The sequence below is a fragment of the Maribacter huludaoensis genome, from assembly GCF_029350945.1.
GTDB lineage: Bacteria > Bacteroidota > Bacteroidia > Flavobacteriales > Flavobacteriaceae > Maribacter > Maribacter huludaoensis.
Genome location: NZ_JARKMS010000001.1, coordinates 635,327 through 750,669, shown reverse-complemented (window position 1 = coordinate 750,669; position 115,343 = coordinate 635,327). Strand labels below are relative to the sequence as shown.

116 protein-coding genes (2 of these 116 running past the window's edge) are annotated in these 115,343 nt (G+C 36.0%); 50 read left to right on the top strand and 66 right to left on the bottom strand.

The window, feature by feature from the left end; all coding sequences use genetic code 11:
• Together PXC01_RS03335 and PXC01_RS03330 are read right to left on the bottom strand one after the other, a co-directional pair.
• A protein-coding gene (locus PXC01_RS03335; RefSeq protein ID WP_058105135.1) for an efflux RND transporter periplasmic adaptor subunit crosses the window boundary here: on the bottom strand, window positions 1-845 show its 5' portion. The gene continues 406 nt to the left of window position 1, outside the view; the window shows 845 of its 1,251 coding nt (coding positions 1-845); the start codon lies at window positions 843-845; its stop codon lies off the left edge, out of view.
• A 58-nt stretch (window positions 846-903) separates the two neighbouring features.
• Window positions 904-2,256 (bottom strand): TolC family protein, encoded by a 1,353-nt coding sequence (locus tag PXC01_RS03330; RefSeq protein WP_276470958.1) that lies wholly within the window; start codon window positions 2,254-2,256, stop codon window positions 904-906.
• Between the two features lie 202 nt (window positions 2,257-2,458).
• Between PXC01_RS03330 and PXC01_RS03325 the strand changes: the two genes are divergently transcribed.
• Both PXC01_RS03325 and PXC01_RS03320 read left to right on the top strand, forming a co-directional pair.
• Window positions 2,459-3,823, top strand: a complete 1,365-nt coding sequence (locus PXC01_RS03325; RefSeq protein WP_276470957.1) for a sigma-54-dependent transcriptional regulator — start codon at window positions 2,459-2,461, stop codon at window positions 3,821-3,823.
• Entirely contained in the window at window positions 3,823-5,169 is a 1,347-nt protein-coding gene (locus tag PXC01_RS03320; protein ID WP_276470956.1) for a sensor histidine kinase, read from the top strand. Before PXC01_RS03325 ends, PXC01_RS03320 begins: the two co-directional genes overlap by 1 nt.
• Before the next feature lie 2 nt (window positions 5,170-5,171).
• On the opposite strand, the gene PXC01_RS03315 is transcribed toward PXC01_RS03320, so the two are convergent.
• From PXC01_RS03315 to PXC01_RS03295, 5 genes are read right to left on the bottom strand one after another with little or no spacing between them, the layout of a single operon-like run.
• A complete protein-coding gene (locus tag PXC01_RS03315) occupies window positions 5,172-5,516 on the bottom strand; it encodes an MGMT family protein (protein WP_276470955.1) in 345 nt (114 codons plus the stop codon).
• Window positions 5,517-5,529: 13 nt separating this feature from the next.
• On the bottom strand, window positions 5,530-6,156 hold the full coding sequence (locus PXC01_RS03310; RefSeq protein WP_099190987.1) for a LysE family transporter: 627 nt from the start codon (window positions 6,154-6,156) through the stop codon (window positions 5,530-5,532).
• A 4-nt stretch (window positions 6,157-6,160) separates the two neighbouring features.
• Window positions 6,161-6,829, bottom strand: coding sequence for a tRNA (guanosine(46)-N7)-methyltransferase TrmB (gene trmB / locus PXC01_RS03305; RefSeq protein ID WP_071340489.1), 669 nt, complete (start codon window positions 6,827-6,829; stop codon window positions 6,161-6,163).
• A 52-nt stretch (window positions 6,830-6,881) separates the two neighbouring features.
• Complete coding sequence (locus PXC01_RS03300; RefSeq protein ID WP_276470954.1) at window positions 6,882-7,952, bottom strand: sensor histidine kinase; 1,071 nt, start codon at window positions 7,950-7,952, stop codon at window positions 6,882-6,884.
• On the bottom strand, window positions 7,953-8,639 hold the full coding sequence (locus tag PXC01_RS03295) for a response regulator transcription factor (RefSeq protein ID WP_276470953.1): 687 nt from the start codon (window positions 8,637-8,639) through the stop codon (window positions 7,953-7,955).
• Between the two features lie 184 nt (window positions 8,640-8,823).
• On the opposite strand from PXC01_RS03295, the gene PXC01_RS03290 reads away from it, so the two are divergent.
• The 5 genes from PXC01_RS03290 (at window position 8,824) to PXC01_RS03270 (ending at window position 15,957) form a co-directional block, all read left to right on the top strand.
• Window positions 8,824-11,652, top strand: a complete 2,829-nt coding sequence (locus PXC01_RS03290; RefSeq protein WP_276470952.1) for a TonB-dependent receptor — start codon at window positions 8,824-8,826, stop codon at window positions 11,650-11,652.
• A gap of 54 nt (window positions 11,653-11,706) precedes the next feature.
• Entirely contained in the window at window positions 11,707-13,761 is a 2,055-nt protein-coding gene (locus PXC01_RS03285) for a hypothetical protein (protein ID WP_276470951.1), read from the top strand.
• Between the two features lie 244 nt (window positions 13,762-14,005).
• Window positions 14,006-14,314, top strand: coding sequence for a T9SS type A sorting domain-containing protein (locus tag PXC01_RS03280; RefSeq protein WP_276470950.1), 309 nt, complete (start codon window positions 14,006-14,008; stop codon window positions 14,312-14,314).
• Window positions 14,315-14,581: 267 nt separating this feature from the next.
• Complete coding sequence (locus PXC01_RS03275; protein WP_276470949.1) at window positions 14,582-14,905, top strand: T9SS type A sorting domain-containing protein; 324 nt, start codon at window positions 14,582-14,584, stop codon at window positions 14,903-14,905.
• Window positions 14,906-14,979: 74 nt separating this feature from the next.
• Window positions 14,980-15,957 carry a LuxE/PaaK family acyltransferase gene (locus PXC01_RS03270; protein ID WP_276470948.1) on the top strand — a complete coding sequence of 326 codons (978 nt, stop codon included), beginning with the start codon at window positions 14,980-14,982 and terminating at the stop codon, window positions 15,955-15,957.
• On the opposite strand, the gene PXC01_RS03265 is transcribed toward PXC01_RS03270, so the two are convergent.
• The 4 genes from PXC01_RS03265 to tyrS form a co-directional block, all read right to left on the bottom strand.
• Window positions 15,954-16,403 (bottom strand): hypothetical protein, encoded by a 450-nt coding sequence (locus PXC01_RS03265; protein ID WP_276470947.1) that lies wholly within the window; start codon window positions 16,401-16,403, stop codon window positions 15,954-15,956. The two genes, PXC01_RS03270 and PXC01_RS03265, sit on opposite strands and share 4 nt — an antisense overlap.
• A 69-nt stretch (window positions 16,404-16,472) precedes the next feature.
• Window positions 16,473-17,006 (bottom strand): hypothetical protein, encoded by a 534-nt coding sequence (locus tag PXC01_RS03260; RefSeq protein ID WP_276470946.1) that lies wholly within the window; start codon window positions 17,004-17,006, stop codon window positions 16,473-16,475.
• A gap of 76 nt (window positions 17,007-17,082) precedes the next feature.
• The gene (locus tag PXC01_RS03255) at window positions 17,083-17,466 is read right to left on the bottom strand and encodes a hypothetical protein (RefSeq protein ID WP_276470945.1); all 384 of its coding nucleotides are present in this window, start codon (window positions 17,464-17,466) and stop codon (window positions 17,083-17,085) included.
• A gap of 22 nt (window positions 17,467-17,488) precedes the next feature.
• The gene (gene tyrS / locus PXC01_RS03250; protein WP_276470944.1) at window positions 17,489-18,781 is read right to left on the bottom strand and encodes a tyrosine--tRNA ligase; all 1,293 of its coding nucleotides are present in this window, start codon (window positions 18,779-18,781) and stop codon (window positions 17,489-17,491) included.
• A 104-nt stretch (window positions 18,782-18,885) separates the two neighbouring features.
• Between tyrS and PXC01_RS03245 the strand changes: the two genes are divergently transcribed.
• On the top strand, window positions 18,886-19,893 hold the full coding sequence (locus PXC01_RS03245; RefSeq protein WP_276470943.1) for an NAD-dependent epimerase/dehydratase family protein: 1,008 nt from the start codon (window positions 18,886-18,888) through the stop codon (window positions 19,891-19,893).
• Here PXC01_RS03245 and PXC01_RS03240 read toward each other — a convergent pair.
• From PXC01_RS03240 to PXC01_RS03230, 3 genes are read right to left on the bottom strand one after another with little or no spacing between them, the layout of a single operon-like run.
• A complete protein-coding gene (locus PXC01_RS03240) occupies window positions 19,874-20,308 on the bottom strand; it encodes a DUF4296 domain-containing protein (protein ID WP_276470942.1) in 435 nt (144 codons plus the stop codon). The two genes, PXC01_RS03245 and PXC01_RS03240, sit on opposite strands and share 20 nt — an antisense overlap.
• Window positions 20,305-21,642, bottom strand: coding sequence for a dihydroorotase (locus PXC01_RS03235; protein ID WP_276470941.1), 1,338 nt, complete (start codon window positions 21,640-21,642; stop codon window positions 20,305-20,307). Before PXC01_RS03235 ends, PXC01_RS03240 begins: the two co-directional genes overlap by 4 nt.
• Before the next feature lie 2 nt (window positions 21,643-21,644).
• Window positions 21,645-22,373 (bottom strand): polyprenol monophosphomannose synthase, encoded by a 729-nt coding sequence (locus PXC01_RS03230; RefSeq protein ID WP_276470940.1) that lies wholly within the window; start codon window positions 22,371-22,373, stop codon window positions 21,645-21,647.
• Between the two features lie 135 nt (window positions 22,374-22,508).
• Here PXC01_RS03230 and PXC01_RS03225 point away from each other — a divergent pair, with 135 nt between their 5' ends.
• The 3 genes from PXC01_RS03225 to PXC01_RS03215 are packed head-to-tail and all read left to right on the top strand — an operon-like array spanning window position 22,509 to window position 25,587.
• Complete coding sequence (locus tag PXC01_RS03225; RefSeq protein ID WP_276470939.1) at window positions 22,509-24,182, top strand: ArnT family glycosyltransferase; 1,674 nt, start codon at window positions 22,509-22,511, stop codon at window positions 24,180-24,182.
• Window positions 24,182-24,835: a DUF4271 domain-containing protein gene (locus PXC01_RS03220; protein ID WP_338089444.1), complete on the top strand. Its 654-nt coding sequence runs from the start codon at window positions 24,182-24,184 to the stop codon at window positions 24,833-24,835. Before PXC01_RS03225 ends, PXC01_RS03220 begins: the two co-directional genes overlap by 1 nt.
• A gap of 8 nt (window positions 24,836-24,843) precedes the next feature.
• Entirely contained in the window at window positions 24,844-25,587 is a 744-nt protein-coding gene (locus PXC01_RS03215) for a uroporphyrinogen-III synthase (RefSeq protein WP_276470938.1), read from the top strand.
• Window positions 25,588-25,640: 53 nt separating this feature from the next.
• Here the strand turns inward: PXC01_RS03215 and pckA are convergent, their stop codons facing one another.
• From pckA to PXC01_RS03195, 4 genes are all read right to left on the bottom strand, one after another.
• Window positions 25,641-27,257 (bottom strand): phosphoenolpyruvate carboxykinase (ATP), encoded by a 1,617-nt coding sequence (pckA, locus tag PXC01_RS03210; protein WP_276470937.1) that lies wholly within the window; start codon window positions 27,255-27,257, stop codon window positions 25,641-25,643.
• Between the two features lie 257 nt (window positions 27,258-27,514).
• Window positions 27,515-28,642, bottom strand: a complete 1,128-nt coding sequence (locus PXC01_RS03205; protein ID WP_276470936.1) for a glycerate kinase — start codon at window positions 28,640-28,642, stop codon at window positions 27,515-27,517.
• Window positions 28,643-30,109: an SLC13 family permease gene (locus PXC01_RS03200; protein WP_276470935.1), complete on the bottom strand. Its 1,467-nt coding sequence runs from the start codon at window positions 30,107-30,109 to the stop codon at window positions 28,643-28,645.
• Window positions 30,110-30,170: 61 nt separating this feature from the next.
• The gene (locus PXC01_RS03195) at window positions 30,171-30,563 is read right to left on the bottom strand and encodes a DUF423 domain-containing protein (protein ID WP_276470934.1); all 393 of its coding nucleotides are present in this window, start codon (window positions 30,561-30,563) and stop codon (window positions 30,171-30,173) included.
• 81 nt (window positions 30,564-30,644) lie between these two features.
• Here PXC01_RS03195 and PXC01_RS03190 point away from each other — a divergent pair, with 81 nt between their 5' ends.
• Both PXC01_RS03190 and PXC01_RS03185 read left to right on the top strand, forming a co-directional pair.
• The gene (locus tag PXC01_RS03190) at window positions 30,645-32,018 is read left to right on the top strand and encodes a saccharopine dehydrogenase family protein (RefSeq protein WP_276470933.1); all 1,374 of its coding nucleotides are present in this window, start codon (window positions 30,645-30,647) and stop codon (window positions 32,016-32,018) included.
• 152 nt (window positions 32,019-32,170) lie between these two features.
• Window positions 32,171-32,641 carry an Lrp/AsnC ligand binding domain-containing protein gene (locus tag PXC01_RS03185; RefSeq protein ID WP_276470932.1) on the top strand — a complete coding sequence of 157 codons (471 nt, stop codon included), beginning with the start codon at window positions 32,171-32,173 and terminating at the stop codon, window positions 32,639-32,641.
• Window positions 32,642-32,691: 50 nt separating this feature from the next.
• On the opposite strand, the gene PXC01_RS03180 is transcribed toward PXC01_RS03185, so the two are convergent.
• The 4 genes from PXC01_RS03180 to PXC01_RS03165 form a co-directional block, all read right to left on the bottom strand.
• Window positions 32,692-33,387 carry a zinc metallopeptidase gene (locus tag PXC01_RS03180; protein ID WP_276470931.1) on the bottom strand — a complete coding sequence of 232 codons (696 nt, stop codon included), beginning with the start codon at window positions 33,385-33,387 and terminating at the stop codon, window positions 32,692-32,694.
• A 135-nt stretch (window positions 33,388-33,522) separates the two neighbouring features.
• Entirely contained in the window at window positions 33,523-34,623 is a 1,101-nt protein-coding gene (gene ald, locus PXC01_RS03175; protein ID WP_276470930.1) for an alanine dehydrogenase, read from the bottom strand.
• Between the two features lie 257 nt (window positions 34,624-34,880).
• Window positions 34,881-37,913, bottom strand: coding sequence for a leucine--tRNA ligase (locus tag PXC01_RS03170; protein WP_276470929.1), 3,033 nt, complete (start codon window positions 37,911-37,913; stop codon window positions 34,881-34,883).
• A gap of 83 nt (window positions 37,914-37,996) precedes the next feature.
• Window positions 37,997-38,857 carry a UbiA family prenyltransferase gene (locus tag PXC01_RS03165; protein WP_276470928.1) on the bottom strand — a complete coding sequence of 287 codons (861 nt, stop codon included), beginning with the start codon at window positions 38,855-38,857 and terminating at the stop codon, window positions 37,997-37,999.
• 114 nt (window positions 38,858-38,971) lie between these two features.
• On the opposite strand from PXC01_RS03165, the gene PXC01_RS03160 reads away from it, so the two are divergent.
• From PXC01_RS03160 to PXC01_RS03135, 6 genes are all read left to right on the top strand, one after another.
• Entirely contained in the window at window positions 38,972-40,846 is a 1,875-nt protein-coding gene (locus PXC01_RS03160; RefSeq protein WP_276470927.1) for a T9SS type B sorting domain-containing protein, read from the top strand.
• A 63-nt stretch (window positions 40,847-40,909) separates the two neighbouring features.
• Window positions 40,910-41,788 carry a cell division protein FtsX gene (locus PXC01_RS03155; protein WP_276470926.1) on the top strand — a complete coding sequence of 293 codons (879 nt, stop codon included), beginning with the start codon at window positions 40,910-40,912 and terminating at the stop codon, window positions 41,786-41,788.
• A gap of 9 nt (window positions 41,789-41,797) precedes the next feature.
• Entirely contained in the window at window positions 41,798-42,061 is a 264-nt protein-coding gene (locus tag PXC01_RS03150) for a DUF3098 domain-containing protein (RefSeq protein WP_276470925.1), read from the top strand.
• Window positions 42,062-42,859 (top strand): undecaprenyl-diphosphate phosphatase, encoded by a 798-nt coding sequence (locus tag PXC01_RS03145; RefSeq protein WP_276470924.1) that lies wholly within the window; start codon window positions 42,062-42,064, stop codon window positions 42,857-42,859. It begins immediately after the preceding gene.
• Window positions 42,860-42,881: 22 nt separating this feature from the next.
• The gene (truB, locus tag PXC01_RS03140) at window positions 42,882-43,595 is read left to right on the top strand and encodes a tRNA pseudouridine(55) synthase TruB (protein WP_276470923.1); all 714 of its coding nucleotides are present in this window, start codon (window positions 42,882-42,884) and stop codon (window positions 43,593-43,595) included.
• 64 nt (window positions 43,596-43,659) lie between these two features.
• Complete coding sequence (locus tag PXC01_RS03135) at window positions 43,660-44,388, top strand: hypothetical protein (protein WP_276470922.1); 729 nt, start codon at window positions 43,660-43,662, stop codon at window positions 44,386-44,388.
• A 26-nt stretch (window positions 44,389-44,414) separates the two neighbouring features.
• Here the strand turns inward: PXC01_RS03135 and PXC01_RS03130 are convergent, their stop codons facing one another.
• From PXC01_RS03130 to PXC01_RS03105, 6 genes are all read right to left on the bottom strand, one after another.
• Window positions 44,415-45,029 carry a thioredoxin family protein gene (locus PXC01_RS03130; protein ID WP_276470921.1) on the bottom strand — a complete coding sequence of 205 codons (615 nt, stop codon included), beginning with the start codon at window positions 45,027-45,029 and terminating at the stop codon, window positions 44,415-44,417.
• 58 nt (window positions 45,030-45,087) lie between these two features.
• Window positions 45,088-46,491, bottom strand: a complete 1,404-nt coding sequence (locus PXC01_RS03125) for a TolC family protein (RefSeq protein WP_276470920.1) — start codon at window positions 46,489-46,491, stop codon at window positions 45,088-45,090.
• 2 nt (window positions 46,492-46,493) lie between these two features.
• Window positions 46,494-47,846 carry an HlyD family secretion protein gene (locus PXC01_RS03120; protein WP_276470919.1) on the bottom strand — a complete coding sequence of 451 codons (1,353 nt, stop codon included), beginning with the start codon at window positions 47,844-47,846 and terminating at the stop codon, window positions 46,494-46,496.
• Window positions 47,839-49,521, bottom strand: a complete 1,683-nt coding sequence (locus PXC01_RS03115) for a peptidase domain-containing ABC transporter (RefSeq protein WP_276470918.1) — start codon at window positions 49,519-49,521, stop codon at window positions 47,839-47,841. Before PXC01_RS03115 ends, PXC01_RS03120 begins: the two co-directional genes overlap by 8 nt.
• A complete protein-coding gene (locus PXC01_RS03110; protein ID WP_276470917.1) occupies window positions 49,514-50,200 on the bottom strand; it encodes a TetR/AcrR family transcriptional regulator in 687 nt (228 codons plus the stop codon). Before PXC01_RS03110 ends, PXC01_RS03115 begins: the two co-directional genes overlap by 8 nt.
• Before the next feature lie 509 nt (window positions 50,201-50,709).
• Entirely contained in the window at window positions 50,710-51,633 is a 924-nt protein-coding gene (locus tag PXC01_RS03105; RefSeq protein ID WP_276470916.1) for a LysR family transcriptional regulator, read from the bottom strand.
• 89 nt (window positions 51,634-51,722) lie between these two features.
• On the opposite strand from PXC01_RS03105, the gene PXC01_RS03100 reads away from it, so the two are divergent.
• From PXC01_RS03100 to PXC01_RS03075, 6 genes are all read left to right on the top strand, one after another.
• Window positions 51,723-52,043, top strand: a complete 321-nt coding sequence (locus tag PXC01_RS03100) for a hypothetical protein (RefSeq protein WP_276470915.1) — start codon at window positions 51,723-51,725, stop codon at window positions 52,041-52,043.
• A gap of 19 nt (window positions 52,044-52,062) precedes the next feature.
• Window positions 52,063-52,227, top strand: a complete 165-nt coding sequence (locus PXC01_RS03095; RefSeq protein WP_276470914.1) for a hypothetical protein — start codon at window positions 52,063-52,065, stop codon at window positions 52,225-52,227.
• Between the two features lie 85 nt (window positions 52,228-52,312).
• Window positions 52,313-53,272, top strand: coding sequence for a sodium-dependent bicarbonate transport family permease (locus tag PXC01_RS03090; RefSeq protein WP_276470913.1), 960 nt, complete (start codon window positions 52,313-52,315; stop codon window positions 53,270-53,272).
• Window positions 53,273-53,310: 38 nt separating this feature from the next.
• Window positions 53,311-53,874 (top strand): DNA-3-methyladenine glycosylase I, encoded by a 564-nt coding sequence (locus PXC01_RS03085; RefSeq protein WP_276470912.1) that lies wholly within the window; start codon window positions 53,311-53,313, stop codon window positions 53,872-53,874.
• A 21-nt stretch (window positions 53,875-53,895) separates the two neighbouring features.
• The gene (locus tag PXC01_RS03080; RefSeq protein ID WP_276470911.1) at window positions 53,896-54,483 is read left to right on the top strand and encodes a hypothetical protein; all 588 of its coding nucleotides are present in this window, start codon (window positions 53,896-53,898) and stop codon (window positions 54,481-54,483) included.
• On the top strand, window positions 54,464-55,156 hold the full coding sequence (locus tag PXC01_RS03075; protein WP_276470910.1) for a DUF2490 domain-containing protein: 693 nt from the start codon (window positions 54,464-54,466) through the stop codon (window positions 55,154-55,156). The genes PXC01_RS03080 and PXC01_RS03075 overlap by 20 nt, the downstream gene beginning before the upstream one ends.
• Here the strand turns inward: PXC01_RS03075 and aat are convergent.
• Window positions 55,148-55,780, bottom strand: coding sequence for a leucyl/phenylalanyl-tRNA--protein transferase (gene aat / locus PXC01_RS03070; RefSeq protein WP_276470909.1), 633 nt, complete (start codon window positions 55,778-55,780; stop codon window positions 55,148-55,150). The two genes, PXC01_RS03075 and aat, sit on opposite strands and share 9 nt — an antisense overlap.
• Window positions 55,781-55,911: 131 nt before the next feature.
• On the bottom strand, window positions 55,912-56,289 hold the full coding sequence (locus PXC01_RS03065; protein WP_276470908.1) for a DUF3127 domain-containing protein: 378 nt from the start codon (window positions 56,287-56,289) through the stop codon (window positions 55,912-55,914).
• A 126-nt stretch (window positions 56,290-56,415) separates the two neighbouring features.
• Here PXC01_RS03065 and PXC01_RS03060 point away from each other — a divergent pair, with 126 nt between their 5' ends.
• Together PXC01_RS03060 and PXC01_RS03055 are read left to right on the top strand one after the other, a co-directional pair.
• Window positions 56,416-57,564 carry a sensor histidine kinase gene (locus PXC01_RS03060; RefSeq protein WP_276470907.1) on the top strand — a complete coding sequence of 383 codons (1,149 nt, stop codon included), beginning with the start codon at window positions 56,416-56,418 and terminating at the stop codon, window positions 57,562-57,564.
• Between the two features lie 2 nt (window positions 57,565-57,566).
• A complete protein-coding gene (locus PXC01_RS03055; RefSeq protein WP_276470906.1) occupies window positions 57,567-57,917 on the top strand; it encodes a hypothetical protein in 351 nt (116 codons plus the stop codon).
• Here the strand turns inward: PXC01_RS03055 and PXC01_RS03050 are convergent.
• The gene (locus tag PXC01_RS03050; protein WP_276470905.1) at window positions 57,914-58,303 is read right to left on the bottom strand and encodes an HIT family protein; all 390 of its coding nucleotides are present in this window, start codon (window positions 58,301-58,303) and stop codon (window positions 57,914-57,916) included. The two genes, PXC01_RS03055 and PXC01_RS03050, sit on opposite strands and share 4 nt — an antisense overlap.
• Window positions 58,304-58,382: 79 nt before the next feature.
• Window positions 58,383-58,859: a transcription elongation factor GreA gene (gene greA, locus PXC01_RS03045; RefSeq protein ID WP_036157110.1), complete on the bottom strand. Its 477-nt coding sequence runs from the start codon at window positions 58,857-58,859 to the stop codon at window positions 58,383-58,385.
• Window positions 58,860-58,992: 133 nt separating this feature from the next.
• Between greA and PXC01_RS03040 the strand changes: the two genes are divergently transcribed.
• Window positions 58,993-59,430, top strand: coding sequence for a Rieske (2Fe-2S) protein (locus PXC01_RS03040; protein ID WP_276470904.1), 438 nt, complete (start codon window positions 58,993-58,995; stop codon window positions 59,428-59,430).
• A gap of 3 nt (window positions 59,431-59,433) precedes the next feature.
• Here the strand turns inward: PXC01_RS03040 and PXC01_RS03035 are convergent, their stop codons facing one another.
• Window positions 59,434-60,099 carry a hydrolase gene (locus tag PXC01_RS03035; protein WP_276470903.1) on the bottom strand — a complete coding sequence of 222 codons (666 nt, stop codon included), beginning with the start codon at window positions 60,097-60,099 and terminating at the stop codon, window positions 59,434-59,436.
• 96 nt (window positions 60,100-60,195) lie between these two features.
• Complete coding sequence (locus tag PXC01_RS03030; RefSeq protein WP_276470902.1) at window positions 60,196-62,358, bottom strand: TonB-dependent receptor; 2,163 nt, start codon at window positions 62,356-62,358, stop codon at window positions 60,196-60,198.
• A gap of 394 nt (window positions 62,359-62,752) precedes the next feature.
• Between PXC01_RS03030 and PXC01_RS03025 the strand changes: the two genes are divergently transcribed.
• Entirely contained in the window at window positions 62,753-65,212 is a 2,460-nt protein-coding gene (locus PXC01_RS03025) for a hybrid sensor histidine kinase/response regulator (protein WP_276470901.1), read from the top strand.
• Here PXC01_RS03025 and PXC01_RS03020 read toward each other — a convergent pair.
• From PXC01_RS03020 to PXC01_RS02980, 9 genes are all read right to left on the bottom strand, one after another.
• Entirely contained in the window at window positions 65,187-66,545 is a 1,359-nt protein-coding gene (locus tag PXC01_RS03020) for a sigma-54-dependent transcriptional regulator (RefSeq protein WP_276470900.1), read from the bottom strand. The genes PXC01_RS03025 and PXC01_RS03020 overlap by 26 nt on opposite strands.
• Before the next feature lie 174 nt (window positions 66,546-66,719).
• A complete protein-coding gene (locus PXC01_RS03015) occupies window positions 66,720-67,037 on the bottom strand; it encodes a hypothetical protein (protein ID WP_276470899.1) in 318 nt (105 codons plus the stop codon).
• A 620-nt stretch (window positions 67,038-67,657) separates the two neighbouring features.
• Window positions 67,658-67,960 (bottom strand): hypothetical protein, encoded by a 303-nt coding sequence (locus PXC01_RS03010; protein WP_276470898.1) that lies wholly within the window; start codon window positions 67,958-67,960, stop codon window positions 67,658-67,660.
• Window positions 67,961-68,112: 152 nt separating this feature from the next.
• Window positions 68,113-68,415, bottom strand: a complete 303-nt coding sequence (locus PXC01_RS03005) for a hypothetical protein (protein ID WP_276470897.1) — start codon at window positions 68,413-68,415, stop codon at window positions 68,113-68,115.
• A gap of 208 nt (window positions 68,416-68,623) precedes the next feature.
• Complete coding sequence (locus PXC01_RS03000) at window positions 68,624-70,162, bottom strand: DUF4301 family protein (RefSeq protein WP_276470896.1); 1,539 nt, start codon at window positions 70,160-70,162, stop codon at window positions 68,624-68,626.
• Window positions 70,159-70,722 carry an ATP-binding protein gene (locus PXC01_RS02995; RefSeq protein WP_276470895.1) on the bottom strand — a complete coding sequence of 188 codons (564 nt, stop codon included), beginning with the start codon at window positions 70,720-70,722 and terminating at the stop codon, window positions 70,159-70,161. The genes PXC01_RS03000 and PXC01_RS02995 overlap by 4 nt, the downstream gene beginning before the upstream one ends.
• Window positions 70,683-71,315 carry a nicotinamide riboside transporter PnuC gene (gene pnuC / locus PXC01_RS02990; protein WP_276470894.1) on the bottom strand — a complete coding sequence of 211 codons (633 nt, stop codon included), beginning with the start codon at window positions 71,313-71,315 and terminating at the stop codon, window positions 70,683-70,685. Before pnuC ends, PXC01_RS02995 begins: the two co-directional genes overlap by 40 nt.
• Window positions 71,299-71,559: a hypothetical protein gene (locus tag PXC01_RS02985; protein WP_276470893.1), complete on the bottom strand. Its 261-nt coding sequence runs from the start codon at window positions 71,557-71,559 to the stop codon at window positions 71,299-71,301. The genes pnuC and PXC01_RS02985 overlap by 17 nt, the downstream gene beginning before the upstream one ends.
• Window positions 71,560-71,585: 26 nt before the next feature.
• Entirely contained in the window at window positions 71,586-72,224 is a 639-nt protein-coding gene (locus PXC01_RS02980) for a 4'-phosphopantetheinyl transferase family protein (RefSeq protein WP_276470892.1), read from the bottom strand.
• A gap of 82 nt (window positions 72,225-72,306) precedes the next feature.
• Here PXC01_RS02980 and ahcY point away from each other — a divergent pair, with 82 nt between their 5' ends.
• Window positions 72,307-73,623 carry an adenosylhomocysteinase gene (ahcY, locus tag PXC01_RS02975; RefSeq protein ID WP_276470891.1) on the top strand — a complete coding sequence of 439 codons (1,317 nt, stop codon included), beginning with the start codon at window positions 72,307-72,309 and terminating at the stop codon, window positions 73,621-73,623.
• Between the two features lie 68 nt (window positions 73,624-73,691).
• Here the strand turns inward: ahcY and PXC01_RS02970 are convergent, their stop codons facing one another.
• Entirely contained in the window at window positions 73,692-74,276 is a 585-nt protein-coding gene (locus tag PXC01_RS02970; protein WP_276470890.1) for a DUF3332 domain-containing protein, read from the bottom strand.
• Window positions 74,277-74,405: 129 nt separating this feature from the next.
• Window positions 74,406-74,738 (bottom strand): CCC motif membrane protein, encoded by a 333-nt coding sequence (locus PXC01_RS02965; protein WP_276470889.1) that lies wholly within the window; start codon window positions 74,736-74,738, stop codon window positions 74,406-74,408.
• Window positions 74,739-74,888: 150 nt separating this feature from the next.
• Between PXC01_RS02965 and PXC01_RS02960 the strand changes: the two genes are divergently transcribed.
• Window positions 74,889-75,413 carry a 5' nucleotidase, NT5C type gene (locus PXC01_RS02960; protein WP_276470888.1) on the top strand — a complete coding sequence of 175 codons (525 nt, stop codon included), beginning with the start codon at window positions 74,889-74,891 and terminating at the stop codon, window positions 75,411-75,413.
• A 78-nt stretch (window positions 75,414-75,491) separates the two neighbouring features.
• Here PXC01_RS02960 and rpmA read toward each other — a convergent pair whose 3' ends face one another.
• The 3 genes from rpmA to PXC01_RS02945 form a co-directional block, all read right to left on the bottom strand.
• Window positions 75,492-75,752: a 50S ribosomal protein L27 gene (gene rpmA / locus PXC01_RS02955; RefSeq protein WP_276470887.1), complete on the bottom strand. Its 261-nt coding sequence runs from the start codon at window positions 75,750-75,752 to the stop codon at window positions 75,492-75,494.
• Between the two features lie 41 nt (window positions 75,753-75,793).
• Window positions 75,794-76,462: a 50S ribosomal protein L21 gene (gene rplU / locus PXC01_RS02950; RefSeq protein WP_276470886.1), complete on the bottom strand. Its 669-nt coding sequence runs from the start codon at window positions 76,460-76,462 to the stop codon at window positions 75,794-75,796.
• Window positions 76,463-76,549: 87 nt separating this feature from the next.
• Complete coding sequence (locus PXC01_RS02945; protein WP_276470885.1) at window positions 76,550-77,014, bottom strand: DUF4199 domain-containing protein; 465 nt, start codon at window positions 77,012-77,014, stop codon at window positions 76,550-76,552.
• Between the two features lie 182 nt (window positions 77,015-77,196).
• Here PXC01_RS02945 and PXC01_RS02940 point away from each other — a divergent pair, with 182 nt between their 5' ends.
• A complete protein-coding gene (locus tag PXC01_RS02940) occupies window positions 77,197-78,519 on the top strand; it encodes a M16 family metallopeptidase (RefSeq protein ID WP_276470884.1) in 1,323 nt (440 codons plus the stop codon).
• A gap of 7 nt (window positions 78,520-78,526) precedes the next feature.
• Window positions 78,527-80,599, top strand: coding sequence for a M16 family metallopeptidase (locus tag PXC01_RS02935; RefSeq protein WP_276470883.1), 2,073 nt, complete (start codon window positions 78,527-78,529; stop codon window positions 80,597-80,599).
• Between the two features lie 72 nt (window positions 80,600-80,671).
• Here PXC01_RS02935 and PXC01_RS02930 read toward each other — a convergent pair whose 3' ends face one another.
• Entirely contained in the window at window positions 80,672-81,415 is a 744-nt protein-coding gene (locus tag PXC01_RS02930) for a GIN domain-containing protein (protein WP_276470882.1), read from the bottom strand.
• 68 nt (window positions 81,416-81,483) lie between these two features.
• Window positions 81,484-82,374: a DMT family transporter gene (locus PXC01_RS02925; protein WP_276470881.1), complete on the bottom strand. Its 891-nt coding sequence runs from the start codon at window positions 82,372-82,374 to the stop codon at window positions 81,484-81,486.
• A 157-nt stretch (window positions 82,375-82,531) separates the two neighbouring features.
• Between PXC01_RS02925 and PXC01_RS02920 the strand changes: the two genes are divergently transcribed.
• Window positions 82,532-82,903 (top strand): heavy-metal-associated domain-containing protein, encoded by a 372-nt coding sequence (locus PXC01_RS02920; protein WP_276470880.1) that lies wholly within the window; start codon window positions 82,532-82,534, stop codon window positions 82,901-82,903.
• Window position 82,904: 1 nt separating this feature from the next.
• Window positions 82,905-83,330: a hypothetical protein gene (locus tag PXC01_RS02915; protein ID WP_276470879.1), complete on the top strand. Its 426-nt coding sequence runs from the start codon at window positions 82,905-82,907 to the stop codon at window positions 83,328-83,330.
• A 9-nt stretch (window positions 83,331-83,339) separates the two neighbouring features.
• On the opposite strand, the gene PXC01_RS02910 is transcribed toward PXC01_RS02915, so the two are convergent.
• The 5 genes from PXC01_RS02910 to mutY are packed head-to-tail and all read right to left on the bottom strand — an operon-like array spanning window position 83,340 to window position 87,737.
• A complete protein-coding gene (locus tag PXC01_RS02910; protein ID WP_276470878.1) occupies window positions 83,340-84,290 on the bottom strand; it encodes a pyridoxal-phosphate dependent enzyme in 951 nt (316 codons plus the stop codon).
• Between the two features lie 6 nt (window positions 84,291-84,296).
• Window positions 84,297-84,857: a gliding motility lipoprotein GldD gene (gene gldD / locus PXC01_RS02905; RefSeq protein ID WP_276470877.1), complete on the bottom strand. Its 561-nt coding sequence runs from the start codon at window positions 84,855-84,857 to the stop codon at window positions 84,297-84,299.
• Window positions 84,847-86,175 (bottom strand): gliding motility-associated protein GldE, encoded by a 1,329-nt coding sequence (locus tag PXC01_RS02900; RefSeq protein ID WP_412759661.1) that lies wholly within the window; start codon window positions 86,173-86,175, stop codon window positions 84,847-84,849. Before PXC01_RS02900 ends, gldD begins: the two co-directional genes overlap by 11 nt.
• Before the next feature lie 20 nt (window positions 86,176-86,195).
• Window positions 86,196-86,660 carry a single-stranded DNA-binding protein gene (locus PXC01_RS02895; RefSeq protein WP_276470875.1) on the bottom strand — a complete coding sequence of 155 codons (465 nt, stop codon included), beginning with the start codon at window positions 86,658-86,660 and terminating at the stop codon, window positions 86,196-86,198.
• A gap of 27 nt (window positions 86,661-86,687) precedes the next feature.
• Complete coding sequence (gene mutY / locus PXC01_RS02890; protein WP_276470874.1) at window positions 86,688-87,737, bottom strand: A/G-specific adenine glycosylase; 1,050 nt, start codon at window positions 87,735-87,737, stop codon at window positions 86,688-86,690.
• Between the two features lie 127 nt (window positions 87,738-87,864).
• On the opposite strand from mutY, the gene PXC01_RS02885 reads away from it, so the two are divergent.
• From PXC01_RS02885 to PXC01_RS02875, 3 genes are all read left to right on the top strand, one after another.
• A complete protein-coding gene (locus PXC01_RS02885) occupies window positions 87,865-88,155 on the top strand; it encodes an HU family DNA-binding protein (protein WP_027065813.1) in 291 nt (96 codons plus the stop codon).
• A 259-nt stretch (window positions 88,156-88,414) separates the two neighbouring features.
• On the top strand, window positions 88,415-89,962 hold the full coding sequence (locus tag PXC01_RS02880; RefSeq protein ID WP_276470873.1) for an Rne/Rng family ribonuclease: 1,548 nt from the start codon (window positions 88,415-88,417) through the stop codon (window positions 89,960-89,962).
• 56 nt (window positions 89,963-90,018) lie between these two features.
• On the top strand, window positions 90,019-90,495 hold the full coding sequence (locus PXC01_RS02875) for a regulatory protein RecX (protein ID WP_276470872.1): 477 nt from the start codon (window positions 90,019-90,021) through the stop codon (window positions 90,493-90,495).
• A gap of 7 nt (window positions 90,496-90,502) precedes the next feature.
• Here PXC01_RS02875 and PXC01_RS02870 read toward each other — a convergent pair whose 3' ends face one another.
• The 4 genes from PXC01_RS02870 to bioA all read right to left on the bottom strand — a co-directional run bounded on the left by PXC01_RS02870 (window position 90,503) and on the right by bioA (window position 95,137).
• Window positions 90,503-91,375, bottom strand: a complete 873-nt coding sequence (locus tag PXC01_RS02870) for a cupin-like domain-containing protein (protein WP_276470871.1) — start codon at window positions 91,373-91,375, stop codon at window positions 90,503-90,505.
• A 77-nt stretch (window positions 91,376-91,452) separates the two neighbouring features.
• Window positions 91,453-92,547: a biotin synthase BioB gene (gene bioB, locus PXC01_RS02865; RefSeq protein ID WP_276470870.1), complete on the bottom strand. Its 1,095-nt coding sequence runs from the start codon at window positions 92,545-92,547 to the stop codon at window positions 91,453-91,455.
• Between the two features lie 113 nt (window positions 92,548-92,660).
• Window positions 92,661-93,854 carry a beta-ketoacyl synthase N-terminal-like domain-containing protein gene (locus PXC01_RS02860; RefSeq protein WP_276470869.1) on the bottom strand — a complete coding sequence of 398 codons (1,194 nt, stop codon included), beginning with the start codon at window positions 93,852-93,854 and terminating at the stop codon, window positions 92,661-92,663.
• 8 nt (window positions 93,855-93,862) lie between these two features.
• On the bottom strand, window positions 93,863-95,137 hold the full coding sequence (gene bioA / locus PXC01_RS02855; RefSeq protein WP_276470868.1) for an adenosylmethionine--8-amino-7-oxononanoate transaminase: 1,275 nt from the start codon (window positions 95,135-95,137) through the stop codon (window positions 93,863-93,865).
• Between the two features lie 108 nt (window positions 95,138-95,245).
• On the opposite strand from bioA, the gene PXC01_RS02850 reads away from it, so the two are divergent.
• A complete protein-coding gene (locus PXC01_RS02850; protein ID WP_276470867.1) occupies window positions 95,246-96,682 on the top strand; it encodes a glycosyltransferase family 39 protein in 1,437 nt (478 codons plus the stop codon).
• Here the strand turns inward: PXC01_RS02850 and bioD are convergent.
• Genes bioD through PXC01_RS02835 form a run of 3 tightly spaced genes read right to left on the bottom strand, consistent with a single transcriptional unit; the run spans window position 96,677 to window position 98,849 of the window.
• A complete protein-coding gene (gene bioD, locus PXC01_RS02845; protein ID WP_276470866.1) occupies window positions 96,677-97,294 on the bottom strand; it encodes a dethiobiotin synthase in 618 nt (205 codons plus the stop codon). The two genes, PXC01_RS02850 and bioD, sit on opposite strands and share 6 nt — an antisense overlap.
• Window position 97,295: 1 nt before the next feature.
• Window positions 97,296-97,685, bottom strand: a complete 390-nt coding sequence (locus PXC01_RS02840; RefSeq protein WP_276470865.1) for a putative signal transducing protein — start codon at window positions 97,683-97,685, stop codon at window positions 97,296-97,298.
• Between the two features lie 6 nt (window positions 97,686-97,691).
• The gene (locus PXC01_RS02835; protein WP_276470864.1) at window positions 97,692-98,849 is read right to left on the bottom strand and encodes an aminotransferase class I/II-fold pyridoxal phosphate-dependent enzyme; all 1,158 of its coding nucleotides are present in this window, start codon (window positions 98,847-98,849) and stop codon (window positions 97,692-97,694) included.
• A 308-nt stretch (window positions 98,850-99,157) separates the two neighbouring features.
• Between PXC01_RS02835 and PXC01_RS02830 the strand changes: the two genes are divergently transcribed.
• The 11 genes from PXC01_RS02830 to PXC01_RS02785 all read left to right on the top strand — a co-directional run bounded on the left by PXC01_RS02830 (window position 99,158) and on the right by PXC01_RS02785 (window position 109,382).
• Window positions 99,158-101,812 (top strand): PAS domain S-box protein, encoded by a 2,655-nt coding sequence (locus PXC01_RS02830; protein ID WP_276470863.1) that lies wholly within the window; start codon window positions 99,158-99,160, stop codon window positions 101,810-101,812.
• Window positions 101,809-102,219: a response regulator gene (locus tag PXC01_RS02825; RefSeq protein ID WP_276470862.1), complete on the top strand. Its 411-nt coding sequence runs from the start codon at window positions 101,809-101,811 to the stop codon at window positions 102,217-102,219. Before PXC01_RS02830 ends, PXC01_RS02825 begins: the two co-directional genes overlap by 4 nt.
• 72 nt (window positions 102,220-102,291) lie before the next feature.
• Window positions 102,292-104,091, top strand: coding sequence for a M61 family metallopeptidase (locus PXC01_RS02820; protein ID WP_276470861.1), 1,800 nt, complete (start codon window positions 102,292-102,294; stop codon window positions 104,089-104,091).
• Window positions 104,091-104,624, top strand: coding sequence for a GNAT family N-acetyltransferase (locus PXC01_RS02815; RefSeq protein WP_276470860.1), 534 nt, complete (start codon window positions 104,091-104,093; stop codon window positions 104,622-104,624). The genes PXC01_RS02820 and PXC01_RS02815 overlap by 1 nt, the downstream gene beginning before the upstream one ends.
• A 175-nt stretch (window positions 104,625-104,799) precedes the next feature.
• On the top strand, window positions 104,800-105,513 hold the full coding sequence (locus PXC01_RS02810) for a hypothetical protein (RefSeq protein WP_276470859.1): 714 nt from the start codon (window positions 104,800-104,802) through the stop codon (window positions 105,511-105,513).
• A 411-nt stretch (window positions 105,514-105,924) separates the two neighbouring features.
• The gene (locus tag PXC01_RS02805) at window positions 105,925-106,458 is read left to right on the top strand and encodes a DUF3575 domain-containing protein (RefSeq protein ID WP_276470858.1); all 534 of its coding nucleotides are present in this window, start codon (window positions 105,925-105,927) and stop codon (window positions 106,456-106,458) included.
• A 354-nt stretch (window positions 106,459-106,812) separates the two neighbouring features.
• Window positions 106,813-107,187 (top strand): hypothetical protein, encoded by a 375-nt coding sequence (locus PXC01_RS02800; RefSeq protein ID WP_276470857.1) that lies wholly within the window; start codon window positions 106,813-106,815, stop codon window positions 107,185-107,187.
• Window positions 107,188-107,190: 3 nt separating this feature from the next.
• Window positions 107,191-107,886, top strand: coding sequence for a hypothetical protein (locus tag PXC01_RS02795; protein ID WP_276470856.1), 696 nt, complete (start codon window positions 107,191-107,193; stop codon window positions 107,884-107,886).
• Between the two features lie 203 nt (window positions 107,887-108,089).
• A complete protein-coding gene (locus PXC01_RS02790) occupies window positions 108,090-108,650 on the top strand; it encodes a DUF2975 domain-containing protein (protein WP_276470855.1) in 561 nt (186 codons plus the stop codon).
• A gap of 10 nt (window positions 108,651-108,660) precedes the next feature.
• Window positions 108,661-109,173: a DUF2975 domain-containing protein gene (locus PXC01_RS18445; protein WP_420828575.1), complete on the top strand. Its 513-nt coding sequence runs from the start codon at window positions 108,661-108,663 to the stop codon at window positions 109,171-109,173.
• 2 nt (window positions 109,174-109,175) lie between these two features.
• Entirely contained in the window at window positions 109,176-109,382 is a 207-nt protein-coding gene (locus PXC01_RS02785; RefSeq protein WP_276470854.1) for a helix-turn-helix domain-containing protein, read from the top strand.
• 53 nt (window positions 109,383-109,435) lie between these two features.
• Here PXC01_RS02785 and PXC01_RS02780 read toward each other — a convergent pair whose 3' ends face one another.
• From PXC01_RS02780 to PXC01_RS02765, 4 genes are all read right to left on the bottom strand, one after another.
• Window positions 109,436-109,714 carry a F0F1 ATP synthase subunit delta/epsilon gene (locus PXC01_RS02780; protein WP_276470853.1) on the bottom strand — a complete coding sequence of 93 codons (279 nt, stop codon included), beginning with the start codon at window positions 109,712-109,714 and terminating at the stop codon, window positions 109,436-109,438.
• Window positions 109,715-109,793: 79 nt separating this feature from the next.
• Window positions 109,794-111,302 carry a F0F1 ATP synthase subunit beta gene (atpD, locus tag PXC01_RS02775; protein ID WP_276470852.1) on the bottom strand — a complete coding sequence of 503 codons (1,509 nt, stop codon included), beginning with the start codon at window positions 111,300-111,302 and terminating at the stop codon, window positions 109,794-109,796.
• A gap of 167 nt (window positions 111,303-111,469) precedes the next feature.
• Window positions 111,470-113,104, bottom strand: coding sequence for an SGNH/GDSL hydrolase family protein (locus PXC01_RS02770; protein ID WP_276470851.1), 1,635 nt, complete (start codon window positions 113,102-113,104; stop codon window positions 111,470-111,472).
• A gap of 18 nt (window positions 113,105-113,122) precedes the next feature.
• A protein-coding gene (locus tag PXC01_RS02765) for a TonB-dependent receptor (protein ID WP_276470850.1) crosses the window boundary here: on the bottom strand, window positions 113,123-115,343 show its 3' portion. It continues 563 nt past the right edge of the window; 2,221 of the gene's 2,784 nt are visible here — the last part of the coding sequence; its start codon lies off the right edge, out of view — the gene reads right to left on this strand; it ends in the stop codon at window positions 113,123-113,125.

Sequence of the window (115,343 nt, the reverse complement as noted above, 5' to 3'; positions counted from 1 at the left end):
ACACGATCAATATAATGCTCATCAATATCTGCTTCAATTTTATAATCTGTTAATACGTTGATTTGCCCAATACGCTGTCCTTGAGCAATACTCTGACCAATTTCAGCATCTAAAAATCCTAATTGACCATCTGCAGGAGCCCGAACATTTAAATGATCCAGCCTTTGGTACACCATACCCAATGTTTTTTGCATACGAGCCAAATCTGTATCCAAACCTCTTAATGAAGTTTCGCGTAACTCATCATCCTGCTCGGTCTGTAACTTTACAATTTCATGCTGCTTTTGAGAAAGTTCATAGTTTTCTTTTGATAGTTGATAGGCTTCCCTAGATATTAATTCCTCATCGAACAACGCTTTGTTCTGCTCGTAATTTCTCTTTAACCGCTGCAGATCTGTACTTGCCGTTGCCAATGACTTTCTACCTTCTACTTGTCTAGAATCGAAATTCAATTTTGTGGATCTTAAATCGTTTTGCTTTAATGCCAGGTTACTTTCACTCGCCAAAATCTGTTCGTACAGATTCATGTTTTCCAGCTTTAAGATGATATCGCCTTTTTTGACCATAGCACCTTCTTCTATTAACTTTTCGCTTACACGACCACCTTCATAGGCATCCATATAAATAGTTGCAATAGGCGCAACGTTACCGTTAATGGTAATATAATCATCGAATTTTCCTGCAGACACCTCAGCAACCGAAAGTTTATCTTTTTCGGTTCTAAATGTGGATACCGAACTGGCAAATAACAGTTGGTAACCTACAAATAGTAGCAATACACCCAGAGCAATGTAACCGTAGTGTTTTGGTTTTAATCCTTTTTTCTTTTCTAATTTTATATCCATGGTAATCGTTTGTTCGTTGTTCTTTGTTCGTTTTTGGTTGCTGGTTCCAAATAAAAATTTAGTTGGCTTCAATATTAAATACTGGAAGTCCTCGGTAAAAGTCCAATGTGCTTTTATTGATCTCTGAACGTAATTTTACCTGCAAATTCTCATTTTGTGCACTAGCATATAAATTTTTGGCGGTAAAAAGTTCTAATGCATTTATCAGTCCTTTTTCATATCTTTTTTGAGCAATGGTAAAGGCTAAATTCTGCGCTTCCATTTTTTGGTTGCTCTGCACCAATTCTACCAATAATGAATTATAATCTTGCACTAATTGCTGAATGGTTTGAAACAACTCTTGCTCTTGTGTCTTTAAATTATTCTCTGCACGAAGCTTTTCTATTTTAGATTGCTTCACCTGTGATCGTGCAGACCAACCGTTACTAATGGGCACACTCAAATTCACTCCAATATACTGCGAAGTATTGTCCCTAAATTGTTGCCTAAACGGTAAGGTTTTGCCAAGCGTGTCTCTCGTAGTTTCAAAATACCCAGTACCAATTCCTGCAAAGAAAGAAAGTGACGGATACAATCTTCCCCTGGAGACCGCAACCTGTTTTCTTGCTGCTTTAGCTCTTAATTCCTGAGCTTTTATCAATGGTAAAAACTCGCGAGCTTCGGTGTAAACAGAATCAGATTTTATTTCGTTAACCATTGCATCTGTTACCACTTGCGGCAATTCTTTTGTAATTTCAATTTCAGAGGTATTCTCCAAGTTCATTTCTTGGATCAAGGTTAATTTTGCCGTCGCCAATTGATTGGCACTTTGTGTTACGTTCAATTTATCGGTCAATAGTAACGACTCTGCCTCATATAAATCGGCACCGGCTTTTAAGCCTAATTCTACCTGCTTTTCTACCAAACTGTAATTGGTTTGCGATACCGTTAATTGTTCTTTTGAGATTTCTACCAATCCTTCAAAAAACTGAATATCATAAAAGGCTTGCATTACCCTAAATGCCAGTAAATATTTTTGTTGCAGCACATCTTCTTTGGTTGCTTTGAACAACAATTTAGATGCTTTAATGGCATTTATTTTTTGAAATCCCTGAAACAAATCAATGGAGGACTCCAACGAATAATTATTAGAGTAGAAATCCTGATTTACAAATGTTCCCGTATTAGGATCTTCTGCCCTACCATAATTAACAAGATAACTAGATGATGCATTTACCGATGGCAACAAGTTACGAACCGATTGTCTATAGGTTTCTTTATTAGATTGATTGGTATACTTAAAATCATTCAACTGTAAATTATGCACTAAGGCATATGAAACACATTCATCTAATGTCCAACTTTCTTGAGCAAATACAGATGCCCAAATGGTCAGCAGAAAAAGTGTCGTTATTTTAAATTTTTTGTTCATTTCTTTATTGGTATGCCATTCTCTATACTATATGCGTGCCATAATTTTAAATTATTGATTTACAGGTGTTTAACTTGAAATAAAATTTGACCATATTTTATCAGTGTAAAAATGTTGTACAGATATTGTCAAATTTTTTTACAGTGATATGAAAATACAAACTTCTATGTGTAGATTTAAATGAGTTAAAAAGAATGTAACCATGATCGATGCCAAGATTCTTGTAATAGATGATACCAAAAGCGTGCTCAGCGCATTAGAAATACTATTACAGTTTGAATATAAAAGTGTACAAACCATTTCTAACCCTAATTTACTTTCATCTTTTCCCAACCTTAAGGAAATAGATATCATATTATTGGATATGAATTTTTCTGCCGGAGTGAATACCGGTAACGAAGGATTGTATTGGCTGCGAGAAATTAAGAAAAAGGCTCCGCACATATCGGTTATTATGATGACGGCTTATGGTGCCGTTGAGCTTGCAGTAGAAGCCATTAAAGAAGGGGCAACAGATTTTGTATTGAAACCTTGGAATAACGAACGACTTTTAACTACGGTTAAATCTGCCTACGAGCTTAGAAAATCACAGAAAGAAGTACAGCACTTAAAACAGAAAGAAAGTAACCTAAAACAGGTTATCAATCAGAATTCCAATTACATCATTGGTAATTCAAAAGCACTTAATAGTGTACTGAGCCTTGTGCAGAAAGTTGCCAAAACCGATGTAAATATTTTAGTAACCGGGGAGAACGGTACTGGAAAGGAACTTATAGCCAGAGAACTTCATAAATCATCTGCCCGAAATAATGAGGTTTTTATTTCTGTGGATATGGGGTCTATTTCTGAAAATTTATTTGAAAGTGAACTTTTTGGTCACGTAAAAGGCTCCTTTACAGATGCCAAAGATGACCGTGCCGGTAAGTTTGAAGCTGCCAATGGAGGTACTTTGTTCTTAGATGAAATAGGGAATCTTTCTTTGCAGATGCAAGCCAAATTATTATCGGTCATACAAAACAGAGTGGTGGTAAGGGTAGGATCAAACAAACCCATACCCGTAGATATAAGATTGGTATGTGCAACCAATTGTAATTTAGAACAAATGGTGGCAGACGGACTTTTTAGAGAAGATCTGTTATATAGAATAAATACCATTCAAGTACAGGTGCCTGCATTGCGCGATCGTGATAATGACGTTTTGGTTTTGTCAGATTATTTTCTAAAAAAATATGCCCATAAATATGGTAAACCAAGTTTAAAAATAAACCAAACTGCACAAGAAAAATTAATGGCCTACCCATGGCCGGGAAACGTACGTGAACTTCTACACACTATGGAACGTGCCGTAATTTTGTCTGAAGGAAATGTACTAAAACCAACTGATTTTTTATTGGACGCAAAACCAGCCGTTGCAATGGAAGCCGGACCAAAAACCCTTGAAGAAATGGAATTGTTGATGATAACCAAAGCCCTTAACGACAATGACGGTAATTACAGTGCCGCAGCGGACCAATTGGGTATTTCCAGACAAACACTTTATAATAAACTTAAAAAATCAGGGAAATAATGGTCAGCAAAAGCATATACTACCAACTTGTATTTCGCATTGTTCTCATTGCTATTTGTGCACTTTGTACCGCTTTTCTTTTTTCTAAAGAACAGTATTTACTCGGTGTTATTTTAACCGTTGTATTTATAGGATTGGTGTACGCTCTTATACATTACGTAAACCAGACGAATAGAAAAATAGCCTATTTTTTTGATGCTATAAAAAATGAGGATTTTACCCTACGCTTTCCCGAAAAACTAAGCGTAAAGTCTATTGAAGAATTGAACCATAGTTTGAATATGTTGAACAATATGATTCAAGATATTCACCTTAAAAAACAGGCGCAAGAACAATACTACCAAGAGATTTTACGACAAGCGGATATAGGCATTTTTACCGTCAATAATAAAGGACACATTCTCTACGCCAACCCTACCGTGCAAGATTTGCTCAATTACAGACCTTTAAACCATGTAAAACAATTAAAGCAAATAGATCCTGGTCTTTATGGCTTGTTTGAAAATCTACAACCGTTTGAAAGTACCATACACTCACTTGGCAATGAACGAGGAAAAAAAGAGCTAACGTTAAAATGCACCCCAATTTCCATTGAAGGACAGCAACTACTATTAGTCGTAGTTCATGATATACAAAAAGAATTGGATGACAGAGAAACAGATTCTTGGGCAAAGCTTATACGTGTACTTACGCATGAAATCATGAATACCATTACACCAATAACCTCTATTTCTGAATCTATTTTAAAATACTTTAAGAAAGGAAATGAACTGACTATCCCAGAAGAATTTGGAGAACTACAAATAAAGAATTCTGCCAAAGGTCTTGAAGTCATTAAAGAACAAGGTAATGACCTTATGAGTTTTGTACAGTCTTACCGTACTTTTTTAAGTGTACCTGAACCTGACAGGGGACTAATACCTGCGACCAAAATTTTAGAAAAAGTACGCCTCCTATTACAAGAATATACCAATGCGCACGACATCACTCTTGAGGTAGTCGCAGAACCTAAAGATCTAGAACTGTATATTGATGAAAAACAACTTACCCAAATACTCCTAAATCTAGGGAAAAATGCACAACAAGCGTTAGAAGGTCAAGAAGAAGGAAAAATAGTGATCACGGCAGGTGAATCTCCACAAGGCAAGAAATATATTACCGTAACGGATAATGGTCCTGGTATTTCTCCTGAAATGTTAGATGAAGTTTTTGTTCCATTTTTTACGACCAAAAGTACTGGTACCGGAATAGGGCTTAGCTTAAGCAAACAGATTATGCGCTTACATGGGGGATCAATACGTGTAACATCAAATGAAACAACGACGTTTACGTTAACCTTTCAATAGCATTATAATTCTGCTTTAAGCTCAGTAAACGGATCCCAGAAATGTTTATCCAAATCCACTATTTGCAGATCTTTAATTTGAACACCTTCTTCCTCTAACAATTGCTGCATAAGGTTGGTGCCGTCAAAATGGTGTTTTCCGGTTAATATCCCAGCCTTATTGACGACCCTATGTGCAGGTATATCATCCATAGTGTGAGATGCGTTCATTGCCCAACCTACCATTCTTGCACTACGTGCCGCACCCAAATATTTGGCAATGGCACCATAGGAAGTTACCCTACCTTCAGGAATTAACCGTGCCACCTGATATACTCTTTCAAAGAAATTCTCATTTTCAGGTTTCATGGCATCCTATCGTTTAATTAAATAATCGAAAAGCAGTGATAATAAAAAGCAATACCATTAATCCGCTTAAAATATAATTACTGTTCTTAGAGAATGAAGCCGCTCTATGCTCCCATCTATTGAAATAAATAACATATAAATACATTGCCAAAAAGGTACCACTACCCGTTGCCAATATAAATAGCACCTCATCTATAATTTCATAGGTCATAATACCCTGAGAGTGAAACACAGTGTTGAGTCCGCTGTAATAAGGTATGGCCAGTAGGTTAATGAGTGCCAAGAACACCCCTTTTGAAAAACTGTTTCGTTTTTTGGTCTCCACCAACATTAAGGGTTTACTTTTCTGATTTCTCCCTTTGATAAAAAACACGATCGCCAATATAAAAAAGATACCCAATGCCAATTGTAGCAACACCTCTATCACATGTTGATTTCTTGATATTAGTTTGGCGATACGTACAGCAATATAGGTCTGTAACATTACGGCCAGTGCTACTCCCAATCCAAAAATAATACCATTTGCCTTACCTTTCTCCACACTGGTCTTGGCTGCATTTAAGTTGAGCAGGCCTGGTGGCAATGATGCAATAAAAGCTGCACCAAAAGTAAAAACAAACAAGGTTGGTAGTTGTTGCATTGATTTAGTTTACCCTGAACCTAACAAAGGTTATAGGCTTTCCCTTTTCAAGATACTGATTTTCATAGAAAGTCTGTATTTCCAAAACCTCTTTAGGACTGCCTTCATTTTTGTATACATCATGGTTGGCATACAGTACCTCTAAACCAAGACCATGCAATAAGCCCAAAGTATACCCGTGCATAAACTCGCTATCTGTTTTTAGATTTACGGTACCTTCTGGTTTTAAAACTTGTTTATAGCGCTCCAAAAATGTAGCATTGGTCATACGGTGCTTTGTACGCTTATATTTTATTTGCGGATCAGGAAAGGTAATCCAGATTTCAGAAACTTCGGCCGCACCAAAAATATGATCGATCAGTTCTATTTGTGTACGTATAAAGCAAACATTGGGTAAATCACCTTCAATAGCTTCTTTGGCTCCTTTCCAAAAACGGGCACCTTTGATATCTATACCAATAAAATTCTTGTTCGGAAATTTCTTTGCCAAGCCAACGGTATACTCACCCTTACCACAACCCAATTCCAAAACAATAGGATTGTCATTTTTAAAGTGTGTATTCCATTTTCCCTTTAATGGAAAACCACCTACCACCTCTTCTCTAGTTGGCTGAATTACATTTGAAAACGTCTCGTTTTCCTGAAATCTTTTTAACTTATTCTTACTTCCCACAATGATTACATCTAAACTGGGGCAAATCTAAGAAAAAAGGAAGGGTTAGCGTTTATTGTACTTCCTCTATTTGAACGATACTTTTCTCTAATGTAAAAGAAAACTCTGATCCTACCTCTACGGCACTTTCTACGTAGATTTTTTCGCCATGTGCCTCAATAACATGTTTTACTATGGCAAGCCCCAAGCCAGAACCGCCTTCACGACGGCTACCACTTTGATCTACCCTGTAAAAGCGTTCAAAAAGTCTTGGTATGTGCACTGCAGGTATACCCTCTCCATTATCGGTCACCCTTACAATCACCTTGTTCTTGACCAAGTCTTCTACACTTACCTCTGTGGTACCGTTGTCATTTCCGTATTTAATGGAATTCACCAACAAATTGGTAAGTACTTGCTGAATCTTTTCTTTGTCGGCAAAGACAAATATGGGATCTGCATATTCCATATCAAAAGTAAGGGTGATATTTTTCTTGGCCGCTTTCATCTCCAAAAGATCAAATACACTTTGTATCAAATCTATAATATCAAAAGAGCTTTTTTCAAGATTAAGGTCACCAACTTCCAATTTAGTGATCAAGTCTAGATCTTTAACAATATATATTAATCTATCTACCGCCTTGTTGGCACGGGTAAGATACTTTTTCCTAATATTCTTATCTTCCATAGCACCATCTAATAAGGTTTCTATATATCCCTGTACGGTAAACAATGGAGTTTTTAGCTCATGGGATACATTACCCAAAAAATCTTTACGGTACTCTTCCCTAATCTTTAAAGTATCTATTTCAATTTTCTTATCCTTCGCAAATTTCTCTATCTCTTGTGTCAAGGTTCTCATATCTGTAGTTACAGGGTAAGAGAGTATCGTACTAGATTCCAGCAACTCTACATCATCGTAAATTTTCTTGATACGCTTGTAGATGAATTTTTCAATTCTTAATTGTAGGGTAACAAAGGAAATGACAAAAAAGAACAAGGCCGCAAATAATAAAATAGCCCAATTTATGGTGCTAAAACGCCATTGCAATAATGCCAGCACAGATATGCCGATTATTACAATGTACAGCGATGAGCGAAATGCAAAACGATATGACTTTCTTGAACGTAACGGTGCAGCCATCTAGAGTACAAACTTATAACCTACCCCTTTAACAGTTTTAAAATGATCCTCACCTATTTTCTCACGAAGTTTTCTAATGTGTACATCTATGGTACGACCACCAACAACAACTTCATTACCCCAAACTTTATCAAGAATTACCTCTCTTTTAAATACTTTGCTAGGTTTTGAAGTTAATAAAGCTAGAAGTTCAAATTCTTTTCTAGGCAAAATAATCTCTTTACCTTTTTTAACAATCTTATATTCTTCTCTATTAATTACAATATCACCTACTTTGGTAATATCTTCTTGAGCATTCTCTTCGTTCTTCATGCGTCTTAGTAGCGCATTTACCTTACTTACCAAAACTTTTGGTTTTATTGGTTTTGTAATGTAGTCATCTGCACCCGCATCAAAACCTGCTACTTGAGAATAATCTTCCCCTCTAGCTGTTAAGAAGGTAATTATGGTGTTTTCCATACCAGGAGTTCTTCTTAGGATCTCACAAGCTTCAATACCATCCATTTCGGGCATCATTACATCCAATATTATAAGATGTGGCATTTTCTTTTTTGCCTTGGCAACACCATCGGCACCATTCTTAGCAGTGTATACATCATATCCTTCCGCAGATAAATTATAGGCTACTATCTCTAGTATGTCCGGTTCATCATCAACTAAAAGTATTCTAATGTCCTTCTTTTTCATGGTTTTAAAATTAGATTGATTGGCTCAAAAGTAAAGATAATACTATTACTGCAAAGCCAGTTAACATTGATTTAATGTAGTAACATTTAGATAACATTAACAAAATAAATGTTTAACATGGATCTAACCCGAAGATTACAACCTCTCTCTTTCTTTGCCGCTGATTAAAGAATCAATATATATAATGAACAAATTACTAATTTTTGCATCCCTTATTGTTACTATTATTTCAAATGCTCAAGACACGGGAAGCATTGTCGGAACACTTACTGACAAAGAATTGAACAACGAGCCATTACCATTTGCAAACGTATTATTAAAAGGTACCACAAAGGGTACCACTTCAGATTTTGACGGCTTATACGAGATATCGGCTATTGAGCCCGGGACTTATACTGTAACATTTAGTTATTTAGGTTACGAGACGGTTGAAATTCCTAATGTAGAAATTATAGCAGGAAAGGTTACTACAATTGATGTCCCTTTGAGTGCATCGCAAGGTGTATCACTTGATGAAGTAACAGTGACAACTGTAGCGCGAAAAGATTCTGAAACAGCTCTTCTTTTGGATCAGAAAAAAGCTATTGAAATTAAAGAGAGCATAGGTGCCGTAGAGCTTGCTAAAATTGGGGTATCAGATGCAGCAACAGCAACTACAAAAATATCAGGGGTTTCTAGTAGTGAAGCTTCTGGAGATGTATTTGTACGAGGTTTGGGCGATAGATATTTATCCTCAACTTTAAACGGACTTCCCGTACCATCTGATGACATTGATAAAAAGAACATCAACCTTTCTTTGTTTCCTACACGTGTTCTACAAAATGTAAGTATCAGTAAAACTTACGGTGTTGAAGGATCTGCCGATCAAGCCTCTGGTAATGTAAACATTACTTCTAGAGAATTAGCAGGTTCAAGTGAACTTGCTATCGGAGTTTCCGGAGGAGTAAATTCAAATGTTGTGAAAAGCGGCGTGTATGACAACTTTAAAATATCGCAGAATAGCAAGAATACTACTTTTGGGTTCTACGACCAAAACCTATCTACGCAACAGCTGATCACCAATCAAGGATGGAACACTTTAAGACAGGAAAACCCTATAGATTATTCCATGTCCATTGCAGCTGGTAAAAAAATTGCAGATAAACTTGCCGTTTTCTTTACAGCTTCACACTCAAGGTCTTTTGAGCATAGAGAAGGTTTGTTCAGACAATTCAGGTCTAATTTTATTGACGACACCATTACCGATGCTACAACTTACCAAAAGAAAATTGTCAACACGGCATTACTTGACCTTACTTATTTGGCCAATGCCAAACATAAAATTAAATCCAGTACCTTTTTTGTAAACAAATTGGATGAGAATGTTTTTGAAGGTGGACGTAACGGGGAAGCAACAATCTTTGAAGAAACTAGTCCTAGCGAAGGTCTTTTCCAATTTATTAGAGATCAAAATACAAAACAAACAAGATTATTGGTAACCCAGCTAATAGGTAGACACCAAATAGGCGAAAAAAACACATTGCAATGGGCTGCAGGATATAATTTACTAAATGCCAATGAGCCAAATAGAATTAGAAACGAAGTAAACTTTGACCCAGACGGTACTCTTGTACAACTTGGTAGAAATGGTGGTTTTCAACAACGTAAATCTAGCCAAGAAATAGATGACACTGAATTCAGCACCTATTTGAAAGACGAGCTAAAAATCATTGATGAAGAGACTAAAAACTTCAAATTAAACTTTGGTGTTTCTTACAGAAATAAAGAGCGTGATTTTAGTTCTGAATTTGTTGGTGTAGAAGAAGTAAGTACTAACGCCGTAAACCCAACATCTATAGATGATCTTGGTGCTATTTTTCGTCAATCTTATTTTGATGCGGGACTTTTAGAAATTAATCTTTTAGGTTCAAATGCAAATGGAGAAAGAAAAGATATTTATTTAGGTACATTAGATTCTAAAGCTGCATTCTTTTCTTTTAATGTAGGACTCGAAAAATGGAACTTTGATGCAGGTCTTAGGTTTCAAAGAGATGAAATCGAAGTTGCCTATGACATAGGTAACCTTTCACCTAGAACAGGAGAAAGCAATCAGGATTACAGTAATTTTTATCCAAGCCTAAATATTAAATATACCATCAACGAATTACATGCATTACGTTTGGCGGTTAGTCGTACGATTACATTACCAGAATTTAAGGAAATTGCACCTTTCAGTTATGTATCTCCAACAGGACAAATAAGTCGTGGTAACCCAGATTTGATCGCATCAAAAGATATTAATATGGACTTAAAGTGGGAGTATTTTCCATCTGCAGGTCAATTAGTTTCTGTCGCCGCGTTCTACAAAGATATATCTGACCCGATCAACAGAGTTAGAGAAAGAGGTTCTGCAGGAATATTCTCTTACTTCAATTCAGGCGAAAAAGCAGAAATTTTCGGTCTTGAAGCAGAAACTAAAATAGATTTAGTTACACCTGCATACGACGACGACAATGGTTCTGAATCTGGTTACAATTTAAATATGGTATTAAATGTAACCCGTATGTGGCACCAACAAGACTTAAAAGAAATCTATAATGAAAACGGCAACTTACTTCGAAGTTTTCAATATAAAGGAATTACCGAAACCGATCTACAAGGTGCCTCTGATTGGATTTTCAATACTAGTTTAAATTTTGACTCTGCCGGCGACAATCCTTTTGCCGCATCTTTAAATGCTAATTACGCATCTGACAAAATCTACTCTTTAGGTGTACCAACAGACCAGACCAATAGAGATATATTTTATGACGATGCTATCATTGAAAACGGCTTCGTTGTTTTAAATGCCCAAATAAGTAAAGAATTTGGCGAGCATATTAAAGTAAGTCTTACAGGAAAGAATTTATTAAATCCAGAAATTAAACAAACTCAGTTAATTAGAAACCCCGTAACAGAAATAGAAACTGAACAAACCGTAAGCTCATATTCTACAGGTATGGGAATAAGCTTAGGGCTTAATTACAAATTTTAATAGGAACACTCAATAATCACTAATCTTTAATTTTAATCTTTTAAAATGTTTATTATGAAATTGAAAACAAGAAATTTTGTAAAAGTTTTTGCCTTAGCAGCGGCTATTACCTTTGCCAGCTGTAGTAGTGATGATAATGATCCAGATGATGGACCTGATGCGGTAGCACCAACCTGTACCGATGGTATAAAAAATGGTGATGAAACAGGTGTTGATTGCGGCGGTTCTTGTACTGCATGCGAAGCAACAAACCCAGAAGAAAGTACTACTTTAACTGGACAATTATCAGAAGAAAGAACTCTTGACGCCTCTAAAACTTATACACTGGAAAAAAACTACAGTATTGAAGCTGGGGGTAAATTAATAATACCTGCAGGTACTGTTATTAATGCGACAGTTGAGTCTGGTGATGAAACTGAAACTTATATCGTTGTTCAAAGAGGTGGAGAAATAGATGTACAGGGTACAGCTGCCGCGCCGGTAATTATGCAATCTACAGGTGGCGAAGCAGGTCAATGGGGTGGTTTGGTATTATTAGGAGATGCCACTACTACTGAAGGTGTTGATGCTACTGCAGAAGTTGGAAACTTTAAATATGGTGGTTCTAATGATGCCGATAATTCCGGATCAATCAGCTACTTGATCATAAAACATGCAGGTGCTCAGATTAACGCCGAATCTCAGTATAACGGGCTTACATTATATGCTGTAGGTTCTGAAACCAGTATTGATAACGTTGCAATGATCGACGGTGATGATGATGGTGTTGAATTTTTTGGAGGAACTGTTTCTGCTTCTAACTTATATTTCGAAAACAACCAAGATGATTCTATCGACTGGACAGAAGGTTGGAACGGTACTGTAACCAATGCTTACGTACTTCATACAAAAGAAGGTTTCTCAACTGCAGTTGAGGCTGATAAAGCAAACGGAAATCCTAGTTTAATAAACTTTACCGCTGTTTCAACCGTTGGTGGTACGGCTTTACAGTTCAAAGCTACTTCTGGCGCTACCATTACAGGTCTTTCTTTAAGTGGTTACGAAACTTCTATAGACATGAAAGACGATGGTCCTTTGGCTAATGTTGTCATTGAAGGCGAAGCTGGTAATCCAGATAACAGCTACAATGCAAATGCAACTGTAGACGTTGCAATTTTTGATTGGGTAAATACAGATGCAGCTGTAGGGAGCAGCATTTTGACAGGAAACTTAACCAACGACCTTACCTTAGATGCAAGCATCAACTACCTATTATCAAAAAATTATAGTGTTGAGGATGGCGCTACGCTAACCATTCCTGCAGGTACAACTATTAGTGCACAAGTTGAATCTGGTGATGAAACTGAAACTTACATCGTTGTTCAACGTGGAGGTAAAATTGTAATTGAAGGTACAGAAGCGAATCCTGTTGTAATGACTTCAACCAATAACAACCCTGGAGATTGGGGAGGTTTGGTAATTTTAGGAGATGCAACTACTACTGAAGGTATAGATGCTACTGCCGAAGTAGGTGATTTCAAATACGGTGGTACTAACGATACAGACAACTCTGGTTCCATAAGCTACTTGATTATTAAAAATGCAGGAGCACAAATCAATGCCGAGTCTCAGTATAACGGTCTTACGCTTTATGCTGTAGGTTCTGAAACAACTATTGACAACGTTGCAATGATCGATGGTGAAGATGATGGTGTTGAGTTCTTTGGCGGCACAGTTTCGGCTTCAAACTTATACTTTGAAAACAACCAAGATGATTCTATTGACTGGACAGAAGGTTGGAACGGTACAGTAACAACCGCTTACGTTCTACATAATGTTGAAGGTTTCTCAACTGCTGTGGAAGCTGATAAAGCTAACGGAAACCCTAAGTTAATTGACTTTACCGCTGTTTCTACAGTTGGTGGTACTGCTTTACAATTTAAAGCGACTTCTGGCGCTACATTGACAAACGTAAGTCTAGTTGGTTATGATACAAATGTAGACATGAAAGACAATGGTCCTTTGGAAAATGTAATTGTGGACGGAACTGCCCTTACTACAACTGAAGATGACGTTTTCAACGGAACTACAGTTGATGTTACAATTTTTGCTTGGGCAACCGGCAACTAATTAACAGTATTATATTCTATTTAAAAGCCCGCAAATAGCGGGCTTTTTTAATTAAAAATATTCTTACAATCTAGGACTACACGCCAGTTATAAGCCCAATAAAACAGGTAGCTCAAGTCATAAATAGTGCATTTCATCGATTATTTTGCATTTCATCGATCTTTTCACAATATCTCCTCCTACAAAAACACAGGAGCGTGTTAAATTCCTATATTTGTGGCATAGCATTTGTAACCAGCTATATATGAAGCACCTTTACCTAATCCTCTTCTTTTTTATTATTTCTTTCAGCTATGGGCAAAGTACTCAAAGCAATGGGGATATTGATGGTTTTAATATGTATCCAAATCCGGTTACAACAGGTAAAGTATTTATTTCTACAAACCTTAATGCTCCCAAAGAAATTTTCATCTATGATGTATTTGGTACATTATTGCTCAAAACTACCATCTTAGGAAAAGAATTAAATCTTTCTGATTTAGATGCCGGTGTTTACGTATTACGTGTTCTTGAAAAGAACAAGATGTGCACCCGTAAGTTGATCGTCAAGTAAAAAACCTCTAAGAAGATCTACATAATAATAGGTTTAAATTTAGAATTGATTGCTACTTAAGCACAGGTTATTTTATGATATACCGAACAAGATCAGCATCAGTCTCCTTCTTAATCCGTAAAATTCAATATCGGTCAAATACACGTTTTTACGACGAAATACTCCGCGTATTTCATTGACCTACATAAATTTACCTTTCACAACATTTTCAGTGTTCTAGTTACACTTCTACATACCTTTATAGTGTTGATCCCAAATCAATACAAAATGAAAAAAATCTACTTTATGCTATTTATGGTAGTCTCCGTTGGTTTATATGCCCAAGACACTATAGATGTCAACAACCTACGTAAAGATGAAATTTCCGGTTTTAAATTATACCCAAACCCAGCAATTGCAGATGTGGTTTATGTAACCACCCAGCAGAATTCATTTAAAGAAGTAAGAATCTATGATGTATTCGGTGAATTGGTATTGACCGAAAAATTATCTGCAAAAGCCATGAACATCTCTAGATTATCACCAGGCGTATATGTAGTTCAAGTAACTGAAAATGGTAATTCTTTTACCCGTAAGCTAGTAGTTAAATAGATAACTTACATATTCTCATCTCAAAACCATTAAAATAATTTGGTTCAGTACCTTTGTCATAATTGATCAGGTACATGGAACACAAGGCAATTTTTGATATACAGACTAAAGAGGATTTTTTAATCCAGGCATTACGCGTATTTCATTTTCAATACCACAACAATGTTGTATACCGTTCTTTCTGTTCCTATTTAAATGTAGACCCAAATACCGTTCTAACTTTAGAACAGATCCCTTTTTTACCTATTGAATTCTTTAAGTCTAAAAGTGTACTAAGCACAACCAAAACACCAGAAATAATCTTTACCAGTAGCGGCACCACAGGTAGCGAGACCAGTAAGCATTTTGTTAGTGACCTAAGTTTGTACGAAAGAAGTTATCTAAAGGCCTTTGATCACTTTTATGGTTCTATTGAAGATTATTGCGTTATTGCGCTTTTACCTTCTTATTTAGAACGTACCGGTTCTTCTTTGATCTATATGGCAGATGATTTGATAAAAAAATCAAATCACCCAAAAAGTGGCTTTTTTTTAAATGAATATGAACAATTGCACCAACTTCTTCTTGAGCTTCAAAAAACAGATACCAAAATTTTGATCATTGGTGTTTCTTTTGCATTACTGGAGTTTACCGAGCAATACCAAATGTCCTTGCAAAACACCATAATTATGGAAACTGGTGGTATGAAAGGGCGTAGAAAAGAAATTGTACGCCAAGAACTACATGAAATCCTTTCTAACGGATTTGGTGTAACTAAAATACATTCTGAATACGGAATGACAGAGCTACTTTCGCAAGCTTACTCTAAAGGTGACGGAGTGTTCAATTGCCCTGGCTGGATGAAAATAATGGTTAGGGATACCGAAGACCCTCTTACGTATTTAAACACCGGTAAATCTGGCGGAATCAATGTGATAGATTTGGCCAATATTAATTCCTGTTCTTTTATTGCAACTCAAGATCTTGGAAAAATTAACCAAGACAACACTTTTGAAATTATCGGTAGATTCGATAACTCTGATATTAGAGGTTGTAATTTAATGGTGCTTTAGTTTTTTCTAAGCTGGTAATCTAACCCTGGTCCATCGCAAGCCAACCATAAGCTAGAGATCATAGTGGTATTTCTGTACATTAAGAGCTCTTTATTATCGCCTGTGCAATTGCCCACCAATGTATTTCCGGTTTGGTATGTAAGTTCTAAGTAATGATTGAGATCATTATCATATTCTACAACCTCAAAAGTACCTGTAGCCTCGGTAACTTCATCATTGACCGTTCTAGATTTTAGAAAAATACCTTCTGGTGAGAAAATGTAATATTCTTGCCACGGCATATCTTTGCCCGTAGTTTCAGAACCCGTAAAACTACCAGACATTTGAACCAATTCCCATCTTTGCTCGGAGAACACAAATTGTGTTGACTCTAGACCAAAGTCATCGTCATCTGCACATGAAATAAAAAGCAATAAAAACAGAAACAAAACGGAATATCTTTTCATAGCACCTAGACCTTTAACTAGTTACAAGATACCCTAAACCACAAATAGTTGCGTTAACGCAGTATTAAATTAAAGTCCTAAAATCTTGGCATCTACAAAAAAAGTAGAATTTACTTCCAATTCATGGTCCGTACTCATCAACTCATCGGTAACGGTATTTAGCCTTAAACTAAATTCGTCTTTCTTTATATACTCCTTTAAATCGGTATCTGAAGTGTCTAAAGTAATGACACTACCAGCATCATCTGGCACTTCTTCCAAATAGGCAATTCTTATCTCCTCTAAATCATCTGCAGAAATATATACTTCTATCGAATTTAAAAAACTGAAATCTGCACCATCGGGCGATATAATGACCAATTCCAATTCTGTCAACTTAATCTCTTCAATTAGGTCTTTTCTAGTATCGTTAACTTCAAAAGTAGATTCTGAATTGGTCTCAATTTCAGGAGTAAAAACATCGAAAGGTAAATCAATACCAGCAGAAGAAGGTATGGTAGCGCGTTGGCTATATTCCATGTCAAATTTTGTTAACTCATCAAGCTTATCACAAGCGGTAAACAATGCAAATAAACAAATAACGGCAATGTACTTTTTAAACATAATTAGGGGTTTAAATTAGTAAACGCCATTCTTCAAAAAATATTTAAAACCCTTAGTAAATTTATTGAGAGATATATTATCTATTAAAAATATAGGTTACCTCATCATCGGCAATATCCGGGTTATCCTCAAAAGTAAGTGTCAATTGATCCTCCTGAGTCTCGAAAAAAAACACGGCACCATCAGAAAAATTAATTCTATTGGCCTGACCGCCGTAAAAATGTTCCCCACTTTTCCTAAAAAATTCATAGTCACTTTCATGGTCAACGGTAACCATACCCCTTCTAGGATCGAAATTAATTGTAGTTAAAGAAAAATCTACATCTTCAGTAAAACTGCAAAAACATATTACATTTGAGAGCACCCAGTCACCTTCCAATGCCAGATCATCTATTATACGATCATCATCACTACAAGAAATAAAAAACAATAATAGTATTGCTACTAGATTAAACTTCATGAAATAGCCTGTTTAGAAAGATTTAATTGAACACCAATACGAAATAATTTTTCTTACCGCGCTGTAATAATACAAACTTGTTATTGATCAAATCTTCTGCAGTAATCAAAAAATCTTCTTTTACTTTCTCCTTGTTGACCGAAATAGAATTTTGTTTGAGCTCTCTTCTAGCCTCTCCATTAGAGCCTAAAAAACTGGTTTTAGCTGCCAAAGCTCCAATCATATCCAATCCGTCAACCAATTCAGATTTAGATAGTTCTGCTTGTGGCACTCCATCAAAGATTTCTAAAAATGTCTTTTCGTTCAACCCTTTTAAATCTGATGCCGTAGATTTTCCGAATAATATTTTACTGGCTTTAACCGCATTGTCCAAATCTTCTTGTGAATGCACCATTACCGTAATCTCGTCCGCCAATCTCTTCTGTAACAATCTTAAATGCGGAGCTTCTTTATGTTCCTTTATCAGATCTTCAATTTCTTGTTGACCTAAAAATGTAAAAATCTTTATATACTTCTCAGCATCTTCATCTGATGTATTCAACCAATATTGGTAGAACTTGTACGGCGATGTTCTTTCTGCATCTAACCATACATTACCGCCTTCTGTCTTGCCGAACTTGGTACCGTCTGCCTTTGTAATTAACGGGCATGTTAATGCATAGCCCTTTCCACCTGCAATTCTTCTGATTAACTCTGTACCCGTGGTAATATTTCCCCATTGGTCACTACCGCCCATTTGAAGGCTACAATTGTTCTCTCTGTATAAATGTAGAAAATCATATCCCTGAACTAGTTGGTAGGTAAATTCAGTAAAAGACATGCCTTCTTTTGCTTCTGATGAAAGACGTTTTTTGACCGAGTCTTTAGACATCATATAGTTTACGGTAATATGCTTACCTACGTCTCTGATAAATTCCAAGAACGAAAAGTCTTTCATCCAATCATAATTATTGACCAAAACAGCGGCATTATCCTCATCTCCGGAAAAATCCAAAAAACGGGATAATTGCTCTTTTAATGCATTTTGATTATGACGAAGCGTTTTCTCATCAAGCAAATTACGTTCTGCAGATTTACCGGATGGATCACCGATCATACCTGTAGCACCACCGATCAAAGCATACGGTTTATGCCCCGCCAGTTGAAAGTGACGTAACATCATTACGCCCACCAAATGGCCTATATGTAAAGAATCTGCAGTAGGATCAATACCTACATAAGCAGACTGCATACCTTCCAATAAATGTTCTTCCGTTCCTGGCATTGCATCGTGCAACATACCGCGCCACTGTAATTCTTTGACAAAATTTGTCATTTCTTGCTTAATTTTAATTGAACTGCAAATATAAATGGAATTCTTGCCAGTACACAGAAGTTTAAAGCATGAATTTATCCACCGGTATTTCCTAAATTTGAATTATGGTATTAGTTACAGGAGGCACAGGCTTGGTGGGGTCCCATTTGCTACTAAAATTAACGATGAACAACACAAAGGTTAGAGCGTTGTTCAGAACCAAGGACAAACTTGTTCAGGTAAAAAAAATCTTCTCTTATTATTCTGATAACGCCATAACCCTATTTGACCAAATTGATTGGGTACAGGGAGATATTTTAGATATCCCTTCTTTAGAAAATGCCATAGAGGGTGTTACCCAAGTTTATCATTGTGCAGCCTATATTTCTTTTGACCCCTCAGATTTTAAAAAGCTTGAACGCATAAACCGTGAAGGCACGGCCAACATTGTAAATATTTGTATCTCATATGCCATAAGTAAATTGTGCCATGTGAGTACCATTGGCGCAATAGGTAGGTCTTTAAACGGAGAATTGGCTGATGAAGAAACTGAATGGACGCGCCAAAATGCCAATCCGTATGCCATAACAAAGCACCTGGCCGAAATGGAAGTTTGGCGTGGCGCACAAGAAGAATTAAAAGTTGTGATCGTAAATCCAGGGGTTATTCTTGGACCCGGATTTTGGAACAGTGGTAGTGGCGCTTTCTTTAAAACTGCCGCAAAAGGATATAAATATTACCCACCCGGTGGAACAGGTTTTATTACCATAAACGATGTTACCAATATTATGATCGCACTTATGAACTCTACTATTTATAACGAACGATTTATTCTGGTCGCCGAAAATTTGACCTACCAACGAATATTGGAAAAAATAGCCTTGGCAATGAGCAAAAAACCACCTACAACCGTGCTTAAATTTTGGCAACTAGAAATAGGCAAGATTGTAGACAAAATTAGAAATTTACTCACCGGAAGCCCTAGAACTATTACAAAAAATACTATTTACGGACTAAAAAACACTACCGAATTCAACAATGGGAAAATAAAAAACACCTTGAATATGGAGTTCGAGAACTTAGACGAACAAATAAAATTTAGTTCTAAACTTTTTACTTCTGAACATTTTTAGACGAGACCGAATCTTTCTTTTTAATTTCTATATTTTGTTTAGTTTTCTCGGCAATACTTAAACTATCCCTAATTTTTTTCTCTGCCTCTAATTTTAAGCGCTGTTCTTCTAGATCAGATTCTACCTCTTTGTACATATTCTCATATCGCAAAGGTTTAGAAGCATAATACCTGTCACTATCAACATATTGAGCGCTATCTATTTCAAATTTCTCAAATATAAAAGATGTAGGCTCTACCCCGTTCTCTCGCAGCTTACCCAAATTGGTCGCTTTTGCGGCATTAACGATCGCCATCTCTTTAATAATCAATACCATTTTATCCTCTGGTATTAAATTATCCGGCTTCTCAATTAATTCTTCGGCGCAAGAAGTTAACAAGAAAAGTGCCGCCACTAAAAACAATATGTGTTTCATGGTCTATTGAATGTTAGCCTTTTGGCATTTCGCTTTTCGGAAAACTGTCCGTTGCTATAACCTAAATGGCCATTTACAAAAGTATGTACAACTTTAGATGAGAACGTAGTATCCTCAAAAGGTGACCATTTGCATTTGTAGGCGATATTTTCCTTAGTAACCGTCCAAGGGCTATTTAAATCCGCTACAACCAAATCTGCATAATAACCTTCACGAAGATACCCGCGTTTTTCTATTTGAAACAATATTGCCGGATTATGGCACATTTTCTGTACCATATTTTCTAAAGTAATCTTTCCTTCTTTTACTTTTTCCAACATTGCATTTAATGCGTGCTGTACCAACGGACCGCCGGAGGGCGCTTTTGTATACACATTACTCTTCTCCTCCAATAAGTGTGGGGCGTGATCTGTTGCAATGACATCTATTCTATCATCTAATAGCGCATCCCAAAGCATATCCCTATCCTTAGCGGTCTTTACCGCAGGGTTCCACTTTATTAAAGTGCCTTTGTTTGCATAATCCGCATCTGAAAACCAAAGGTGGTGTATACAGACCTCTGCCGTAATTTTCTTTTGTTCCAACGGAATATCATTACGAAACAGATCTGTTTCCTTTCCGGTAGAAAGATGAAAAACATGCAATCTTGCACCAGTTTTCTTGGCCAACGCAATTGCCCTGGACGAAGAAAGGTAACAAGCCTCTTCACTTCTAATAATAGGATGCATTTCTACAGGAATATCATCACCATACTCTGCCTTATATTTTGCCAAGTTTTCCCTAATGGTCGTTTCATCTTCACAATGTGCGGAGATGACCATTTCTGTATTGCTGAAAATATTCTCTATTACCTTTTCATCATCTACCAACATATTGCCTGTAGAAGAACCCAAGAACAACTTAATACCTGAACAGGCATTTTTATCCAATCTTTTTAATTCTTCCAGGTTGTCATTGGTACCGCCAAAAAGAAAAGAATAATTGGCAAAAGCAGCATTTGCCGCAGTAGCGAACTTCTCTTCCAATTTTTCTATAGTAGTCGTTTGTGGCGTTGTATTAGGTTGCTCCATAAATGTAGTAATACCACCTGCAAGTGCCGCTCTACTTTCTGTTGCAATTGTTCCTTTGTGGGTAAGGCCCGGCTCCCTAAAATGAACTTGATCATCTATAACACCGGGTAAAACATGTTTACCAGCAATATCGATCACCTCTGCATCTGGATCAGATATGTCTTTTCCTATTTTAGCGATAACATCATCTATAATTAGGATGTCACTTTCCTGTGTCACCCCCTCGTTGACCATTATTCCGTTTTTCAACAAAATTTTACCCATACTTAAAACTTATTTTTCAAAAATAGACTTCTCATTTTCATTATAAATACACCCCAAATAGCTTCACTGATAATAGAGGAACTCATTTTAGACTTCCCCAGTATCCGATCCCTGAAAATAATAGATACTTCCTCTATTTTAAAGTGCTTTAAATACGCCCTAAATTTCATTTCTATTTGAAATGCGTAACCTACAAACCGAACCGAATCTAAGTCTATGGCTTCCAATACATGTCTTTTATAACATACAAAACCTGCTGTAGGATCATCTACACGCATACCAGTAATCAACTTTACATAGATTGATGCCCCATAGGACAACAAAACTCTATATAAGGGCCAGTTTACTACATTAACTCCTTTTTTATATCTACTGCCAACTGCTAAATCCGCTCCGTTCTCACATGCTTTCTGTAACCGTAACAAATCTGAAGGCGTATGCGAAAAATCTGCATCCATCTCACAAATATAATCGTAGCCCTTTTCAATTGCCCATTTAAAACCATGAATATAGGCAGTACCTAATCCTGATTTCTCCAATCTTGTCTCTAAAAATAATTTATTCTTGAACTCTTCTTGAAGTCCGCGAACGCAGTCCCCTGTTTTATCCGGTGAATTGTCATCGACAATTAGTACATGAAATTCTTTCTGCAAAACAAATACCGCCCTAATTATAGCCTCTACATTCTCAATTTCGTTATACGTAGGTATGATTACGATACTATTGGACATATGTTAATTATAGGTGTTTCGACAAAAGTAAGGTTTTAAAAGTCTTATTAAAATGGGCAACAATACCTTTATGATATTTTTACATTAGTTACCTAACCTTAAATTTGTAATTTTACCATTTAGTAATCTAAGCAGATGTTGACTAAAATACCAAAGCAGTTTTACTATTTTTTAGCTGCCATATTCATTTTAAACCTTATTCAATCTAGTTTTACGCAACTCATTTTTGACGAAGCCTATTACTGGTATTACAGTCAAAATATGGCATGGGGCTATTTTGACCATCCACCTATGGTAGCGCTTTTGGTGAAGATTAGTAACTTCTTTTTTAATGGTGAATTGGGTGTTCGCTTTATGAGCTGTGTGCTATCTGCAGCCAACATTATTATTCTTTGGTTAATGATAGACAACCCCAAAAAGAACGACTACATTAAACATTTCTTTGTACTGGTTTTTTCAATGACCTTGCTCAACGCTTACGGGTTTTTCACCTTACCGGATACTCCTTTGTTATTTTTTACAAGTTGCTTTTTACTCACTTACAAGCATTTTATAAAAAATGAAGGTGTGGGATCGGCCATTCTTTTAGGCTTATTTATGGCCGCATTAATGTACAGTAAATATCATGCCGTACTGGTTATATTCTTTGTACTGTTATCCAATCTTAAACTTACTACCAACAAATATGCTTGGCTTGCCGTTCTTATTGCGCTATTTTGTTATTCCCCCCATTTTTATTGGTTGTACGAGAACGACTTTGTGTCCATAAAATATCATTTATATGAGCGGCCAAATGGAGCGTATAGCTTTGAAAAATACACTTTGGGCTTTTTGGTAAATTTAGTGGCCATATTTGGGCTTACCTTTCCGTTCATATACAAATCACTGTTTAAAACAAAAGGAAATAATCTTTTCAACAGGGCACTTATTTATCTTACCTACGGTGTACTCATATTCTTTTTTATATCAAGTTTTAACAGAAGGGTACAAACTCAATGGATTATTATTGTATGTATTCCCCTGGTGGTTATAGCTTATAATTACATGCTACAGAATAAACAAGCATTAGCTTGGATCTATAAACTTGGCCTTATCAATACGGTGCTGATTATTTATTTAAGAATGGGACTCGTCTACCAACCATTACTGTTCAATTTTTATTATGAAAGCCATGGCAATAAAGAATGGGCAGCTGCAATAAAAGAAGAAGTAGGTAATATCCCCGTAGTTTTTGAAAACTCCTATAGAAACGCACCAATGTATTCTTTTTACACCGGTGCAACACCTACCTTTTCTTTGAACAATTTTATGTATCGAAAAAATCAATATTCCATAAATGATTCAGAAGAGAAAGTACGGGGCAAGGATGTTGCCTATGTTTCTAAATATCTAAACAGCCCTACATTTACCTATACTAGAGAGAATGGCGGTCTCTATAAGGGCAAATATATTAGTAACTTTCAATCGTACAGAAAATTAGATTGTACTATTGACGACACCCCGGTATCTTTAAATTCAGAGGAGCAAATTGAGCTTAAAGTTTACAACCCCTACAACGAAGATATTGATCTTAAAAAATTGAAATTTGCGGTCAGTTATATGGACGATTATAAAAAGCCCCAGGAAACACTGCAGATAACACCTAAACCCACAAAAGTTAACACTGCATACTTAAAACAGCAGGACACTACCCATTTTATATTTCAATTGCCTAAAACGAAAAAGGAAAAGATTGGCTACTTTAGAGTGGTAATTTCTGAAAATGATCTTTTATACGGTCTAAACGGAAAAGCAATTCATATTAATTGATGGAACCTATTACAAGAACCTTAGAGCAGACGGACTGGATTACCATAACACTTATGGCAAGTCTTGTATTTCCATTGATTGCCAAAAGTATCTATTACCCACGTTTTTTAAACTTTATAATTCTTCCTTTTAACAATAAGTACATTACCATGTACACGAAGAAAGAGAAGTTGTTCAACTGGTTTCATTTTCTAATGAGCGTGTTCCAGATTATCAATCTAACCTTATTTATTTTTTTTATTTGGCGTTCTTATATAAATATTTCAGGAACAAAAAACCCCTATATTTTTCCTTTATTGCTTGCAGGGGTTTTCTTATTTTTTTCCGCGAAAACAATGGCACAACTGTTAAATGGATTCATATTTAACTCTTACAACACCTTTAATGAATTGATTTTTAAGAAACTAACCTATCTTAATTATGCAGGTTTTGTTCTTTTCATTGCCAACGTATTTCTTGCTTATGTTTTTAAAGACTCAAGAATCATAATAATTATTGCACTCATTTTATTTTTGGCGATCAATATAATTGGTTGGGTAACAGTCCTCAGGAATTACCAAAAATTTATAAGCAGCTATTTTTTCTATTTTATTTTGTACCTTTGCGCACTCGAAATTGCACCCTTAGTTATTATGGGAAGCTTTCTAAAATAGTGCAGCATATGAAAGTAAAAACGATTTTGGTCTCTCAACCTGAGCCGAAAATGGAAAACTCCCCCTATTCCAAACTTATCGATAAAGAGAAAGTAAAGGTTGATTTTAGACCGTTCATTCATGTAGAAGGAGTTGACGCAAAATCTGTACGTCAGCAAAAAATAGACTTGAATGATTTTACCGCTATAATCTTAACCAGTAGAAACGCAGTAGACCACTTTTTTAGAATTGCGGATGAGATGCGCTTTAAAGTGCCTGATTCCATGAAATATTTTTGTCAGTCAGAAGCGGTTGCCTATTACCTTCAAAAATACGTTGTCTATAGAAAACGTAAGATATACGTAGGTAAAAGATTATTTACGGATTTAGTACCGTTGATAAAAAAATATAAGGATGAAAAATTCTTACTTCCTTCTTCTGATGTGCTCAAGCAAGATGTACCAGATACGCTGGACTCTTTGAGTATTGAATGGAAAAGAGCTATTTTTTACAAAACCGTGATTAGCGACCTTTCAGATTTGCGCAACGTGTACTATGATATATTGGTATTTTTTAGCCCATCTGGTATAGAGTCGTTATTACAGAATTTTCCGGATTTTGATCAAAAAAATACTAGAATTGCTGTTTTTGGCAACTCTACGGTAGATGCCGCTACAGATGCCGGCTTACGAATAGATATTAAAGCTCCAACGCCCGAGACACCTTCAATGACCATGGCGTTACAGAAATATATTATGAGCGTAAACAAATAAAACGTTTATAACTAGATATTAAAAAAGCCTTGCATTGCAAGGCTTTTTTTTATTTAGAACGCGTACCGTTGTGGACCGCCCCTTCTTATTTCTTCACTGGCATAACTTTCAAATTTTTTAAAGTTTTCCCTAAAGGCATTTGTCAGTTTAAATGCAGTTTTATAATACTTCTCATCATCGTTCCATGTTGCTCTTGGACTCAAAACCGAAGTTGGTACCCCAGGACACTCCCTTGGCTGTGCAACACCGAATACTGAATGTATATGGTATTTATCATAAGAGTAAAGACCTAACTCTCCACTTAATGCAGCAGAAATCATTGCTCTGGTATACTTTAATTTCATTCTGGTACCAACACCGTAAGGTCCACCTGTCCAACCTGTATTTACAAGCCAAACATCTACGCCAGATTCTTTCATTTTCTTACTCAACATTTCTGCGTACTTTGTTGGGTGCAATGGCATAAACGGCGCGCCAAAACAAGCAGAAAATGATGGTACAGGCTCTACAACACCAGCTTCCGTCCCTGCAACCTTAGCAGTGTAACCAGATATAAAGTGGTAAGCTGCCTGACTAGGAGTAAGCTTGGATATTGGAGGCAAAACACCAAAAGCATCGGCTGTTAAAAAGAATATATTCTTTACATTTTTACCTATTGACGGTTGTTGAATATTATCAATATGATGAATTGGGTAACTAACCCTTGTATTTTGCGTTATAGAAGTATCCGCAAAATCAACATTGCCTTTATCATCTAAGACTACATTTTCAAGTATAGCACCTGGCTTGATAGCTCCGTAGATTTCCGGCTCTTGCTCTTCAGAAAGGTTGATCACTTTTGCATAGCAACCTCCTTCAAAATTAAATACCGTATTCCTACTGGTCCAGCCATGCTCATCATCACCAATTAATTTTCTATTAGGATCAGTAGACAAAGTTGTTTTTCCTGTTCCTGACAATCCAAAAAAGATTGCCGTATCACCATCCTTACCAACATTGGATGAACAGTGCATTGGCAAAGTTTCCTTATAAACAGGTAAAATAAAATTCAACGCAGAAAAAATTCCCTTTTTAATTTCACCTGTATATCCTGTTCCACCTATTAAGGCAATTTTATCAGTGAAGTTTAAGATTGCAAAATTATGTTGCCTTGTACCATCCTCATCTGCATTGGCCATAAAACCCGGTGCATTAATAACGGTCCATTCTGGTGTAAAATCTTCCAATTCTTTCTCCGTAGGCCGTAAAAACATATTATAAGCAAACATATTTGACCAAGGAAATTCATTGATAACACGAATATTCAACCTATAATCTTCGTCTGCACAGGCATAACTATCCCTAACAAAAAGTTCTTTTTCGTTCAAATAATTAATGACCTTAGTGTATAAGGCATCAAATTTTTCTTTTTCAAAAGGAATATTGATATCTCCCCACCATATTTTATCTTTAGTTATATCGTCTTTAACAATATATCTGTCTTTGGGGGACCTACCTGTAAATTCACCGGTATTGACTGCAAGTGTTCCATTGCTGGTTTCAACTCCCATGTCCAGATCTAAAGTGGCCTTTTGAAGTTGTTCCGGTGTTTCCTGATAATGAAAATTGGCGTGTGTAATCCCGTAGTTTTCTAGGGATATGGTATTCGCATTTGTCATTGAGCTTTTCATGCTTTAGAAAATTTGTTCGTGTAAAACTAAAAAAATAAAAGCTGAACCACTGATTTTCAGAGCTCAATTAGCGTCATTTCCCGTCGAAATACGAATTCAATTATAGAATCGCTATAAATGAAAAAAATTCGCATGCACTTTATTCCTTTTAATACACATTATAAGGAGATAACGTATTTTAAATGCATTATTGTTATTTAAGGCTTAATATTTTAAGAAATAAATAAAAAAAGAGGTCTTTTTTTGACACTCAATTCTTAGTTTTTAGAGAAATATTCAGCCGTTTTTGTAGTTAAAAGCAGGGCTGCGTGCTTCATATTGTACTCAAGATCCTTATGCTCATCCTTAATATCGAACACATCAAAAACACCAACCTTTTTTAGATCGTCTTTAGAAATTTCTAGTGCTCCACAAATAGCTATTACAGGAATTTTATATTCTTTGCCCAATCCTATCACCCCTTGCAGTAGTTTACTGTTTAAATTTTGTTCATCAATTTTACCTTCACCGGTAATAATATAATCAAAACTCTCTTTTTGTAATACCTCCTTTAAACCGGATAATTTCAAAATAAAATCCATTGCACCTAAAAACTCCGCATTCAATAAAGCTTTTAAACCAAAAGCGGCCCCTCCTGCGGCACCGGTACCCGGCACTTCATTATAATTTACATTATATCTATCTGAAACTACTCTGTTCAATCTAATTAAACCGTTATTTAATTCGGCTACGGCATCATCCGTAGCGCCTTTGTATTTAGCATATACATACGCTGCTCCATTTTTACCGAATAGCGGATTTATTACATCATGAACTGTGTAGAACTTTACCTGCTTTAGTTTATCCGAAACCCGAGAATCATCTATAGACCTTATCAATTGCAGGCTAGAGCCAACAGGGGGCAACACCACTCCATTAGCATTTAAAAAATCATAACCCAAGGCACTTGCAATACCTATTCCGCCATCGTTGGTAGCACTTGCTCCCAAGCCTATATAAATATGCTTAATTCCTTTTTCTACGGCATCTTTAATTTCAATGCCTGTACCAAACGTAGTTGTCAACATTGGGTTACGTTCTTCATAAGGTAATAGATCCAGACCCGAAGCATTGGCAAGCTCTATATAAGCAGAATTATCTTCTTTATTGTATAAATAATATGACCGTATAGGCTCCCTTAGTGGATTTTCACTTATTACTTCAACAGAAATACAAGGCTTATAGTGACTTATGACCTTCAAGAAACCTTCTCCCCCATCCGTTGCTTTAATATAGCGCGATGTAAAAGGAACGCCAGACTTTTTCATACCATCATTAAAGGCATTGGCAAATGATTCACTTGTTAGTGAACCGTCAAATTTATCCGGAATAAGTAATAGCTTCATTTATTTGAATTTATTGGGGAAACTATTTATTGAAATATCCCATAACTCTGGGAGAACAAAATATACAAAAAAGGTCAATATAATAATTGAAATTATATTCATAAATAATCCTTTGCCCACCATATCTGGTATTCTTAGGTAGCCTGAACCAAATACTACCGCATTTGGCGGTGTAGCAACGGGCAACATAAATGCGCATGATGCCGCAACCGCTGCACCCACCATTAATACGAACGGGTGTACATCTATTGTCAACGCCATTGGCGCCAATACGGGCAAAAGCATTGCGGTTGTAGCAAGGTTAGATGTTATTTCGGTCAGAAAATTTACCGCGGCTATCAAAACTAAAATTAGGACAACAATAGGCAGACCAGCTAATGAGGTCATTTGCCCACCGATCCAAATGGCCAACCCGCTAACCTCAAATCCTTTTGCCAATGCCATACCACCACCGAACAATAAAATTATGCCCCATGGCATTTTAACCGCCTCTTCCCAATTAATAATCTGTTCCGCTTTTTTCTTTGAAGGTATTAAAAACAAGACGATAGCAAAGAATATGGCAATTATGGTATCATCTAAACCAGGCAAAACTTTTTGCAAAAGATACGAGCGCGTAATCCAACAGAAAGCGGTCAATGCAAATACAAAGGCCACTATTTTCTCCTCATATGATACCTTACCCAGATTGGATAATAAGCGTTTAATTTCCTGCTTTCCTCCAGGAAAAGATGTCTGCTTAAAGCTAAAGGCATACCTTGTTAAATATTTCCAGCAAATAAAAATCAGAATTATAGATATAGGCAGACCAAAGGCAAACCATTGCATAAAGGTAATTTCATAACCATAGGTATCTAAAACAACACCTGCCAAAACCAAATTTGGCGGCGTGCCGATCAAAGTAGCCACACCGCCAATAGAGGCACTATAGGCAATTGCCAACATTAACGCCTTACCGAATATTTTGTTTTCATCTTCTACCGTATCCGGATTATCCTGTAACTGCTTTATGATAGCCAGACCTATTGGTAGCATCATTACAGAGGTTGCCGTGTTCGATATCCACATTGACAGAAATGCAGTTGCCATCATAAAACCTAGAATGATCTTTCTAACATCTGAACCTATCAGGTTGATAATATTCAAGGCAATCCTTCTGTGCAGGTTCCATTTTTCTATGGCAATGGCTATGATAAAACCGCCCATATATAGAAATACATATTTATGACCAAAAGAACCAGAGGTTGAAGACAAGTCCAACCCACCGGATAAAGGAAACAGCACCAAGGGCAATAATGCCGTTATAGCAATGCTTATAGCTTCCGTAATCCACCAAACGGCAATCCAAATAGTAGATGCCAAAACCGCATTTGCTTGTTGTGAAAGCCCGGCCGGACGAAAAAATAAAAGGATCAATACAAATAAAAGCGGACCCAAGACTAGTCCTAATAATTTTGTTTTAGTCATGTAAATGCCATATATACATTGAAAATACGCTATTTATAAGCCACATTGACTTATTTGACCGCTATTTTACAAATTTTGACCTTAATATACCATAACCCATAAGTAGCCAAGCAGCTATTAAAAATAAACCACCTATAGGCGTAATAATACCGATCACCTTAAAGTCAAAAGACATTAATGAATTTAAAGAAAGTATATAAATGGAAAACGAAAATAACACTACACCAATTACCGTACATATGTAAATGCTTTTCCTAGACTTTATGTATTCATTGGGCAATAGGCCGAGTACAAACAAGAAAAATGCATGATACATTTGGTACCGTACCCCTGTCTCAAAAGTGGTAACGGATTGTGCGTCTACCAAATTTTTTAATCCATGTGCACCAAAGGCACCAAGTATGACCGCCAACATTCCCAACAAACAAGCAGTACCTAAAATTGTTTTTTTCATAACTTTTAAGATAACTTTTTTTATAAATGTAACAATTTGATACCTTAGTCCTTCGTTACAAATCAAAAATACTGAAATCGTATGATGCGAAAAATTCTTGTTATTGGCGCAGGTAAATCCACCTCTTATTTATTGGATTATCTATTAGGAAAAGCGGAAGCTGAAAATTTGGAAATCACCATTGGCGACATAAACCCCACTGCAATTCCATCATCGATTAGCGAACATACACACTGCACCGTAATTGCTCTTGATATTTTTGAAGATACCGCAAGACAAAAAGTAATTGAACATTCAGATATCGTAATCTCCATGCTTCCTGCCCGTTTTCACATCATGGTAGCACAAGATTGTGTTCGTTTAAAAAAACATTTGGTAACAGCATCTTACGTTAGTAATGAATTGCTAGCCCTTGACGAACAGGTGAAGGAAGCCGGACTAGTTTTTATGAACGAAATTGGTCTGGACCCAGGTGTGGATCACATGAGTGCCATGCAAGTAATTGACCGTATTCGTGATAACGGCGGTAAAATAATATTGTTTGAATCTTTCTGTGGTGGCTTGGTTGCCCCAGAACATGACAATAACCTATGGAACTATAAATTTACCTGGAACCCTAGAAATGTAGTTTTGGCAGGACAAGGCGGTACCGCCAAATTTCTACAAGAAGGCACTTACAAATACATTCCCTATCATCGGTTATTTAGACGTACAGAATTCTTTGAAATTGAAGGTTATGGCCGTTTTGAAGGTTATGCCAACCGCGATTCATTAAATTATCGCGAAGCTTATAAATTACAAGATGCACTAACAATTTACAGAGGCACCATGCGCCGTGTAGGCTTTTCAAAAGCTTGGAACATGTTCATACAATTAGGCGCTACAGATGACACCTACACTATTGAAAACTCTGAAAAAATGAGTTACCGAGAATTCATAAATCTATTTCTTCCGTATTCCCCTACCGATTCCGTAGAGCTAAAACTTAGACATTATCTAAAATTAGATCAAGATGATATTCGTTGGGACAAGTTGCTAGAGCTGAACATTTTTGATCAAAATAAATTCATAGGCATACCAAACGCTACTCCGGCCCAAGCGCTTCAGAAAATTCTTGAAGATAGCTGGACGTTGAAATCAAACGAAAAGGACATGATCGTTATGTATCATAAATTTGGTTACGAGTTAAACGGTGAAAAGAAACAAATTGATTCCAAACTTGTTGTTACCGGCGAAAACCAAACGTTTACCGCAATGGCAAAAACCGTAGGATTACCGGTAGCCATGGCCGCCTTAAAAATATTGAACGGAAAAATAACCACACCGGGAGTTCAAATTCCGATATCCAAGGAAGTTTACGAACCCATACTTAAAGAACTTGAAGATTACGGTGTTAAATTTAAAGAATACGATATACCTTATTTGGGGTATAATCCAAATTCTGTAGTCAATTAGTACATTTTAAGTATCATTTTGAAACCAAATAAGTACTTTTATATTTTAAACCTTTAAAGCAACTGAAATTACAATAAGGTTTGCCCTGCTAGAATTAAGGTATGTAGAAGCATAGCTGGAGCACCAGAAAAGAGATCTTTGATTTAGATAACATGAAAACACCATCTTCTTTGGCTAAAATTGACGGAATAGATAAAAAAATCTTACGTTTTTTAATGGAAGACGCCCGTAAACCGGTTCTTGAAATTGCAAGAAGTATCGGTATTTCCGGAGCAGCCATACATCAGCGTTTAAGAAAACTAGAAGCATCAGGACTTTTATCCGGCTCAAAGTTCATTGTAAACCCAAAATCTTTAGGCTATACCACTATGGCCTATATTGGTATTTATTTGGACAAGGCGATGAGCAATCCCATGGCCGTGAAGCAGCTTGAAAAAATACCCGAAGTTTTGGAATGCCACTATACCACCGGTAACTGGTCTATCCTTATTAAAGTATTATGTAGAGATAATGAGCATTTAATGCAGGTACTCAACAAAGAAATACAAGCCATAGAAGGTGTCTCAAGAACAGAAACTTTTATTTCTTTAGCCCAACAAATAGACCGACAAATAAGCATATAAAAAAAGCCTTCCCGGAACGGAAGGCTTTTCTATTTCTAAACAATTATATCTTAATCTCTACCACCAAAAACTTGAAGCCCCCAGTAGACCAAAGTTGCCAGTGAACCTATTGCAGCGACCAAATAGGTACGTGCAGCCCATTTCAGCGCATCTTCAGAACCTTTATATTCTTCTGGTGTAACTATATTCTTGTTTTTTAACCATGCCAATGCTCTATTACTGGCGTCATATTCTACCGGTAGGGTCACAAAACTGAACAATGTTGCCATGCCCATCATTACCAGACCGGCAACGGCTACCCAATATCCAAAACCTACACCGGCAGCGGCACCTAATGCCAAACCACCAAATACGACCCACATAGACATGCTAGATGTAACACTTACAATAGGCACCAACTTTGAACGCATGCCCAACCACTCATATGCCTGTGCATGTTGTACGGCGTGCCCAACTTCATGTGCCGAAACTGCCGCGGCAGCAGCATTTCTTTGATTGTATACCCCTTCACTTAAGTTTACGGTTTTGTTTGCAGGGTTATAGTGATCGGTAAGCATACCAGGCGTAGAAACAACCTTTACATCTCTAATACCATGATCTGCCAACATTTTTTCCGCAATCTCCGCACCACTCATTCCATTTTGCAAATGTACTTTAGAGTAATGCTTGAATTTACTTTTTAATTTACTGCTCACTAACCAGCTGACCAAAGCAATTGCTCCGATCAATATATAATATCCCATCATAATGTTTCAATTTTTAAATCGATTAAATATACTAAAGATTCCCACTTTTTAAAGAATCTATTTTTAGAAAAGCAAAAACCCCGCCAAATTCCTTTCGGATATGACGAGGCATATTTTACTGACAAAATGTACAGATTAAGCCACTATCTCTTCCCAACCAAAGGCTTCAATAATTTCTTGATATACTACATTCCCTTCTACTATATTTAATCCTTTCTTCAAAGATGCATCTTTTTCACACGCAGCTTCCCAACCTAAATTTGCCAATTTCAATGCATACGGCAATGTTACATTGGTCAATGCCATGGTAGATGTATAAGGTACTGCTCCCGGCATATTAGCTACCGAGTAATGCACCACATCATCAATGATATAAATTGGATCTTCATGTGTGGTAGGCTTTGTTGTCTCCACACAACCCCCTTGATCTACGGCAACATCAACGATTACCGTTCCCGGCCTCATTTCTTTCAGCATGTCTCTAGTAATCAAATTTGGAGCTTTGGCACCTTTCAACAATACCCCACCTATTATAAGATCATGAGTCTTGATCAATCTTCTTATATTAAATTCATTAGAGAATTCAGTAACCACATGTGGTGGCATTACATCATTTGCATAACGCAGACGTTTCATGTTAATATCTAAAATAGTTACATGAGCCCCCAAACCTGCTGCCATTTTAGCAGCCTGTATGCCCACTACGCCAGCACCTAACACCAAAACTTTGCCCGGGGCCACACCTGGCACACCACCTAATAACACTCCACGGCCTTTTACAGGTTTTTCTAAATATTTAGCACCTTGTTGTATGGCCATTCTACCTGCAACTTCTGACATTGGCGTTAAAAGTGGCAATGTTCCTTCTTCATCCTCTACCGTTTCATATGCTATGCAAACAGCTTTTTGCTTGATCATTGCCTTGGTCAATGCCTCACTTGACGCAAAATGGAAATATGTAAACAGTATTTGACCTTCCTGTATTAAATTATACTCTTCTGCAATAGGCTCTTTTACCTTTACGATCATTTCGCTCATAGCATATACTTGACCAATAGTATCTAGTATTACAGCACCTGCCTGTTGATAATCTTGATTGAAAAAACCACTTCCTTCACCAGCACCTGATTGTACATATACTTTGTGGTTGTTCTTTACCAATTCGAAAACTCCGGCCGGTGTCATACCTACCCTGCTTTCATTGTTCTTAATTTCTTTTGGAATACCAACAATCATGATTTATCATTTAATGTTACACTGCAAAATTGAAACTAATTAATAACATATCAAACATTAATTCGACAAAACACAGGGGTATTGTGTCATAATTATCATTTTATCACAAACATACCCTAATTTTTTAGGGGGTATATTTCATTTTTATATTAATTTTTAAATTATACCCCTCAATTTAACCATAACCTTGATAAATAATTAATGCAAAAAAAAGAGGCAATTCTCATTGCCTCTTTTCCAGTTATACTATTTAAGAGTTAACCAACAATATTTACAATTTTACCAGGTACTACAATCACCTTTTTAGGAGTACGCCCTGCCAATTGTTGTTGGGTTTTTTCATGTGCCATAACCGCAGCCTCTATTTCATCTTTACTTAAATCTAAAGACAACTGCATGGTAAATTTCATTTTACCGTTAAAGGATATCGGATATTCTTTATCACTTTCTTTGATATACTTTTCTTCAAATTTTGGGAATGGTGCCGTAGCAATAGAATCTGAATGACCCAATTTGCTCCACAATTCTTCCGCAATATGTGGCGCATATGGCGATACCAATATTGCCAATGGCTCCAACACTTTTCTGCTGACACATTTTTGAGCTGAAAGTTCATTTACACAGATCATGAAAGTAGATACCGATGTATTAAAACTGAAGTTTTCAATATCCTCTTCTACCTTTTTAATGGTCTTGTGCAATGTTTTCCAAGATTCTTTAGAAGGCTCTTCTTCACTTTGGCTACGCTCAGCGATCGCGGTTTCATCTAAAAATGGCGTGTACAATTTCCACAGTTTCTTTAAGAAACCATGTGCTCCGGTAATACCTGCCGTGTTCCAAGGTTTAGATTGCTCTAACGGACCTAAGAACATTTCATACAAGCGCAGACTGTCTGCACCATATTCTTCACAAATAGCATCTGGATTTACTACGTTGTATTTAGATTTGGACATTTTTTCGACTTCGCGCTCAACTATAAACTTTCCTTCATCATTATAAACGAATGCGACATCGTCTTTTAACCTGCTTTTATTACTGTTTTGAACAAAATTAGTGTCCAGCGTATTATCTCCTAAAACAACATTTACATCAAAATGCAAACGAAGAATTTTAAACCCTAACTCATGTATAATGTTATTTTCATCTGTATAGTAATATTCATCAATATTGTCAATCTTTGACTTAACAAAATCAAAAATTGGTTTTGATTTATTTGTTTCCAAATAACCAAAAGCGTTAGGCTCACGTCCAATCAAATCAATCATATCCGCTGAAACCAAAATATTAGAACAACCTGTTATTGGCTTCCCCATAAACAAAGAATTATCCGTCGCCATTACACCAGGTATAATTTGATATAAAAAAGCACTAGTCCCCGTAATCATTCCTTGGTTGATCAACTTCTTGGCAAACTCATCTTTAGGCACCAAACCTTTATCAAACATGAATTTTTGCCAAAAACGAGAGTACAATAAGTGACCTGTTGCGTGCTCGCTTCCACCTATATACAAATCTACATCTTGCCAGTAGTTAATGGCTTTCTCTGAGAATATTTCTTCGCTATTATGCGGATCCATATACCTATTAAAATACTGTGAACTACCTGCCCAACCTGGCATAGTATTCAGTTCCAATGGAAATACAGTGGTATTATTTATCTCGCTATTATTCACAACCTTATTGGCAACGGTATCCCAAGCCCATACCTCAGCGTTACCTAATGGTGGTTCGCCGGTTTCGGTTGGCAAATACTTTTCCACTTCCGGTAACTCAATCGGCAAATGTTCTTTTGCGATTATCTGCGGCATACCATCTACATAATATACAGGGAAAGGTTCTCCCCAATATCTTTGGCGACTAAAAACAGCATCGCGCAAACGATAATTTATTTTTCCTTCACCATGCCCTAGTTTTTCCAATTCATAGATGGCCAATTTCATGGCTTTCTTATACGGCAATCCGTTTAAGAAATCAGAATTTGCAATAACCGTTTTTTCCTTGTCAGCAAAAGCTTCTTCAGAGATATCAACTCCCTCAAAAATATTCGGTATCGGAATATTAAAATGCTTTGCAAAGTCATAATCGCGCTGATCACCACATGGTACTGACATTACCGCGCCTGTTCCATAACCCGCTAATACGTAATCACCAATCCAAATTGGAATAGGCTCTTTTGTAAATGGGTGCTCCGCATAGGCACCTGTAAATGCACCGGAAATGGTTTTTACATCTGCCATACGATCACGCTCGCTACGTTTTGCCGTTGCCTCAATATATGCCTCTACCTCTGCTTTCTGCTCTACCGTAGTTATTTTACCAACCAATTCGTGCTCTGGCGCCAAAGTCATAAAAGAGACTCCGAAAATAGTATCGGGTCTTGTGGTAAAAACCTCTATTTTTTCATCATGGTCTTTCACATTAAACATAGCCGATGCACCTTGAGAACGACCTATCCAATTGGTTTGCGAATCTTTCAAGGGCTGGGGCCAATCTACCTTATCCAGTCCGTCCAACAAACGTTGTGCATAGGCAGATATACGCATGCTCCACTGGGTCATCTTTTTACGAACAACCGGGTGACCACCACGTTCTGACACTCCGTTTACTATTTCGTCATTTGCCAAAACCGTACCCAATGCCGGACACCAGTTTACCTCGGTATCCGCCAAATACGTTAATCTATATTTTAAAAGAATTTCTTGCTTTTCAACATCAGAAAAATTGGTCCAGTCTTCTGCAGAAAAAATAACAATATCATCATCACAAACCGCATTTACATTGGCATTGCCTTCTGCCTCAAATACGGAAATCAAAGTATCTATATCTTCCGCCTTATCCGTATCGGTATTATACCAAGAATTGAATATTTGAATGAATATCCACTGTGTCCATTTATAATACTCAGGACTAGAAGTTCTTACTTCCCTGCTCCAATCAAAAGAGAAACCTAATTGATCTAATTGCCTTCTGTATGTTTTAATATTGGCCGCAGTGGTTATTGCAGGATGCTGACCTGTTTGTATGGCATATTGCTCTGCAGGCAACCCGAAAGAATCATACCCTTGCGGGTGCAATACATTAAAACCTTTATGCCTTTTGTAACGTGCATAAATATCACTGGCAATATACCCTAACGGATGGCCAACATGGAGTCCCGCACCTGAAGGATAAGGGAACATATCCAGCACATAAAACTTTTCTTTTTCAGAATTGTTCTCTGCTTTAAATGTTTGATTTTCTGCCCAGTATTTTTGCCATTTGGCCTCAATTTCGTTGAAATTGTATTGCATGATAGTTACTTCTTTTCTGTAAGTCGCAAAAATAGGTTTATTCTGCTAAAGGGAAAAGTTTAAACCAATTGATAACTATAGACCTAAGCCATTATCAATTTGCCACTAAAAAGCACCCAAAGCATTGAAGCCAATGCCGATATATTAATAAGGTAACCAAACAATTTCATTTCTGGCAACGTATATGCCCTACCCTTAAAAATCACAAAAATATCTAACACCATAAATGCAGAGAAAAGACCAAGAAAAGAAGCTAAAACGATATCTTGAAACCAGTACCACACCAAAACAGATTCGCACACCAAAATCAAAAGCATCAACAATTTTGAGTTTTTACGCCCTACCAAAGTTGCGGTGGTTCTTTTTCCCGAAGCCAAATCTGGCTCTATATCCATTATTTCACCAGCAATATGTGCCTGAAATGCAAACAATGACAAATACATCAATGTCTGCCATGGCAATGTTTCCAAATTATTCAGTTCTATAGAAAAGAATACAGTAACTACGTACCCAACCTGTATCAATATTTCAAACGGAGGCCTCTCTTTTATTCTGAACGGCTTAAAATTATAGAGAATGTTTACGACGACCATAAACACCAATAACAAAAACATTTTTAATCCGGCTATAAAAGTAAACGCAGTTACAAACACAGTCGTAAGTACAATTATTTTAGTGAGCACACCTTTAAGTTGCAACTTTGAAGCCTTTGCACCAAAGAGAAAGTTTCCTTTTCTATCATTTACCGCATCTGCACCAACATCATTTAAATCATTAAGACCGTAGACCAGATAGTTTAAGGGAAAGGTGACAAAAAATAGACCTAGCCAAAAATTGAACGACTGCCAATAATCTACCTGATTCGCAAAAGGAACTAAATAGATCCAAATGGTAGGAAACCAAAGTCCAGGCCTGGAAATTTTTAAGTCCAACAAATTCAACATACAATTGGGTTAAGTTCACATCTTCGTAAAAATACTTTACTTGACACTACTATGCCATGAAAGCTATACTACAACTATTCATCTTTTTAAAAAGTATATCTTTAACCTTAGATTATGAAGTGCCCCAAAACAATTTTACTTATATTATTATTTACCTGCTGCAGTATTACCATACTTCAGGCGCAGCTAGGTTTTTGCGGTGGTAGCTCTGGCGATCCTATTTTTACCGAGGACTTTGGAGCGGGCACCACAGACGGTCCTATGCTGGCACCCGGCACCACAACCTATAATTTTACCACAGGCACGCCCAATGACGGTGATTATACTGTATCTAGCACTACTAATTATTTCGACTGGATATCCATTGAAGACCACACACCTGGCGATACCAATGGTAAAGCATTTATCGTCAATGCCAGTTTTACCGCCGGCGAGTTCTACCAAAGACAGGTTACGGGCCTATGTGAGAATACTACTTATGAATTTTCATCTTGGCTGATCAACCTTCAACCAGCGAATAGCTGTGACGGCAACAGCATACCTGTTAACGTCCGTTTTCAAATTTGGGACGCAACGGACACTAATTTGCTGGCCCAAGGAGATACCGGCAGTATACCAGGAACCGGTACAACCGTATGGGAACAATATGCCTTGGTTTTTAAAACCGAACCTGGCCAAACATCCGTTATCCTTAAGATGAGAAACAACAGTAACGGTGGCTGTGGGAATGATGTTGCCATAGATGATATTTTATTTCGATCCTGTGGAGACAACGTTACGGTCTCAACACCTACCAACGAAGCTAGTTTGGTAGTCTGCGAAGACCAGGGCGGAGTATCCACAACGCTTACCGCAACACCGGACTCTTCCGTTTTTAGTTCTCATGCCTACCAATGGCAGCAAAGTACAGATCAACAAACATGGACAGATATACCGGGAGAAAACAATGCTATTCTAAATACACCTACCGTCACCACAACCACCTATTTTAGGACAAAAATAGCAGAGGACATTGTTAACGTCAATAACAATCTATGCAATGTGGTATCCGATGTTTTTGACATTATCGTATTACCTATTCCTCCTGCACCTGTTAGCAACGGGGATGTTGAAATTTGCGAAGGCGATATAGGGACTATATCAGTAAATACACCATCACTATACGCTATAAATTGGTATGACGCCCCTACCGGTGGAAATTTAATAGTATCCAATAGCCAAAATTTAGAAATTGGAGTTGCAGGTACATATTATGCAGAAGCCAATTCTACCGAAATTGAATGTGCTTCCACTACAAGAACTGCAGTCAGTTTAACCGTTAATCCATTACCGGTAATACCTGAAGATGCTAGTGTTTTTCTATGTGAAGACTCTTTTATCACTTTAGACGCCGAAGTTGAGAATGTCACCTACCAATGGTCTACAGGTGCTACTACCCAAATGATCGATGTTACCGAAGCTGGCGAATACGAAGTCGTTGTAACTAATACAAATGGATGCTCAGCCACACGCACCATTACAGTCGACCAGATAGATTTACCACAAATTGAAAATATTACATCTGACGGACCATCAATAGTTGTTTCTACATCTAACAAAGGAAATTTTGAATATTCATTGGATGGAATTTCATTTCAACCCAACAATATTTTTGAAGCTGTCGAAGGTGGATTTTACACTATTTACGTTCGGGACAATACGGATTGCGGCGTAGTAACCCAAGAGTTTTATCATTTGGTCATTCAAAAATTCTTTACGCCCAATGGAGATACGTTCAATGATTTTTTTGAACCTGACGGATTAGAAGTTTTTAATGCGGTTACCATTTCAATTTTTGATCGCTACGGTAAGCTTCTTAAATTCGGGAATACAAACAACACTAGCTGGGACGGCACTTTTGAAGGTGAACCAATGCCAGAAGACGATTATTGGTATAGCATTAAGGCAGATACCACCCAATTTAAAGGACACTTTAGCTTAAAACGTTAAGGCTTTGTTTTTTTAAGTTCCATTTAACAATACTTTGCTATTTTTACGACACTTTTAAGTACTATGGCAAACTCCTTCGAAAATTATCAAAGACGCAAACTCATCTCCTCTTATTTTTCAGTGGTGCTAAGTATTGCATTGGTCCTATTTCTACTGGGCATTTTAGGACTATTGGTCTTAAATACCAAAAAAATGGCAGATCGTTCCAAAGAGCAGATTACCATTTCTGTCTTTCTAAAAGAAAATACCAAAGAAATTGAAGTGGAACAGCTTCAAAAAACCTTGGCAATGTCAGAATACACCAAATCTTCAACGTATGTATCCAAAGAGGACGCAGCCAAACAGCACAGTGAAGATATTGGTGAAGATTTTATTGATTATTTAGGATACAACCCACTAAAAAACTCTATCGACGTAAAATTGAATGCCGATTTTGTTACCGCCGAAAAAGTTGAAGAAATTGCAAATACCCTCTCGGAGAAGAGCTTTGTAGATGAAGTAAGCTATGATCGTGTTCTAGTAAGCATGGTAGCCAAAAGTGTTGAACAAATTGGCTTTTGGATTTTAGTTGCCAGTGCCGTATTTACATTTATAGCCGTACTATTGATCAATAGCTCTATACGTCTATCAATTTATTCTAAACGGTTTATCATAAAGACCATGCAAATGGTAGGGGCTACCAAGACCTTTATCAGAAGACCGTTTATATGGCAAAATATTAAACTTGGTATGATCGGTGCGGCAATTGCACTATTGGCCATAGGCGGAGTGGTATATTATGTAAACACCAATTTTCAAGATTTGGGATTGTTAGACGAACCATATATAATGATGATTTTATTTGTCAGTGTTTTTCTATTGGGAATACTTATTTCGTTTATTAGCACTTATTTCGCGACCCAACGCTTCTTAAATCTTAGAACGGACGAATTATATTATTAAATTTGCGACATGAGTAAAAACAACAAAGTAGAACAGCATTCTAAACAAGAATTTATTTTTCAAAAGAAAAATTACATGTTCATGTTTATAGGTATTGCCTGTATTGCAATAGGTTTTATCTTAATGAGCGGCGGCGGTAGTGATGACCCTAATGTTTTTAATCCTGAAATATATAATTTTAGAAGAATAAGACTTGCGCCTACTTTAGTTCTTATTGGCTTAGGTATAGAAATTTATGCCATTTTGTTGAACCCACACAAAAAGAAAAATTAATTGGATACTTTAGATGCTATTATACTCGGTATTATTCAAGGATTGACCGAGTTTCTACCCGTTTCTTCAAGTGGGCATTTAGAATTGGGCAAAGCCATTTTAGGAGATAACTCTGTACAAGAAGAAAGTTTACTGTTTACCGTTGTACTACATTTTGCGACCGCACTAAGTACTATTGTGGTTTTCAGAAAAGATATATGGGAAATTTTAAGCGGCCTGTTTCAGTTTAAATGGAACGAGGAAAGTCAGTTTTCCGCTAAAATCATAATTTCCATGCTACCTGCAGTATTTGTAGGTCTGTTCTTTGAAGAACAATTAGAAGCTTTTTTTGGAGGTAATATTAGATTTGTGGGCTTTATGTTAATCATTACCGCAGTACTGCTATACTTTGCAGATAAGGCCAAAGACACTGAAAAGAAAGTAAGTTTTGGTAATGCCTTTATAGTTGGCATCTCTCAAGCTATAGCTATGCTACCTGGTATTTCAAGAAGTGGAGCTACTATTTCTACCTCTGTTCTTTTAGGCGTAGACAAATCTAAAGCCGCAAGATTCTCATTCTTAATGGTGGTTCCGTTGATCTTTGGTAAGATTGCGAAAGACCTTATGAGCGGAGACTTAACATTTGACGGAGAAAATAACGTTGCAATGGGTGCCGGTTTTATTGCCGCCTTTGTTGCCGGACTTGCCGCTTGTACCTGGATGATACAATTGGTACGCAAAAGTAAGTTATCCTATTTTGCCATTTATTGTCTTATAGTAGGATTGATTGCCGTTATTTACGGATTCACTAATCCGTAGTACCATCTAAACACCCAAATTCATGAAAGATTTGACCAAAGAAGACTATTTAAACGGTCAAGTATTATTGATCGATAAACCATTGGAATGGTCCTCTTTTCAGGCGGTCAACAAATTGAAATGGGCTATTAGAAAAAAATTCAGCTTAAAGAAATTTAAAATAGGTCATGCAGGAACGTTAGATCCTTTGGCAACAGGTCTTTTGGTAATCTGCACAGGGAAGTTCACCAAAAAAATTACCGATTACCAAGGTCAAGAAAAGGAATATACGGGAATTTTCACCTTAGGAAGCACCACACCATCATATGACCTGGAAACTGAAATCAACGAAACTTTTTCTACCGAACATATAACGCCAGAACTTATTAAGGCCACTACCCAAGAATTTATAGGTGATATTGAACAGGCACCGCCCGTTTTTTCAGCTCTTAAAAAAGATGGCAAGCGCTTATATGAACTGGCACGAGAAGGAAAATCTGTTGAAATTCCAAAACGCAAGGTAAATGTCAGCGCTTTTGAAATTACGGATATTGACGGCCCAAACGTTCATTTTAGAATTGCATGCAGTAAAGGCACCTACATAAGATCTATGGCTCATGATTTTGGAAAGGCCCTAAATTCTGGAGCACATTTAACAGCACTGAGAAGAACCAAAATAGGTGATTTTAACGTAGATAATGCTCAAGACCCTTTGGTTTTCGCCGATATCTTGTTAGGTAAAGAAGAAAATAGGTAGCCAACTATTGATTACCATTTATCGATCTTCTAAAATATTTTGGTATAATTAAGGTTATATACCCATGAATCTGAACAGAAAACAACTATCACTACTTGCCACTGTCTTTAGCATGTCTATTGTGGTATTGGTGTTGTATAATATTCAGTTTGGCGCACAAGAAGAATCTCACGAAGATTATGTGGTTGAAATGGTCATGGACCCAGAAGTACTGGAAGAAATTTTAAAAGAGGAAGAACCCTTAGAAGAGCAAGTTGAGTCTGACCCCATTAAAAGTCATTTAGCCTATAATGAAACCGCCAAGCCCAGTTATGGTAATCCTGAACCGCTACAAACGTTAGAGGAGCTTATGGCCGAGCGTAATGAAATGAGCGATGGCGACCCGACAGAACATATGATCGCTGATGACGGTTATTCCGAAAGGGTTAAAGCTTTGGCAAAAAAACGTGAAGAGAAAAAACAACTTTTAGGAGAAAAGGAAGCTCAAAAGAAAGAATTTACCAACAATCTAGCCGCAAGAAGAACCTCTGTTTCTTACTCTTTAGTAGACAGAAACAACTACAAATTACCTCCACCAATATACACATGCATAGAAGGTGGTAAAGTTGTTATCAATATTGAAGTAAATGCCCTAGGTTATGTTACCGAAGCAGATTTTAACGCAAAAAGCTCTGGAACTTCCAATGGTTGTCTAGTAGATAACGCCATTAACTACGCATTGAAGGCAAGATTCAATTCTTCTAGCAAAGAATCTCAAAAAGGTACGATTACCTATTTATTTCAAGGCAAATAAGTAAGTACACATAAACCGCTAAGAATCTATTCTTGATTTTGCAACGACAACAACAGGTCTTCTAAAATACTTTGCCCTTTGTCCTTATTATAAAACAATTGAAGTTCTTGTTTGAACTCTGGTGTTAATTTACCATGTTCCGCCTTATAATCTTCTACTAATCTCGTAGCTTTTGCCGATCGTGGACCCCATGTGGAAACTAAACTACCTTTCTCTTCCTTAAAAGCAATCAACTTAGGAATAGATCTACCTCCGTTAGTTAAAAACTGATCCATGAGATCTAAATTTTCATCTCGAAGAATGATAGATAAAGTTATATTGGGATTAATTTCTGTAATCTTATTCATTACCGGCAATGCAGGTGAAGCATCGCCACACCAACTTTCGGACAGTACCAACCATGAAATTTTTTGATCAACAGATTTAATTTTGGCAACCGCCTCATCACTAAATTTCAAAGTTTTGTCCCATCTACGCATACGGCTGTTATTTAACTGCGTGTATTGTGTAAGTGCCTCAGTTTGCTCAGGTCCGGTAGACGTTCCTTTCTCAGCTAAATCCGCTACAAGGGCCCTATATTCCGCATAGCTAAAACCGGTTTCCAATCCCTTTTTTATTAAATCCTCTATAACTAATTCCATGCGTTTACTATTTTAATATCTGTAATGGAACGCTTTAGTAGTATTAAAAGTGCAATGCTTACAAATTCTCAGGATTTACAGCAAGACTATTGAATAGCTTCGCCTTTGCCGTAAAATATTTGTTCTCTACCTGATTTTGTTTTAGAACGGCGTCTATCAACTTACTCTCCCTAGAGTTTATCAAGAACAGGGAACTTTCTCCAAAACTGAATTTTCGTTCTTCTGCCGCCAATAATGCCGCATAGCTAGATACTATTTCATCTATAAGCACATTCTGATTTTCAAAAGAATCCAACTCATTATAAATGGCCGTTATTTTATTCTGAATCTGCACTTCGGCATTGTCAAGCTCAAACTGTGCGTCCCTTAATTTTAGTTTTGCCAATTTCAAATCTCCACGTTCTTTTCTAAGAAACAAGGGCAATTCAAAATTTAGACCTGCTTTGTAGTTCTGTGTTTCAAAAGAATTTAGATATTCAGGTTCATCCGTAATGAACTTATACTCTACGTCAATTCTAGGCAAAAGCTTATTCGTTTTTAAACGCTTGTCTACGACCAGGCCATCAATTTTATAACTTAAGGACCTTAACTTTGGATGGTTCTCTAACACAAAACTATCCAAAGGCTTTCCTAAAATTTCCAAAGCTTGGTCTATTTCAGTATCCAAGGATGTATCTGGCACGACCCCTTCCTGCAACTCCATAGGTATATTATCGCCCATCCACAAATAGTTGGAAAGCTCTAACCTTGCATTACGTAGGGTTACGTTTGCCTGCTCTCTTTCCAATGCTCTGTTTTGAACCGCAATTTTTGCCTCAACCGTATCTATAGCGGCAATTTCCCCTGATTGCGCACTACGGTTGACCCCTTTTAACCGCACCTTGGCATTCAACAAAAAATCATTGAAGAGCAAACTATTTCTATAAGCTTGCAACCAATTGAAATACGCCAATGAGGCATCGAACAATATTTGGTTGACCAACAAATCCCTATCCGCTTTGGACTGCTCCCTAAAAAACTTTGCTTTTTTAACCGTGGCCATACGCTCATTGATCCATGATCCACGACCTAATGAAAGGGCCACCCCTGCACTATATAATCCGTCATCGGGTACATTTCTTTCTGCATTCAAATATTCTCCAGAATATTGCTCAAATTCACCCTTTAACTCAATTCCGTACCATGTTGGTACTTTAAAGGTAGAATTCAATAAATCATAATACTCTGACCCTTTAAACTCTTTTGTAGAATAATCCAAGGTTATTTTGGGATCGAAACCGCCACGCGCCTTCATTAGATTTGCCTGACCTACGCTCATTACCATTTCTGCTTGTTTGGCTACAGGGTGGTACTTTTTTACGTACCCCAAATACTCCCTAAAATTAAGCTGCACAGAATCTACGGTCTGGGCGTTCACAAACAACCCAAATAATAGATAGAAAAAGATAATAATTCTGTTCATCCTTATTTTTTTACAGGTTTATCTTGAGCCCCTTCCGGCTGATAATAATTGGCAGGAAAACCGTTCAACTGACGCCAAAGTTCATACCAAATAGGAACATCTTCCAACAGGGCAATGGTATTTGCCCCAGAACCTACGCGAAGCGCTTCCGGCCACGCCTGATCGTCCTTATCTGGAGAAAGCAGTACCCTGTACTTTCCATTAGGGTTTATAAAAGTTTCAATTGCCACGACCTTACCTGCATACGTTCCGTATGATGCATTAGGCCATCCACTGAATACTATGGCAGGCCAGCCATCAAATTGAATTCTAACACTTTCCCCTAAATGGATCAGCGGTAAGTCTATTGGTTCTACGAAAGTTTCTACCGCCATATCATAATCTGCCGGCATAATACCCACCAATGGCGTACCTTCCTTAAAAGTCTCTCCTATACCGGCGGTAAGCACTTTGTTGATATAACCGTTTTGTGGCGCCCTAACATAACGAAGCTGGTTTCGCATTTGATAATTGGTATAATCGTTTTCAAGCTTACTTACCTGAGCTTCCGAATCGAACTGATTAGACATTGCAGTGAACTTATCGCTCTGCGCTTTTGAAATCTTATCGGTATACGATGCCTGCACCCTACCGATCTCAACCTCTGCATTGATGATCTCATTCTTGGCCGCCAGTAACTTATTTTCTTGAGAAAGTAACTTTGCCTGGGTTTCCTGTAGCTTTAAACGCTTGGCCTCAACATCTGTAACAGCCTTTAAACCTTCGCTCTGTAATTGTGCCGTACGTTCATATTGACGCTCGGCAATCTGTATGTTGGTCTTTGCAGCTTCAAAATCTATACTATCACTTTGCGCTTTCAATTTGGCCTGCATCAATTTATTCTTGGCCTGCTCCAATTTTAATCGTCTTTCATTGATCAACGCAGCTACTTGATTATTCAAGGACTTTACCTTATCGCCATATGATGTAACAGAAGATGCTTTCGATTTTAATTGTTGCCCTGTTCTCTCTACCAAATTAGGATCAAAATACTCTGATTTAATCTCAGATATAAAAAGTATAGTGTCTCCTTTTTTTACATAATCACCTTCTTGCACATACCATTTCTCAATTCTGCCCGGTATTTGAGATTGAATTGTTTGTGGTCTTTGGCCCGGTGTAAGAGTAGTTAAATACCCTCTTGCGTTTATGGTCTGGGTCCATGGCAAAAACAATACGATTACCCCTACCACGGCAAATGCGAACAAGAATCTATTAAAATGCTTGTAATGCCTTTTATGATTTACTTTTTGAACAGATTTAAATCGTTCAATAGACACTTTTTTGTTCAATGTTTTATGAGATATATTAAGCATCTTTTCCTGAGATTTCGTTAATAATCTGTCCTTTGTCCATCGTAATAATTCGAGAACATTTTTTTATCCATTTATCATTTTCACTTACCACAAGTAATGCCCAACCGTTAGAAGGGTCACTTAAAAAGCTTAGAATCCTATCTGCTTCTTCACTATTAAATTGATCTAACGGATCTTTTAAAATTAGGAGTTTTGGTTTGCGAACAATACTTCTGGCCAGAACGATCTTTTTTGAAACCGTATAAGGTATTTGTTTCCCTTCTGGATAAAGAACGGTATTAAGTCCTTCGGGCTGTTTTTTTACAAAATCCGTAAGCCCTACTTTATCCAAAGCCCAATATACTTGCTCGTTGGTCGTGTCCTTATCACCAAATGTAATGTTGTGTAAAATAGTCCCTTCAAAAGGGGATTCTTCCGGTAAGGATTGACCAAGGTGAGAACGATAATAATTTAAGTTCATTCCTTTTAAAGAAACACCATTTACAAATACCCCGCCGCTATCTGGCTCAATAATACCTGCGATCAAACGCAATAAGGTATTTTTACCAGAGCCACTATTTCCTCTTAACAATATGGTACACGTAGGTGAAATGGTTAAACTTAAGTTGGTAATGATCTCTCTTTTGGGATCTGGCACACTATAAGAGATATTGCTCAACTCTACCGTAAACGACTGATTCTCTAAAAATGGTTTTTCCCCTTCTTGGATTTCAAGCTCTTTATCTACTACTTGACCCATCTTCTCCAATGAAGTTAAAAGATCGTAGAAAGTTTCTAAACCAAGGATCAATTTCTCTACAGAACCGATGACCAAAAGAATAATAATCTCCGCAGCAACAAACTGACCTATATTCATTTCTTGATTTAAGACCAGCAACCCACCAATAAGCAGAAGCCCTGCCGTTACCAATACCTTAAAACCGATCATTTGAATAAACTGTAGAACAATTACCCTAAAGTGACTTTCCCTAGCATTCAAATATTCAACTACCAATGTATCGTTCTTATCCAACGCATGGGAAGTTTTGCCCGATAATTTAAAACTGACAATAGAACGGGCTATTTCCTGCAGCCAATGCGCTACTTTGTATTTGCTCTTAGACTCATCTAAACTGGTATCCAAACCACGTTGCGCCGTGAATTTGAACACTACATAAATCAACAGCAACAACAAAAGTCCATAGACAATAAAAAACGGATGGTAGAACGACAGTAGTAACAAACCAAAAACGATCTGTAACAAAGCGGCGGGAAAATCTATTAAAACTTTTGACAATGATTTTTGGATGGTAAGGGTGTCAAAAAACCGGTTTGCCAATTCCGGTGGATAATAGTTGTACAACTCACTCATTTTGATTTTAGGAAAACGATACGCAAATTCAAATGAGGCCCGGGTAAAAATCTTTTGCTGCACATTTTCAATTATACGTATTTGCATTAATTGCAGAATACCTACAAAAGCTACACCAATAGTAACACCAATGACCAAAACGATCCATGATGTACTTATCTGTGCGCCCTGCATTAAATTGATAATGGCCTGTATCCCCAAAGGCAAAGAAAGGTTTACTACACCGGCAAAAATTGCGTAGTAGAATACCTGAAATACGTCTTTCTTGTCTAATTTTAAAAGACCCAGAAAACGTTGCCAGGCGGTCAATATATTTTTATTCATCTGTAGTGCTGTTTAGGGTGTTGAACACAAGGTGTGTCAAATATTGTGTAGGTGTTATTTTGTTGGTGCAATCTGTCAACGACGGAAAATGCTCTTTTAAAAAATGTTGATGTAGACCGTTTTCTAAAATGGTACTTGCCAAACTAGTAGGGTACTCATAGGAAGCATCTACCTCAATTATCATTTCTGCCAATCTACTCACCAATCTTTTATAAATTGCATAGAACCCTTCTTTGTTCTCTGCATCTACTTCCTTTGTCAGGTAAGATTTTGAATATTCGTTTATAACAATATTGTTCAATAAAATTTCATTGATATGAGAAAAATCCGAATCTTCTTTAGTTGTTTTGGTCATTATGAATATAGCCTTTAGCAACTTTTCCTTAGGATTTTTAATACTATTGGTAGCAAAGACCAATTGATACTCCATCCAACCCCAATACCAAGAGGTTAAATACAATAGTAATTTGTGCTTATTTTCAAAATACCGATAAATGGAGCTTTCATTTGATCCTATTTGAACACCCAACTTCTTAAAGGTAAAACTTTCAAAGCCTATATCATTGATCAATTGAATACTAAATTCAATAATTTTTTTACCAAGACCCGAAGACTCAGGGTCTTTTACATATAGCTTCTCATTGATTCTTATTTGAACTCCTTGCAATAGCCTATCCATACTATTTTGATTATAACGATTACAAATATAATAGTAATACTATCATGTAGTAATAGTTTAACATTTATTTATAAAAGTAAAACAATCTAAATTTTATGTTCTCTGTAAATTTCTATCTAAAAAGAGTTCGTACATCTAACTTTTAAGATTCTAAAGAAAGAATTGATAGCGTTACAAATAGAAATTATGATTCTAGCCTGTATTATGGTCAAAACAAAAAAAATCAGGCAAAAGCAATTATTAAACCATTACTGACACAAGAATTAATATACAGAACCAGTATTTCTCGTCATAAAGTATTTAGCAAAAATTCACAGACGAATGAAATAAAGTCTAAAAGCAAACTTTAAAATAAGGAAAGACGAAGTATTGCTCCTTAGTGCAGTTAATGTTACGAAAAGAAAACAATTTTTAACACATGCCATTGCTGTTTGCCATACCAATTATATACATGGATGACAAACAAATTAAACCATTACGAGAACGGACAGCTAAGGTTTAAAATTTGTTTAATAAGCACTAATCCAGTCAAAATTATCTTGAATTACCTGATGCTTCTCTTTTTCAAGATAATCCAAAAATGCCAAGGCAGTAGGCGATAATTTTTTTGATTTAAGCCAAATTAAGTTCCATTTTGTTTCTATTGGCAGACCTTTGACCGGAATTATCTGTACATCATTATTTTTTAATTCATTCCTTAACCCAATTATTGGCATAATTGAAAAACCCAAACTAGCGATTACAGCTTGTTTAACGGCTTCATTAGAAGTTAACTCAATTTTCTTTCTAACTTCAAATTTGTTCTTAATTATAAAGGTTTCCATTGCAGCTCTTGTTGCCGAACCTACTTCCCTATATATTAAGGGCGATTGCTCAAAAATTTTCCTTCGAGAGAGATTTTTATTATTCAAGCCTTTTTTACCGGCAATCAAATACAGTTTATTCTGCATAAGCTCTACGCGTTCTACTTTCAATTTTTTTGGCAGAACCGATACCATGGCAAAATCCACCGCATTCAATTCAAGACTTTCTACTACCTGTGTTTTATTTGTAACATCTATTATTAAATCAACACCCTTATTTTGATGAGAAAAATTAGAGAGCATATACGGCATAACATATTTACCGGTAGAAACTACTGAAAATTTTAATTTACCCGCCAGCTCTCCTTTATAGGAAAGAATTTTATAATTAATAGCATCTACTTCATTCAGAATCTTTTTGGCGGCACTTGCAATTTCTTTTCCAAAATCGGTCACATACAGCTTTCTTCCTACTACTTCCGTCAAGGGAATAGAGAACTGATCTTGAAAATTTTTTAATTGAATGGATACCGCAGGCTGGGTTAAAAACAACTCTTCAGAAGCCTTTGTAATACTCTGACTTTCTGTTATTTGCAGAAATATTCTCAACTGATGCAATGTATAATTCATAAATATTTTTTATGTATACCATAATAAATATAAATAAAATTTAATGAATAAAAAATATAAGATTTGCAACCGAATTAAAACTTAAAATTATGGATGCAGTAATTAAAAATGAAGTCAAAAAAACTACCAAGAAACAGAAAATTCAACTTGTGGACGGTGAGTTTACAGTTTCTGAAGCAAATGACATTGTCAAAAATCTTATTAATGAAAAAATAAATTTTCATAAGCTACAACGTCTTGCCCTTTATGAAGGTTCATCAAAATCAAATACAGAATTCGCCGATGACCGTATTAAACAACTTGAAAACGACAAGATTACTTCAAATGATTTTTTTAAGGACAAGTATGGTAAAAATTTCACTATTTCCATTAATGGGGTTTTGGAAATAACGGTAAACGAAAACGCCTAATCTCTTTAAAAAAATCTGTATGTATAAAAAAGCAAATCTTTCTGTTTTAGCAACATTTCTGTTCATGGCTACATTAGTACTTATTTCATATAAGAACAATGCTCTTTTCTTAAATCAAATTCTGATTTCCTGTAGCCTTATCACCTTAATAATATTCATTAGAACAAGAGGTAACGAAAACTAAAAAACAAGTTGTTCTTCTGAATATACAAGTAAAAGGGAGCATCAATATTTAAAGCTCCCTTTAACCAATTTCTAAATATACTTTTATGGATTTGAATTTATTGTTAGATAATCTGACCAACCCGGCCCTGCTCTTTTTCTTCTTGGGAGTTATAGCCGTTCAACTAAAAAGTGACCTGGAAATTCCTCCTAATTCATCAAAATTCATATCACTTTACTTAATGTTTTCAATAGGGTTTAAAGGTGGCCAGGAACTTTCACACAGCAATATGGACATAGAAATTCTATGGTCTTTATTATTCGGTATATTCTTGGCACTGTTCGTACCTATCTATACCTATTTTATATTAAGAAGAAAATTTAGTGTCGCCAACTCTGGAGCCATAGCAGCTTCTTATGGTTCTGTAAGTGCCGTAACTTTTGTAACAGCGGTATCATTTCTTGAAATGGAACAAATTGAGTTTGGCGGGCATATGGTAGCTGTAATGGCACTTATGGAAGCTCCATCCATAATTATTGGAGTACTGTTAATGTCATATTTCCAAAAAAATAAACAAAATAAAATATCCTTACCTAATGTTTTAAGACATTCTCTTACCAATGGTAGTGTTCTTCTAATCATAGGCAGCTTGATCATTGGTTTTTTGGCCAGTGACCAACACGCAAGGGGCATAGCACCATTTACAACTGATATTTTTAAAGGTTTTTTAGCGGTGTTCCTTTTGGACATGGGTATTACAAGTGGTAAAAAATTAGCAGATTTCCTCAAAAAGGGTTGGTTCGCATTCCTTTTTGCCATAGTGATCCCAATAATGAACGGATGCTTGGTTGCTATGGTAAGCTCAATATTTACCGAAAGCGTTGGTAATCGATTTCTATTTGCCATCTTAGCGGCCAGTGCATCTTACATTGCCGTACCGGCCGCTATGCGCCTAGCAGCACCAAAAGCAAACCCTAGCTTGTATTTACCCATGGCACTTGCTATTACGTTTCCCTTCAACATAACCTTGGGTATGCCCCTTTATTTATGTATTGTTAACTGGTAATAATTTGACCAGAACTCAATTAATAGTACTTTTATTTCATGAATAAAGAAAGATGTGGCTGGTGCAAAGGTGATGCTCTTTACGAAGCTTATCATGACCAGGAATGGGGGGTACCCGTTAAAGACGATAATCTGTTGTTCGAATTTTTAGTATTAGAAACTTTTCAAGCTGGTTTAAGTTGGATTACCATTTTAAAGAGACGAGAAAATTTTAGGGTAGCATTCGATCATTTCGATTATAAAAAAATTGCTAAATATCCTGAAACCAAAATTCTAACTTTACTACAAAATGAGGGGATTATTAGAAACAAACTTAAAGTAAGGGCTACGGTGACCAATGCCATTGCCTACATGGAAATTCAGAAAGAATTTGGTAGTTTTAGTAGCTATATCTGGAAATTTGTAAACAATGAACCTATTACGAACAAAGTAATAAATTACAAAGATGCCCCTGCCAATACACCCATATCAGATACCATTAGTAAAGACCTAAAAAAGCGCGGTTTTAAATTTGTAGGCAGTACTATTATTTATGCGTTTATGCAGGCCACTGGCATGGTAAACGACCATCAAATAGATTGTTTTAGATATCATGAGGTATAGCACAAACCAATTACAATCAACATGAAAAATACGCTTAAAAAAATAGCATTCATCGGTTTACTTTTTTGTTTTCAGATAAATTATTCCCAATACAAATATGAGAGGGAACACCGCATTTTAAAATCTCAATTTCCAGCTTTAGCGATTGCGAACATTTATGAGAATGTAACCGACTTTAAGCGTATTAAATTTTATAAAGAGACGGATAGTACTAAAGTTAGTTATGAAGTAAAACTTAAAAAAGACAAGCTTTGGTACAGTATAGAATTTAATGAAGAAGGCATGTTAGAAGATATAGAAGTTCTAATTGAACCTACAGATGTACCCAATGATACTTATGCCAAAATAACTGACTATTTGAACAATAATTTCACAAAATATAAAATAAAAAGACTTCAACAGCAATATCCTTCAAATAAAGAACAGGTAAAGGATATTTTTAAAAACGCATTTCAAAATCTAATTCTTTCCTCTAATAATTATGAAATTATGGTTGTTGGCAAGAAAGACGAGGGCTATTTAGATTATGAAATTCTGTTTGATGCCAATGGAAACTTTAAAAAAATAAGAACTTCTCTTCCACCAAATTATGACCACGTTCTGTATTAGGGTTTGGCTTATCATTACCTTCCTATTATTTAGTGTCAACTACGTAATTTCACAAAATAGTAGCACAACATATTGGGAACCTGAAGTTGCCTTAAACTATAAACTGACCCCACTACTTAAACAGAACTTTTCTTTAACTAACCGAAATTATACCTATCGTGATAACAAGGCGCAACTTGACATACGACAAATAGAGATTGCCCATTTTTCTTCATTGGCCATTGACCCTAACAAATCTATAGGTCTAGGAATTCAATACAGGTTTAGGGAGGCATTTGAAAATACTAAGGAAAATGAACTTAGACTAACCCAACAATTCAATATCATAAAACAAACGACCAGTGCACGTTTTGGTAATAGATTTAGAATTGAGCAACGCATTCAACCCTCTAAGACTGTGCATCGTTTTAGATATCGTTTTGCTATAGATATTCCGTTAAAAGGTTTAAAAATGGATGTTGGCGAGCCCTATTTGGTAGCTACTACAGAATCTTTGATAAGCATGGGCAAAAGCGAAAAACCTATGTACGATCAACGACTTACCTCTCAAATTGGTTGGTCTATATCTCAAAACCTAAAGGCCCAACTTGGTATACAGTTTAGAATGGAAAACTATACGGAGCATACAGAACATGTGTTCCTTTTCTTGAACAGTTTGGTTATCTCAATTTAAATATTTGATGAATTCCTTTCTTGGTATTTCTTGCGCACCCATACTTTCTAAATGATCGGTATGTAGTTGACAATCTATCAACTTATAATTTTTGGACTGTAACTCTTCCGCAAGTTTGATAAAGGCGAATTTAGATGCGTTCGACGTTAAACTGAACATACTTTCGCCACAGAAAATATCACCTAAATCTACACCGTATAAACCACCCACCAATTTATTGCCTTCCCATACTTCGTATGATTTTGCAATACCCTTTTCATGTAATTTTAAATATGCATTTTTCATGTCGGTTGTAATCCATGTACCATCTTGTCCTTCCCTTGGTACTGATGAGCAATACTCCAAAACTTCTTTAAAACATGTGTTTTTGGTTAAACGAAACTGATTGCTCCGAATAACTTTGCGCATGCTTTTAGATATTTTTATTTGATGGGGATACAGAATCATTCTAGGATCAGGACTCCACCATAAAATGATCGAATCATTATCAAACCAAGGGAAAATTCCACTTTGATATGCCAAGAGCAACCGTTCTGGAGAAAGATCGCCACCAACTGCCAATAAGCCTTCTGTATTGGCACTATCTACTGGCGGAAAAATAAGTTCATCGTTCAAAAAGTACATGACTGGCCAAAGCTTTTGGTCTATTGAAAATAAATAAAGGACCTAGAACAAAAAAACTTGTTTAACTATTTAAAGCTAAACAAGTTTACTATTATAAAGACTTAACGTCCTAAAATATCTATATGTTATTCTTAGAAAGGAAGATCATCATGATCTTCTTCATTTAAATTATCCGCAGGCTCAAAAGCTTCCATTGGTGCAACCGGTGGCATACCAGCAGCTGGCGCTCCTTGAGATGCTCCTTCAATTCTCCACCCTTGAATAGAGTTGAAATATTTTACCTGTCCTTGAGGGTTTGTCCATTCCCTACCTCTAAGGTTAATGCTCACTTTTACATCTTGGCCTACGCCATAGTTGTTCAATAAATCACATTTATCTTGAACAAACTCTATCATTATATGTTGTGGATACTGCTCATCTGTAGTAACTACCAATTCTCTTTTTCTAAAGCCATTAGACCCAAAAGTTTGGGTTTCTCCTATCAATTTTACTTTACCTTCTATTTCCATCTTGAACTCTTTTTACAATAGAGTCCAAAAATACATAAAATGATGTTGTTATAAAACAGACTACAACGATAACCACACAACAATTATTCACAATTAGGGTTATCTTTAGTATTAGATAACTATTGGATGAACTTTATTCCTAAAAACAAAATTTCCAACATTTTTCTATTGATAGGCTCCTTTCTAGTTGTGAGCCTTATCTTATGGAATACCAATAGCTTTTTTAAACAATTTAAAGAAGAAGAACGCCTTAAAATGGAAATTTGGGCCACCGCCCAATCAGAATTTCTACAATCTTCAGAAACCGTTGATTTAGGCAGTTTGCATTTAAAGGTTTTTCAGAATAACACCTCTACCCCAATGATTCTTATCAACAAGGACAAATCGATAAGGGTCAACAACTTTCCTCCTAATAAATTAAAGGACTCTGCATACATTCAAAGCCAACTTCGAAAATTTAAGAATGAAAACACACCGATCTCTATAGATCAGCAAGGTGAACATTTGGCTACTTTATATTATGGAAATTCTGACGTCTTAACCAAACTCAAATATTATCCTATTGCCTTACTCCTTATTATTTTTCTTTTTGCAGCGGTTATCTATTTTTTGTTCAGAACCAACAAAGCCTCTGAACAGAATAAATTATGGGCAGGTATGGCAAAAGAAACCGCACACCAAATAGGCACACCACTTTCTTCTCTTTTGGGCTGGAACGAGCTTTTAAAATCTGAGGCCATTAACCCAAGCATAACCAAAGAAATAGAAAAGGATATTGATAGATTGCAAACTATTACAGAGCGTTTCTCTAAAATTGGTTCTTTACCAAAACTGGTAGAAAGTGATATTGTAAAAGAAACGAAAGATGCTTTTGAGTACTTAAAGCGAAGAAGTTCAAAACTGATTCATTTTTCATTTAGTACAAAAGTGGATCACCTACCGGTAATGTTAAACAGTTCATTGTACAATTGGACCATAGAAAATTTAGTTAAAAACGGAATTGACGCCATGAGAGGCAAAGGCAGTATTGCCATAGAATTAGTTCAAGATCATAAATATGTAAACATTTTAATAGCCGATACAGGGCATGGAATTTCAAAAAGCAACTATAATAGTATCTTTACACCCGGTTTCACCTCAAAAAAGAGAGGTTGGGGCTTAGGACTTTCTTTGGTTAAGCGTATTGTTGAAGAATATCATGACGGTAAAATAAAAGTATTATCATCTGGCAAAGAAGGAACTATAATGCAAATTTCTTTAAAAGTGTCTCAATAATTATGGCCAAGGAAAAATTAGAAGTTATTAAAGAAGCCAAACTAACGAATAACTGTCCGGAGTGTTTTAATCAGGATTTAAGTCTTACTTTTTATCAAAAACACACCTACGGTAGCTTTTTTCATAAAATTACTGGAGACCTCAGCAATAAATTAGTCTGTAATACTTGCCACACCACAATCTACCCAGTAAGTTGGACGGATGATATAGAGCGTATGTTCAACTATTATCAAAAAACGGCTGTTCCAGCCAAAAAATCATCTCAACCAACACTATTTTTTTATGGACTTTTGTTAGCTATGATTGCCTTGGTAGCAGGAGCTATTTACCTTTTTATTTCTGGTGCCATTTAAATCTTAGCTCCAATTTCCTGGGCCAGTTCTGCCAACTCTTCATTACTTAGCTTAACCTTGTGTTGAAAAGTTGCATCTTTCATTTCGTTCAACGGAATTAAATGAACATGCACATGCGGTACTTCTAACCCAATAACAGACATGCCAATTCGCTTACATTCAACAGTTTTTTCCAGCGCCTTGCCCACTTTTCTTGAAAATGACATGAGACCAAGGTACGTTTTCTCATCCAAGTCCAATATTTTATTTACCTCTTTTTTAGGTATACACAAGGTGTGCCCTTTAGCGTTTGGGTTGATATCCAAGAATGCTAAGAAATTTTCATCTTCCGCTACTTTAAAGCATGGTATTTCACCATTTATGATCTTGGTAAAAATCGTTGGCATAGTCGTTTGCTATTTAATGGAAATTAAAAAATCCTACCCTTTTAAAAAGGATAGGATTAAATATAGTTATTTAAAAATTTTAAGCTCTTGTTATTTCAAGAATTTCAAATTTTATTGCTCCGCTAGGAACAGTAATTTCAGCAGTATCTCCCACTTTTTTACCTAAAAGTCCTTTGCCAATTGGTGAGCTTACAGATATTTTGCCCGTTTTAAGGTCCGCCTCACTTTCCGCTACCAATTTATAGCTCATTTCCATGCCATTGTTTTGATTTTTTAACTTCACGGTAGAAAGTACCAGAACCTTAGAGGTATCTAATTGCGACTCATCAATTATACGTGCATTGGCCACGGTGTTTTCCATCTTGGAAATTTTCATTTCCAAAAGACCCTGTGCTTCTTTGGCAGCGTCATATTCTGCGTTTTCTGACAAATCTCCTTTATCCCTTGCCTCTGCAATTGCTTGAGATGCCTTTGGGCGTTCAACATCACGTAAATGATTTAGTTCTGCCTTAAGTTTTTTTAACCCTTCGACAGTATAGTATGATATGTTACTCATAACTTCCTCGTTTTATAAATAGACAAATCCTCTGCAAATGCCTGTTAATTCGGCTTTTTAAGAGAGGATTTAACACAAATATACATAATTTTTACGCACATTTGCTGAAGTTTTTTAAAACTAAATTTTAACCATGATAAAGAGATTAAGCATCGTAATTCTATTGATTATCACCGCTTGCAGTAATGATGGTACAAACAGAAATCCGTATTTACAGGAAATCAATTTTCGTTTTGAAGCTAATTTAAACCTGCCTTTATATAGTCCTCTTACAAATATTGGTAGTGCGATCTATATTCCAAGTGATCTTGCCGGCACAAGAGGTGTTTTTGTAATTCAATCAAGCATTAATCAATTTAGAGCTTTTGAAGGTAGCTGCCCAAATCACGCCCCTAATGATTGCTCTACAATGGTGTTGAACGGGCAAACTGTTACTTGTTCTTGCGAAGATTTTGAATACCTTCTATTTACGGGTCAACTGTTTAATAGACCCGAGGATGAAAATCGCTATTATGATATGTTAGAATATCGTGCAGTTTTAAGTGGTGGCAGCGTAATAATCTCTAATTAAGCATTATTCTTCAGCGCGGTATTTCTCCATTATTTCCTTGAACAGCTCACCTGTACTTGGTGGTGTATACGATATTGCATTTGCCCCGGCATCTATTGCTGCAACTATAGAATCGTCAGATTTTCCACCCGTGGCAATGATGGCGACCTTATCATTTAAATCCCTAATTTTTTTAATGATATCTGCAGTTTTAGCTGCGCCGGACACATTGAATATATCTACACCTGCATCTATTCTACCTTTAATATCATCTTTTTCCGAAACCACCGTAATGGTTACCGGTATATCAATTTTTTCCTTGAGCATGGTTATAAGGCTGTTAGGGGTAGGCTTATTTAAAACCACCCCTAAAGCACCTTGAAATTCTGCATGTATTGCCAACTCTAAAGACCGTACCCCGGTTGTTAATCCGCCACCGACCCCACAAAATATAGGTTTGTCGGCAGCCAATATCAAAGCATTTGATATTACCGGTTGCGGTGTAAACGGATATACCGCTATAATTGCATTGGCATTGGTATTTCTTATAATAGCTACGTCAGTACAAAATAAAAACGACTTTATAGATTGCCCAAAAACACGAATGCCAGAGCATTGAGAAATGACCTCTGGCACCGTTACTATATTGTTTCTTAACCTACTGCCAAAAACTGGAATGTTGCGCTCCATAAACCTGAGAATTAGTCTCCTAATTTAGATTATTCCACTATGCGCCTTACATTCTCAACAAATATTTAAGACAACTTTATATCTTTCTATTATCAATTAAAAATTCACTGTTGCACCTAATAAAAAGTTAGTTCCTGCTTGTGGATAATAACCCTGCACTTCAAATGAATTACCAGGTGTAGACCAACTATCTACATAAGTATACCCGTTAGAAACATACTTTTCATTGAAGATGTTATTTACCAAACCTGAAAACACGATAGACTTTACAATGCTATTCATGTTGATCTCATAAGTAATATTGAAATCTGTGGTAAAATAAGAGTCTAGCTTAGATGCTTCTGTATCTGTATTGCTTAGATATTGCTCACCTACGAACTTTGAATACAGCGAAATATTCATAGCATCACATGGCATATAACTAAGAACGTTACCCGCCACCAAGCCCGGAGAGTAAGCAATGTTGGTATCTCCTAAACCTTGTAGCATACCATCTCTATCAATAAAGAAATCTTTGTTCTTATTTTGACTGATGGCTATGTTAGGCCTTAGGTTGAATTTTTCACCCAATATTATATTTGCATCAACTTCCAAACCTAGCCTGTAACTATCGCCAATATTTTCCCTTAATGGTGCACCAACGTCATTTAACTCACCAGTAACCACTAACTGATCTTTATAGTTCATGTAATATACATTGGTATTTACTTGAACTGAAGGAGAAACGTATCTCCATCCCAATTCAAAATCATTTAGTTTCTCAGGTTTTGGATTACCATTTTCATAATCGTTCCTATTGGGCTCCCTATTAGCTACCGCATAAGACAAGTAAAAATTATTATTGGCATTAAGATCAAAGGTTACTCCTGCCTTTGGATTGAAAAAATTGAACGTATCATCAACAAGACCGGTATCTTCCCCGTTTGCTTTATACCCAACTGTTCTATATTGAACATCTCCATACAATGACCACTGATCTGTTAATTGATAATTTGCCTTTGTGTATAAGTTAAAATCTGTTTTAGACGAACTATCATCATAGTACCGATCTTTGTAACTACTATTACTAGCATATCTAGCCCAGATTACCTCTCCAAAATGATCGCCTTCGTATTTATTAAGACCACCACCTATTATTAAATCTAACTTTTCTTTCTTGTAATTCGCAGAAAAAACAGTTCCGTAGAAATCATTATCCAACCAACGTCTTCTAATTAAATCAGTAGTATTCACTTCTTCACCATCTACAATCAGTGGCTCAAAACCATAGGTAGAAAAATCATCGGCTTCTCTATACTGCTCAAAATAACCTCTTCCTCTTGTATAGTGCAACGCAATATTTGTACTCCAAAAATCAGAAATCTGTTCGTTCCATAATAATTGTGCATGGTCTTGCTTGTAATTATCCACTTCATTATCATAAAACTGGGTATTACCATCTAAATCAGTATAAATACCTGAAGGATTAAAAGTTCTATTATCCCTCAAAGTTTGACCATCTATACCGTACCAAGCTTGGTACGTAATTTCATGGCCCCCAAACATCAATGCCTTGATCAAAGTATTGTCATCTTTATAAGCCGCTTGTAAAAAATAAGATTCCAAATCCGATCTTGCTCTATCTATATAACCATCTGATTTAATTTTAGATAGTCTACCTGAAATTTCCACATGATCATTTAATAATCCGGTACTAAACTTTAAATTATTTCTTAACGTACCATAGCTACCTATAGAAGTTGATATTTGACCATACGCGTCTTGTGAAAAACCGTCTGTCAACAAGTTTAAACTTGCCCCAAAAGCACCTGCACCATTGGTAGATGTACCTACACCACGTTGCAATTGCAAACTCTCAGTTGAAGAAGCAAAATCTGGCATATTGACCCAAAATGTACCTTGTGACTCGGCATCGTTATAAGGTATTCCGTTAATGGTCACATTTACACGTGTAGCATCACTACCTCTTACTCTAAGCCCAGTATAACCTACACCGGCACCAGCATCTGTAGTAGTTACCACAGATGGTAAAAAGTTCATTAATACAGGAATGTCCTGCCCAAGGTTTCTTGGTTTAATTTCCTCTTTTGTAAGATTTGAAAATGTAACCGGAGATTGCTTGGTTACCCTTACCGCAGAGACGAACACTTCGTCTAAGACTACTTTTTGACCCTCTAGAGAATCAGTTACTTGTTCTTGGGCACTAACTCCAAGACTAAACGCAAAAAACGCCGCAATTGTGAAAATAGTAAGTTTCATTCGTAAATTAAATACGAATAAAAGGGGCTATTATTCTAAATAAAAATTGATTTTGCCTATTTAAAGACTTTGTTTTCCAAAATGAAGTCAGCCATTACGCTGGCTGGCCCCTCGCTAAAAATGTCCACCGGACATTTTTTTAACGCTCGGTCCCTTGGCAGCATTACCCGCCCAGGTTCTTTGGGTATAATCTCAGCTTTGTCCTAAAAAATATTAGGATTTTGGCACCCCTTTGAGATGCCGCAAATGTAATGCAGTAATTTTAACTCTCATAAATAAATCTGAAAAAATAACATCTTGTTTAATTAACATCATTTTAGAACTTATTATCCCTGTTTTGTCGTATTTAAATATACATTTCAATCTGTCTTTACTATACAATTAGAAATATTACATGGATTCCAAGAAAAACAAGTTCACCCTTAAAATTACTATTAGCTACTTGCTTTTGGTCATATTGGGCATTATTGCATCATACTATATCTATACGGAGGTTCAAGAATACATTGCTACTGAAAACACAACGGAAAAAGACAACAAATTACTTAAAACAAACTCCTTTTTAGCCCAATTATATGAAGCAGAAAGTCTCTCTAAACTTGCATTGCAAACCAAAAGTAGAATTAATTTTAGCGCCTATGAGAACAAAATAGACTCCATACGCACCAATATTCAAGAAATAAAAACGCTAACGGACAGTGAATATCAACACAACCTTTTAGACAGCCTTAGCACACTTTTAGATAAAAAAGTGACAAATATTAATGCCTTAAGAGCCATTAGACTTAAGGACCAAACAGGGACCGCTATAAATTCTGCACTAGCGGAATTTGATAAGTTAGAGGAATCTTTAGGAATTATTAAACCGGAAGGCTTAGCTCCTAATTTAGAAGAACTTTCACCCAAGGCCCAAAGTACCATAAAAAAGGTTGCGGATTATCTTAATGCCAATGTCCCCACAAACAGTAATTCACAAAGCAATACACAGACTATGGACAGTGTTCTACAAGTCTCTAAAAATCTATTGAAAGATGTTAAACAGGAAAATGCCATAAACGAAAACACCTTGGCCATTAGAGAGACCAATATCAATAAAACCGATCTTGAACTTTCGCAGCAGTTACGTACCATCCTCTCTTCATTTGAACAAGAGATTATTACCAACAGCATCAACAACTCCATTAAAAAGGAGACCTTGTTAAAAAGAAGTATTCGCCTTGCCGTTATTGCAGCAATACTCGGTTTTCTAGTGGTTGGTATTTTTACTTTTATTATAAATAGAGATTTCTGGAAAGCAAATGTATACAGAGAGAAACTTGAAAAAGAGAAGGCCTACTCTGACTCTTTATTAAAAAGTAGGGAACAATTGATTGCAACGGTAAGTCATGATTTACGCACCCCATTAAACACTATAAGCGGTTACACTAATATTATAGAGGAAAATGACCATGGAACCGTTAATAAAAAGCATATTGACCAAATAAAATCCGCTACCACATATGTGAACAATCTGGTAAACGATTTGCTAGATTTTTCTCAATTGGAGGCCGGTAAAATGGTAGTCAAAAAATCTACTTTTGAGGTAAATGACTTAATTTCCGAAACTGCTAATAGTATTGCCGCACAGTATACAGCCAAGGATATTGATTTAATTCTTCATTTAGATGAGTCTTTAGAACATCCTGTTATTTCAGATGCTTTTCGATTACGTCAAATTATTACAAATTTACTGGGCAATGCCTATAAGTTTACCGATAAAGGCTCTATCACCTTAACGGGCAATATCATTGAAAAACAAAAAACAAAACAACTTTTCCTGAAAATTTCCGATACCGGCATAGGGATATCAAAAGAGAAGCAAAAACTGATCTTTAAAGAATTTACACAGGCAGAAAACGATACCGACAAAAAGTACGGCGGTTATGGATTAGGACTCACCATTACCAAAAAACTTACCGAATTGTTAGGCGGTACAATCTCGCTTGACAGCAATTTGAACAAAGGCAGCACCTTTACACTTAAAATACCTATTGCTTATGGTGAAAAATCATCTGTTGAAACAAAAATCGCTTTAAAACCGGATAGGTTAAAAATTATTGTTTTTGATGATGACACTTCGTTTTTGAAACTAATTGGGGAAATGCTAAAGTCAGCCGGAATAGAAGTTTTACTTTTTACCGATTTCAATGCTTTTCAACCCGATTCAGATTTTAAATTCAATATGGTTTTGACCGATATTGAAATGCCTACGGTCTCTGGCTATGACATTGTTGACCAACTTAAATCAGGAACATTAAAATATTATGAAAATCAACCCATTTTAGCGATGACCGGAAGACGAGATCTTACGGTAGATCACTTTATGGAAAAAGGATTTACTGGACTAATCCGAAAACCATTTTCAAAAACCGATCTTTTACAAAAACTAAACAACATGTTTGAAATGGACTTTGAACATACTCATGAAAAACCTTTCATTTCTAGAAATAACAACGAAAACCTTTACAGTTTAGAAACCATTGAACTCTTTCTAGGAAAAGACAAAACCGCTATTGACGAGGTTTTGCTGACATTTAAAAATGATACAGGGAAAAATTTACATGAATTAAAATTAGCGGTAGCTACAAACAATATTGCTCAAATAAATAGTTCTGCTCATAGAATGCTACCTATGTTCAGGCAATTGCATGTGAACCAAATTGTACCCAATTTAGAAACTTTTGAAACCCTGAAAAAAAATGATTTAACCCACAAATCAATATCAGAAATATACGCGAAGCTGGAGCAAGAAATATGCGATGTTATAGAAGCAATTTCACAGGAAATCTCTACAGGTCTAAATCATAATAGTTAATTCTATTATACAGCGTTTTTCTGGTTACTTGTAATAACTTGGCCGCTTTAGACTTGTTGTAATTAGTACGTTTTAAAGCATTAACAATTTGTTCTTTTTCAAAATCTGCCTTAGAGACGCTACCTAAGTCGATTCTTTCCGGCTTTGACTCCATGAGCTCTTCTGGCAAAGTATTCACTTGTACCTCATTGGTGGTAGTCAATAACACTGCACGTTGAATAACATTCTGCAATTCCCTTATATTACCTGGCCAGTGGTATGTATTAAAAACATTCCACACCTCATCTGAAAAATCAAGAATCTGCTTGTTTAATTTTTGGTTGAACTTTTTCAAAAAATGAGATGCTAGCACAGCTAAGTCTCCCTGCCTGTCTTTTAAAGCAGGTATTTGAAGGGAAAACTCATTTAACCTATGATATAGATCTTCTCTAAAATTACCTTTTTCCACTGCTGCTTTTAAATCTTCATTGGTGGCCGATAAAATTCTGACATTAACCTCCACTTCAGTATTGCTACCGATCCTTTTAATTTTACGCTCTTGTAAAGCTCTTAATAGTTGTATTTGATTCTCATAAGAAAGATTACCAACTTCATCTAAAAACAAGGTTCCCCCATTTGCCGCTTCAAAACTTCCTATTTTATCGGCTATAGCTCCAGTAAAACTTCCTTTCAAATGACCAAAAAATTCACTAGCGGCAAGTTCTTTTGGTATTGCCCCACAGTCTAGCGCTATAAACGGTTTTTCTTTACGATTGCTTTTTTGATGAATTGCTTTAGCCGTAACCTCTTTCCCAGTGCCACTCTCACCAATAATTAAAACAGACATGTCTGTAGGTGCCACCAAGGCAATATGTTCATCTAATTTTTGCGCAGCTTCACTAATTAACTCCAAGTCATTAGAACTTGACGACTTATTTTCATTTTCTACAGTTGATTTTGAGTCTTTTTTTGTTGTAATAGCCGTTTCTTTGGAAGTAATTGGTTTAGCGTGTAATGCACCATCAATTACAGCTAACATTTGATCTGGCGTAAATGGTTTTGAAATATAATCATACGCACCCATTTTCATGGCTTTAACTGCGGTAGATACTTCCGCATAACCCGTCATTACTATTACCGGAATACTGTCCTTTAGTTGAGAAACGAGTTTAATGCCATCATAATCCGGTAAACGCAGATCTGTAATTACTAATTGAAAATTTTGCTCTTTGAGTTGATTTTCACCATCTAACCCGGTCTGACTTACCACAATGTCAAAACCATTTCTTTCCAAAAATTTTTTTAGCATTTGAGCAAAAGAAGTATCGTCTTCTAAAATTAAAATTTTGGACATAGTAAGTTTGGTATTCTAAGTATTTACGTAAAAATACCATAAGACGACTATTTGTATTTTAAAATTATCATAAAGCTTATTTAATCAATTCGATAGAGCAAAAAAAAAGGAAAGAATAGCACTTAGCTATCCTTTCCTGACCAAACCAACTTGAACAAACAAGTTTCTCTATAATTACATATCTATCCAATTCCCATTTTCATCCGCATATACGGTTCCTTGTGTTCCATCTTCAAGAGACAATATCAACTTATACTGTTTCTCACTGTTCGTATATGCTTTATCTAGACTAGCAGTCGGGAAATTCTTAGCTACTGCATCTGATACTGCTTGAGGAACTTCTGCTACTGAAATTTCCTTAAAATCATCGGCCACGACCAACGTTTCATTTATTTGATTATGTTGGATTCCGTTTTCTGCCATTAATACATCTTGTGCGCTCATTGTAAAACCACCTAATGTCAATGCTCCTAATAAAAATAAAGTCTTCATCTTTCTAATATTTAAGTTAATACTACTTTTCAATACTATTAACTAAGAAAAAAGAATGCCAGTAAACCAATAGACAATAATGTTACTGATTATCAGGTATTTATGTGATTTAAGTTTTATGTGTAGTTGGGTAAAATTGTATCTAATAATTTCTTCTGTGTAATTTTTACTCAATTTATCTATTACTTGAGATAAAATTGCTTTCCTGCAATGAGGACAAAAAAAAAGGAGCTGCAAATTGCAGCCCCCCTCAAACCACCTATCAAACTCTTGTCTTAAAATTTTAAATCAACACCTCAATCAATTCAACAACAACTAAAATTGGGCAATGCTAATCCGGGGGATTATTTCAACTACAATTATTTGGTGGCACTTTCATAGTTAACGGTTAGTGTTTACGCGAAAGTGATATTTTAATCATTTATTTCTCTAAACATAGTTTTGATATGACACTTAACGAAAAAATCAGAACTGTGCTTAAGACTAAAATAAATACTAATGTGACCATTGTTTCATAACTTGCTTCACTTATTTAGACACAACATTTTTTGATAGGTCACATTTTAAATAAAAAAAAACCGCATTTAGCAGTTTTTTTTTATTTCCGTCTGTAATGCAGACTATCTTTTGTTGATCCAATTACCGTACTGGTCTATATATACGGTCTTTCTTGTTCCGCTTTTAAGTACCATGATCAATTTGAACTCTCCTTTATCATTTTTAAAAGCACCCCCAAGTTTAGATGTTGGGTATTGCTTTAATATTTCTTCAATAACCGGCGGGGTTAATTCGCTAGATTTTATTTTTACGTACTCATCTGTTATGATAGTAATTTCTTCTTCTATAAAATTTGAACCAGTCATTGCTGAACTGTTCAATGTTATTCCTAAAATCAAGAATACCAATAATGCGTAATTCTTCATGCCAATGTTTTAATCGTTAATAACTCTACTTCTATAATTATTTACGGAAGAATCTGACATATGGATTATCCATTGCCATTATTTAAAGGCGCTAAACTGAAAAAAGCTGCCTAGGCAGCTTTTTACAAACAACTAACTCAAACTTATAATTTCTACATTTCTAACCAGTTACCTTCTTCATCTGCATACAACACTACAGAAGAACCATCTTGAGAAGTAATTTCTAGTTTATAGTTATTTTCATCATCAACATATGCTTTATTCAACATTGCACCTTGGTAATCTGATGCTAGGGCATTTACAATTGGTGTAGGTAAATCTGAAGTTGCTACCTCTGTATAATCTTGAATGAATACATCTTCCATGATACCATCGTGAAATATAATTGGTGTAGCTGCAGTACCTATTGTTAAACTACCTATTGCTAAAGCTGTGGCAAAAACTAATTTTTTCATCTTTCTACGTTTTAAAATTAAACATTCTTGATAGGTATATTAGAAGAATTATGCCAACCTTGTAACTTACATGTTTTATAGATATAAATTATTGACTTACAATATCTTGTGATTTTCACGGCACTTTCTTTCCCTGTGTAAAATTGTGCAGAAACAAAAAAAGTGTGTAGAATCTACACACTTTTTTACCTTATGTAAGCATTGATAATTATGCCTGATGCGAATCTTTTAAAAGATCTACTACACTTTTTACCGGATTAAAAGTCACTAATGGAACTTCTACAAATATGGTGTTCCAAAACGCCATTGCCCCGTTCCACAAACCTGGAAGCTCAAGAGCTTTTAACTCTTTACCATCTTTAGTTTTACCCGTTATAAAACCCTGCTTTTCATCTACGAACTTCAACAGGTCATATTTCTCACCTTTATAGTTACGCACAGCACAGACCAAATCTACTGGATTAAAATGTGTAGCATTTTTTAATATGTCTGCCTGCTGCTGATCATCCATGTCTATTTGGGCAGATTCTATAATCTGTAAAGAAACTTCTCTTTTACCATTGGTTACCCAAAACGGACCGCCACCTGGCTCGCCTTCATTTTTAACCATACCGCAAACACGAATTGGTCTATTGAGCTTGTCTTTTAAAACAGCTACTTTTTCAGTGTTTGGCATTGAATCAAAATCATCTGTAAAACGAACATTTAAATTCGTTACCAAAAAGTTTCTTATTTCTTCTATTTGCGTATCATCTACATTGTCATGATCAAGTAACGCTGCATATTCAAAAGCTTTTTCCTGCTCTTTTAGTAGTACACCTGCCAAAACCTTTTTACTGTCGGCAACTGCTTTTGCATCTTTCATTACAGCAACGTTGTCTATATTCTTAATAAAAATTACATCGGCGTCCTGTTCATTTAAATTTTGGATCAAGGCACCATGACCACCTGGTCTAAACAACACAGAACCATCCTCATTTCTAAACGGTTTATTTTCCATATCTACCGCCAAGGTGTCTGTAGAAGGTTTTTGAAATGAATAGTCTACGTTATAGGAAATACCGGTATCGCCCGTTACCTTTGGTCCTGCCGCTTTAAACTCTTCCTTGAACATTTCTTCATGCTGTTCTGAAATTGTGAAATGCAGATTCGCTTTTCCGTTAGAACCGGCATATAGAGCCCCCTCTTTTAAATGTTCCTCAAAAGGAGTTGCAGTAGAAGAACCATATTTATGAAATGGCAATAATCCCTTTGGAAAAAAACCATAGTTTAAGGCATTTTCACCTAAAAGTTCCGAAATAAAACCATAAACCTTTTCTCCTTGAGAATCAGATTTTACAGCTATCCTATCCATTACTTTTTGATAAAACGGAAAGCGCTCCAATCCTTCAGAGAACTTTTTTATATCCTTGTCATTAGTTCTTGATAAATATGCATCCAAAGTCTCTTCTGCTGGATCATACGCACCTAAAAAGCTGAACAAAGCTTTGAACATTCTAGATGCCGCACCAGAAGCGGGCACAAATTTTAAAATATCAAGTCCTTTTAGTTTTGAATCATAAAATGCACTGAGTTCCTTTTCTTCAGATTCAGAAAATTTAAGAATACCATTACCTATTACGGCGGCATTCTCTAATTTAACAAAAGGTATACCCTCTTTAAATGTATTAATATGACCCAACATTGTGTCCTTAGAGATTCCTTTTCTCTCTAGTTGCTTTTGGTCTTTATCTGTAAGTTCTATCATTGCTCTAATAAGGTATCTATATGGTTAATGGCTTTATTTAAACGTTGTTTTTTGTTCCCTTTCAAGGTAATAAAATTTTTACCGTATTTTTCTAAAGTGTCCTTAAAATAATTGAACATTTGCTCCCTTTCATTTGGCTTGTCCCTTAAATCATCTGCTTCCCAAGGAATATCAATATAGGTCAATAAATAAAGGTCATATGTATTCTGCAATGCATATTTTTCTAAAATAGGATCACAATTACCTATGTAATAAGCTTCCGAATATACTTTGGTTTCCAATAAATCTGTATCGCAAATGAGAATATCCGTAGCTTTTTTGGTTAAACTGTTCTCTAAACGCATTTGCCCTTCAGCAATTGGCAGTAAGTCATGAGGTTCGCAAGTTTTACGTTCGTTGTTCCATTTATCCTGTAGATATTCCCTGGCATATTCCGGTACCCATACGGTATGGTAATGTCTTGCCAATTGCTCTGACAAGGTTGTTTTTCCAGTAGATTCCGGACCAAAAAGAACCACTTTTAAGATATCTGAAGGTTCTTGCTTATATTTTTCTTCCATGCATTATACCCGTAAAAGGCCAATATTGTAAAAATGAGATATTGAAAACTAGTAAACGTAAATCCTTTATAAAAGTATAATGGAATAGATATTAAATCTCCAATGATCCAATATATCCAATTTTCTACTTTTCTTTTGGCCATCAGCCACATACCCACAAAAAATATAGCTGTTGTTATGGTATCAACATAGGCCGTCCAGCTATTCCACTTATCAAAAAATTGGTATACGGTGAATACAAAAATAACGGTACCTATAAAAATAAAAACCGAGGTTCTATTTTCCTTTTTGGTTACTCTTGTTATTGGTGTGTAATGTTCTGCATCTACTTTTCTTGTCCATATATACCAACCATACAAACTCATAATAAAATAGTAGGCGTTGATCATCATATCGCCCAGCAACCCCCATTTTAAAAGGAGGTATACAAATATAGAAGTACTTATTAACCCCGTGGGGTATACCAAAATTTTGTTTTGTTTGGAAAACCACACCGATAACAGCCCAAAAACGACCGCTACGATCTCAAGGACAATATCTAAAGTATCATAGTCGGCATATTGACCAAAGAGATAATCAAAAATGGGGCTCATAGTCGCTTCTATCAGATTTCACTATTTTCATGAATAAAAGCCCGCGATCCATAAGTTCAAATGCTGTTTTAATTTCAGTATTCAATACGTTCATTACTTCATCATACGAACCAAATACTTGTGTACTTAGCGGGTTCTCTAAAACAGTTAAACCACAGGCACGCAGTTTTTTTATAAAATTTATAATGTGCTGTTCAAAATCGTCCTGCAATGGCGAAAATGTTAATTCTACCGATATATTCATTTATAACGCGCTATTTATATTTTAATTTATTCTCTGTTCCTTGTTGCATAAACGCAAGTGAACTGTTCAAACTCCATAAATCTAATTTTATAGTTTGATAAGTTCCCTTGAAAAATAATCTGTGCCGTGGTATTATTGGCATCGAACTTAAAATCCTGAACATTTATGTGATGCAAGAAACTAACTCCCCTATGCCCATAAATTTTATAGAGTGATTCTTTTGCTCCCCATACAATGGTCAACTTTCTAACTACGGCTGCGGTATTTGCCAATGTTTTGTATTCTTCAAAGGGTGTAAATTTATGTGCTATGCGCAAAATTTTATCACGCTGCATTTCAATATCGATACCTACATGTTCCACAGAACTTATGATGATGCCCGTAAAATTATGAGAATGTGTTATGGAAATAAACTTACCATCCTTTAAATGTGGTTTTCCATTTTCATCATAGATCAAATCGGCATCTGTATAGCCATACTTGGCAAGTAAGTGTCTTATACTCAAGAAAGCTTTTCGATGAAGCTCAGATTTCATACCATTGAACCTATTCTGGCAATATGGTGTTAGCTCAACACCTTCCCAAAGTTTATCTTCGGTCTCTTCAACCTTCCAAATGGCCAAAGAGGTTTTTTCATTTACTGTTATAGTTTTGTAAAGCGGCATGGGTTTCTTTGTGTTATTCGTACCTTTGCACGAATTAAAAATTGCTGTACACAGATAAACGAAAGTATAAAATAATAAAGATATGAGCACGAAAACTATTCCGTATGTGCCTTATAAGGTTAAGGATATTACCCTTGCCGATTGGGGAAGAAAAGAAATTGAATTGGCAGAAGCTGAAATGCCAGGCCTAATGGCCCTTCGTGAAGAATACAAAGACGAGCAACCTTTAAAAGGGGCACGTATTGCAGGTTGTCTTCACATGACCATACAAACTGCCGTTTTAATTGAAACGTTAACCGCTTTGGGTGCAGATGTTACTTGGAGCTCATGTAATATATTCTCTACACAAGATCAAGCCGCTGCCGCTATTGCTGCTGCAGGTGTACCTGTTTATGCCTGGAAAGGTATGAACGAAGAGGAGTTTGACTGGTGTATTGAGCAAACCTTATTCTTTGGCGAGGACAGAAAACCATTGAATATGATCTTAGATGATGGTGGTGATCTTACCAACATGGTTTTAGATAAATATCCAGAATTGGCGTCTGATGTTAAGGGACTTTCAGAAGAAACCACTACAGGTGTTCACCGTTTATATGAGCGTGTTAAAAATGGTACTTTACCTATGCCCGCTATTAACGTAAACGATTCTGTAACCAAATCTAAATTTGATAACAAATACGGTTGTAGAGAAAGTGCTGTTGATGCTATACGTAGAGCTACGGATACCATGCTTGCAGGCAAGCGCGTTGTTGTAGCCGGTTATGGTGATGTTGGTAAAGGTACCGCTGCTTCTTTTAAGGGTGCCGGTTCTATTGTTACCGTTACGGAAATTGATCCTATTTGTGCACTACAAGCCTGTATGGACGGGTTTGAGGTTAAAAAATTGGAAACCGTTATTGGTAATGCGGATATCGTAATTACTACTACCGGTAACAAGGATATTATTAGAGCCGAACATTTTGAAGCTCTAAAGGATAAAGCCATTGTTTGTAACATAGGGCATTTTGACAATGAAATTGATATGGCTTGGTTGAACAAAAACCACGGAAACACTAAAGATGAAATTAAGCCTCAGGTAGATAAATATACAATTGACGGTAAAGATATTATTATATTGGCGGAAGGTAGATTGGTAAACCTAGGTTGTGCTACCGGACACCCTAGTTTTGTAATGAGTAATTCATTTACCAACCAAACTTTGGCGCAAATTGAACTTTGGAAGAATAGTGAAAACTACAAGAACGAAGTATATATGTTACCAAAGCATTTAGATGAAAAGGTTGCAAAATTACACTTGTCTCGTTTAGGTGCAGAATTGACCGAATTAAAGAAACACCAAGCCGATTATATCGGTGTTACGGTTGAAGGTCCTTTTAAACCGGAATACTATAGATACTAAATTATAGTCCTATAAATAAAAAAGGTCTCGATAACATCGAGACCTTTTTTTGTTCTATACTTTTCCAGTTAGTAGTTTTCTGCCAACATACCTTCTAAATAATAACAATCTGTTTGCTCCTTTAATTGAGCCAAACCTTGTTCTTTAGAACTTAACGGATCAATTTTCACCTCTTTACCGTTTGGCATGTAAACAATGTAAAAACCTTCTTCAAAAGATGATAGTTTTATAATCTCTCCATTAGGTCTTACCGCATTCCATGATTTTTCGCTTGGCTTATATACCAAATCAATTTTCTTACCCTTTTTAGGACCATCGACTACAGTTACCTGCATCCTATTTTTAGTAGCGGTCATTTCAAAGGTATTACCGTCTCTTTCTACCATTTGAGTTTCAGACTCTCCTTCTTCCATAGCAATTGGGTTAGATCCGCTCCAAAATTCAATAACATTGAAAATAACGGCATCACCCAAAAAGAATAGTCCATAAACAGGAATTATGTTTAACCCCCAAAATACCAGATTATTAACAAACTTACTATCCGAGACTCCTTGGTTCCAGTCCTTTAAATTATTAAAAGCACTAAATGACCCCAAGCAACTAGAGAATAATAGCGTACTCGCCATTGCAACGCAGATAACTGATTTTTTCATGATTTTATCGTTTAGAATTAGTTGTACAAATTAGTCTTTTACTCAAAATATTGTAAACTGAAACAACTTAATTATTAACGATATCCATTAATTATAGGAATAACAACTACGCAAATGACCTTTATCCTATTAACCTCTACCATTTTGCATACCCTCATTCCATTTTCTGACAAATTCATCTGACCATGCATCCCATCCAATTGTGCTTAATGTCCAAATGGTAATACCAATTACAATAATATTTAAGACTATACCTATGACAGCAATAATCTTTCCTTTTTTTATTTTACCAAAATTGCTGTAGGCATCTGGATTCATTTTATAAATCCCCTCAGATTTAGATGCCAAATAGTAGGATATAATTGCAGGAATAATACCAAAACCACCTAAACAAAACACAAAACAACTTAACATTGATAAAATATAAATTAGAGAAGAATTTGGAAGTTTCTTGGTATGCATATATTGGATTTATAAAATTTGTTCCCTTAAAAATATTAATAACAAAAATCTTGTTCCAAGTTTTTGTAAAATTTTGCCAATAGTGTATTTACTTTTTGCGAATCCCTTTTATCCAAGCAATGATTTTACGTACTTCGTTAAAAAAACACTATGATACTATTTGTTGACATGGACGAGGTAATTGCAGATACCTATGGTGCCCATATTGAACTATACAATAAAGAATTTAATGGCGAATTGACTAAAGATCTATGTGCAGGCACCGAAGTATGGCGAATGGTGCCGGAAGCGCACCAAGAAAGTGTTCGTAAACATGCCACTAGAAGAGGATTTTTTAGAAATCTGAAACCTATAGCAGGCAGTCAAGAAATACTTGCACAATTAGCCGATAAGCACCAAGTTTACATAGCATCTGCTGCCATGCAATTTCCAAATTCCTTGGAAGAAAAAAGTGAATGGCTAGATGAGCACTTTCCTTTTATAACTTGGCAAAACCGTATACTTTGCGGCCATAAGCACATTCTTAAAGGAGACATTCTGATAGATGACCGTAGTTTCAATTTAGAGAATTTTGATGGTAGAAGTTTACAGTTTACCTCACCACACAACGTACATACAGAAGGGTTTGAACGTGTGAATACTTGGTTTGAGATTGGGGAGAAACTTTTGCAATAATTACTATATCTTAAACGATAGGATATAAAAAACCCCCTTCATTACTGAAGGGGGTTTTTTTAAATAACTTTTTTAAGCTTAAGCTTCAAAAGGCTCAATGGAAACAAATGATTTTCCACCTGCTTTCTTTTCAAACTTAACTAAACCATCTACACGTGCGTGTAATGTATGGTCTTTTCCTGCGTAAACATTTTCACCAGGATTGTGTCTTGTTCCACGCTGTCTAACAATAATGTTACCAGCGATAGCAGCTTGACCACCATAAATCTTAACTCCTAATCGTTTCGATTCTGATTCTCTACCGTTTTTCGAACTACCTACACCTTTCTTATGTGCCATTGTCTAAGGTTTTAAATATTATTATACTTTGATGACCTAGCTTATTTAGCTACACCACCGTCTAATTCGTCTTGCCATTTTTGTAACTCGTCCCATTTACCATCAGCAGCTAATTCCGCTTGTTTTGGCCATGTATCGGTTACGTGATTTCCACGAACGTCCGCTATAATTTCAGAAATCTTAGCTGCGTCTGTTTTTGCCAATTCAGCAAAAGTAGAAATACCTGCATTGTTTAAAGTCTCGGCAATTTTTGGACCGATACCTTCAATTTTTTTCAAATCATCACCTTTAGCGCCAGCCTTTTTTGCTTTTGCTTTTGGTGCAGCTACCGGAGCTGCTTTTTCTTCAACTTTTTTAGCCTTTGGTTCAGCTTTCTTAGTTTCAGATTTCTTCGCTCCTTTAGAAATAATAGATTCGATTACAATCTCTGTTAAAGACTGACGATGTCCATTTTTCTTTTTGTAACCTTTACGTCTTTTCTTGTGAAAAACGATTACTTTGTCACCTCTTAGGTGTTTAACGACTTTAGCCTCTACTGCGGCTCCGTCTATAGCCGGGGCGCCGATAGTAACGTTCGATCCATCAGCTAAAAGAAGAACATTGTCAAAAGTAACTTTCTTACCTTCTTCTGCCTGTAAACGGTGAACGTACACTTTCTGGTCTTTTGCAACTTTAAATTGCTGCCCTGCCATCTCTACAATTGCGTACATATTGTTAAATGTAATGATTAAACCTGATGGATTTTTTCCATAGGCGGGTGCAAATATAGATCTAAATCCTGAAATAACAAGTCTTTTTTATATATTTTGCACACTCTTTACCAATGTAGTGTTCGAAGTTTTAAAGAGTTGCATAAATGCAAGAGTTAAAACAATGCTACTGGTAAAACCCATAGTTGCAACTACCAAAAAAACAATAGCTTCAAAACTTCTATATGTATTAGCCCATTTTGTAGACAACTCTTCTAAGAAACCAGGCTGTAGCTCTGTAGAATAAAAGGCAAAAAAGATTGTGAAGATCAAAGTTGCCACGCCACCTGTAATTAAACCTGCCATAAAACCTCCTGCATAATTAAATTCGCTTCCTTTTTTTAACTTATAATATTTGATCGCCTCAAAAATCGCGAAACCGGTAATTACGGCATTGAACAAACTATAGAATACATTTACGTGCAGCCCAAGCAACGATAGTATTAGAAAATAAGCTATTAACGATCCACTGGCGGCAACACCAAATCTAATGGGCAAGGCATAATTTTTCATAACGAATATTTTTTTGTTTAGACTTTTAAGATAATCAATAAACAAAATATATTAAAATAATTTTTGTTAAAGAATACTTATTTTGAAGATTGTTCTTACAAAAAACGCTATTTATGTAACAAATTGAATATACCAGATACTAATAACACAGAACATATAATCACTAACTTAAAAATGTTTAAATGAAAATGAAATCACTACTGGTTTCGGCCCTGTCCGTTTTTGGATTTGCCGGACTCGCCCAAGAGGTTGCCTACGAAGAGTACAACCTTGAAAATGATTTGCACGTTATTCTACATCAAGATAACACCGCCCCAATTATTTCCATCTCGGTATTGTACCACGTAGGATCAAAGGACGAAGACCCACAAAGAACAGGCTTTGCACACTTTTTTGAACACTTGTTATTTGAGGGTACAGAGAACATTAAGAAAGGTGAATGGGACAAAATTGTATCTGCCAACGGTGGCTCAGGTAATGCCACTACCAATGAAGACAGAACTTATTACTATGAAGTTTTTCCTTCCAATAATTTGGAATTGGGCCTTTGGTTAGAGTCTGAACGAATGTTACATCCGGTAATTAACCAGAAAGGTGTCGATACTCAAAACGAAGTTGTCAAAGAAGAAAAAAGACTACGTGTAGATAACTCTCCTTACGGTAAATTCCTTGAAAACATTAAGAAGAATCTTTTTAAAAACCATCCATATAAAGAAACGGTTATTGGAAAAATGGCAGACTTAGATGCCGCTACCTTAGATGAGTTCATTGCATTCCAGAAAAAATTCTATTCTCCGAACAATGCCGTTTTGGTCATAGCAGGCGATTTTGAAAAGGAAAATGCAAAAAAGCTAATTTCTGATTATTTTAAGGATATCCCCAAGGGAGCAGAAATTGAAAGAAACTTTCCAAAAGAAGCTCCAATTACATCACAGATCAACGCAAAGGCCTACGATTCCAATATTCAAATACCGGCTACTATGATCGCCTACAGAACTCCCGGTCTTAAAGATAGAGATAGCCAGGTGTTAGAAATGATTTCTACCTATTTATCTGATGGTCCTTCTTCAAAACTTTATAAGAAAATGGTCGACGAAGAAAAGCAGGCCTTACAAATTGGCGCAATACCAGTTACATTAGAAGATTACGGTATGTACATTGTTTTTGCTCTTCCGGTAGGCGAAACTGGTTTAAATACACTTAATACTTCTATTGAGACAGAAGTTGAAAAATTGAGGAACGAGCTTATATCCGAAAACGATTATCAAAAACTACAGAACAAGTTTGAAAATAAGTTTGTAAACAGTAATGCCAGTGTTGAAGGTATTGCATCATCTCTTGCCAAATATTATGCACTTTATGGCGATACATCTCTAATAAACAAGGAAATAGAAGTTTACAGGTCTATTACAAGAGAAGAAATAAAAGAAGTCGCCAACAAGTATTTAAAGCCCAGCCAAAGATTGGTTCTAGAATATTTACCTGAACAAAATACCGCAAACTAAAATGACTATGAAAAATACATATATATTACTACTAACATTATTCTCCTTTATTGCCGTACAAGCACAGGTAGACCGTACGGTTATGCCTAAACCAGGGCCAGCACCTGAAATTAACCTAGGAGTACCACAATCATTCAACCTTAACAATGGCTTAAAAGTACTTGTAGTAGAAAATCATAAATTACCTAGAGTTTCTATGCAACTATCTATAGATAACCCGCCAATATTAGAAGGCGACAAAGCTGGTGTTGCGAGCTTAACAGGTAGTCTATTAGGACTAGGATCTAAAAATATAACGAAAGAAGCATTCAATGAAGAAATCGATTTTTTAGGGGCCAGACTTTATTTTAGCGCTCAAGGTGCTTATGCCCAATCTCTTTCCAAATATTTTTCTAGAATGATGGAGCTAATGGCCGATGCCGCTATTTATCCAAATTTTACGCAAGAGGAATTTGACAAAGAAAAGGAAAAACTTATTACTGGATTAAAAACCGAAGAGAAAGTAGTTTCCTCAATTTCCAGTAGAGTACAACGTGCTTTAGCTTACGGTAAAAACCACCCTTATGGTGAATTCACTACAGAAGAAACCGTAAACAATGTAACTCTAAATGATGTTGAAGAATTTTACAGAGATTATTTTGTACCGGCTAATGCATACCTAATTATTATTGGTGATGTGAACCTTGAAGAAGTAAAGTCATTGACCGAGAAATACTTTACCTCTTGGACAAAAGCCGTACCACCAAGTTTCTCTTATTCTCAACCTAAAAATGTACCAAATACGCAAATCAACTTTGTTGATATGCCAAATGCGGTACAGTCTGAAATTACAGTTCAGAATATCGTGAACCTTAAAATGAAAGACGAAGATTATATCGCCGCACTTTTGGCCAATGAAATTTTGGGCGGGGGAGCGGACAGCAGATTATACTCAAATCTTAGAGAAGACAAAGGTTATACTTACGGTGCCTATTCTTCTATTGGCAACGACAAATATGGTCCATCTAGATTTAGTGCAACTGCAGAAGTTAGAAATATGGTGACAGACAGTTCTGTAGTAGAAATGTTAAAAGAACTTGATATCATTGTCACCGCACCTGTTACCGATGAGGAATTAAATAATACAAAAGCACTTTATGCCGGTAGTTTTATTATGGCGCTAGAAGATCCAGAAACAATTGCCCGATATGCCTTGAATATCGAAAAAGAAAACCTGCCCAAAGATTTTTATAAAACATTCCTAGAGAAGCTAGACAAGGTCAGTAAAGAAGAGGTAGAAGCTGCCGCAAAAAAATATTTTAACGTTAACAATGCCAGGGTAATCGTCGTAGGCAAAGGAAGTGATATTCTTTCCGGTCTCCAAAATATTGACTATAAGGGCAAAAAACTTCCGGTACTTGCATATTCAAAAACTGCCGACAGAGTTGAAACTCCAGATTACAATGCTGCCGTACCAACCGATATTTCTGCAAAATCCGTAATTGAAAAGTATATTACAGCTATTGGCGGCAAAGACAAACTTGAGAGCGTAAATACCTTAGCCATGATGGCAGCAGCAGAAATGCAAGGAATGAAATTAGACTTAAACATTAAAAAAACATCTAGCAGCCAATTGATGCAAGACGTACAAATGATGGGTAACTCTGTAAGTAAACAAGTTCTTAACGGAGATACCGCTTATATGATTATGCAAGGACAACGTAAAGATCTAGAAGAAAAAGAACTGGATGCCATTAAAAAAGAATCTGCTCCATTTACTGAGCTTCAATTACTGAACGATGACTCTGTAGTTATAGAGGGCATGGAAATGATTGGCGATAAAAATGCGTACAAATTAAAGGTTGGAGAAAACAAATCTGCATTCTTTGACGTTGAAACCGGACTAAAACTACAGGAGGTTACCGTAACCGAAATGCAAGGCCAACAAATTGCCAGTACTTCTAATTTTGAAGATTACAAAGAAGTCTCGGGCATATTGTTCCCTTATAAAATTATACAGACCGTAGGTCCACAATCATTTGAATTCATAGTTTCTGAAATTAAAGTAAATGAGGGTGTATCACCTACAGATTTTGAGTAATATATATTTATGTAAATAAAGAAAACCCGCTAATTAGCGGGTTTTTTGTTTTTTAAATTTTAAGTTTAACTCCTAACCTATTTTTCTAATTCTTGCTTCTCCAAAAATCAATCCTTTATCCACTTCCGGGCTGCCGGTGTAATTCACATTTGTTTCTCCGTAACATGTAACTTTCAACCGGTCTTTTACATTGACCCTAAAATTACTTTCGCCGTAAGCGGTAATTTTTGTCTCATCTGCCATCATACCCACCGTATTTACTTCGCTTTCGCCATAGGCCCTAAATACCTGACGAGCCACAGCTCCTTCACCAATTTCCAAATAGCTGCTACCATAAATAGCAACTGTAAGTTCATCTATAGAAACCGAATCGAAATATACTTTTGCCTCACCGTATAAGGACATCTTGAAATCATCTGCATTGAAATGATCTTTACATCTAACGACCTCTTCTCCTCTTATGGATAAATTTTCTAATTTTCTATAGGTAACGGTTGCAGTTGCCATTGTACCATTATATAGTGACTTACTACCACGCCATTTATCCGTAGATATTCGTTCAGATTTTGTTACCACTTTGGCACCGTCTAAATACAAACGCAATGTTCTACCCTCTACTTCTACATTTATTTTATCTAAAGAAACTTTGGCATTTTCTATGACCACACCCTCTTCTTCCCCTTCTACCAGATTTACCGCTATATGGGGACTTACAATCAACTTATCAAAAGATTTTACGTTAAACGTTTTTTCTTGCCCATTGGTCACGCCTACAACAAGAGTTACCGCAAGAAGTACAAATAGTATTTTTTTCATGATTTTCGTTTTTTTTGATTAGTTCTATACAAAGACAAGCCAATATCAATTTTGTTACACTCAATTTGCTATTTCTGCTGAACAATCCTTTTTTTCTTATTTACAAGCCAAACTCCAAACAAAATAATAAATCCGCCAAGCAATTGCAGAACACTTATATTCTCCCCATCTAAAAAGCCCCACAACACCGCTACCAGAGGTATTAAATAGGTAACAGAAGCAGCAAATACAGGGCTGGACAATTTTATTAATTTGTTGAATAGAATATTTGCCAAAGCCGTACCCAAAAAAGCCAATGCCATTATATACCAAACCGCTTCATGCATAGCACTATTATCCAAAAATTGCACAAAAACCCCTGTATACAACAAAACCGCAAATGCCGGAAGAACCGCAACCCCAAAACTTGCCGTGGTTACTGCAAGGGGAGTCAAATGTGCTAAATACTTTTTTATAATATTAATGTTAAATGCGTATCCCAAGGCCGAGAAAATAATGAACAACGAATACCAATAATTCTGGTCGTCATTATTCTCCATGCCTGCCGCAATCAATACAACAGTACCGAACAAACCAATTAAAACCCCAAGAACTTGCCTGCCCTTTAAGGATAGCCCAAAAAGCGCCAAGCCCACCAACGTGGTAAACAAAGGTGCTACAGAATTTAAAATTGAAGTAATACCACTACTTATTTCCGTCTGTGCCAAGGCAAAGAAAAAGGGAGGAAAAAATGAACTGCACAACCCCGCAATGGCTACCCATTTCCAATCTGTTTTAGAAAGTGTTTTCAAAGATCTAAAACCCAAAACAAATAATAATACCGAAGCAAATACAATTCGTAATCCGCCAACTTGTAAAGGCGAATAGCCAACCAAAGACCTTTTAATCAATATAAAGGAAGAACCCCATATAAATGATAGAAGTATTAGGTAAATCCATTTTTGATCTATATTCTTCAATGCTCATGATTTTAAAACAAAAGTGGGCTTTTTTCTAAATAAACCAGCCTCCTTTCCTGTAATTTTTATACCGCTATTACCAAAGCGTTTTACATATTTGGTATCTTTACATTGTAACTATAATTGCTTTTAAAAGGCATCTGCTAAATCTACAGATATGAAATTTAAAATATTAATTCTTTTTATTACCATATTTACGATATCTACAAGTGCATCTTTTGCCCAAGAGGGAGAAACTTTACCTAATGAAATTTTGGTAGGCAATAGCACTACAATATTACTTACAATTGAAGGGATGACCTGTCAAGAAGGTTGCGCGGATAAAATCTCATCAAATTTAATGGAAACCGAAGGTGTGGTTTCTTCTGATATTAATTTTAAAAACAAAAGCGGATTAATAACTTTTGACCCTTCAATAATTACTACAGAAGAAGTAAAAAAAATAATTACGGACACCAAGGTCAAAGATTACAGTTATAGTATTACGTCTACCAAAACAATAACGGCCATTAACCCGCAAAGCAATTAGAATGAAAAAAATACTTCACATACTTACCATAGCAGCTTTTTTTGTTTTTGTAGCCTGCCAAGAAACCAAGAAAACAGAAGAACCTTCTAAAATGGAGCACGTAATGAGCATTCATGATGAAGTGATGCCAAAAATGGGTACTATAGGAAAATTAGTAGGTCAATTAAAACCAATGGCAGATTCGCTTGGAGCAGAATCAGTCGAAGCAAAGGCAATGAAAGACCTTCAAGATGCCAATAAATCTATGATGGATTGGATGCAAGGTTTTGGAGACCGTTTTGATTCCGAAGAGATTATGAACGGCAAAGCACTTTCTGACGAAAAGAAAGAGTGGCTAAAAGAGGAGGAAGCAAAAGTTAAACAAGTAAAAGAAAATATTAATTCTAGCATTGAACGTGCAGAAGCTATTCTTGACAAGCAACAATAATTATTTTTGCTAAAAGGGTAATTTAGACAGATCTACATTACCACCTGAAATGATAATTCCAATTTTTTTATTCTGAAAAACTCCTGGCTGTGCTTTTGAGCATTTTAAAACTGCAGCTACCGTTACCGCACTAGAAGGTTCTATTATAATCTTCATACGTTCCCAAACCAGTTTCATAGCGGCCACTATTTCGTCTTCTGTAATTCTAACAATACCACTGACCAACTTTAATATTATTGGAAAATTCTTGTCGCCCAACATGGTTTTTAATCCGTCTGCAATAGTATTAGTGCTTTCATTACTTTCTATTGCACCGCTTTGCAAAGAACGGTAGGCATCATCTGCCTCAAAAGGTTCGGCACCATAAACTTTACAATTATGGGTAAAATATTTTACCGACAATGCAGAACCGGCAATTAGACCGCCACCACCAACCGGGCAGAATATAAAATCTAGGTCGGGTAGGTTTTCCAACAACTCTAGAGCCGCAGTACCTTGACCTAATATTACATTATTATCATTTGAAGGGTGTACAAAAGTTGCACCAGTTCTAGCGGCGATATCATCTGCCAATGACTGTCTAGCTTCTACTGTTGGTTCGCACTCGTATATCTTACCACCATATTCCCTAACGGCTATTTTCTTAACCTCAGGGGCGGTATTCGGCATCACAATATGTGCCGCAACTCCTACATTCTGTGCGGCAAGAGATAAGGCTTGGGCAAAATTACCTGATGAATGGGTTACTACTCCGCTTTTCTTTTGTTCTTCTGATAATTGTAGAATAGCATTGGTAGCACCTCGAATTTTATAAGCTCCTGCCCTTTGAAAATTCTCGCACTTGAAAAAAACTTGTGCATTGACCTTTTCGTCAATTAATCTAGATGTTAATACGGGTGTATTGTGAACAAATGGAGCTATTCGTTTATGACAATCTAATAGGTCTTGTTTTGTTAACATACACAGCTATTTTTTCCAACGTAAGGTTTCAATAATTCCCCTGATATCATTCTGAAGATATGATGCCGCCGGAAGAATGGAATCATAATTAGGTTTGGTATAAAAATAAACCGATCCAGTAAGAAAATGCTTGGTACTATCCGTAACAAAAAATTGAGATTGCGAAGCTGCATTACCTTGAACTTCAAATAGGGCGCCGTAAACTTTCTCATTAGGATTTACATAAGGTTGCTCTACAATATTATCTGCCTTTGCGGCATGCTCATAACTTAATCTTTTTGAATCATTGATCAACTGAGATAAATTACCGTCTATCTTCTTATAGCTTAAAAAAATAGCTCCTTTCATTTCTGGGTATGAAATAGTATAGGCCTGATCGCCATTTGGCTCTGCTCTTGCCAGTTCGTTATACTTAAATTTAAAATTTTCTGTCTCTAAATCTGCCAGTTTCCCTTGCGGATATTCCAATCTCATTTTCGCTTTTGGCTTGGGTAGCACTTGCTCATTTTTACAGCTTGTTACCAAAAGGAAAACTGCTAAAAACTTAACGAATGACTTACTCTTCATGTGGTAAGGTTACTTTTATTTGTTTTAATCTTTTCTTATCCATAGCCTCTACAACAAAGGTATAAGAGCCGAACACTATTTTCTCTCCTCGCCTTGGAAAACTGCCTGCTTTTTCCAGAACAAAGCCAGCCAGGGTTTCAGACTCACCTTTGTTATCCTCAAAGAATTCATTATCCTCTAATTTGATGACCCTATAAAAATCTTTAAGCGGAGTTTTGCCTTCAAAAACATAATTGAAGTCATCTAACTTGGAATAAATTAAATCTTCATCATCAAACTCATCACTGATATCACCTACGATTTCTTCAATAATATCCTCTAAAGAAACCAACCCAGAGGTGCCGCCATATTCATCTACCACAATGGCCAGATGGTTCTTCTTTTCTTGAAACTCTCCCAATAGGTCATCTAACTTCTTATTCTCAGGAACAAAATAAGGCTCCCTTATCAAGGTCATCCAATTAAAAGTCTTTCGGTCTAAATACGGTAATAAATCTTTTACATAAAGTACGCCTTTAACCGTATCTATATTCTCACCAAACACAGGAATTCGTGAATATCCATGCTTTTTGATCTCTCCTAAAACTTCAGGAAATTTCATTTGGTCATTTAGCGCAAAAATATCTATACGAGGCCTCATTACCTGTTTGGTATCGGTATTACCAAATGTTACAATACCTTCCAAAATTTTCTTTTCCTCTTTGGTAGTATCGCCTTGAGAGGTTAAATCTAGCGCCTGTGACAGCTGATCTACACTTAAACTTGATTTTTGCTTGCCAAGCTTGTTATATAAAAACAAGGTACCTGAACGCATTGGTAAACTTAATGGTGAAAAAATGAAATCTAACACTCTTAACGGATAAGCCATAAAATGCGCAAAACTCATTCTATTTCTATTGGCATATACCTTAGGTAGAATTTCACCGAACATTAGAATCAGAAAGGTTGCCACTACTACTTCTAACAAAAATCGCTCAGACAGAACACCAAACCATATTCGATCAATATTTTCAAAAAGAGTATCGCCTATAACACTGAACAATAAAACTACACCAATATTTATAGCATTGTTTGCTATCAATATAGTAGCCAACAATTTCTTAGGCCGTTCTAGAAGTTTAATAAGGATAGCGCTTTTGGCCGTTTTCTCATCCTGCAACTCTTTAATTTCGGTCGTGGACAAGCCAAACATAGCCACTTCGGCACCAGAAATGAGTGCAGAGCAAATAAGCAGTACAAATAGTACAACTATGTTCATTGCAAAAACACCGTTTACAACCAACGTTGTCATCAATAACGGTAAGGGGTCTGGGTCCAATAGTTACTATTTAATTATTGTTAGAACGGTAAATCATCATCCTCTTCTGAACTTGCAGGTGCAGGCGCAGACGATGATGCTTTATTTTCAGTACTTGCCGGTTTTTGGGCAACGGGGGCAGAACCACCATTATTCTGCATACCTTCTTTCTTTGTGTTCAAAAATGTAAATTCTTGCACATGCACCTCGGTAGAATATCTGGTATTACCATCTTCACCTTGCCATTGACGATTTTTCAATCTTCCCTCAACATATACCTTATCTCCCTTGCTCAAATATTTTTCACAGATTTCGGCAGCTTTGTTTCTAACCACTACATTGTGCCAATCTGTATTTGTAACACGTTCTCCGGTAGATTTATTGGTATATGTCTCATTTGTAGCTATTGGAAATCTACCAATACTACCGCCTCCCTCAAAATAATGCATTTTAACTTCATCACCTAAATGCCCAATTAACATTACCTTATTCAATGTACCGCTCATAACTTAAAGATATAAAAATCAAAAGTACTAAAATTTAAATGCTTTGATAAAATCTGCGACTAAAACAGGTACGGGAAAATCGGTTATTCTTTCAACCGGAATCATATCATCAAATTCTTCGTTTACGTAAACCAGCCAAAACTTGGTGTTTAAATGCTGATGAGATAATTTATGAACTATTGCATCCTCATTGAAAGATAGGATTTCTTCAGCCTTTATATTATTTAGCACCTCTTTATACCTTATAGTAATGCTATCTATTTCCATATGATCTTTGGACTCTAAAAGTGGAAACTCCCAGAGGTTTTGCCAAATACCCTTCCCTTTTCGCTGATCGAGCCTAGTAAATTGTTTACCATTTATATCCTTATATATAGGTATAAGATAATTGAAGTACCTGGTACGCACTTTTGTCTTCTTTAATTTTACCGGCAAAGCATCTACCAAGCCTTTTTCTAAGGCCACACAACTATCATTTAAAGGACAAAGTAAGCAAAGCGGCTTTTTAGGTGAGCACTGTATGGCACCAAACTCCATAATACCTTGATTATAGTCTCTTATTTCTTTTTCATCCATGACTTTTTCAGCCAGAGACTTAAAATATTTGATACCTTCAGTACTATTAATAGGTATATCTATACCATAATATCTAGCAAGCACCCTGTATACATTTCCATCTACTACGGCCTGCGGTTCATTAAAACAAATAGAAGAAATCGCACTAGCCGTGTAATCACCTACACCTTTCAGAGTTAAAAGACCCTTATAATTGTCAGGAAATTCACCATTGTACATTTCTACTACCATTTTAGCGGAAGCGTGCAGATTTCTTGCCCTAGAATAATAGCCCAAACCTTGCCAAAGTTTTAAAACCTGTTCCTCATCTGCATCTGCAAGATCTTTTACAGTGGGAAAATTTTCTACAAACCTAAGGTAATACGGGGTTCCTTGGGCAACCCGCGTTTGCTGAAGTATAATTTCCGATAGCCATATTTTGTATGGATCAGTGGTTTTACGCCATGGTAAAACGCGCTTATTTTTATGATACCAATCTAAAATTTTACCCGAAAATGACATGCTCTTAAATACTAAGTCATAAAAGTAGCAGTTTATACACTTAAAATTAACCCATTAGAAAGAAAGATTGAATTTAATTTATATATTTGCAACCCGAAAAAACATACAGAAAATCTAATATTGAAAGATGACGAAAGCGGAAATTGTATCGAAGATCTCAGATAAGCTGGGAATTGAAAAAGGAGATGTACAGGCAACTGTTGAATCTTTTATGGAAGAGGTAAAAACATCATTAGAAAGTGGTGATAATGTTTACCTAAGAGGTTTCGGTAGTTTTATCATTAAAACTAGAGCCGAAAAAACCGGTAGAAACATTTCCAAGAACACAACTATTAAAATACCCGCTCACAACATCCCAGCATTTAAGCCTGCAAAGGTTTTTGTTGAAGGGGTTAAGAGCAACGTACACGTAAAATAATTAACTTAAAAAAAGAACTTTATGCCAAGTGGTAAGAAAAGAAAGAGACATAAGGTAGCTACACACAAGCGCAAGAAGCGTAGAAGAGCTAACCGACACAAGAAAAAGTAGTTTTATAACTACTTTTTCTTTTTAAAATACGTTCATTGACATAGAGATTCAGAGTTTGGATTTCGGCAGATACATTTGTATTTGTCTATGGTATTGTTTAATCAGTTCGTTACCTTTTTTTTAGGTAAACGACTAAAAATATATTCAGGTGAATAGAGAATTAATCGTAAGATCTAGTTCCCAATCTGTTGACTTTGCCTTGCTAAAGGACGGAAAACTCACTGAACTACATAAAGAGGAGAACAGTAACGACTTTTCTGTTGGCGATATTTTTCTTGCCAAAATAAGAAAGCCCGTAACCGGTCTTAACGCAGCGTTCGTAAACGTTGGTTATGAAAAGGATGCATTCTTGCATTACCATGACCTTGGACCGCAGTTATCCTCAATGCTTAAGTTCATTAAACAAGTGAGCACCGGAAAACTAAAGGATTACACTTTAGAAAATTTCCCGTTTGAAACCGATATTGACAAAAACGGTGTTATTACCGATGTCATTAAAGCGAACCAATCATTATTGGTTCAAATTGTAAAAGAACCTATATCTACTAAAGGACCAAGAATTAGTTCTGAGTTATCAATAGCCGGGCGTTACTTGGTAATGGTTCCTTTCTCCGATCGCGTATCCGTATCTCAAAAGATAGGTAGCAAAGAAGAGAAAGACAGGTTAAAAAGACTCGTTAAAAGTATTAAACCTAAAGGGTTTGGTGTTATTATAAGAACGGTCGCAGAAGGACAAAAAGTCGCAGAACTGGACAAAGATCTAGAAAACTTGCTGAACAAATGGACAGCAATGTGCAAAAAATTACATCGTGCTCAAACACCATCAAAAGTATTCGTAGAACTAAACAGGGCATCTTCTATACTAAGAGATGTATTTAATGATAGTTTTACAGGTATACATGTAGATGACGCCACCTTATTTAATGAAATTAAGGATTACGTGGCAGAGATCGCTCCAGAAAAAGAGAGCATCGTTAAGCACTATAACACCAACGTACCTATTTTTGAAAAGTTTGGTATTGAAAGACAAATTAAAACGTCTTTTGGCCGTACTGCAGCTATGAGCAAAGGCGCCTATTTAATTATAGAGCATACCGAAGCACTTCATGTTATAGACGTTAACAGTGGCAACAGATCAAACAAAGCTAAAAACCAGGAAGATACTGCCCTAGAGGTAAACCTCCTTTCCGCATCAGAAATTGCAAGGCAACTTCGCCTTCGTGATATGGGCGGAATTATAGTTGTAGATTTTATCGATATGGTAAAACCTCAGCATAGAAAAAAGCTTTTTGAACATCTTAGAGATGAGATGAAAGACGATCGTGCCAAACACAAAATACTACCTCCTAGTAAATTTGGTTTAATTCAGATTACCCGACAAAGGGTACGACCTGAAATGAATATTAAAACAACTGAAGAGGACCCTAACAATGCAGGGAAACAGGTGGAAGCACCTATTGTTTTAATAGATAAAATTACAGCGGACCTTGAAAAACTTCTTAAAGGCCCTAAAAAGGATAGCAGTATAACTTTAAATATACACCCTTTTATAGCAGCCTATATTACAAAAGGTTTTCCATCTTTGAGGACAAAATGGTTCTTAGAGTATAAAAAATGGATTAAAATTCAACCGCGCGATGCGTATACGTATCTTGAATACCGTTTTAAAAATAAAGACGGCAAAACAATATATTAACGAAAAAAGCGATTTCCTTACGGAGTCGCTTTTTTTGTTTAGTATTTTTGAAAATTATGAACCAAAAAACTAAAGGCTACACTGTTCAAGAAGCTACTAAAAAGATAGAAAGCTACTGTGCTTACCAAGATCGCTGCCACAAAGAAGTAGTTGCGAAATTGAAAGACATGGGTATGATTCCATTAGCGATAGATACTATTATTGCCCAACTTATTGAAGACCGATTCTTAAACGAAGAGCGTTTTGCAAAGAGCTTTGTCCGTGGCAAATTCAATATTAAAAAATGGGGAAAAAATAGAATTGTCAGGGAATTGAAATTTAGAAACATCTCTAAATACAATATCACATCAGCTTTAAAAGAGATTGAACCTCAAGCATACTTGACTACTTTAGATGACTTGGCCCATAAAAGATTGCAACAAATTAGCGAAACCAATATTCAAAAGCGCAGAAAAAAACTAGCAGATTACCTATTATACAGGGGGTGGGAAAGTCACTTGGTGTATGAAAAATTGCAAGAGCTTATTCCCTAAGATTTTTTTAGCTTCTAATTAAAGATTCAACATTTTTATTGGTGTTGGCAATTGCCTTTTTATTTTTAGCGTCTATCCAATCTTGACCTTTAATTTTTCGCATTAATACATCATAATGGCGCATGATCAATATATTATAAAATGCCTTACCTAAATTTTTAGGATTACGCGCCAATGCCCGTAAACTCATTGAAAAACCAGGTGTATTGTATTTCATATAATGCCAATAACCTTCTGGCATATATAAAACTTCACCATGGGAGAGTGTTGTTTTAAATCCGTTTGCCTTTTTCAAAGCTGGCCATTTGCCATAATCAGGATTAGAGAAATCTATGCTCTCATGCGTAATTAGAGAATGTGGAACTTTATAAAGTTTTTCTGTTTCTGACTGTGGAAAAAGTATCACCTCTTTTTCTCCATCAAAATGAAAATGAAAAATATTGGCAAGATCAATGTCATAATGCATAAAAGTGTACGAATCACGCCCACCAAAAAACATCATTGGCACTCCTTTCAAAAGCCTTAACCCGAAGTCTGGAAACTTATAGTCTTTTTGTAGCGCAGGCACTTCCTTCAAAATATTCCACAGAAATATTCTATACTTGGTAGGCTCTTTCTTCAATAAATCCACATATGCCGCCATTTTCATTTTGGCATGTGGTTCATTGAAACCATCTTTATGCTGTACTGGTCTATCGTCATATAAAGGCACCGTGATATCACCAGCGATTTCCTTAATATAATCTAGATTCCACTTTTTAAAAGCAGGCCAATCTTCAATTGCCTGTTCTAAAACAACAGGTTTTTGAGGCTTAAAGTAGTCGTTAAGAAAAGTTTCCTTGGTAATATGTTTTACCCTGGGGATATCTGTTAACTTCAATTACTAATGGTTTTATAGGGATGCCAAAGGTAATTAACGTTAAGAAAATAATTTCTTAAAAATGTATTAATGTAGTATTATTCAACAATTTTAGCCTTTTGTTTTGCCTTTTCATTACGCTCAATAGCGTGACCCGGTCTAGACCATTTCGGCTTCTCTCCTAAAGCTTCTATTTGAGAGTCTTCTGCTTCTACCGTTTTTGGCTGAGATACTTTTGTAAACGGTTTTTGCGGATTAAGACCTAACATCTTGAACATTTCCATATCTTCATTTACATCAGGATTTGGAGTCGTCAATAACTTATCGCCTGCAAAAATAGAATTGGCACCAGCAAAGAAACACATTGCCTGCCCTTCTCTACTCATTTCTGTACGACCTGCAGATAAACGCACTTGAGTCTCTGGCATTACAATTCTTGTAGTAGCTACCATGCGAATCATGTCCCAAATTGAAACGGGCTCAATATCTTCCATTGGCGTACCTTCTACGGCAACTAATGCATTAATAGGAACTGATTCTGGTTGCGGGTTCAATGATGTCAAAGCAACTAACATACCTGCTCTATCTTCCAATGCCTCGCCCATACCAATAATACCACCGCTACAAACGGTTACATTACTTTTACGAACATTTTCAATAGTATCTAAACGATCCTCAAATGCACGTGTAGAAATAACGTCTTTATAGTAATCTTCTGAAGTATCTAAATTGTGATTGTAAGCATATAAGCCTGCTTCTGCCAAACGTTTTGCCTGATTCTCGGTAATCATACCCAAGGTACAACACACCTCCATATCAAGCTTGTTAATGGTACGCACCATTTCCAATACTTGATCAAACTCAGGACCATCTTTTACATTTCTCCACGCAGCACCCATGCATACACGAGAGCTACCAGATGCTTTTGCCCTTAGTGCTTGAGCTTTTACTTGAGAAACGGCCATAAGGTCATTACCTTCAATATCCGTATGGTAACGTGCAGCTTGCGGACAATAGCCACAATCTTCTGGGCAACCGCCTGTTTTTATAGAGAGCAATGTAGAAACTTGTACTGTATTGGGATCATGATTTTTCCTGTGTACAGTGGCAGCTTCATAAAGTAGCTCCATTAAAGGCTTGTTATATATTTCTAGGATTTCTTCTTTTGACCAATTATGTCTTGCTATGCTCATATAATCTTAGGTTGTTACCAGAGTTCAAAAATAACGGAATTTAAATTGAAAAAATAATTGGATGTTTTTAAAATAATGATTTACCGTCCAATTCAATCGTTATCTAAAATAGGCTATTCGCTTTTACTTATCAAAATACTTACTGCATTACCTCCAAAACCAACGGCATTTACAAGTATTTTTCTAAGGTTTCTTTCTTTGGATTTGTTCTCTATAAAAGGAACGTGAACCATCTTATTCTTCTGCAACATTAATATTGCCAGTTCCAAATTTAGCATACCTGACGTCGCAAATGTGTGACCAATCTTCCATTTATTGGTGGTCAATTGAGGCATAACATCACCAAATACTTCTTTAATGGCATTATATTCTGATGAATCACCTTTTATAGTTCCCGGTGCATGCATTACAATAGCATCTACCTCAGCAGAATTCATATTTCCCAAAGCCATTTTCATGGATTTTTGGAAACATATTGCATTAGCTGAAATGGAAGTATTATGCTTTAAAATTTCTGTAGCAAAGCCTACACCTTCGATCACTGCTAATGCATTTTTTACAACCCCTGTTTCTAAACACGCAACTGATGCCGCTTCGCCCAATATCATGGTATTGTATTCCTTTTTCATGTTCAAGGCCTGGCACGGGTAACTTCGGCTACGCTCAGTTACCGAATCTGCTTTCGATTCAGGTGCTTTTGCATATATCTTTAATGCCTTCATTTGGGCAATGGTAAAATTGGTCAGCGGAGCTTCACTGGCTCCTACCAAAAACTTATTTGACATTCCGCTATTAAGCCATGCTACTCCGTTCAATACCGAATGTAGACCCGTAGAACAGGTAATGGAATGCGATATTTCTGGTCCTGAAGCGCCCAAATCATGGGAAACCCATGACGAAACATTACCTAATGTAGTAGTTGGCGAACTTAATGTTGACGAAACTCCCGTTTCTAAATATTCGGCATGGTATTCTTCAAACAATTTTGTAGCCCCTCTAGAGGACCCCATATTGATTCCGAATTCAGAAGAGTTCTCCCAGCCAGATTTTGCTACCGCCAATCTAGATGCAACCATTGCGAATAGTACACTATTATCTAGTTTTTTGTACTTGCCATCAGATTTTCTAAGTTTATCTACCAATTCCTTTGCAGATACAGACAAGGGTGCTACCCAAGTTTCAGAACCATTTATTTCTTTTAAGGAAAAGTAATGGTCCTTATCTTGATATGCTTTCCAGGTTTCTTCTAATGTACTTCCTAGCGGTGAAAGTGAAGCTATGGATGTTATTGATATTTTATTTTTCAATTTCTTGACTAAAATGTATTTAACGCCTCTGTAATGGTGTCGTAAACTTTTTGTAATTCTTTATTTGAAATAATGTAAGGCGGTAATACATACACCGTATTGCCCAATGGCCTTAACAAAACTCCTCTTTGTAAAAAGAAATTATAAAGCTCATCACGTAAACTACCATAACGTTCCATTTCTATTTGTAGATCAATGGCCAAAATGACACCAATTGTTCTAGCCTCTTTCACTTTTACATGATTTTTGATTTTATCTAAAAATGAACAATGAGCTTTTGCTATATAATCTCTTCTTTCTGAAATTTCCGGAGAATTCAATAACTCAATACCTGTCAATGCCGCAGCACAACCTAAGGGATGGGCGCTGTACGTATGGGCATGGAAAAAGCCTTTATGAACCTCATCACTAAGAAAACGATTGTATATTTTTTGCGAACAACTGGTAATGCTCAAAGGAAACATACCTGCCGTCAACGCCTTGCTCAAGCAAATTATGTCTGGCTTGTTCATTAAATTATCAGAAGCAAAATTCTTTCCTGTTTTACCAAAACCTGTCATTATTTCATCGGCAATACATAAAACCTCATATTCTTGACAAAGACCTATTAAAGCATCTAATCCTTTTGCAGAATGAAATTTCATTCCGGCAGCACCTTGTACTAAAGGTTCAAATACAAAAGCTGCGCACTCGTTTTCATCCAAAATTTGAGAAAGCTTACTTTTAACCTCCTTTAAATTATCTTCTTGTGGAACAGGAATTCGCACCACCTTTAACAAGAAATCTTCAAACGGACCATTGTAAGATGACAAGCCAGATGCACTCATAGCCCCAAAGGTATCGCCATGAAAACCATCTTCAAAAGCTATTAAGGTATCTCTCTTTTCACCGTTATTATGAAAATACTGTAAGGCCATTTTTATTGCCGCTTCTATAGCCGTTGAACCGTTGTCATTAAAGAAAATCTTAGCCTGGTTACTTGGTAATATTTCCATTAATTTCTCTGACAATGCTATTGCAGGTTCGTGCGTAAGACCACTGAACATAACGAAATCTAAAGTTTGCATCTGTTGGGTCAATGCCGAAATAATGGTTTCATTTGCATGACCGTACATTACGGTATACCAAGATGCTATACCGTCAATATATTCTTTTCCCTCCTCATCAAACAACAAAGCACCTTTTGCCCTGGTTATGGGTAACTGCGGCTTACCCAACTTATGTTGGGTCAATGGATGCCATAAAAATTTTTTATCACGACTAGATAGATTTTCCTCTTTCATAGAATTTATAATTCTTCATTTTATCTATCTTGCAAAGATCGGGAAATAAACTTCAATAATTAGATGCCCCCAAAAAGAAACGAAAAAGCATTTTTAAATTTCTCCGAAATGAAAAATAGTACGGTATTTATCGTTTTATCGATACTTACCTTTTTTATACGTTTTCCATTTTTCTTTAGAGACTACATTGATCGCGATGAAAGTACCTTTATTCTTTTAGGTCAATCTTGGGCAAATGGTTTTCTACCGTACACACAATTATGGGACTTAAAACCACCGTTGACCTTTGCATTCTTTGCCTCTATCATCTCTATTTTCGGTAAAAGTTTTATCGCCATTAGATTTGCAGGTGTTCTACTTGTGGGCATTACCGCATATTTTACCTATAGGATTGCAGTAAGCATAATTTCTAAAAATGCTTCTATTGCGGTAGGCATATGCTGTATTTTTCTACTAAGCTTATTTGGTAGCCTACAAGGGGTAATGTCAGAACATATTTGTATTGCGCTTTTTGTGCCGGCCATTTATCTTTTACAAACTAAAAACTCTCTAGGTTACTTTTTATTGGCCGGACTTTTAATGGGCGCTACGGTTATGGTAAAATTGAACATGGCCTTCCCAATTCTATTTATGGGCATGTTCTTGACCTATGCGTCTATTTTTAAAAAAGAAAACATATCACTCCTTCATGTTACTGTATTTGCCGTAGGAGTAATAGCAGTAATTATAGCGACCATTATACCATACTACTTGACCGACCAAACCTATATTTGGTGGTATTCCGTAGTATTGGCACCACTGGAATATACAGGAGCAAGAAGGCATTCTATATTTAAGTTAGCTCCTATTTTTGTAATTACGGCACTCTTTCTGGTATATGCCTATAAAAGCATAAGGCTAGATTTTAAGAATAAAACCGTTCAATTGTTGGTAACAGCTGTAATTGGGGTATTATTCTCTTTCGCAAAAGGTGGTAGAATAAACGGTCATTACCTTATTCAATTACACCCAATGTTACTTATTCTAGTTGGTATAGTCATCTATAGCATAATACAACAGTACAAACCAAAACTACCTATGTACTTGGCTTTTATTGTAGTATTGATTCCTGCTGAAAGCTATTTGGAATATATAAACGTTGCAAAGAACATCTACAAAAAAGGTACCTTTTTCAATGGTGAAGGTTTTACCGTACCGCAATATATATTGGACCATGGGCTAGACACTAAAAACATTGTGTTTTTTGAGTACCATATTGGGTATTGGAATTTAGATACCTTACCACCTACTACCGCTTCTACACACCCAAGTAACATTTGTAGAGATGAACTATTTACTTTCTACGGCAACCCTAGAAAAAACTCTGTTGAAGAAATTAAGTATATCATGCATGAATTACGGCCCCAAACAGTTGTTATTAGAAAAGGAAAACGAATTTTCGATAAAAAGGAAATTAACGAAAACGAATATATTGACGCCTATTTAGCTAAATATTACAAGGTAATTACTACGGTAGATAATGCCGATATTCTACAACGCCTATAAAGTTTTCAATATTCCCTGAAACTTATTGGCATATTTTTTAATCACTTCTTTGGTAAATTTTTTCTCTTCGTCTATTCTCCCGATTAAGGATACTCCCGTTTTGTGGAGTATAATGTTCTCGGTATGCGGGTTGGCCTCTCCACTGAACAAGACCGAAACTTCATACCCCTTTTGCAACAACCATTTAATAGTAAGAAGTGAATGATTTATACTCCCTAAATAATTTCTAGAAACGACAACTACTTTATAATCGGGCATAATAATATCGAACATGGTATCTTCATCGTTTAAGGGAACCAAAATACCACCGGAACCTTCAATAATTAAATGATTATCTGTTTGTGGCTCATTGATATGAAATCTGTCAATTTTAATACCTTCTATTTCAGCCGCAGCATGCGGACTCATAGCCGCTTTAAGATTATAACTACTGTCGTGAAATTTAGATTTATCATTAGAGATCAACCTTTTTACCTTATCGGTATCGGTATTATCCAGATCACCCGCCTGTACAGGCTTCCAATAATCTGCTTGTAAAGCTTCCGTAAAAATTGCCGAGGCAATTGTTTTACCTACCTCTGTTGAAATTCCGGTCACAAATATCTTTTGCATGCTATTCTATCTTTGAATTAGTGATCATACCACAATTTAGGCACTTATATTTTCTTTTTTCAAAAAATGGAAAAAGTTTATAAAATAATCCTGTGCTGTTATAATATGGCTCTGATTTTTGAGCCTTACAATTAGGACAAACAACGGCATTTCCATTATCATCTACTGCATAAGCCCTGATCTCGTTATAAATGGCAATGGCTCTTTCTTTATCTTTAGTATACACCTGCAATTTTACCCCGCCAATGGCATTACTAATTAAAGGGTCAGAGTTTAGGGTGTTTTCATCCCTAAGAAACACTGGTATGCCTTCAGACTCCAATTTTCCTTTTACGATCTGCACATCGGCAACATATTCAAAAGAAGCCAACTGATAAAACTTATCTTCCATACTTGTTTAAATAAAACTAGCTAATAATTTTACCAATAACCCTATTTCTTCTGTAGAATTAAAACTATGTAGACATATCCTTAAGCGCTCTTGACCATCCGGTACCGTAGGCGAAAGTATAGCCTTAATATTAAAGCCTTTATCGATCAGTTTTTTAGAAACTTCTTTTGCCATTTTTGAACCTGGTATAATGCAACCCTGTATAGCCGTATCGCTAGGTATAAAATGTTCTTTTATTTTATGTATGGTCAATTGTTTTTTAAAAAAATCTATATTTCTTTTTAACGACGCGTTAGGTTCTTTTCCTAGTTCGCCAATATATTCATGGGCCGTAATTATCGTTGCCAGTGTATGTGGTGTTAATGCGGTAGTATAAATTAACGGCTTGGCAAAATTTACCAAGTAATCTTTTAAATTTTTGGAACCAAGTACTGCCGCCCCATGGCAACCAAATGCCTTCCCAAAAGTTACCGTTCTTGCAAAAACCTCTTTCTCTAGTTTTAATTCCGGTATTAATCCTGCGCCGTTCTTACCCAATACACCAACGGCATGGGCTTCATCTACAATTAGGTGGTAGCCGTTAGTTTTGGCAAACTTTGCAAAAGCTTTTAAAGGTGGCGTATCGCCATCCATTGAAAAAACACTTTCAGTTACAATATATACGGCACTATCAGCATGTTCATTTCTAGATACATTTAATGCTACTTTCTTTTCTAAACTTGCTAAATCATTATGAGAAAAACTATAAGACTTTGCATGACTCATTCGTATACCCTCTCTTATACTGGCATGTACATATTCATCATAAAATACCAAGTCTCCTCTTTGCGGCAAGGCACTGAACAACCCCATGTTGGCATCATAGCCGGAATTAAAGACCAAAGCTGCTTCAGATTTATAAAAATCACACAACAATGGCTCTAACGTATTATACAATTTGTGATTGCCAGACAGAAGCCTTGAACCCCCAGATCCGTTTGATGCAACATTCTCCGTAAGTAGTAATTGAAAGGTTTTTGAAAATAAAATTTCATTTGTTGCAAAACCTAAATAATCATTAGAAAGAAAATCAATTAAACCATCTAAAGTTTGTAGGGAACGAAAGGTCTTTTCTCTTTTACGAGCAGCCAAAGCACGTTGTAATTTTTCAGGGAATTGGTTCATGGAACAAAAATAGCTTTTCTATGAAACGATTCTAATCTATTTAACGATTTCCTAAAATTTTTGCTATCGGTTTACCGCATTAATTATGGTAACTTCATAAATTCTTAACAGTTTATGAAAAATAATAATTTATTAACCTGAAAAATAAGCAGTTATAGAACAAAAAATATCTTAAAAAGCATTAAAAAAAGAGGTTTTTGTAAGTATAATTCAAACTTACACCTTATTTTTGCCTCTTTTTTTTGAAGAAATTTCTTACTTTAATATTAAAGTATTAGATTAAGTGAATATCTTTTTATAGGGATAAGATGAAAGGGAGTAATATTTTAGATACGAATAGATTAAAGGCACTAATGTCATTTGATGTTATGGATACTAACCATGAGGCAATCTATGATGAAATTACGTCATTGGCGGCCAGCATCTGCAATGTACCTATTAGCCTAATTTCTTTAGTTGACGATAAAAGACAATTTTTTAAATCTCATTTTGGTGTAGACTATAACGAAACTCCGTTAAGTAATTCTTTTTGTAAATATATTATTAATGATGACGTAGACCTTTTAACAGTAGAAAATGCCGAAAATGACGATCGATTTAAAAATTTCTCTATAGTTAAAAATGATCCAGGTATTAGATTTTATACCGGTGCTTCGCTAACCTCTCCAGACGGTCACCGTCTAGGCACCTTATGTGTTCTTGATACAAAAGTGAGACAATTAGATGACACACAAATTGATGGGCTTAAGACTTTGGCCAAGCAAGTGGTGCATTTATTTGAATTACGAAAAGCAAAAAAATTAGAATTAGACCAAAAGTTAGACCTAGAAAGAAAAGGTAAATTATTGGATAATATTGTTTCTGCGACCGGTATTGGTATTTGGGAACGAAATCTTGCCAATGACAGCCTTACCTTGAACGAACAAGGTCTGCAAATCTTTGATTTGGACAAGAATGCGCTAAAAGGTTTTAAGACCGAAGATTGGTTTAGCCGTATTCACCCAGATGATCTGCCCGAGGTAAAGAAAAAAATGCATGATTGCCTAAACTACCCTTCAAATGGTTGTAATGTACAGTACAGATTACTACTTAAAAATGGCAAGTACAAATGGATTTATGAAGAGGGCAAGGTACTAGAATGGAGTGAAGACAAGCAACCTTTGTTAATGTATGGAACCATACAAGATGTTACCGAAAAGAAAACTTTTGCCGCAGAGCTTCAAAGGGTAAAAAACAATCTAGATGCAATGATCAATAGTTCACGCGACTTAATGTGGTCCATTGATCTGGATTTTAATCTAATTACCGCCAATACCGCCTTTCACGATTTAGTTGAGAAAATTCAAGGACAACCCTTTAAGGAAGGCGACCCTGTATTTTCTGATGCCGTGCCACAACAAGTAACCGATAAATGGAAAGAATATTACAAAAGAGCACTTAGCACTGGAAGATTTTCCGTAAAACAGAAAATACAAGACCCCAGTAAATTTTGGACCACATATGGCCTAACTTCCTTTGACCTAATGTATAATAAAGATGGTGAAGCAATTGGTATAACCTGTTTTTCTAAAGACATAACTTCAGAAATTTTATCTCAACAAGTACTGTTAAGTGCAAAGGAAGAGATGCAAAAAATTATGGATACTTCTTTAGATATTATCTGCACCCTTGATGAGGAAGGGTACTTTATAAGCATAAACAAGGCCGTTGAAGATATTTGGGGATATGCACCAAAAGATATAATAGGTACCAGATATACTGAACTAATCTATGAAGAAGACATAATTTCTACAGAAAAAAATGCCGAATCTGTATTGTCAGGAAACAAAGTAGTAAATTTTGAAAATAGATACGTTCATAAAGACGGTCATACCGTACCCATGTTGTGGTCATCTAATTGGGACGAGAAAGATCGTGTTTACTATTGTATTTCTAGAGATAATACCGAAAAGAAAAAAGCCGAACTTCAATTAGAAAACAGTGAACGCAGATTTAAAACTCTGGTACAAGAGAGTAGTGATATCATTAGTATACTAGATGCAGATGCCAACTTTAAATATGTAAGCCCAAGTTCAACGAAGGTCATTCAAATAAGCCCTGAAGAATTTGAAGGACAAAACGCTTTTGACTACATACATCCAGATGATTTAGAGCGTGTAAAAACAAAGTTCAACCAAATTACCCAAAATGATTCTATAAAGATCGAACCGTTTAGATTTAAAAATAAATTTGGCGAATGGCGGTGGTTTGTAGCCAATGTATCCAACCAATTACACGAACCTTCAATACAAGGTGTCATTATAACCTCTAGAGATATCAATGAAACTAAAAATGCGAAAGAGCAATTAATACAAAGTGAACGTAGATATAAAACTTTAGTACAGGAAGGCAGCGATATGATCTGTATTGCTGATAAAAATGCTATTTTCTCCTATGCAAGCCCAACTTCTACAAGAGTATTGGAGATTACACCAGAAGAGTTTGTTGGCACTAGTGCTTTCGATTATATTCATCCAGATGATTATGATACCGTTTACAATGAATTCATGAAAATCTTAGAGGTATCACAGGTAAATATTAAACCATTTAGATTTAGACATGGCGCCGGTCATTACGTTTGGCTAGAAACCGCCATTACAAACAAGTTCGATGAACCTACCATAAAAGGTATCGTAATTAATTCTAAAGACGTTACTACAAAGGTGCAACACTTAAATGCCATAGAAGAACAAAATGCCCAACTCAAAAAAATTGCTTGGACCCAGTCTCATATTGTAAGGGCTCCTGTTGCTAGATTAATGGGCTTGGTAGATTTATTAAGGGATGATAAAGAGAAATTAAAACCCGAAGAAAGAGAACAAATTCTTAACTTTATAATCACTTCGGCAGATGAAATTGATCATGTTATAAAAGATATTGTTGAAAATACTATTAATGCGATTGATATAGAAGATATAAAATGAATTACCAAATATTACTAATTGAGGACGACCCTATATTTACTTTTTTACTTGAAAAAGGCATTAAGCATGCCCAGTTAAAAGGGGAGACCATTAATTTCACCAATGGAAAACCTGCTATAGAGTATTTGAACAATGAATATTCCAATGACAAAAACTACATTATTTTTCTAGACCTTAATATGCCTGTAATGAACGGTTGGGAATTTATGGATCAACTAGAAACGTTTGCCTCTACAAACAATTGTATGGTTTTTGTTCTCACTTCCTCAGCATACCAACAAGATATAGATAGACTTAAGAAAAAACCTTTAGTTGCCGATTTTGTTACCAAACCAATTACCGAGTTTCTATTAAAAGGAATAAAGGACAGTATAAAAGCTAAGTTTGAACAAAATCAAACCATATAAAAACACTTTTTCTGTTATTATTTTGAGTACATACAAGAATTAGCTTCATTATCTTTAGCTAAAATTCCACGTATGCGCTACCTTTTACTAATTTTATTTTTTGGTCTACAATCCTTTCAGCTTCAAGCTCAAACAAATTCTTACACTATCTCTTTTAAAAATGCCGCGCATCATGAGGCCCATGTTTCGGTAACATTTCCAAAGGTCATATCAGATACCTTATCCCTAAGAATGAGCAGGACATCTCCGGGAAGGTACGCACTTCATGAATTTGCTAAAAATATTTATAATTTTAATGCACTTGATAGTACAGGAAACTCTCTACACGTCTTAAGAACCAACCCATATGAATGGAAAATATTTGGTCATGATGGTACGGTAAACATTTCATACACCCTTTTTGCCAACAGAGGTGATGGCACCTATTCTCAAATAGATGAAACACATGCGCATTTAAATATTCCGGCAACATTTATGTATGCGCCTTCTCTTAGTGAGCGGGAAATTGAAGTTGATTTCAAAACAAGAGAAGATCTTAATTGGAAGATAGCTACGCAATTACTTCATATAAAAGACAATACCTACAGTGCCCCTAATCTGCACTATTTTATGGATAGCCCAACGGAGTTGAGCAACCATAAAGTGCGCGAATTCAGTTTAGACGGGCAAACCATAAAATTAGCCTTACATGATCCTGGTACCAAAGAAGAAGCCGATGCCTACTTTGAAAAAGTAAAAAAAATTGTTCTTGCCGAAAAAGAGGTTTTCGGAGAATTGCCAAAGTTTGACTATGGTTCTTATACCTTTTTAGCTTGCTATACGCCAAATGTGTCCGGTGATGGTATGGAACATAGAAACTCCACCATTTTAACAAGTACCAGAACTTTGGCAAATGGTGGCATGGAGGGTAATATTGGCACCGTTTCACATGAGTTTTTTCATAGTTGGAATGTGGAACGTATTAGACCAAAATCTTTGGAACCGTTTAATTTTGAAGAAGCGAACATGAGTGGTGAACTTTGGTTTGCAGAAGGTTTTACCAGCTACTACACCAATTTAATACTTTGCAGAGCAGGATTGATTACAGCTAAAAAATATGTAGAAGGATTAACCGGTACGTTTAATTATGTATGGAATTCACCTGCAAGACAATTCTTTAACCCTATAGAAATGAGTTACCAAGCTCCTTTTGTAGATGCGGCAACTTCCGTAGACCCCGTTAACAGAGAAAATACCTTTATTTCATATTACTCTTACGGCAGTGTTCTTGGTCTAGCTTTGGATCTACAACTACGTAATGAAGGTCTTAATCTAGATGATTTTATGAAGCTGGTCTGGACTGCCTACGGTAAAAAGGAAAACCCATACACTATTGAAAATTTGAACGAAACGTTGAACACGTATGCTGGCGAAGCATTTGGTAATAACTTCTTTAACAGCTTTATTCACAAAAGTGAAATGCCGCTATATAACGAATTATTTAAAACAGTAGGTGTTAGTTTGTCTCAAGACACAGAAGTTGCTTATTTTGGCGCCGCTATATCTATAACAGACGATTTGAACGGTAAAATTAAAAGCAATACTAAAATCGGTAGTCCCGCTTACATCGCCGGCTTAGATAAAGACGATATCATTACTTCAATAAATAGCGAACCATTCCCTAACGGAATTCAATTTAATACGTTTATTAAAGAAAGATTTCAACCAAATGATGTTCTTACAATAACCTTTTTAAGGGATGGTTTAGAAAGAAAAACAGAAGTCACTTTAACTTCTGACCCAAACTATGCTATCAACTTAGTTGAGAAAAATGAAAAAGCTCCCTCTAAAAAAATACTAAAAGCCCGCCAAGCTTGGTTAAATGTTGAGTAATGAATTTGATATATACCACCGCCACAACCAAAGAAGAATTAATACAGATTCTTTCTTTACAGCAGATGAACTTAAAATCTTCTGTTTCCGATCTAGAAATGAAACAAGAAGGTTTCGTTACCGTTCACCATACATTAGATGTTCTTACAAGAATGAACAACGCCTGCCCACATATCATTGCGAAAGATGGTGATAAGGTTGTAGGTTATGCGCTGTCAATGACCGAAGATTTTAAAGATGAAATTTCTGTTTTAAGACCCATGTTTACCGAATTAGAAAACGTAAACATTCAAAATTTCATTACCATGGGGCAAATATGTGTTGCCAAAACCCATAGAAAAATGGGTATTTTTCGCGGACTTTATAGCGTTATGAAAATAGCCTCTTACCCTAAATACGATGCCATAATTACCGAAGTAGATGCCACTAATAGCCGATCACTAGGAGCTCATTACGCCGTTGGTTTTGAGAAAATTTGTACTTATCATTCCTTGGGCCAAGATTGGGAATTGATTTCTTTGAAGATTGGTTGACCAAAATAAGTTTAAGGCTATGACTTATAATTTATAATGTAAATTAATAACTTAATGCATTGTTAGATTACTCTGTAAAAGGTAATTCCAATGTAAATGATTTGTTTGGAGGAAAAATAAATAGCGTTCCAGACAGAATTTCCGCTGTAAACAGAATTTTAGATACTTATTAATAATGAAATATTATCAAATCTTTTCACCTGATGAATATTGGTTTCTATACTGTAGCCAAGAAGAAATTGCCCGTTTGCAATTAGATGTACATTTATTAAGAAATAGAGAAAGATGGGAAAACCCTAAACCTATTCAATTGTATGCAGACACTAATGTACCAGATCATGAACAGTTAGACTTTAATGAGCCCATATTGCGCAATACCATGTTATGGTCTAGCGGTGGTGGAAGTCGAAAATGGCATAAAGCTGCTTTTACACCTTTTACAAGAGGAATTTGCCTAAGTGACGCATTGTTTAAAATTTTAAATGATTTTACTTTAACGAAAGATCAATTCTTAGAACTAAATGTTGACAACTATCAAAAAAAGACCAAATATAAATATTGGTTATTTTATCCAATAAAACAATGGAACTTTCCACATTTAAGTATTGAAAACTCAGTATTTAAAAAAGTAAATAAAAATGATAAAGACGATATAACAATCTTAAAAGCATCTTCTTATGATGAATTACTTGAGATAAAAAAAGCCAACCACAAGAATTATGAATTTATCCCTTCAATTTTAAGCTTAAAAAAGGAATATGATTTCTTATTTGATGGTTACACGTTTATTGTATCTGAACGCTTAAGAAACGCCATAGAAGAAGCCGGCATGACAGATGTTTTCTTTTATGATTTGGATTATGAGGTTGTCGTTAAAAAAGAAAATTGAAGCTTGAAATCCCTGCCAAATCGAACGGAAAAATATAGGCATAACAATCCTGGACACATTAAGCCTTAGGATTTCAGAAAATTTTCACTTACAATTCTTTATGTAAAGATTGGGAATTGATTGCGTTAAAGACCATACAGCTCATAAATTTTTTAATAAGATAAACAAGCTATATCCCTTAATAGATAATACTGCCTAATTTTAAATATTTAAAAGCAATTGACTTGTATCGTTACGATGTATAATAAACAATCTAACCATGCATTAATACAACTTATCTACTTATTTAGTATTAATAAACTTACAAAATAATGAAGTACACAACCACTTTTAACGTTTTTACAACTATGTAAGTCATACTTTTCAACTTAAAACTACATTAGCCCTAAATACAACCAAATATTTATAATTATGAAAAAAGTATGCTTACTAGTTACAATTGCCTTATTCAGTTTTGTCGTTCAAGCACAAGAGAACGTAGTTAAAGTTAATCCATTAGGTTTACTTTTCGGTTCTGCACAGTTTGGTTACGAAAAAGCCCTTAACGATAAATCTGCCATTGAAGTATCTTTAGCTTATTCAAGTATTTCAGCTACCATAGGTTCTGATAGTGATGCAAAAGCAAATGGGTTTGGAGCAGAAGGTAAATACAAATTCTACTTCTCTTCAACCAAAGATGCTGTTAGGGGTTGGTATGGAGCTCCAGTAGCAACCTACTCAAGTACAAAAGCATCTTCAGGATCAAGTGACGGTAAACTTAGTTACCTAGGAGTTGGAGGAGTTGCTGGTTACCAATGGGTTTTTGGCGGCGGAGATTCAGGCTTTGCTTTGGACCTAAATTTAGGTGCACAGTATATTTCTGCAAACACGAGCGGAGATATCACCGGCACTTCTATTGAAGGCATTCTACCAAGGTTAGGTTTAGCACTAGGATATGCTTGGTAAACAATTAATAAAATTTTATTTAATGCGGAAACACACCTTGCTGTTTCCGCATTTTTTTAGAAAAATTTATATTAACATTCTTTACTTTACGAGGAGTATTTATAAATTCTTTGATTATAAATGAATTAATTACAGTAAAGTGCGAAATAAGTATACCTTATCATCCTCTAGCTTTTTTTTCATCTTATATACTTACAATTAAATTAACAAGAAAATAAGCTTACCCTCTCATCTTTAAGTTTTCAAATGGTACATGATTTCATAATTTGGCTTATAACTATATTACAGTAGAACGCTTAAGAAACGCCATAGAAGAAGCCGGCATGACAGATGTTTTCTTTTATGATTTGGATTATGAGGTTATTGTTAAAAACGAAAATTGAAGCTTGTAATCCCTACCTAATCAAAACGAAAAATATTAACTTAATAACTCAGTTTATTACAGCCATCATCGTAATCGAGAACAAACTAAGCCCCGGTACCCGTTTTACTCCCGCACAAACGGCCAAGTTTAAACAGGTAAAAGAAGCCTCTGGCGGTGCGGTGGAGTTCAAGGTGAAGTTTGATAAAGAAATAATAATTGATGGTAGACCAATTAGTTTAAATTCAAATACAAGTTTTAATGTAGAACAATCCAAAGTAATAAAATTCAATGATCATGGCACTAATGATGTGGGTACTGTTGGGATATCAGATGTTGAATTTATAAAAGATTCAAGTAAGTTATAAACTATGGAAATAAAACTAACGGAAGGAAAAAAGGAATTATTTGCTGTAACTCATCCATTTTTTAAAGGGGAAGGATATAGGTTTCAGTCCAAAAGACCTGTTTTATATAGAAAAGAATTTGAAAATTTTTATGTGCAATTGTACCTACAGTTCGCAATTAAACTCGGTAATCATTTATCCGGACCTTTCCGTATTTCTTTTAAGGAGGTTGAAAAAATAATTCTTGAAATAGGTATTCCCACAAATTCATTTGAACACATAAAGAAAGGGGATAATATACTTTTAACAATTCATGATATACATGCTAAAGATTATGTGGATGCTATAACAAAATTGAATTTCAAGAAGTTAGATTCATTCCGCCAATGGGGCCATGCAATTGTGGATTATGCCCAAGGACCAGGTAAGGCTTTTATAAACACCTACTCCTACCTGCCCAATGTACTAAAGGAAATGGACCGCTTAGAGGCCGAAGGAAAAAACACCAATGAAATTTTAGTAGGGTTGGCAGATCGAAGATTTAGAGGCTTGATTATTTCCAAACTTTGTTCCGATCCCAATTTTGAAGAAAAGGTAGCCTCTCGTGATGAGGTTTTCTATAAGGTGCCCCAACTAAAAGATTGGATTCCATATTACAATAAGTTAAAAGAACGCCTTAAAACTATAGAGCCTCTTTACCCGTATTATAAAAATGTGTGAGATATGAGATATTGACTCTCGCCGCTAGGACAAGCGTTATGCTTGTATCTATAACTGTAAAAATGTGGACATGTAATTAAGATTCAAATTTAACCGATACCTCTCTATAGTTTTACTAATAACAATAAAATACAAATCATTTTTTTAATTTTATTATTGTTTTTCGATAATTTTTATATATTTGTTATCGTTAAACAATAATAATGGAAAAATTTTATAAATTATTAAGATGGATTATAGTTGGTTTAATATTTACTTTAGGATTAAATTTCTTAGGTATTTTGGTCAAAATAATTAGGTATTTCGTCTATGGAGAAATTAATCTTAAAAAAATCCTATCTATAAATTTCGATCATTTTTTTTCGGATAAAGAGTTTATTATAATCTGTTTAATTATTGAATTACTTTTAGGCTATTTGCTATACCTCCTTTTAAAACTAATATATTTCTCTTGGACCTTAGACGACAATAAATTATTCTCAGAAAAGAGCTATAAACTATTATACTTATCCGGTAAGGTGATTATATTCATTTCTATTTTATTTATTGGAATTGAAATATTCTTAGATATTAAATCAATAGACCAAAGCTTTTCATTAGCTGAAGAAACATCAACTTATCAATTTGGTTATATTCTTGGGGTCCTGTTAAAAATACTATATCAATGGATTCCCCTTTTAGTACTCGGGACTATTACTTTAATTTTTGCTGAACTAATTGAAAAAGGTACGGCACTTAAATCTGACAATGACTTAACTATATAAAAAGAATACAATGAAAATATTCGGTCCAAAATCACTTTCATCATTCTTCTATTATATATTCAGAAGTATTTCAATCGTACTCTTAGCTTTTCTAAGCTATATGGAATTTGCTTTTGTTACAAATAGATTTACTGTACAGGATGGTAGATTCCATATGAAAATTCCATTGACAGCAAACTCTATAGATGGTAATTATCAATCTAGCGATATTCTAACTATATCTCTAGTCCTCATATTTGGAATTCTACTTTTCTATTTGCTTTCTAACATATTTAAAGCATTAAAAAAGACAATAATATTTAATAAAGGCATTGTTAAAAATCTAAAATTACTTACCATTCTAAATTTAATTATTGGTCCTGTTTTATACTTTCTAATTCATTACCCAATAATGCATAAGACTGAATTTAGAAATATTCACAATCTTATTCTGCTGATTATATTTGGAATGATCTCCTTGTTTCTAACTTACGTGTTTCAAAAGGGCTATACCGTGCAATCTGAAAACGACTTAACCATATAACTATGAGCATCGTCGTTAACTTAAATACCGTACTAGCGGACCGTAACCTAAAGAGCAAAGAACTCGCTGAAATGATAGGTATAACAGAAGCCAACCTTTCTATTCTAAAATCGGGCAAAGCTAAAGCCATTCGTTTTTCTACCCTTGACGCTATTTGTAAAGCATTAGACTGCCAACCTGCCGATATTTTAGCATATGAAAAGGAATAAAAAAGGCTACACTTTTAGGTGTAGCCTTTATAATTTAAAATAAAATGTACTAATTAATCTGCTAGTACAATTACTCTGTTATTCTTAAGTTCAATAGTACCGCTAGAAATTTGTAAGACGGTATTTCCGCTGGCATCTTTAGTGAACTTAGAGGCATATTCTTCATCTAAAGTAATATTACCTGCAACCTTTACTTTACCTTCTTGTAATAAGGATACAATTGGGGCGTGGTCTTTTAACATTTGAAACTCGCCATTTATACCTGGTACAGTTACCGAAGTTACTTCGCCTGCAAATAATGTTGCTTCTGGTGATACAATTTCTAAATACATATTTTTTCAGTATTCAGTAATCAGTGTTCAATAATCGAATGCAAAACTGCAAACTGCTACCGAAAACCGTTTACTAGATTTAAGCTTCCGTCAACATTTTTTCACCAGCTTCTATAGCCTCTTCGATAGTACCTTTAAGGTTGAAAGCAGATTCTGGCAGGTGATCTAATTCACCATCCATAATCATATTAAATCCTTTAATAGTCTCTTTAATATCTACTAAAACACCTGGTATACCTGTAAACTGCTCTGCAACATGGAACGGCTGAGACAAGAAACGTTGTACACGTCTTGCTCTACCTACAGCAGATTTATCTTCTTCAGATAATTCTTCCATACCTAAAATGGCAATAATATCTTGAAGTTCTTTATAACGTTGTAATAGCTCTTTTACCCTTTGTGCACAAGCATAATGCTCATCTCCTAAAATATCGGCAGTTAAAATTCTTGATGTAGAATCTAATGGATCTACCGCTGGGTAAATACCTAGCTCGGCAATTTTACGAGACAATACCGTTGTTGCATCTAAGTGGGCAAACGTTGTTGCCGGTGCCGGATCCGTTAAATCATCCGCAGGTACGTAAACCGCCTGTACAGATGTAATAGAACCTCTTTTTGTAGATGTAATACGTTCTTGCATAGCACCCATCTCCGTTGCCAAAGTTGGTTGGTAACCTACCGCTGACGGCATACGACCTAGTAATGCAGATACCTCTGAACCTGCTTGCGTAAAACGGAAAATGTTATCTACGAAGAAAAGTACGTCCTTACCTTGACCTTCACCTGCCCCATCACGGAAATACTCTGCAATCGTTAAACCTGAAAGTGCAACTCTAGCACGTGCTCCAGGTGGCTCGTTCATTTGACCAAAAACGAAAGTCGCTTTTGAACCTTTCATTGCCTCTTTATCTACTTTGGCAAGATCCCATCCTCCATCTTCCATAGAGTGCATGAAGTCATCACCATATTTTATAATACCAGATTCCAACATCTCACGAAGTAAATCATTTCCTTCACGAGTTCTTTCACCAACACCTGCGAATACAGAAAGACCACCATGACCTTTTGCTATATTGTTGATCAATTCCTGAATCAATACCGTTTTACCTACACCGGCACCACCAAACAATCCAATTTTACCACCTTTTGCATAAGGTTCGATCAAATCGATAACTTTAATACCTGTAAATAAAACTTCGGTAGAAGTTGAAAGATCTTCAAACTTTGGCGCTTCTCTGTGTATTGGAAGACCATCTTTACCTGCTTTGGGCAAATTACCCAAACCATCGATAGCATCACCTATAACATTGAACAAACGACCATATACATCATCACCTACCGGCATTTGAATCGCACTACCTGTAGCTACTACTTCAACCCCTCTGCTAAGACCATCCGTAGAATCCATAGAGATAGTTCTTACCGTATTTTCCCCAACATGAGACTGTACTTCTAAAACCAATTTCGACTTATCCTTATTTACTATTTCTAAGGAATCATAGATTTTAGGAAGATCAGCACCTGACTGAAATTCTACATCAACCACGGGTCCAATGATTTGCGAAACTTTACCTGTAACTTTTGACATTACTTATATGTTTATGTATTACGTTTAATATAACCTGAAAAATGCTCTCATTTTCAGGCTGCAAAGATATAGTTTTCAACTTTAATGAAAAATAGTTTTTTTCCTTTTTTACAAAAGTAAAAAGGTGCCCATAAAGCACCTTTTAAAACTTAGTATTATACATGCTACTATTGTAGCGTAGCCGGGTAGTTGGTAGGGTAGTCACCTACATTCAACAAACTACCTGATTCTTCAAAATTAGAACCATAAGTAGCATCTATTGCCATCATAAACTCATTTGCCAACAAGGCATAACCTCTAGCTGTTGGGTGAATACCGTCTAAAGAAAAGGCTCCACCGGTCACTAAATTTGATTGTAAAGTGAAATCTCCACTTGTAATACCACCATTGGCCAACTGATTTAAAAGACTATTTGCATCTACCAAGGCCAAACCTGCCTGACTAGCGGTAGCCGCTATAATTTCATTAAAGGCTGCGGTTGCTTCTGCAATTTCATCTTGCTCACTTGGTATCAAAACCCATTTATCTTCTAAGGGAAGTGATATTCCTTCTACAGAAAACTGACCTGCCAATGCCTGTGGCAAGCCTGCTGTCATTAAATTGGAAACAGATTCTAAATTTACCGTTCCTATTACAGAAGCACTTGGCAATACAAATAAGTCATCTGCCGTAGCCTCCCTTGTTTGTCCATATGTACTACCCAACAAACCGGCAACCAATGGTGCTGCCTGCGCCGGTAATCCAAATGATTCTACAAATGCAGGAAAAGTAGGACTAGCAATTAAAACACCCGCAATCTGAGCTGACAAATCCGGTAATGTTTCATCCCTGATCACAACCTCACTTGCTTGCGTCTCCGAAAATTTAATAGAACGCTCCGGTACCTCTAAAAATTCATAAACTTGATTCAACTGACCAAAGATTCCGTTCAAGGTAGGAATTTGTGGCCCAAAATCTGGATTAGTAGGGTCTAACGGATTATGTGGCACCGTAGTAAAATGTGGTACATCTGTTACATTAGGAATATTAGCCACAACACCTTTAGCTCCCGTTGCGGTCAAGGAAGCTATTAAAGCTCCATAACTGCCGTCAAAGCCAACTCCCGGTGCACCGGAAACAGGGGTAATAGGATTTGTTCCATCACCACCTGTAGTAGCATAACCTAATACATCGTTGTTACCGATCCATAATGAGAAAAAACTAGGCGATTGCCCTACAGCCATCTGTAATACGCTAATATCCGGTGTTGCACCCGTCATTCTAACAAAATAGGGATTAGCAAGACCCAATTGCACGTTAGCTATGTTCCCGTAACCGGGCGCTAATAAGTGAAAACTTTTTGCACCAGGCACTCCTAAATTATTAAAAGGCCCTGTTGGGTTGTTCAAAGCTATATCAGTAGTTACCGTAACATCTCCAATTAAAGATTCTAATGAAACCGGACCTGCACCACCAAATACCAATCTTGGCCCTTGAATTCTTGTTCCAGCAAGCGCCAAACCACCAAGATTATCATTGGTCAATGGCTGTGTAAAGGAACCACCACCTACAAGACTGAATTTTTGGGACAACAAGTTAGGAAGAGAGAGACTCTGGCTAGCCTGAAATAAAGCGCCATCAGTAAAACCTGCCGTTAAAGAGTTTCCTAAAGAAACATAATTAGAGAAATCTGCGGAACCAGCGGTCAATGCAGGCAACTCTTCTGCCATCATCTCTGGTTCAAGATCTACATCTTCAGGATCATTACAAGCGGTAAAAGCCAATACACCTAAAGAAATATATAAATATTTTAAGTTTTTCATTTCAACTTTTGATTTTAATTAGTTGTTAATTGTCCAAGATAAATAGTACATAGAACCTATAAAGCCAGTACCAAATGCCGTGTAATATTCTTTATTGGTAAGGTTTGTTCCACCCAATTTAAAAGAAGACTTTATACTTGGCACATCATAATTAATTTGAGCATCTACAACATGGAATTCAGGAATTACCCCGTTACCAAAAGTAGCTTCCCAGAAATAATCATCGCTAAATCTATATGATACGTTAAATCCGAAATTTTCAAACAGTTCCTTGTTACCAAAAGATGCCTTGAACTTGTGCTCTGGTGTGTTAAAATTCAACATAACATCTGGGTTTGCCTCGCGGTCAAAATCTAACTTGGTAAACGTATAACTACCACCTAAATCGAAATTACCCAATACTTTTACATCCAATCCTAACGATGCACCATAAGAATTTACATTGGCATCTGTATTGGTATAAGCACTGTAAGCTTGAAAATCTCCGTTAGCTATTGCCGCAACCGATAGCCCACCGTCACCAGCTTGCCCGTAAAATGGAGAAATTACCACTTCCTGCGAGATAAAATCTTCATAACTGTTATAGTACGTACTAAAATCGATAACCACTTTATCTACCTTACCTCTATACCCTATTTCAAAAGACGTCACTTTTTCAGGTTTGATCAAATCAGGATTGGCAACTTCAAGAACACTTGGATCACCAGTTGCACCTAATGCCGTTACGGAAGCTGCAGAATAAGAGTTGTTATATGCCGCGCCACCTGTCTGTGTAACTTCAGAAGGCTGACCTAACAATTGCCCGCTTGCACTAATTCCATATTCTCTTGAATAACGATCTAAATTGTCTTCAGCAGATCCCACCAAAATAGCTCTACCGGCATTTAAACCAATAAAAAGATCTTGAGTAGTAGGATTTCTAAAGCCCGTTTGTGCAGAAGCCCTAATATTATGGTTTCTATTTAAGGTATAACCTGCAGATAATCTAGGAGAGAAAAAACCATCAAACAACTCTGACTTATCATATCTTATAGAACCTGTTAACTTTAAACTCTTTTCGCCTTCAAAAGGAAGTGTTTTTTGAACTTGAGAATAAATACCAAATTCAGAATATCTAATTGGACCATCAAAATCCGTGTAAATAGTACCTGACGAATTAAGATCATATTCCCTAAAAGACCCACCTACTTGAATCTCTGCCCAATCAATTAAATGACTAAAGTTATAGTTACCATCTGCATGGTAATATTTTGAAGCATCTTGAAATTTAGAGCCGGTAGATAGATCTGGATCGTTTACACTTCTGTTGAACGCAGCTTGAAATTCCGGTGAACCTGGCAAAAACCTTCCAGATTCTGCCTGTGCTCTTGCTGCGGCATGAGCTTGCTCATCTGTAGCCCCGCCCAAAGTAGCCTGTACATATGTACCGGTATATTCACCGAACCATGTATTATCATCTTTCCAAGCCCTGTTAATATTGATACCTGTAAATACCATATCATAAGAGTCGCCAGACTTATCACCAACCATATAACCTCTTAGAAAAAAGTTATCGTTCTTGATTTCAAGCTTATGCTGCTCTTGAAAGAAACCTTTAATATTATATCTGTTGGTACCTTGATAAATTGTATTACCCGTACCCACTTTACCAACATAAGAAAGCTCTAAACTATTATCTTCAATAGGCCTGTAGTATAATCCCCAGTCCGCCTTAATACTTTCTGCGTTATAATTGGTAAGATCACTTTCGTTATAACCGGTTCTACTTACTATTTCCGAAGGTACCAAAGCATTTGCCCCAGCCGGTAAAATACCTAAACCTTCTAAAGTTAAGGCAACTTCTTTAATATTTGTAGAAACCTCATCACCATAAACGTTTACGCCATCATAGTTCAAATTATCTCGTGTACCACCTGGCGTAATCTTATCATCCGTGTTGTTAGCTGCCCAGTCTGTTCCTTTCAAATAACCGAAATTAACTTTTGCCGCAAATTTATCACTGAATTTATGTGCCGCTCTAATACCAAAATCTGTATATGAATTATCCCCCGCCGCTTTCTGAGATGTAATTCCCTGTTTAACAGATACGCTTATACCTTCATAATCAAAAGGACTCTTGCTGCGCATAAACAAAATACCGTTGAAGGCATTTGCGCCATAAAGTGCCGAAGAAGCTCCTGGTAATAATTCTACACTTAACACATCGGTCTCAACCATACCTACCAAATTACCGATAGGG

Bases quoted from the DNA above. Each gene is read 5' to 3' on its own strand.
- PXC01_RS03330 (WP_276470958.1), bottom strand. From the start codon at position 2,256: ATGAACAAAAAATTTAAAATAACGACACTTTTTCTGCTGACCATTTGG.
- PXC01_RS03325 (WP_276470957.1), top strand. From the start codon at position 2,459: ATGATCGATGCCAAGATTCTTGTAATAGATGATACCAAAAGCGTGCTC.
- PXC01_RS03320 (WP_276470956.1), top strand. From the start codon at position 3,823: ATGGTCAGCAAAAGCATATACTACCAACTTGTATTTCGCATTGTTCTC.
- PXC01_RS03315 (WP_276470955.1), bottom strand. From the start codon at position 5,516: ATGAAACCTGAAAATGAGAATTTCTTTGAAAGAGTATATCAGGTGGCA.
- PXC01_RS03310 (WP_099190987.1), bottom strand. From the start codon at position 6,156: ATGCAACAACTACCAACCTTGTTTGTTTTTACTTTTGGTGCAGCTTTT.
- PXC01_RS03300 (WP_276470954.1), bottom strand. From the start codon at position 7,952: ATGGCTGCACCGTTACGTTCAAGAAAGTCATATCGTTTTGCATTTCGC.
- PXC01_RS03295 (WP_276470953.1), bottom strand. From the start codon at position 8,639: ATGAAAAAGAAGGACATTAGAATACTTTTAGTTGATGATGAACCGGAC.
- PXC01_RS03290 (WP_276470952.1), top strand. From the start codon at position 8,824: ATGAACAAATTACTAATTTTTGCATCCCTTATTGTTACTATTATTTCA.
- PXC01_RS03285 (WP_276470951.1), top strand. From the start codon at position 11,707: ATGAAATTGAAAACAAGAAATTTTGTAAAAGTTTTTGCCTTAGCAGCG.
- PXC01_RS03280 (WP_276470950.1), top strand. From the start codon at position 14,006: ATGAAGCACCTTTACCTAATCCTCTTCTTTTTTATTATTTCTTTCAGC.
- PXC01_RS03275 (WP_276470949.1), top strand. From the start codon at position 14,582: ATGAAAAAAATCTACTTTATGCTATTTATGGTAGTCTCCGTTGGTTTA.
- PXC01_RS03270 (WP_276470948.1), top strand. From the start codon at position 14,980: ATGGAACACAAGGCAATTTTTGATATACAGACTAAAGAGGATTTTTTA.
- PXC01_RS03265 (WP_276470947.1), bottom strand. From the start codon at position 16,403: ATGAAAAGATATTCCGTTTTGTTTCTGTTTTTATTGCTTTTTATTTCA.
- PXC01_RS03260 (WP_276470946.1), bottom strand. From the start codon at position 17,006: ATGTTTAAAAAGTACATTGCCGTTATTTGTTTATTTGCATTGTTTACC.
- PXC01_RS03255 (WP_276470945.1), bottom strand. From the start codon at position 17,466: ATGAAGTTTAATCTAGTAGCAATACTATTATTGTTTTTTATTTCTTGT.
- tyrS (WP_276470944.1), bottom strand. From the start codon at position 18,781: ATGACAAATTTTGTCAAAGAATTACAGTGGCGCGGTATGTTGCACGAT.
- PXC01_RS03245 (WP_276470943.1), top strand. From the start codon at position 18,886: ATGGTATTAGTTACAGGAGGCACAGGCTTGGTGGGGTCCCATTTGCTA.
- PXC01_RS03240 (WP_276470942.1), bottom strand. From the start codon at position 20,308: ATGAAACACATATTGTTTTTAGTGGCGGCACTTTTCTTGTTAACTTCT.
- PXC01_RS03235 (WP_276470941.1), bottom strand. From the start codon at position 21,642: ATGGGTAAAATTTTGTTGAAAAACGGAATAATGGTCAACGAGGGGGTG.
- PXC01_RS03230 (WP_276470940.1), bottom strand. From the start codon at position 22,373: ATGTCCAATAGTATCGTAATCATACCTACGTATAACGAAATTGAGAAT.
- PXC01_RS03225 (WP_276470939.1), top strand. From the start codon at position 22,509: ATGTTGACTAAAATACCAAAGCAGTTTTACTATTTTTTAGCTGCCATA.
- PXC01_RS03220 (WP_338089444.1), top strand. From the start codon at position 24,182: ATGGAACCTATTACAAGAACCTTAGAGCAGACGGACTGGATTACCATA.
- PXC01_RS03215 (WP_276470938.1), top strand. From the start codon at position 24,844: ATGAAAGTAAAAACGATTTTGGTCTCTCAACCTGAGCCGAAAATGGAA.
- pckA (WP_276470937.1), bottom strand. From the start codon at position 27,257: ATGAAAAGCTCAATGACAAATGCGAATACCATATCCCTAGAAAACTAC.
- PXC01_RS03205 (WP_276470936.1), bottom strand. From the start codon at position 28,642: ATGAAGCTATTACTTATTCCGGATAAATTTGACGGTTCACTAACAAGT.
- PXC01_RS03200 (WP_276470935.1), bottom strand. From the start codon at position 30,109: ATGACTAAAACAAAATTATTAGGACTAGTCTTGGGTCCGCTTTTATTT.
- PXC01_RS03195 (WP_276470934.1), bottom strand. From the start codon at position 30,563: ATGAAAAAAACAATTTTAGGTACTGCTTGTTTGTTGGGAATGTTGGCG.
- PXC01_RS03190 (WP_276470933.1), top strand. From the start codon at position 30,645: ATGATGCGAAAAATTCTTGTTATTGGCGCAGGTAAATCCACCTCTTAT.
- PXC01_RS03185 (WP_276470932.1), top strand. From the start codon at position 32,171: ATGAAAACACCATCTTCTTTGGCTAAAATTGACGGAATAGATAAAAAA.
- PXC01_RS03180 (WP_276470931.1), bottom strand. From the start codon at position 33,387: ATGATGGGATATTATATATTGATCGGAGCAATTGCTTTGGTCAGCTGG.
- ald (WP_276470930.1), bottom strand. From the start codon at position 34,623: ATGATTGTTGGTATTCCAAAAGAAATTAAGAACAATGAAAGCAGGGTA.
- PXC01_RS03170 (WP_276470929.1), bottom strand. From the start codon at position 37,913: ATGCAATACAATTTCAACGAAATTGAGGCCAAATGGCAAAAATACTGG.
- PXC01_RS03165 (WP_276470928.1), bottom strand. From the start codon at position 38,857: ATGTTGAATTTGTTGGACTTAAAAATTTCCAGGCCTGGACTTTGGTTT.
- PXC01_RS03160 (WP_276470927.1), top strand. From the start codon at position 38,972: ATGAAGTGCCCCAAAACAATTTTACTTATATTATTATTTACCTGCTGC.
- PXC01_RS03155 (WP_276470926.1), top strand. From the start codon at position 40,910: ATGGCAAACTCCTTCGAAAATTATCAAAGACGCAAACTCATCTCCTCT.
- PXC01_RS03150 (WP_276470925.1), top strand. From the start codon at position 41,798: ATGAGTAAAAACAACAAAGTAGAACAGCATTCTAAACAAGAATTTATT.
- truB (WP_276470923.1), top strand. From the start codon at position 42,882: ATGAAAGATTTGACCAAAGAAGACTATTTAAACGGTCAAGTATTATTG.
- PXC01_RS03135 (WP_276470922.1), top strand. From the start codon at position 43,660: ATGAATCTGAACAGAAAACAACTATCACTACTTGCCACTGTCTTTAGC.
- PXC01_RS03130 (WP_276470921.1), bottom strand. From the start codon at position 45,029: ATGGAATTAGTTATAGAGGATTTAATAAAAAAGGGATTGGAAACCGGT.
- PXC01_RS03125 (WP_276470920.1), bottom strand. From the start codon at position 46,491: ATGAACAGAATTATTATCTTTTTCTATCTATTATTTGGGTTGTTTGTG.
- PXC01_RS03120 (WP_276470919.1), bottom strand. From the start codon at position 47,846: ATGCTTAATATATCTCATAAAACATTGAACAAAAAAGTGTCTATTGAA.
- PXC01_RS03115 (WP_276470918.1), bottom strand. From the start codon at position 49,521: ATGAATAAAAATATATTGACCGCCTGGCAACGTTTTCTGGGTCTTTTA.
- PXC01_RS03110 (WP_276470917.1), bottom strand. From the start codon at position 50,200: ATGGATAGGCTATTGCAAGGAGTTCAAATAAGAATCAATGAGAAGCTA.
- PXC01_RS03105 (WP_276470916.1), bottom strand. From the start codon at position 51,633: ATGAATTATACATTGCATCAGTTGAGAATATTTCTGCAAATAACAGAA.
- PXC01_RS03100 (WP_276470915.1), top strand. From the start codon at position 51,723: ATGGATGCAGTAATTAAAAATGAAGTCAAAAAAACTACCAAGAAACAG.
- PXC01_RS03095 (WP_276470914.1), top strand. From the start codon at position 52,063: ATGTATAAAAAAGCAAATCTTTCTGTTTTAGCAACATTTCTGTTCATG.
- PXC01_RS03090 (WP_276470913.1), top strand. From the start codon at position 52,313: ATGGATTTGAATTTATTGTTAGATAATCTGACCAACCCGGCCCTGCTC.
- PXC01_RS03085 (WP_276470912.1), top strand. From the start codon at position 53,311: ATGAATAAAGAAAGATGTGGCTGGTGCAAAGGTGATGCTCTTTACGAA.
- PXC01_RS03080 (WP_276470911.1), top strand. From the start codon at position 53,896: ATGAAAAATACGCTTAAAAAAATAGCATTCATCGGTTTACTTTTTTGT.
- PXC01_RS03075 (WP_276470910.1), top strand. From the start codon at position 54,464: ATGACCACGTTCTGTATTAGGGTTTGGCTTATCATTACCTTCCTATTA.
- aat (WP_276470909.1), bottom strand. From the start codon at position 55,780: ATGTACTTTTTGAACGATGAACTTATTTTTCCGCCAGTAGATAGTGCC.
- PXC01_RS03065 (WP_276470908.1), bottom strand. From the start codon at position 56,289: ATGGAAATAGAAGGTAAAGTAAAATTGATAGGAGAAACCCAAACTTTT.
- PXC01_RS03060 (WP_276470907.1), top strand. From the start codon at position 56,416: ATGAACTTTATTCCTAAAAACAAAATTTCCAACATTTTTCTATTGATA.
- PXC01_RS03055 (WP_276470906.1), top strand. From the start codon at position 57,567: ATGGCCAAGGAAAAATTAGAAGTTATTAAAGAAGCCAAACTAACGAAT.
- PXC01_RS03050 (WP_276470905.1), bottom strand. From the start codon at position 58,303: ATGCCAACGATTTTTACCAAGATCATAAATGGTGAAATACCATGCTTT.
- greA (WP_036157110.1), bottom strand. From the start codon at position 58,859: ATGAGTAACATATCATACTATACTGTCGAAGGGTTAAAAAAACTTAAG.
- PXC01_RS03040 (WP_276470904.1), top strand. From the start codon at position 58,993: ATGATAAAGAGATTAAGCATCGTAATTCTATTGATTATCACCGCTTGC.
- PXC01_RS03035 (WP_276470903.1), bottom strand. From the start codon at position 60,099: ATGGAGCGCAACATTCCAGTTTTTGGCAGTAGGTTAAGAAACAATATA.
- PXC01_RS03030 (WP_276470902.1), bottom strand. From the start codon at position 62,358: ATGAAACTTACTATTTTCACAATTGCGGCGTTTTTTGCGTTTAGTCTT.
- PXC01_RS03025 (WP_276470901.1), top strand. From the start codon at position 62,753: ATGGATTCCAAGAAAAACAAGTTCACCCTTAAAATTACTATTAGCTAC.
- PXC01_RS03020 (WP_276470900.1), bottom strand. From the start codon at position 66,545: ATGTCCAAAATTTTAATTTTAGAAGACGATACTTCTTTTGCTCAAATG.
- PXC01_RS03015 (WP_276470899.1), bottom strand. From the start codon at position 67,037: ATGAAGACTTTATTTTTATTAGGAGCATTGACATTAGGTGGTTTTACA.
- PXC01_RS03010 (WP_276470898.1), bottom strand. From the start codon at position 67,960: ATGAAGAATTACGCATTATTGGTATTCTTGATTTTAGGAATAACATTG.
- PXC01_RS03005 (WP_276470897.1), bottom strand. From the start codon at position 68,415: ATGAAAAAATTAGTTTTTGCCACAGCTTTAGCAATAGGTAGTTTAACA.
- PXC01_RS03000 (WP_276470896.1), bottom strand. From the start codon at position 70,162: ATGATAGAACTTACAGATAAAGACCAAAAGCAACTAGAGAGAAAAGGA.
- PXC01_RS02995 (WP_276470895.1), bottom strand. From the start codon at position 70,722: ATGGAAGAAAAATATAAGCAAGAACCTTCAGATATCTTAAAAGTGGTT.
- pnuC (WP_276470894.1), bottom strand. From the start codon at position 71,315: ATGAGCCCCATTTTTGATTATCTCTTTGGTCAATATGCCGACTATGAT.
- PXC01_RS02985 (WP_276470893.1), bottom strand. From the start codon at position 71,559: ATGAATATATCGGTAGAATTAACATTTTCGCCATTGCAGGACGATTTT.
- PXC01_RS02980 (WP_276470892.1), bottom strand. From the start codon at position 72,224: ATGCCGCTTTACAAAACTATAACAGTAAATGAAAAAACCTCTTTGGCC.
- ahcY (WP_276470891.1), top strand. From the start codon at position 72,307: ATGAGCACGAAAACTATTCCGTATGTGCCTTATAAGGTTAAGGATATT.
- PXC01_RS02970 (WP_276470890.1), bottom strand. From the start codon at position 74,276: ATGAAAAAATCAGTTATCTGCGTTGCAATGGCGAGTACGCTATTATTC.
- PXC01_RS02965 (WP_276470889.1), bottom strand. From the start codon at position 74,738: ATGCATACCAAGAAACTTCCAAATTCTTCTCTAATTTATATTTTATCA.
- PXC01_RS02960 (WP_276470888.1), top strand. From the start codon at position 74,889: ATGATACTATTTGTTGACATGGACGAGGTAATTGCAGATACCTATGGT.
- rpmA (WP_276470887.1), bottom strand. From the start codon at position 75,752: ATGGCACATAAGAAAGGTGTAGGTAGTTCGAAAAACGGTAGAGAATCA.
- rplU (WP_276470886.1), bottom strand. From the start codon at position 76,462: ATGTACGCAATTGTAGAGATGGCAGGGCAGCAATTTAAAGTTGCAAAA.
- PXC01_RS02945 (WP_276470885.1), bottom strand. From the start codon at position 77,014: ATGAAAAATTATGCCTTGCCCATTAGATTTGGTGTTGCCGCCAGTGGA.
- PXC01_RS02940 (WP_276470884.1), top strand. From the start codon at position 77,197: ATGAAAATGAAATCACTACTGGTTTCGGCCCTGTCCGTTTTTGGATTT.
- PXC01_RS02935 (WP_276470883.1), top strand. From the start codon at position 78,527: ATGAAAAATACATATATATTACTACTAACATTATTCTCCTTTATTGCC.
- PXC01_RS02930 (WP_276470882.1), bottom strand. From the start codon at position 81,415: ATGAAAAAAATACTATTTGTACTTCTTGCGGTAACTCTTGTTGTAGGC.
- PXC01_RS02920 (WP_276470880.1), top strand. From the start codon at position 82,532: ATGAAATTTAAAATATTAATTCTTTTTATTACCATATTTACGATATCT.
- PXC01_RS02915 (WP_276470879.1), top strand. From the start codon at position 82,905: ATGAAAAAAATACTTCACATACTTACCATAGCAGCTTTTTTTGTTTTT.
- PXC01_RS02910 (WP_276470878.1), bottom strand. From the start codon at position 84,290: ATGTTAACAAAACAAGACCTATTAGATTGTCATAAACGAATAGCTCCA.
- gldD (WP_276470877.1), bottom strand. From the start codon at position 84,857: ATGAAGAGTAAGTCATTCGTTAAGTTTTTAGCAGTTTTCCTTTTGGTA.
- PXC01_RS02895 (WP_276470875.1), bottom strand. From the start codon at position 86,660: ATGAGCGGTACATTGAATAAGGTAATGTTAATTGGGCATTTAGGTGAT.
- mutY (WP_276470874.1), bottom strand. From the start codon at position 87,737: ATGTCATTTTCGGGTAAAATTTTAGATTGGTATCATAAAAATAAGCGC.
- PXC01_RS02885 (WP_027065813.1), top strand. From the start codon at position 87,865: ATGACGAAAGCGGAAATTGTATCGAAGATCTCAGATAAGCTGGGAATT.
- PXC01_RS02875 (WP_276470872.1), top strand. From the start codon at position 90,019: ATGAACCAAAAAACTAAAGGCTACACTGTTCAAGAAGCTACTAAAAAG.
- bioB (WP_276470870.1), bottom strand. From the start codon at position 92,547: ATGAGCATAGCAAGACATAATTGGTCAAAAGAAGAAATCCTAGAAATA.
- bioA (WP_276470868.1), bottom strand. From the start codon at position 95,137: ATGAAAGAGGAAAATCTATCTAGTCGTGATAAAAAATTTTTATGGCAT.
- PXC01_RS02850 (WP_276470867.1), top strand. From the start codon at position 95,246: ATGAAAAATAGTACGGTATTTATCGTTTTATCGATACTTACCTTTTTT.
- bioD (WP_276470866.1), bottom strand. From the start codon at position 97,294: ATGCAAAAGATATTTGTGACCGGAATTTCAACAGAGGTAGGTAAAACA.
- PXC01_RS02840 (WP_276470865.1), bottom strand. From the start codon at position 97,685: ATGGAAGATAAGTTTTATCAGTTGGCTTCTTTTGAATATGTTGCCGAT.
- PXC01_RS02835 (WP_276470864.1), bottom strand. From the start codon at position 98,849: ATGAACCAATTCCCTGAAAAATTACAACGTGCTTTGGCTGCTCGTAAA.
- PXC01_RS02830 (WP_276470863.1), top strand. From the start codon at position 99,158: ATGAAAGGGAGTAATATTTTAGATACGAATAGATTAAAGGCACTAATG.
- PXC01_RS02825 (WP_276470862.1), top strand. From the start codon at position 101,809: ATGAATTACCAAATATTACTAATTGAGGACGACCCTATATTTACTTTT.
- PXC01_RS02820 (WP_276470861.1), top strand. From the start codon at position 102,292: ATGCGCTACCTTTTACTAATTTTATTTTTTGGTCTACAATCCTTTCAG.
- PXC01_RS02815 (WP_276470860.1), top strand. From the start codon at position 104,091: ATGAATTTGATATATACCACCGCCACAACCAAAGAAGAATTAATACAG.
- PXC01_RS02810 (WP_276470859.1), top strand. From the start codon at position 104,800: ATGAAATATTATCAAATCTTTTCACCTGATGAATATTGGTTTCTATAC.
- PXC01_RS02805 (WP_276470858.1), top strand. From the start codon at position 105,925: ATGAAAAAAGTATGCTTACTAGTTACAATTGCCTTATTCAGTTTTGTC.
- PXC01_RS02800 (WP_276470857.1), top strand. From the start codon at position 106,813: ATGAGGTTATTGTTAAAAACGAAAATTGAAGCTTGTAATCCCTACCTA.
- PXC01_RS02795 (WP_276470856.1), top strand. From the start codon at position 107,191: ATGGAAATAAAACTAACGGAAGGAAAAAAGGAATTATTTGCTGTAACT.
- PXC01_RS02790 (WP_276470855.1), top strand. From the start codon at position 108,090: ATGGAAAAATTTTATAAATTATTAAGATGGATTATAGTTGGTTTAATA.
- PXC01_RS18445 (WP_420828575.1), top strand. From the start codon at position 108,661: ATGAAAATATTCGGTCCAAAATCACTTTCATCATTCTTCTATTATATA.
- PXC01_RS02785 (WP_276470854.1), top strand. From the start codon at position 109,176: ATGAGCATCGTCGTTAACTTAAATACCGTACTAGCGGACCGTAACCTA.
- PXC01_RS02780 (WP_276470853.1), bottom strand. From the start codon at position 109,714: ATGTATTTAGAAATTGTATCACCAGAAGCAACATTATTTGCAGGCGAA.
- atpD (WP_276470852.1), bottom strand. From the start codon at position 111,302: ATGTCAAAAGTTACAGGTAAAGTTTCGCAAATCATTGGACCCGTGGTT.
- PXC01_RS02770 (WP_276470851.1), bottom strand. From the start codon at position 113,104: ATGAAAAACTTAAAATATTTATATATTTCTTTAGGTGTATTGGCTTTT.